The organism is Rhodococcus sp. NPDC059234 (genome assembly GCF_042754225.1).
Classification (GTDB): domain Bacteria; phylum Actinomycetota; class Actinomycetes; order Mycobacteriales; family Mycobacteriaceae; genus Rhodococcus_G.
In genome coordinates this window covers 1-95315 of record NZ_JBHZAH010000005.1, presented here as the reverse complement: position 1 = coordinate 95315, position 95315 = coordinate 1, and the positions used below count along the sequence as shown (strand labels likewise).

93 protein-coding genes are annotated in these 95315 nt (G+C 69.6%); 48 read left to right on the top strand and 45 right to left on the bottom strand.

What is annotated here, in order from left to right; translation table 11 throughout:
* Window positions 1-39: 39 nt before the first annotated feature.
* Genes ACFXGJ_RS02325 through ACFXGJ_RS02305 form a run of 5 tightly spaced genes read right to left on the bottom strand, consistent with a single transcriptional unit; the run spans window position 40 to window position 5713 of the window.
* Entirely contained in the window at window positions 40-2241 is a 2202-nt protein-coding gene (locus tag ACFXGJ_RS02325) for an acyl-CoA dehydrogenase (protein WP_378616059.1), read from the bottom strand.
* Between the two features lie 5 nt (window positions 2242-2246).
* Window positions 2247-3116: an SDR family oxidoreductase gene (locus ACFXGJ_RS02320; RefSeq protein ID WP_378616057.1), complete on the bottom strand. Its 870-nt coding sequence runs from the start codon at window positions 3114-3116 to the stop codon at window positions 2247-2249.
* A 35-nt stretch (window positions 3117-3151) separates the two neighbouring features.
* Window positions 3152-4033: a MaoC/PaaZ C-terminal domain-containing protein gene (locus tag ACFXGJ_RS02315; RefSeq protein WP_378616055.1), complete on the bottom strand. Its 882-nt coding sequence runs from the start codon at window positions 4031-4033 to the stop codon at window positions 3152-3154.
* Window positions 4034-4040: 7 nt separating this feature from the next.
* A complete protein-coding gene (locus ACFXGJ_RS02310) occupies window positions 4041-4472 on the bottom strand; it encodes an SRPBCC family protein (RefSeq protein WP_378616053.1) in 432 nt (143 codons plus the stop codon).
* A gap of 50 nt (window positions 4473-4522) precedes the next feature.
* Window positions 4523-5713, bottom strand: coding sequence for a lipid-transfer protein (locus ACFXGJ_RS02305; RefSeq protein WP_378616051.1), 1191 nt, complete (start codon window positions 5711-5713; stop codon window positions 4523-4525).
* Between the two features lie 109 nt (window positions 5714-5822).
* On the opposite strand from ACFXGJ_RS02305, the gene ACFXGJ_RS02300 reads away from it, so the two are divergent.
* The 4 genes from ACFXGJ_RS02300 (at window position 5823) to ACFXGJ_RS02285 (ending at window position 7925) form a co-directional block, all read left to right on the top strand.
* A complete protein-coding gene (locus ACFXGJ_RS02300) occupies window positions 5823-6524 on the top strand; it encodes a TetR/AcrR family transcriptional regulator (RefSeq protein WP_378616049.1) in 702 nt (233 codons plus the stop codon).
* 122 nt (window positions 6525-6646) lie between these two features.
* The gene (locus ACFXGJ_RS02295) at window positions 6647-7105 is read left to right on the top strand and encodes a MarR family winged helix-turn-helix transcriptional regulator (RefSeq protein ID WP_378616047.1); all 459 of its coding nucleotides are present in this window, start codon (window positions 6647-6649) and stop codon (window positions 7103-7105) included.
* Entirely contained in the window at window positions 7102-7473 is a 372-nt protein-coding gene (locus ACFXGJ_RS02290) for a DUF5313 family protein (protein WP_378425236.1), read from the top strand. The genes ACFXGJ_RS02295 and ACFXGJ_RS02290 overlap by 4 nt, the downstream gene beginning before the upstream one ends.
* A gap of 86 nt (window positions 7474-7559) precedes the next feature.
* Window positions 7560-7925, top strand: a complete 366-nt coding sequence (locus ACFXGJ_RS02285; RefSeq protein WP_378616045.1) for a hypothetical protein — start codon at window positions 7560-7562, stop codon at window positions 7923-7925.
* A gap of 39 nt (window positions 7926-7964) precedes the next feature.
* Here the strand turns inward: ACFXGJ_RS02285 and ACFXGJ_RS02280 are convergent, their stop codons facing one another.
* The gene (locus ACFXGJ_RS02280; protein ID WP_378616043.1) at window positions 7965-8273 is read right to left on the bottom strand and encodes a rhodanese-like domain-containing protein; all 309 of its coding nucleotides are present in this window, start codon (window positions 8271-8273) and stop codon (window positions 7965-7967) included.
* Between the two features lie 288 nt (window positions 8274-8561).
* On the opposite strand from ACFXGJ_RS02280, the gene ACFXGJ_RS02275 reads away from it, so the two are divergent.
* Window positions 8562-9059 (top strand): VOC family protein, encoded by a 498-nt coding sequence (locus ACFXGJ_RS02275; protein WP_378616041.1) that lies wholly within the window; start codon window positions 8562-8564, stop codon window positions 9057-9059.
* A gap of 25 nt (window positions 9060-9084) precedes the next feature.
* On the opposite strand, the gene ACFXGJ_RS02270 is transcribed toward ACFXGJ_RS02275, so the two are convergent.
* Window positions 9085-9840, bottom strand: a complete 756-nt coding sequence (locus ACFXGJ_RS02270; RefSeq protein ID WP_378616039.1) for a lysophospholipid acyltransferase family protein — start codon at window positions 9838-9840, stop codon at window positions 9085-9087.
* 147 nt (window positions 9841-9987) lie between these two features.
* Between ACFXGJ_RS02270 and ACFXGJ_RS02265 the strand changes: the two genes are divergently transcribed.
* Complete coding sequence (locus ACFXGJ_RS02265; protein ID WP_378616037.1) at window positions 9988-10425, top strand: 6,7-dimethyl-8-ribityllumazine synthase; 438 nt, start codon at window positions 9988-9990, stop codon at window positions 10423-10425.
* A gap of 57 nt (window positions 10426-10482) precedes the next feature.
* Here ACFXGJ_RS02265 and ACFXGJ_RS02260 read toward each other — a convergent pair whose 3' ends face one another.
* The 3 genes from ACFXGJ_RS02260 to ACFXGJ_RS02250 form a co-directional block, all read right to left on the bottom strand.
* Complete coding sequence (locus tag ACFXGJ_RS02260; RefSeq protein WP_378616035.1) at window positions 10483-11451, bottom strand: alpha/beta fold hydrolase; 969 nt, start codon at window positions 11449-11451, stop codon at window positions 10483-10485.
* Window position 11452: 1 nt separating this feature from the next.
* Window positions 11453-13552: a phosphocholine-specific phospholipase C gene (locus tag ACFXGJ_RS02255; protein ID WP_378616033.1), complete on the bottom strand. Its 2100-nt coding sequence runs from the start codon at window positions 13550-13552 to the stop codon at window positions 11453-11455.
* Window positions 13553-13725: 173 nt separating this feature from the next.
* Window positions 13726-14565 (bottom strand): alpha/beta hydrolase, encoded by an 840-nt coding sequence (locus tag ACFXGJ_RS02250; RefSeq protein WP_378616031.1) that lies wholly within the window; start codon window positions 14563-14565, stop codon window positions 13726-13728.
* A 148-nt stretch (window positions 14566-14713) separates the two neighbouring features.
* Between ACFXGJ_RS02250 and ACFXGJ_RS02245 the strand changes: the two genes are divergently transcribed.
* Window positions 14714-15655, top strand: a complete 942-nt coding sequence (locus ACFXGJ_RS02245; protein WP_378616029.1) for a DUF5996 family protein — start codon at window positions 14714-14716, stop codon at window positions 15653-15655.
* Window positions 15656-15664: 9 nt separating this feature from the next.
* Here ACFXGJ_RS02245 and ACFXGJ_RS02240 read toward each other — a convergent pair whose 3' ends face one another.
* The 3 genes from ACFXGJ_RS02240 to ACFXGJ_RS02230 form a co-directional block, all read right to left on the bottom strand.
* Entirely contained in the window at window positions 15665-16369 is a 705-nt protein-coding gene (locus ACFXGJ_RS02240) for an SIMPL domain-containing protein (RefSeq protein ID WP_378616027.1), read from the bottom strand.
* 25 nt (window positions 16370-16394) lie between these two features.
* Window positions 16395-17744: a hypothetical protein gene (locus ACFXGJ_RS02235; protein WP_378616025.1), complete on the bottom strand. Its 1350-nt coding sequence runs from the start codon at window positions 17742-17744 to the stop codon at window positions 16395-16397.
* Between the two features lie 86 nt (window positions 17745-17830).
* The gene (locus ACFXGJ_RS02230) at window positions 17831-18811 is read right to left on the bottom strand and encodes a cytochrome c oxidase assembly protein (RefSeq protein ID WP_378616023.1); all 981 of its coding nucleotides are present in this window, start codon (window positions 18809-18811) and stop codon (window positions 17831-17833) included.
* 324 nt (window positions 18812-19135) lie between these two features.
* On the opposite strand from ACFXGJ_RS02230, the gene ACFXGJ_RS02225 reads away from it, so the two are divergent.
* Complete coding sequence (locus tag ACFXGJ_RS02225) at window positions 19136-20611, top strand: LCP family protein (protein WP_378616021.1); 1476 nt, start codon at window positions 19136-19138, stop codon at window positions 20609-20611.
* A gap of 4 nt (window positions 20612-20615) precedes the next feature.
* Here the strand turns inward: ACFXGJ_RS02225 and ACFXGJ_RS02220 are convergent, their stop codons facing one another.
* Both ACFXGJ_RS02220 and ACFXGJ_RS02215 read right to left on the bottom strand, forming a co-directional pair.
* The gene (locus ACFXGJ_RS02220; RefSeq protein ID WP_378616019.1) at window positions 20616-21266 is read right to left on the bottom strand and encodes a DedA family protein; all 651 of its coding nucleotides are present in this window, start codon (window positions 21264-21266) and stop codon (window positions 20616-20618) included.
* 10 nt (window positions 21267-21276) lie between these two features.
* Complete coding sequence (locus ACFXGJ_RS02215) at window positions 21277-21900, bottom strand: TetR/AcrR family transcriptional regulator (RefSeq protein ID WP_378616017.1); 624 nt, start codon at window positions 21898-21900, stop codon at window positions 21277-21279.
* Between the two features lie 113 nt (window positions 21901-22013).
* Here ACFXGJ_RS02215 and ACFXGJ_RS02210 point away from each other — a divergent pair, with 113 nt between their 5' ends.
* Window positions 22014-22955, top strand: coding sequence for an NADP-dependent oxidoreductase (locus ACFXGJ_RS02210; RefSeq protein WP_378616015.1), 942 nt, complete (start codon window positions 22014-22016; stop codon window positions 22953-22955).
* A 121-nt stretch (window positions 22956-23076) separates the two neighbouring features.
* On the opposite strand, the gene ACFXGJ_RS02205 is transcribed toward ACFXGJ_RS02210, so the two are convergent.
* The 3 genes from ACFXGJ_RS02205 to ACFXGJ_RS02195 all read right to left on the bottom strand — a co-directional run bounded on the left by ACFXGJ_RS02205 (window position 23077) and on the right by ACFXGJ_RS02195 (window position 27347).
* Window positions 23077-25299 (bottom strand): MMPL family transporter, encoded by a 2223-nt coding sequence (locus tag ACFXGJ_RS02205; protein WP_378616013.1) that lies wholly within the window; start codon window positions 25297-25299, stop codon window positions 23077-23079.
* 157 nt (window positions 25300-25456) lie between these two features.
* The gene (locus ACFXGJ_RS02200; RefSeq protein ID WP_378616011.1) at window positions 25457-26104 is read right to left on the bottom strand and encodes a response regulator; all 648 of its coding nucleotides are present in this window, start codon (window positions 26102-26104) and stop codon (window positions 25457-25459) included.
* A gap of 22 nt (window positions 26105-26126) precedes the next feature.
* Complete coding sequence (locus ACFXGJ_RS02195) at window positions 26127-27347, bottom strand: sensor histidine kinase (protein ID WP_378616008.1); 1221 nt, start codon at window positions 27345-27347, stop codon at window positions 26127-26129.
* A gap of 186 nt (window positions 27348-27533) precedes the next feature.
* Here ACFXGJ_RS02195 and ACFXGJ_RS02190 point away from each other — a divergent pair, with 186 nt between their 5' ends.
* The 11 genes from ACFXGJ_RS02190 to ACFXGJ_RS02140 all read left to right on the top strand — a co-directional run bounded on the left by ACFXGJ_RS02190 (window position 27534) and on the right by ACFXGJ_RS02140 (window position 37823).
* Window positions 27534-27860 (top strand): hypothetical protein, encoded by a 327-nt coding sequence (locus tag ACFXGJ_RS02190; RefSeq protein ID WP_378616006.1) that lies wholly within the window; start codon window positions 27534-27536, stop codon window positions 27858-27860.
* A gap of 79 nt (window positions 27861-27939) precedes the next feature.
* On the top strand, window positions 27940-28905 hold the full coding sequence (locus ACFXGJ_RS02185; protein ID WP_378616004.1) for a pirin family protein: 966 nt from the start codon (window positions 27940-27942) through the stop codon (window positions 28903-28905).
* A gap of 2 nt (window positions 28906-28907) precedes the next feature.
* On the top strand, window positions 28908-29657 hold the full coding sequence (locus ACFXGJ_RS02180; RefSeq protein WP_378616002.1) for a pirin family protein: 750 nt from the start codon (window positions 28908-28910) through the stop codon (window positions 29655-29657).
* Window positions 29658-29794: 137 nt separating this feature from the next.
* Window positions 29795-30568, top strand: coding sequence for a pirin family protein (locus ACFXGJ_RS02175; protein ID WP_378616000.1), 774 nt, complete (start codon window positions 29795-29797; stop codon window positions 30566-30568).
* Window positions 30569-30655: 87 nt separating this feature from the next.
* Window positions 30656-31564 carry a PaaI family thioesterase gene (locus ACFXGJ_RS02170; protein WP_378615998.1) on the top strand — a complete coding sequence of 303 codons (909 nt, stop codon included), beginning with the start codon at window positions 30656-30658 and terminating at the stop codon, window positions 31562-31564.
* 13 nt (window positions 31565-31577) lie between these two features.
* Window positions 31578-32483 carry a hotdog fold thioesterase gene (locus ACFXGJ_RS02165; RefSeq protein ID WP_378615996.1) on the top strand — a complete coding sequence of 302 codons (906 nt, stop codon included), beginning with the start codon at window positions 31578-31580 and terminating at the stop codon, window positions 32481-32483.
* 113 nt (window positions 32484-32596) lie between these two features.
* Window positions 32597-33253: a hypothetical protein gene (locus ACFXGJ_RS02160; protein ID WP_378615994.1), complete on the top strand. Its 657-nt coding sequence runs from the start codon at window positions 32597-32599 to the stop codon at window positions 33251-33253.
* A gap of 115 nt (window positions 33254-33368) precedes the next feature.
* Window positions 33369-34088 (top strand): DUF4190 domain-containing protein, encoded by a 720-nt coding sequence (locus tag ACFXGJ_RS02155; RefSeq protein WP_378615992.1) that lies wholly within the window; start codon window positions 33369-33371, stop codon window positions 34086-34088.
* A 96-nt stretch (window positions 34089-34184) separates the two neighbouring features.
* Window positions 34185-35147: a protocatechuate dioxygenase gene (locus ACFXGJ_RS02150; RefSeq protein ID WP_378615990.1), complete on the top strand. Its 963-nt coding sequence runs from the start codon at window positions 34185-34187 to the stop codon at window positions 35145-35147.
* A 220-nt stretch (window positions 35148-35367) separates the two neighbouring features.
* Complete coding sequence (locus ACFXGJ_RS02145) at window positions 35368-35691, top strand: hypothetical protein (RefSeq protein ID WP_378615988.1); 324 nt, start codon at window positions 35368-35370, stop codon at window positions 35689-35691.
* Between the two features lie 173 nt (window positions 35692-35864).
* A complete protein-coding gene (locus tag ACFXGJ_RS02140; RefSeq protein ID WP_378616065.1) occupies window positions 35865-37823 on the top strand; it encodes a M13 family metallopeptidase in 1959 nt (652 codons plus the stop codon).
* 31 nt (window positions 37824-37854) lie between these two features.
* Here ACFXGJ_RS02140 and ACFXGJ_RS02135 read toward each other — a convergent pair whose 3' ends face one another.
* On the bottom strand, window positions 37855-39234 hold the full coding sequence (locus ACFXGJ_RS02135; RefSeq protein ID WP_378615986.1) for a DUF2252 domain-containing protein: 1380 nt from the start codon (window positions 39232-39234) through the stop codon (window positions 37855-37857).
* 46 nt (window positions 39235-39280) lie between these two features.
* A complete protein-coding gene (locus ACFXGJ_RS02130) occupies window positions 39281-41047 on the bottom strand; it encodes an ABC transporter ATP-binding protein (RefSeq protein WP_378615984.1) in 1767 nt (588 codons plus the stop codon).
* A 79-nt stretch (window positions 41048-41126) separates the two neighbouring features.
* On the opposite strand from ACFXGJ_RS02130, the gene ACFXGJ_RS02125 reads away from it, so the two are divergent.
* Entirely contained in the window at window positions 41127-41711 is a 585-nt protein-coding gene (locus ACFXGJ_RS02125) for a TetR/AcrR family transcriptional regulator (RefSeq protein WP_378615982.1), read from the top strand.
* Here ACFXGJ_RS02125 and ACFXGJ_RS02120 read toward each other — a convergent pair.
* From ACFXGJ_RS02120 to ACFXGJ_RS02070, 11 genes are all read right to left on the bottom strand, one after another.
* Window positions 41686-42780 carry an ABC transporter ATP-binding protein gene (locus tag ACFXGJ_RS02120; RefSeq protein WP_378615980.1) on the bottom strand — a complete coding sequence of 365 codons (1095 nt, stop codon included), beginning with the start codon at window positions 42778-42780 and terminating at the stop codon, window positions 41686-41688. The two genes, ACFXGJ_RS02125 and ACFXGJ_RS02120, sit on opposite strands and share 26 nt — an antisense overlap.
* Before the next feature lie 12 nt (window positions 42781-42792).
* On the bottom strand, window positions 42793-44109 hold the full coding sequence (locus tag ACFXGJ_RS02115) for an ABC transporter substrate-binding protein (protein ID WP_378615978.1): 1317 nt from the start codon (window positions 44107-44109) through the stop codon (window positions 42793-42795).
* A 59-nt stretch (window positions 44110-44168) separates the two neighbouring features.
* Window positions 44169-45068: a carbohydrate ABC transporter permease gene (locus ACFXGJ_RS02110; RefSeq protein WP_378615976.1), complete on the bottom strand. Its 900-nt coding sequence runs from the start codon at window positions 45066-45068 to the stop codon at window positions 44169-44171.
* Window positions 45065-45997, bottom strand: coding sequence for a carbohydrate ABC transporter permease (locus ACFXGJ_RS02105; protein WP_378615974.1), 933 nt, complete (start codon window positions 45995-45997; stop codon window positions 45065-45067). Before ACFXGJ_RS02105 ends, ACFXGJ_RS02110 begins: the two co-directional genes overlap by 4 nt.
* Before the next feature lie 78 nt (window positions 45998-46075).
* Window positions 46076-46990 (bottom strand): L,D-transpeptidase, encoded by a 915-nt coding sequence (locus tag ACFXGJ_RS02100; protein ID WP_378615972.1) that lies wholly within the window; start codon window positions 46988-46990, stop codon window positions 46076-46078.
* Between the two features lie 184 nt (window positions 46991-47174).
* On the bottom strand, window positions 47175-48386 hold the full coding sequence (locus ACFXGJ_RS02095; RefSeq protein WP_378615970.1) for a serine hydrolase domain-containing protein: 1212 nt from the start codon (window positions 48384-48386) through the stop codon (window positions 47175-47177).
* Window positions 48387-48390: 4 nt separating this feature from the next.
* Window positions 48391-48978, bottom strand: a complete 588-nt coding sequence (locus ACFXGJ_RS02090) for an HdeD family acid-resistance protein (RefSeq protein ID WP_378615968.1) — start codon at window positions 48976-48978, stop codon at window positions 48391-48393.
* Window positions 48979-49597: 619 nt separating this feature from the next.
* Window positions 49598-50659 (bottom strand): non-homologous end-joining DNA ligase, encoded by a 1062-nt coding sequence (gene ligD, locus ACFXGJ_RS02085; RefSeq protein ID WP_378615966.1) that lies wholly within the window; start codon window positions 50657-50659, stop codon window positions 49598-49600.
* Window positions 50659-51705 (bottom strand): ATP-dependent DNA ligase, encoded by a 1047-nt coding sequence (locus ACFXGJ_RS02080; protein ID WP_378615964.1) that lies wholly within the window; start codon window positions 51703-51705, stop codon window positions 50659-50661. Before ACFXGJ_RS02080 ends, ligD begins: the two co-directional genes overlap by 1 nt.
* Before the next feature lie 41 nt (window positions 51706-51746).
* Window positions 51747-51959: a dodecin gene (locus tag ACFXGJ_RS02075; RefSeq protein ID WP_142098513.1), complete on the bottom strand. Its 213-nt coding sequence runs from the start codon at window positions 51957-51959 to the stop codon at window positions 51747-51749.
* Window positions 51960-52077: 118 nt separating this feature from the next.
* Window positions 52078-53145, bottom strand: a complete 1068-nt coding sequence (locus tag ACFXGJ_RS02070) for a magnesium and cobalt transport protein CorA (protein WP_378616063.1) — start codon at window positions 53143-53145, stop codon at window positions 52078-52080.
* Window positions 53146-53699: 554 nt separating this feature from the next.
* Here ACFXGJ_RS02070 and ACFXGJ_RS02065 point away from each other — a divergent pair.
* Together ACFXGJ_RS02065 and ACFXGJ_RS02060 are read left to right on the top strand one after the other, a co-directional pair.
* The gene (locus ACFXGJ_RS02065) at window positions 53700-54872 is read left to right on the top strand and encodes an Ig-like domain-containing protein (protein WP_378615961.1); all 1173 of its coding nucleotides are present in this window, start codon (window positions 53700-53702) and stop codon (window positions 54870-54872) included.
* 77 nt (window positions 54873-54949) lie between these two features.
* Window positions 54950-55372: a VOC family protein gene (locus ACFXGJ_RS02060; RefSeq protein WP_378615959.1), complete on the top strand. Its 423-nt coding sequence runs from the start codon at window positions 54950-54952 to the stop codon at window positions 55370-55372.
* Window positions 55373-55460: 88 nt separating this feature from the next.
* Here the strand turns inward: ACFXGJ_RS02060 and ACFXGJ_RS02055 are convergent, their stop codons facing one another.
* From ACFXGJ_RS02055 to ACFXGJ_RS02030, 6 genes are all read right to left on the bottom strand, one after another.
* Window positions 55461-56189 carry a signal peptidase I gene (locus tag ACFXGJ_RS02055; RefSeq protein ID WP_378615957.1) on the bottom strand — a complete coding sequence of 243 codons (729 nt, stop codon included), beginning with the start codon at window positions 56187-56189 and terminating at the stop codon, window positions 55461-55463.
* Window positions 56186-56725: a hypothetical protein gene (locus ACFXGJ_RS02050; RefSeq protein ID WP_378615955.1), complete on the bottom strand. Its 540-nt coding sequence runs from the start codon at window positions 56723-56725 to the stop codon at window positions 56186-56188. Before ACFXGJ_RS02050 ends, ACFXGJ_RS02055 begins: the two co-directional genes overlap by 4 nt.
* 5 nt (window positions 56726-56730) lie before the next feature.
* Window positions 56731-57258, bottom strand: coding sequence for an alternate-type signal peptide domain-containing protein (locus ACFXGJ_RS02045; protein WP_378615953.1), 528 nt, complete (start codon window positions 57256-57258; stop codon window positions 56731-56733).
* A 65-nt stretch (window positions 57259-57323) separates the two neighbouring features.
* The gene (locus tag ACFXGJ_RS02040; RefSeq protein ID WP_378615951.1) at window positions 57324-59075 is read right to left on the bottom strand and encodes a hypothetical protein; all 1752 of its coding nucleotides are present in this window, start codon (window positions 59073-59075) and stop codon (window positions 57324-57326) included.
* 7 nt (window positions 59076-59082) lie between these two features.
* Window positions 59083-59694 (bottom strand): SipW-dependent-type signal peptide-containing protein, encoded by a 612-nt coding sequence (locus ACFXGJ_RS02035; RefSeq protein WP_378615949.1) that lies wholly within the window; start codon window positions 59692-59694, stop codon window positions 59083-59085.
* Between the two features lie 197 nt (window positions 59695-59891).
* Window positions 59892-60437: an alternate-type signal peptide domain-containing protein gene (locus tag ACFXGJ_RS02030; protein ID WP_378615947.1), complete on the bottom strand. Its 546-nt coding sequence runs from the start codon at window positions 60435-60437 to the stop codon at window positions 59892-59894.
* 550 nt (window positions 60438-60987) lie between these two features.
* Between ACFXGJ_RS02030 and ACFXGJ_RS02025 the strand changes: the two genes are divergently transcribed.
* The 8 genes from ACFXGJ_RS02025 to ACFXGJ_RS01990 all read left to right on the top strand — a co-directional run bounded on the left by ACFXGJ_RS02025 (window position 60988) and on the right by ACFXGJ_RS01990 (window position 68784).
* The gene (locus ACFXGJ_RS02025; protein ID WP_378615945.1) at window positions 60988-61683 is read left to right on the top strand and encodes a response regulator transcription factor; all 696 of its coding nucleotides are present in this window, start codon (window positions 60988-60990) and stop codon (window positions 61681-61683) included.
* A complete protein-coding gene (locus tag ACFXGJ_RS02020) occupies window positions 61680-62873 on the top strand; it encodes a sensor histidine kinase (RefSeq protein ID WP_378615943.1) in 1194 nt (397 codons plus the stop codon). The genes ACFXGJ_RS02025 and ACFXGJ_RS02020 overlap by 4 nt, the downstream gene beginning before the upstream one ends.
* The gene (locus ACFXGJ_RS02015) at window positions 62870-63922 is read left to right on the top strand and encodes a hypothetical protein (RefSeq protein ID WP_378615941.1); all 1053 of its coding nucleotides are present in this window, start codon (window positions 62870-62872) and stop codon (window positions 63920-63922) included. The genes ACFXGJ_RS02020 and ACFXGJ_RS02015 overlap by 4 nt, the downstream gene beginning before the upstream one ends.
* Window positions 63923-64074: 152 nt before the next feature.
* The gene (locus ACFXGJ_RS02010; RefSeq protein WP_378615939.1) at window positions 64075-64389 is read left to right on the top strand and encodes a response regulator transcription factor; all 315 of its coding nucleotides are present in this window, start codon (window positions 64075-64077) and stop codon (window positions 64387-64389) included.
* Between the two features lie 25 nt (window positions 64390-64414).
* Window positions 64415-65602, top strand: coding sequence for a sensor histidine kinase (locus tag ACFXGJ_RS02005; RefSeq protein ID WP_378615937.1), 1188 nt, complete (start codon window positions 64415-64417; stop codon window positions 65600-65602).
* Window positions 65599-66696, top strand: coding sequence for a hypothetical protein (locus tag ACFXGJ_RS02000; RefSeq protein WP_378615935.1), 1098 nt, complete (start codon window positions 65599-65601; stop codon window positions 66694-66696). Before ACFXGJ_RS02005 ends, ACFXGJ_RS02000 begins: the two co-directional genes overlap by 4 nt.
* Window positions 66697-66834: 138 nt before the next feature.
* On the top strand, window positions 66835-68055 hold the full coding sequence (locus ACFXGJ_RS01995) for an insoluble domain protein (protein WP_378615933.1): 1221 nt from the start codon (window positions 66835-66837) through the stop codon (window positions 68053-68055).
* Between the two features lie 39 nt (window positions 68056-68094).
* Entirely contained in the window at window positions 68095-68784 is a 690-nt protein-coding gene (locus ACFXGJ_RS01990; protein ID WP_378615931.1) for a hypothetical protein, read from the top strand.
* Window positions 68785-68872: 88 nt separating this feature from the next.
* On the opposite strand, the gene ACFXGJ_RS01985 is transcribed toward ACFXGJ_RS01990, so the two are convergent.
* Window positions 68873-69724 carry a response regulator transcription factor gene (locus ACFXGJ_RS01985; protein WP_378615929.1) on the bottom strand — a complete coding sequence of 284 codons (852 nt, stop codon included), beginning with the start codon at window positions 69722-69724 and terminating at the stop codon, window positions 68873-68875.
* 93 nt (window positions 69725-69817) lie between these two features.
* Here ACFXGJ_RS01985 and ACFXGJ_RS01980 point away from each other — a divergent pair, with 93 nt between their 5' ends.
* From ACFXGJ_RS01980 to ACFXGJ_RS01945, 8 genes are all read left to right on the top strand, one after another.
* Window positions 69818-71437, top strand: coding sequence for a long-chain-fatty-acid--CoA ligase (locus ACFXGJ_RS01980; RefSeq protein ID WP_378615927.1), 1620 nt, complete (start codon window positions 69818-69820; stop codon window positions 71435-71437).
* Window positions 71438-71488: 51 nt separating this feature from the next.
* A complete protein-coding gene (locus ACFXGJ_RS01975; protein WP_378616061.1) occupies window positions 71489-72337 on the top strand; it encodes a 3-hydroxybutyryl-CoA dehydrogenase in 849 nt (282 codons plus the stop codon).
* A 98-nt stretch (window positions 72338-72435) separates the two neighbouring features.
* Window positions 72436-73908 carry an MFS transporter gene (locus tag ACFXGJ_RS01970; RefSeq protein WP_378615925.1) on the top strand — a complete coding sequence of 491 codons (1473 nt, stop codon included), beginning with the start codon at window positions 72436-72438 and terminating at the stop codon, window positions 73906-73908.
* A 137-nt stretch (window positions 73909-74045) separates the two neighbouring features.
* The gene (locus ACFXGJ_RS01965) at window positions 74046-74831 is read left to right on the top strand and encodes a VOC family protein (protein WP_378615923.1); all 786 of its coding nucleotides are present in this window, start codon (window positions 74046-74048) and stop codon (window positions 74829-74831) included.
* 9 nt (window positions 74832-74840) lie between these two features.
* On the top strand, window positions 74841-75428 hold the full coding sequence (locus tag ACFXGJ_RS01960) for a TIGR03086 family metal-binding protein (RefSeq protein WP_378615921.1): 588 nt from the start codon (window positions 74841-74843) through the stop codon (window positions 75426-75428).
* A gap of 8 nt (window positions 75429-75436) precedes the next feature.
* Window positions 75437-77143: a dihydroxy-acid dehydratase gene (gene ilvD, locus ACFXGJ_RS01955; RefSeq protein ID WP_378615919.1), complete on the top strand. Its 1707-nt coding sequence runs from the start codon at window positions 75437-75439 to the stop codon at window positions 77141-77143.
* Window positions 77136-78173, top strand: coding sequence for an adenylate/guanylate cyclase domain-containing protein (locus ACFXGJ_RS01950; protein ID WP_378615917.1), 1038 nt, complete (start codon window positions 77136-77138; stop codon window positions 78171-78173). The genes ilvD and ACFXGJ_RS01950 overlap by 8 nt, the downstream gene beginning before the upstream one ends.
* 78 nt (window positions 78174-78251) lie before the next feature.
* A complete protein-coding gene (locus ACFXGJ_RS01945; RefSeq protein ID WP_378615915.1) occupies window positions 78252-78908 on the top strand; it encodes a GNAT family N-acetyltransferase in 657 nt (218 codons plus the stop codon).
* A 24-nt stretch (window positions 78909-78932) separates the two neighbouring features.
* Here ACFXGJ_RS01945 and ACFXGJ_RS01940 read toward each other — a convergent pair whose 3' ends face one another.
* From ACFXGJ_RS01940 to ACFXGJ_RS01920, 5 genes are all read right to left on the bottom strand, one after another.
* Complete coding sequence (locus ACFXGJ_RS01940; protein ID WP_378615913.1) at window positions 78933-79667, bottom strand: MBL fold metallo-hydrolase; 735 nt, start codon at window positions 79665-79667, stop codon at window positions 78933-78935.
* A 73-nt stretch (window positions 79668-79740) separates the two neighbouring features.
* The gene (locus ACFXGJ_RS01935; RefSeq protein ID WP_378615911.1) at window positions 79741-80913 is read right to left on the bottom strand and encodes an acyl-CoA dehydrogenase family protein; all 1173 of its coding nucleotides are present in this window, start codon (window positions 80911-80913) and stop codon (window positions 79741-79743) included.
* 19 nt (window positions 80914-80932) lie between these two features.
* Complete coding sequence (locus tag ACFXGJ_RS01930; protein ID WP_378615908.1) at window positions 80933-81736, bottom strand: translation initiation factor; 804 nt, start codon at window positions 81734-81736, stop codon at window positions 80933-80935.
* A 6-nt stretch (window positions 81737-81742) separates the two neighbouring features.
* Window positions 81743-82396 (bottom strand): serine protease, encoded by a 654-nt coding sequence (locus tag ACFXGJ_RS01925; protein ID WP_378615906.1) that lies wholly within the window; start codon window positions 82394-82396, stop codon window positions 81743-81745.
* Between the two features lie 185 nt (window positions 82397-82581).
* Entirely contained in the window at window positions 82582-83208 is a 627-nt protein-coding gene (locus ACFXGJ_RS01920) for a TetR/AcrR family transcriptional regulator (protein ID WP_378615904.1), read from the bottom strand.
* An 86-nt stretch (window positions 83209-83294) separates the two neighbouring features.
* Here ACFXGJ_RS01920 and ACFXGJ_RS01915 point away from each other — a divergent pair, with 86 nt between their 5' ends.
* A complete protein-coding gene (locus ACFXGJ_RS01915; RefSeq protein ID WP_378615902.1) occupies window positions 83295-84866 on the top strand; it encodes an MFS transporter in 1572 nt (523 codons plus the stop codon).
* 18 nt (window positions 84867-84884) lie between these two features.
* Here ACFXGJ_RS01915 and ACFXGJ_RS01910 read toward each other — a convergent pair whose 3' ends face one another.
* On the bottom strand, window positions 84885-86132 hold the full coding sequence (locus ACFXGJ_RS01910) for an Nramp family divalent metal transporter (RefSeq protein ID WP_378615900.1): 1248 nt from the start codon (window positions 86130-86132) through the stop codon (window positions 84885-84887).
* 207 nt (window positions 86133-86339) lie between these two features.
* On the opposite strand from ACFXGJ_RS01910, the gene ACFXGJ_RS01905 reads away from it, so the two are divergent.
* From ACFXGJ_RS01905 to ACFXGJ_RS01870, 8 genes are all read left to right on the top strand, one after another.
* Window positions 86340-87251 (top strand): diiron oxygenase, encoded by a 912-nt coding sequence (locus ACFXGJ_RS01905; protein ID WP_378615898.1) that lies wholly within the window; start codon window positions 86340-86342, stop codon window positions 87249-87251.
* 49 nt (window positions 87252-87300) lie between these two features.
* Window positions 87301-89022 carry an FAD-dependent oxidoreductase gene (locus ACFXGJ_RS01900; protein ID WP_378615896.1) on the top strand — a complete coding sequence of 574 codons (1722 nt, stop codon included), beginning with the start codon at window positions 87301-87303 and terminating at the stop codon, window positions 89020-89022.
* 252 nt (window positions 89023-89274) lie between these two features.
* The gene (locus tag ACFXGJ_RS01895; protein WP_378615895.1) at window positions 89275-89448 is read left to right on the top strand and encodes a hypothetical protein; all 174 of its coding nucleotides are present in this window, start codon (window positions 89275-89277) and stop codon (window positions 89446-89448) included.
* Between the two features lie 335 nt (window positions 89449-89783).
* Entirely contained in the window at window positions 89784-91382 is a 1599-nt protein-coding gene (locus tag ACFXGJ_RS01890; protein ID WP_378615894.1) for a hypothetical protein, read from the top strand.
* Window positions 91383-91524: 142 nt separating this feature from the next.
* Window positions 91525-92682, top strand: coding sequence for a DNA cytosine methyltransferase (locus ACFXGJ_RS01885; RefSeq protein ID WP_378615893.1), 1158 nt, complete (start codon window positions 91525-91527; stop codon window positions 92680-92682).
* Window positions 92679-93557 (top strand): hypothetical protein, encoded by an 879-nt coding sequence (locus ACFXGJ_RS01880; protein ID WP_378615891.1) that lies wholly within the window; start codon window positions 92679-92681, stop codon window positions 93555-93557. Before ACFXGJ_RS01885 ends, ACFXGJ_RS01880 begins: the two co-directional genes overlap by 4 nt.
* Before the next feature lie 22 nt (window positions 93558-93579).
* Entirely contained in the window at window positions 93580-93996 is a 417-nt protein-coding gene (gene vsr, locus ACFXGJ_RS01875) for a DNA mismatch endonuclease Vsr (protein WP_378615889.1), read from the top strand.
* A gap of 86 nt (window positions 93997-94082) precedes the next feature.
* Window positions 94083-94424 (top strand): YciI family protein, encoded by a 342-nt coding sequence (locus tag ACFXGJ_RS01870; protein ID WP_378615887.1) that lies wholly within the window; start codon window positions 94083-94085, stop codon window positions 94422-94424.
* A gap of 26 nt (window positions 94425-94450) precedes the next feature.
* Here ACFXGJ_RS01870 and ACFXGJ_RS01865 read toward each other — a convergent pair whose 3' ends face one another.
* Window positions 94451-95182: a phosphatase PAP2 family protein gene (locus tag ACFXGJ_RS01865; RefSeq protein WP_378615885.1), complete on the bottom strand. Its 732-nt coding sequence runs from the start codon at window positions 95180-95182 to the stop codon at window positions 94451-94453.
* Between the last annotated feature and the right edge of the window lie 133 nt (window positions 95183-95315).

Below are 95315 nucleotides of genomic sequence, written 5' to 3'. Positions count from 1 at the left end.
TCTCGGGACTCCGTAACCGCACCACTGCGGCGTAGCCGCTCAGTCCCTGGGCAGCCCCAGCATTCGCTCACCGATCACGTTCAGCTGTACCTCGGTGGTACCGCCGTAGATGGTGGTCGCGCGGCCCGCGATGAGCTGTTCCATCGCCTTGTCACTCGGCTGGCCCGGCACCGCCACCGCGCCGGCCGCCCCCAGCTCGGCGACCACGAACTCCGAGATCGACTGCCCCAGGCCCATACCCAGCAGCTTGCCGACGGACGACGTGGTGCTCACGTCCGCGCCCGACAGCTGCTTGAGCACGATCCGGGAACCGATCAGGTCGACGGCCTGACTCTCAGCGATCAGCTCGCCGAAGTGGTACTTCCCGACCGGACCGAGCTCGCGGCCGCTCGCGAACTGCAGCAGGTCCGCGTCGCTGGCGTAGGCCTCCATCTTCTGGCTCAGCGCCACCCGCTCGCCGGCGAGGGTGGTCCGCGCGACGTGCCAGCCGTCGTTCACCTCGCCGACCACGTTCTCGTCGGGAATGAAGACCCCGTCCAGGAACACCTCGTTGAACAGGGCCGAGCCCGTCATCTCCCGCAACGGCCGCACCGTCACCCCCGGGGTGGACATGTCCAGCACGAAGTATGTGATGCCCTCGTGCTTGGGCCGGGACGGATCGGTGCGCGCGATGAGCATCGCCCAGTCCGCGAACTGGGCGACCGTGGTCCAGATCTTCTGACCGGTGACCTTCCAACCGCCGTCGACCTTCTCCGCCTCGGTGCGGAGCGACGCCAGGTCCGAACCCGCGCCCGGCTCCGAGAACAGCTGGCACCACACGAGATCCCCGCGCAGCGTCGGGACCACCAGGTCGCGCTTCTGCTGTTCGCTTCCGTGTCCGACCACCGCGGAGACGGCCCAGCCGCCCATCAGCAGTTGCGGCATCGCGATGCCCGCGGCCTTGATCTCCTGCGCGATGACGATCTGCTCGAGCGGTCCGGCACCGCGTCCGTACGGCGCGGGCAGGTGCGGCTGCACCCACCCGCCGTCACCGAGCGCGACCAGTTGGTCGTCCTCGTCGTCGATCGCCGCGATCGGCGCCAGCTCGGCCCGCAGCCCGACCCGGATCTCCTCGGCCGCGTCCGGCAGTTCGAGGACCGACGCCCGGGTCACCCCGGCCAGGGCCTGCTCGGCGACCCGGTTCGTCCGGTCCTCCCGAGTGCCGAGCACGCCCCGCAGCGACAGCGCACGGCGGTAGTACAGATGCGCATCGTGCTCCCAGGTGAACCCGATGCCGCCGTGCACCTGGATGCAGTCCTGTGCCACCCGGACGGCCGCGTCCGGCACGATCACCGCCGCCACGTCCGCCGCGAAATCCGCTGTGTCGTCGCCACTGTCGAGTGCCGACGCCGCGTCCCACACCACCGCGCGGGCCTTCTCCAGGGCGATGCCCATGTGTGCGCACTTGTGCTTGACGCCCTGGAACTGTCCGATCGGCCGGCCGAACTGCACGCGGGTCTTGGCGTACTCCGACGCCGTGGACACGCACCAGGACATCACGCCGACCGCCTCCGCGCCGAGCACGACCGCCGCGATCGAGCGAACGCGGCGCTCGTCGAGTCCGTCGAGCACTCGACCGGCGTCGAACCGGACACCGCCCGCCTGCACGCGCGCCGAACCACGCAGGACGTCGATGCTGTCCTGCGCGGCGACGGCCACATCAGCCGAATCGACTACTACCCAACGTGTCTCGTCGCCGATCGCGGCCGGAAGCAGTAGCACGTCGGCATGCTCGCCGCCGAGCACCGCATCCGCGACGCCGGTGAGTCGGTAGCCACCCGGCTCGGGTTCCACGTGAAACGGCTCGCCGAGCGCGACCGCCGCGGTGCGCGACCCGTCGAGCAGGCCGGGCAACACCTCGATGCCTGCCTTGGAGTCGGCCGCCGAGAGCACGGCGCTCGCGAGCACCGTCGGCAGGAACGGACCCGGCGCCGCGGTGCGTCCGAGCGCCTCGAGCGCCACCGCGAGGGTGAGCAGACCGGCACCGAGCCCGCCCTGTTGCTCCGCGACCGCCAGACCCAGCAGGTCCTGCCCGACCAACGCGGGCCAGAACTCGGGGAACTTGGCCTCCGTTTCGGCCTCGACGGCCGTGCGAATCCGCTCGGCGGTGACGGTCCGCTCGGCGAACGAACGTACCGAGTCCGCCAACGCCGCGTGCTCCTCGCTCAGCCCGACGCCGAGCTCGTAACTGTTGCGCGCCATGCCCGTCAGCCCAGCCGGACGGCGAGGTCGTCGACGGTCCAGGGCCCCTCGGATTCGATGGTCTCGCCGCCCTGCCAGTTGATCAGTTCGGTGACGGCGCCACCCTGGACCGCGTACACCTTGCCGGTGAGCTTGCAGTCGGCCGACGCGAGCCGCGCCACCAGCGGGGAGATGTTCGCCGGCGCGAACGCGTCGAACTCCCCCTCGGGTACCTCGGCCGCGAACAGCGCGCCCATACCGGGGGTGGCCAGCGTCAGCCGGGTGCGCGCGATCGGGGCGATCGCGTTGACCCGCACCCCGTAGCGCTCGAGTTCGTCCGCCGCGACCAGGGTCAACGCCGCGATACCGGCCTTCGCCGCCCCGTAGTTGCCCTGACCGGCGTTGGGCATGAACGTGCCCGAGGCGGAGGCGGTGTTGACCACCGAGGCGTTGACGGACTCGCCGGCCTTGCTCCGCGCCTTCCAGTGGGCGGCCGCGTGGTGCAACGTGGCGGCGTGGCCCTTGAGGTGCACGGCGACGACCGCGTCCCACTGGCTCTCCTCCATGCCCGCGATGAACGCGTCCCGCAGGATGCCGGCGTTGTTCACGAGCACGTCGAGACCGCCGAACTCGCGCACGGCCTGGTCGACGAGCGCCGCGGCGCCGGCCCAGTCGGCCACGTTGTCGGTGTTCGCGACGGCCGTGCCGCCGGCCGCGACAATCTCGTCCACCACCTGCTGCGCCGGTCCGGCGTCCGCGCCGGTCCCGTCGTTGGCCCCGCCGAGGTCGTTGACCACGACGCTGGCGCCCTCACCCGCGAACAGCAGCGCGTGCTCGCGGCCGATGCCGCGCCCCGCGCCGGTGATGATCGCGACCCGTCCGTCCAAGCTTCCCATTGGTGAGGCCTCCTCAAAATGTGGTGACAGCGGATTCAGCTGTCGGAGATGACGGCGAGACCGTCCTTGACGACCAGGTCGTCGCCGACGGTGGTCTCGTACGCATAGGTGGTGCAGCCGAGATTCCCCGTGCCCACCTCGGAGTCGGACTTCCAGAACCGGGTCTCGATGTCCTGTTCGGGCAGAACCGGTTTGGCGAACCGAACCGCGAGGCGCCGCAGTCGTTCGGTCGTACCGCCGGCGAGTTCGGTGAGCGCGGCCCAGGACGTGAACGCCATCGTGCACAGGCCGTGGTTGATGATCCCGGGCAGTCCGGACATGCGCGCGATCTCGTCGTCGAGGTGGATCGGCATCGGATCACCCGAGGCAGGCGAGTACCGGAACGTCTGGTCCTTGTCGATGTGCTGGCGCAGCTCGACGCTCGGCGCCTGCCGGCGCAGCGCCTCGTCGAACTTGTGGCCGGGCGCCGCGTCGCCGAGGCCGGGGCCGGCGTCGACCTTCCGGAAGAACGCGGTCATCCACTGTTCGTTGACCAGTTCGCCCGTGTCCGTGCGGGTCTCGACGTACACGACCACGGTTGACCCGTTGTCCCTGCCCTCGAAGCCGATCGGCTTGGCGCGCACCACCAGGGTGTCGCCGGGATAGATCGGGCGGTGGAAGTGGAAGTCCTGCTCGCCGTGCACCAGCTTCATGAGCAACTCGACCGGCGCCACCGACAGGGCGGCGGGGGCCATCGAGAAGAAGGCGGGCACCACCGCGAACACCGGCGGGGCGATCTCGCCGCGCAGGTGCCGCTCGATCGGATCGTTGGTGGCCGCCGCGTACTCGGCGATCCGCTCGGCCGTGACCTCGAAACGCTCCTCGTCGGTCCAGACGCCGAGTCCCGACGCGTCGAACGAAACCGTAGGCGTCGTCATTTCGCGCCTAGCCGACCAGCTCGGCGAACCTCGCGAGCGATGCCTCGAGGTCCGCGGCGGCGTTCTTGGCGACGGCCTTGCCGATCGGGCCGACGATCATGGTGCCCTTGAAGCCGGCGTCGATGACGGCCTTCGATCCCGTGCCCTCGGGCACGACGCTGAGCGTGAATTCGACGGTGACGCCGGCCATGCCGGTGCCCGCGATCTTGACGAGGTTCGGCGCGTCCACCTCGGTGACGGTCCACTCGATCTTGTTGGCCATGCCCATCACGGAGACGACCTCGGTGAAGGTGGCGCCGAGCGCGACCTCGGTGGGCAGTTCGCTCTTCCAGCCCTGGTGGATGGTCAGCCACTCCTCCCAGCGGGACAGGTCGGAGAGCGCGGACCAGGTCTTGTCCGGGGCGGCGGGCAGGACGGCGGAGACGGATACGGAAGCCATGACGAAACTCCTTCGGTACGAGGGGTGTTGAACGTGACGAGGGGGAGCGGTCAGCGCTCGGCGGGCCGGTAGGCGGTCACGACCACCGCGCCGCCGAGACCGATGTTGTGCTGCAGCGCAACCCTCGCGCCGTCGACCTGGCGGGCGTCGGCGGTGCCCCGCAGCTGCCAGGTGAGCTCGCTGCACTGGGCGAGCCCGGTCGCGCCGAGCGGGTGACCCTTGGAGATCAGGCCGCCCGACGGGTTGACCACCCACTGGCCGCCGTAGGTGGTGGCGCCCGCGTCGACGAGCTTGCCGCCGTCGCCCTCCGGGCACAGTCCGAGCGCCTCGTAGGTCAGCAGCTCGTTCGTCGAGAAGCAGTCGTGCAGCTCGATGACGTCGACGTCGGTGGCGTCGATGCCGGCCTGCTCGTACACCTTCCGGGCGGCGACACGGGTCATGTCGGCGCCGACGAGGCTGATCGCGCTCCTGTCGGCGAATGTGGACTCCATGTCGGTGACCATCGCCTGACCGACGATCTCGACCGCCTTGCCCGCGAGACCGTGCTCGTCCACGAACGCCTCACTGGCCACGATCACGGCGCCGGAGCCGTCCGAGGTCGGCGAGCACTGCAGCTTGGTCAGCGGGCCGTAGATCCGCTTCGAGGCGAGGATCTCCTCGAGCGTGTACTCGTCCCGGAACTGGGCGTAGGGGTTGTTCGCCGAGTGCCGGTGGTTCTTGACGCCGATCTTGGCGAACTGCTCCTCGGTGGTGCCGTAGCGCTCCATGTGCTCCTTGCCCGCGGCGCCGAACATGTACGGCGCGGGCGGCATCGCGAACTCCTGCAGCTCGGCGAGGGCGAGCAGGTGCCGCATCATCGGCTGCTCGCGGTCGTCGTAGGTGGTGCCGAGCGAGCCGGCCTGCATCTTCTCGAAGCCGAGGGCGAGCGCGCAGTCCGCCTGGCCGCTCTTGACCGCCTGGGTGGCGAGGAACAGTGCGGTGGACCCGGTCGAGCAGTTGTTGTTGACGTTGACGATCGGGATGCCGGTCAGGCCCAGCTCGTAGACCGCCCGCTGGCCGGAGGTGGACTCGCCGTAGACGTAACCGACGTAGGCCTGCTCGACCTCTCGGTATTCGATGCCCGCGTCCTCGAGCGCCTTGGTGCCCGCCTCGCGAGCCATGTCGGGGTAGTCCCACTCGCGGGCCCCCGGCTTCTCGAACTTCGTCATGCCGACGCCGACGACGAAAACCCTGCTGCCCATTTCCACTCCTGATCGAAAGAGAGACGAAAACTGTCTGCGACGCGCTGTCTCACTAAAGTAAGTGAGACACGATGTCCCGTCAATCACCCGAGTCGGTATCGTGTGGTCGATGCCAGAGAGAGTCGACGCCACCGCGCGCCCCGGGCCGGACGGCCGCGCCACCCGGTGGGACGACCACAAGGCGGACCGCCGGGACCGGATCCTCGACGCGGCGATAGCCGCGATCGAGGAGGGCGGCGCCGACGTCGGCGTCAAGCAGATCGCCGAACGCGCCGGAGTGCCCCGATCGGTGGTCTACCGAATCTTCTCCGGCCGCGGCGACCTCGACGAACAACTGCGGGCGCGGATCCTCGAACGGTTGATGGAGCACGTGACGCCGGGCCTGACGCCGGCTGGCACGATCCGCGAGGCGATCGTCGACGCCGTCGACAACTACCTTCGCTGGATCGTCGAGGCGCCGCGGCTGCACCAGTTCCTCGGCACCGGTTCGCCGAGCCACCGCACCACCGGGTCGCGGGCCGTGACCGGCACGAAGACGGCCATCGCCGTGCAGCTGACGGGGCTGCTCGAGGAGGTACTCCGGTCCCTCGGCAAGGACTCCGGCCTGGCGGAGTCCCTCGCCTTCGGCCTGATCGGGCTGGTCGACGTCAGCGTCAACCGGTGGCTGAGCAACCCCCAGTCGGCCTTGACCATCGAGCAGCTGTCGGACTTCCTCACCGTGTCGATCTGGCAGGTGCTCGACGGCAACCTGCGCCGGCTGGGGGTCGACGTCGACCCCACCACCCCGGTCGCGCGCCTGATGCACCCCTGACGGTGCGTTGCACGGGGTTCACGGTCCGGCTTCGGCTCGAACCCCGACCGCGAACCCCCGACCCGATGGATCTGCGTCACCAATTTAGTTAGCGCACGATTTATTCGTGTACGCTTCTTTCCATGACCGCAGTCGAATCGGATCCGCTCGCACTGGACCGTCAGGTCTGCTTCGCGCTGGCCGTCGCCAACCGGGCGGTGCTCTCCGTCTACCGGCCGCTGCTCGAACCGATGGGCCTGACCCACCCGCAGTACCTGGTGATGCTCGCCCTCTGGGGCGAGGCGCCCATGTCGGTGAAGTCGATCGGTGCCGCACTGCAACTGGATTCGCCGACCCTCTCGCCGCTACTCAAGCGGCTCGAGGCCTCCGGCCTGATCACCCGCAGTCGCAGCCCCGAGGACGAGCGGTCGCTGGTCGTGGACCTGACCGAGGCCGGACGCGAACTGCGCGCGAAGGCCGAACAGATCCCCCCTGCGGTCGTCGCGGCGCTCGGCGTGGGGCTGCCGCAGCTCGAGGAGCTGCACCGCGTTCTGACCGACATCAACAAGGCCGCACTCGAGGCAGGAGCACTGGAGAAATGAGCGCCACCCGACCGAACCCGTTGCAGTGGATCGCGTACGCCTGCGGCGCGCGCCTCCCGGAATCGATGAACGACTGGGTCGTCAACGACATCACCGGCGACCACTACGTGATCCGGCACCTCGTCCGAGCCCAGGTGCCGTTCGTCCCGCTGTACGTGGCGTTCATGTTCTTCCCCGGCCCGCTGTGGCTGCGCGGGGCGATGGTCCTGCTCGGGCTCTCGCTCGCGGTCTTCTACTCGGTGGTCTACATCCACCAGAACCGGGCCCGGCGGCTGCAGAAGAACGGACTGCCGATGGAGCTCGACAACCCGAAGCGGCGCGCGGCGCGAGAGGCGGAGGAGAACGCCTACGACCGGGCCTGGCGCTGAGCCTGATTCGAACCCCCACACCGGGGGTTCGGTCGTAGAATCTGGATCGGTCGATTTCGAAAGCCCACGCAATCGAAGGGATCCAGATGCGCTTCCTCAAGGCCGCACCTGCCGCCGCGGCGATCGCTGCGGCGGCCGCCGTCGTCGCGGCGCCGTCCGCACAGGCGTTGACACCGCAGACCATCTTCGGCACCGTGACCTGCCAGAACTCCGCGACCCAGAAGTCCCGGCCGGTCGCCGCCTGGGTCGCCAGCGAGAAGGGCGGGTCGGGGCCGAGCAAGCTCAGCGACGGCGACGGTGCCAACTGGACCCAGAACTACACGTTCACCACCTACGACGCCGGCCGCTTCAAGGTCGCCGTCGGCTGCGGCGGAACCGCCCAGAACCCGGCGAAGGCCGTCGTCACCGGATGGATGAACCCCGGGCGACACAACCTCGTGCTGAACTACTGACGGCAGGGAACCCCCGCGGGCCGCGGGGGTTCCCTGCTGTCAGGCGCCGGTCTCGACCGGGCGGCCCGAGGCCACCCAGGCGTCCGTGCCGCCGACGACGTTGACCGCGTTGATGCCCGACGCGTTCAGGAAGTTCGCGGCCTGCGCACTCCTGCCACCCATCGCACAGATCACGAACACGGTTGGCGCCGACGGAATCTCGCCGACGCGTCCGGCGAACTCGCTGAGCGGGATCAGCGTCACGCCGGGCACGTGGGCCTGCGCGTACTCGTCGGCCTCGCGCACGTCGATCACCGGCGCGCCCGCCGCCAGCGCCTCGTCCAGGCCGGTCAGGTCCACTTCCTGCATGGGTTTCCTCTCTCGTCGTCTGACCCGAGCATACCCAAGGGGGTATAACGACGGGCGCGGAGTCAGCCGCCGCGGAGCGCAGTCGATGCGTCGCGCGCAGCACGGACGACGGCAGCGGCCCGGTCCCGACACCGGACGACCGTGGCGTCCGCCCGCTCCCGGACCAGCGCCGGGGTGCGCAGCGGGCGGATTCCCGATCGAGAAACGCTTCGACTCCTCGGTGCGGCAGCCTATGGTTGCCACAGCCTGCCACACGAACGAACAGCGTTGCTACGGAAGGAATGTGCGATGTCTTGGCTCGGTCCCGTCAGGCAGATCAGCTACACCACCGACGATCTCGACCAGCTGCTGAATTTTTGGGAGAAGCAGGTCGGGATCGGGCCGTGGAGCGTGTTCCGCGGACTGACCCTCGTCATGAACTACGACGGCCAGAAGATCTCGCTGCCGGTCGACGTCGCGCTCACCGTCCACGCCGGCATGCTGATCGAGCTGATGCAGGTCCGGGGCGGGGGCCCGTCGCCCTTCCACGACCAAGACAACGAGCCGATCATCGGTCTGCAGCGGGTGGCCACCCTCAGCGACAACATCGTCGAGGACACCGAGCACGCGCAGCGAAACGGGCTCGAGCTGTTCGCCGACGGCACGGACGTCACCGGCCAGCGCTACTGCTACTTCCGCTCGGCCGCGGCGCCCGGCATCATCCTCGAACTGCTCGAGGACACCCCCTTCTTCCGCGACTTCGTCGACCAGCTGACCATGCCATCGCCGGCGGAGCGTCAGACCTGACGCGATACCGGAGCACGCCCCCCGTTCAGTACCGGGCGACCGCCCCGTCGACGGCGTCCTGGAGCCCGGCCTGGACCAGTCGTGCGATCTCCGCAGGCTTGTCGGGCAGGTCCAGAACGGGCGTCGCGAAGAACACGCTGGCCCCGCGCACCGCCGCATCGTCGGCGTGCCGGTCGACGCCGGGCCCGTAGCTGATCCCCATGCACACCAGCGCCGGACGCACCCCGAGCTTGATCGCCCGGCTGGTGATGTGACCGATGCCGCTGCCGATCCGCTGGAGCCGGGCCGGGTCGTCCTCGTTGCAGGTGCCCTCCGGGAAGATAGCCAGGTCGTCGCCTCGGCGCAGTCGTTCGGCGCACACGTCCATCATCCGCTGACCCGCCGCGTTGACCGCCCGCATGCCGTGATTCTTGCCACGGAAGACCGGGATGCTGCCCATCAGGTCGATGCGGTCCCGCCGCTTGGGCTCGGCGAACAGCTCGTCCTTGGCCAGCACCCGGGTCCGCCCGATGACCGGCCGCAGCGGACTGCGCCAGGCCGCCCCCGCCACCGTGTAGGGATCCCGCTCGGTCAGGTGGTTGACGGCCAGGACAACTCGGGTGTTCGAACGCACCAGCTCACGCAGCCGCTCCCGGGTGCCCTCCGCGTACCGGATCCGGGGGCGGAACCGCGCCGCGAGCGTCGCGTAGGCCGCCTTGGCGAGCAGCCGGTTCTGCTGATGGCCCAGGTAGTAGTCGTAGACTGCGTCGGAGTTCTCGAGTGTCACGTCGGGCTTGTCCATGCTCCCACTGTACGGACGCCCCGGGAATCGGCACGCTGGGCGAATCCGACTGCACACCAACCACATTCAAACCTACCGGTACGAAACCCGGTCGACGAGGCCCGTCCCCCCTGGTGCCCCACCGTCGTCCGGCTCTAGCATCTGTGCATGAGCATTGCCTTCGTCCAGGCCACCTGGCACCGGTCCATCGTCGACCACGCGCGTGACGCCTTCACCGCGCGGTGGCGTGAACTCGGCCACGACCCGTCCGAGATCGAGTACTTCGAGACCCCGGGCGCCTTCGAGATCCCGTTGCACGCGCAGCGCCTCGCCCGCACCGGCCGCTTCTCTGCGATCGTCGCCGCGGGCCTGGTGGTCGACGGGGGCATCTACCGGCACGAGTTCGTCGCGTCGGCCGTCATCGACGGCCTGATGCGGGTGCAGCTCGAGACCGACGTCCCGGTGTTCTCCGCGGTGCTCACCCCGCACCACTTCCACGAGCACGCCGATCACGCCGACTTCTTCACCGCGCACTTCGACAAGAAGGGCGCCGAGGTGGCCGACGCCTGCTCCGGCACGCTCGCCTCGCTCGCGACCATCAAGTAGTCGCGGCCACGCCCCCGGCCGCCCCTCCCCCGGTCCTCCCGGGGAGGGGGGTGGCGGTCAGTCCGGCAACGCCGCGAGGAACTCGAGCATCGCTGCGTTCACCTCCGCGGGCTTCTCCATCTGCACGAAGTGCCCGGCGCCCTCGACCACGTGGGTCGACACCAGACCGGGCACCAGCACGCGCATCGCGGCGAACGGATCCCTGCCCATCATCTCCAGTACCGGGTCCTTCGCACCGGCGATGAAGGTCACCGGCAGCTCGATCGGACGGTCGTGCAGGCTCTCGTTCTGCGACCACACCGCGTCCTCGGCGCGGTACCAGTTCAGCCCGCCGGTGAACCCGGTCCGTCCGAACTCACCCACGTAGTACTCGAACTCGTCCTCGCTGAGCCAGTTCCACGGCAGCGCAGGCGGTTCCGGCAGCACATCGAGGTAGCCGTTGCCCTCGGACGGGAAGTCCCAGCAGTCGAGGTAGCGGTTCGCGCCGCTGAGCGCGTGGAAGATCTTCGCGAGGAACTCCCGCGGCCGCTCCCCCAACTCGCGATCCGCGACGCCCCGCTCCTGGAAGTAGTGCACGTGCGCGAAGTGCTGGGAGGCGAGGTACTCGAACCCCACGCTCGGCTGAACCGGCAGTCGCGGGGTGCGCGGCACGCTGAGCTGCATCAGCGCCGACACCCTGCCGGGCGCCCAGGCGGGCAGATCCCACACCAGGTGCGCACCGAAGTCGTGGCCGGCGAACACCGCCTGGTCGATGCCGAGGGCGTCGAGCAGCCCGACCATGTCCCCGACCGTGTGGGGACGGTCGTACTCGCTCGCGTCCACCGGCGCGCTGGTGCGGCCGTACCCGCGCATGTCGGGTGCGATGACCCGGTAGCCGGCCGAGGCGAGCGCCTCGATCTGGTGCCGCCAGGTGAACCAGAGCCCGGGGAAGCCGTGGCACAGCACGACCGGCCGTCCCGTCCCCTGCTCGGCGACGTGCATCTCGATCCCGTTGACCGCGACGATGCGGTGCGTCGGTTGTGCCATGTCAGTCCTCACCATCGGTCACGGATACGGCACCCGCACTGACGCTGACCCGACCGTTCTCGATGTGGCCGGTCAGGCGGCGCCGGAAGGTCCGGTCCTCGGACACCGTCAGCGTCGCGTCGTACCAGCCGTCGGTCGAACGTACCGTCCAGGACGACTCCGCTCCGGGCTCGACCCCGCGCTCCGCCCCGTCCAACCGCACGGTCAGCGCTTCGGCGCCGGGGTTGTGAACGGTCAAGCGCAAGGCCCGCGCCCCCTGGTCGACGGTGGTGCGGACCGTCAACGCGCCCGCGGCACCAGCTACGCTTCCCTGGATCTCACGCCGGAAACCATTGGGCCCCAGCAAGGTCAGCGCGTATCGCTCCCCCGTCACCGACACCGTGTCGGTCACAGTTCCGAGCACGTCGTAGTGGCGTGGCTCCGTGAACTCGCCCGCGTACGGATACAGGGAAAAGTGGGCGGAGGCCTTGCCGCTGTTGGTCAGGTCGAGGGCCAGCGTGCGCGACTTCGGGTCCATCACGGCATGCCCGTCGGGTTGGTACGGCAGCGGTCGCGCCGGTCGGGTTCCGCGTTCCTGGACCGGCATCTGCTGGTTCGCCGGCGGGGTCGGCGTCCAGCGTGGGTCGAGCGGCGGCGTGGCGGCCGGCCGAGCGAGCGACGGCCTGCTCCGCGGCACGGCGAAGTCGAACGCGGAGGTGAGATCGCCGCTGACAGTGCGTCGCCACCGGCTGATCTCCGGCTGGGTGAACCCGAACCGCTTCTCCAGGAACCGAGTGGTCGAGGTGTGGTCGAACACCTCGGAACACACGAACCCGCCCACGGTCCACGGCGACACGATCGTCATCGGCACCCGCGGCCCCAGCCCCAACGGCTCGGTGCCGACCCATTCGTCGGCCGCATCGCGCGGCGGCCGGGGCGGCGGCACGTGGTCGAAGTAGCCGTCGTTCTCGTCGAAGTTGATGATGACGACCGTCTTCGCCCAGAGGTCGGGGTCGGCAGCGATCGCGTCGAGCACCTGGTACACCAGGGTTGCGCTCGCGGCCGGCGACGACCCCGACGGGTGTTCGGAGTCGACCTCGGACGGCACCAGATAGGACACCTGCGGCAGCGACCCGGACTCGACGTCCCGGCGGAACTCGGCGGCCAGCGTGCCGGGGCGCGACCGGCGCAGCGCTCGGTCGTAGAGAACCCGGTCGGCGGGGGACAGTCCGTTCACCGCACCCTCGAGCGCCCGCAGCGCCACGTCCTGGACCTCGGGCGGCATCTTTGGCAGCGCGAGATAGAACCCGGACAGCGTCTGCAGCTCGTAGGGGACCAGTCCGGGGTTCCCGAGCAGGTGTGCGGCCACCTTCTTGAATACGGTGAAGTACTCGAGGTTGTTGTCGCTGAAGGTGTCCCACTCCTGGTAGGTCTTCCACGTCACGCCTGCCGCCTGCAGGCGTTCGGGAACCGTGCTCCACGGGTACCCGGCGTGCCACGGATCGTAGGCGGCATTGGTGACCGCGCGGGAGCCGTCCGGCTCGAAACCGGTGTAGCCGCTCACCCAGTAGTTGCGGTTCGGGCTCGTGGAGGTGGGGACCGAGCAGTGGTACGCGTCGCAGATCGTGAAGGCGTCCGCGAGTTCGTAGTGGAACGGAATGTCCTCGCGGCCGTAGTAGGCCATCGTGGTCGGGGTCTTCGCGGCAATCCAGCCGTCGTGCCATCCGCCCGCGAGAGCCTGGTGGCCGCCCTCCCAACTGTGGTCGAGGCCGGTCACGTTCTGCGTGTCCATCCGCTGAGCTTGGGCGGAGGCACGGATCGGAAAGGGCAACACCGGACCGCCCGGACCGGGCTGCTCGAACACGCTGTGCCCGTTGCGCAGTGTGAGCGCGTTCGGGTCACCGAAGCCTCGCACTCCGCGCAACGCGCCGAAATAGTGGTCGAAGGATCGGTTCTCCTGCATGAGGAGCACGACGTGCTCGATCGAATCGAGGCTGCCCGGCCCGACCGGCGCCGCGAGTGCCGACTGGAGCGACGGCGGCAGCAACGACCCGACGGCTGCGGCCCCGAGGGCACCCGCGCCGACGGACAGGAATCGACGCCGGGACAGATTTCTGGACAAGGAATCCCCTCGTGGCAGGAAGTCGACAGCAGCGCCCGCAGAGTACCCACAATCATGTGCCGAACATCGCCACATTGGACGTTTGTCCAATTAACAGCTGGGGCCCGATTCCCCAACGCCGGTCATACGATTGGTGCCCGGCGCGAACCCTTCGAGCGCGGCCACCGACGGCGTCAGGGGGCGAGCCGCGGCCGCAGCCAGGCCACGAGGTCGTCGAGCACCTGCTCACGCTCGGGCTCGTTGAACACCTCGTGGTACAGCCCCGGGTACTCCGTGTAGGTCAGGTCGTCCGAGGCGACGGTCGCCGCGATCATGCGGCTCCCGTTGACGTTCACCAGGCCGTCCTCGCTGCCGTGCAGCAGCAGCAGGGGTATCCGCAGCGTCGGCAGCCGGTCGGGCAGCGACTCGGCGTTGACGATCAACCCGCGCGCGATCCCGGCGGGAACCTTGCCGTGGTGCACCAGCGGATCCGCCTTGTATGCGGCGACAACCTCCGGGTCACGAGAGACCAGGTCGGCGTCGAGCGACTGCACCGGAAGCGACGGGAGAAAACGGCCGACCACCTTGCCGACCCCGACGACGACGCCGGGCACGCCGGTGGTCACGTCCACCGCGGGGCCGGACAGGATCAAACCGGCCAGCAGGTCCTGGTGGTCCAGGGCATACGACAGGGCGATCGCACCGCCCATGCTGTGTCCGAGCAGGTAGAGGTCCAGTCCGGGGCGCTCGGTGGTCGCGATCCCGACGAGCTGGTGCAGATCGTCGGTGAAGTCCGTCCACGCCTTGAGTTCGACGCGCTTGCCGCCGGACCGCCCGTGCCCGCGATGGTCGGGCGCGTACACCACGAGACCGAGCCCGACCAGGCGCTCCACCACGTGGTCGTAGCGGCGGGCATGCTCGCCGAACCCGTGGGCGAGCACGAGTACCGCGACGGGCGGCCCGTCCGGGGTCCAGACGGCGTACTCGATGCGAGTGCCGTGATTGCCGATGAACGAGGACTCGGTGTGTGCCACGGGTCGAGCTTAGGCCGCGATCGGTGCAGGCGGCCGGTATTGACTCGCGCCCTGCCGAACGGCACCGCCGGTCGATAGACTCGGCTCGTCGATCCACGCTCCAGCTGAATCCGAACTACCGGTGAGCAATCACCCGGACGGAGGCACGGTGAACGAGCACAACCCGACCGCCCCGGCCTGGCCCGCGCTTCGCGTGGCCGACTGGACCGAAACCCGGGACACGCTGCACATGTGGATGCAGATTGTCGGGAAGGTCCGACTGTCGCTCTCGCCCCTGGTCAATCACTGGTGGCAGGTGACGTCGTATGTCACCGCACGGGGCCTGGGTACCGGCGCGATCCCGTACGGCACCCGAGCACTGGACATCGAGTTCGACTTCTGCAGCAACCGCCTGCACCTGCGGACCAGTGACGGCGGCGCGGGCGAGGTTGCGCTGGAACCGAAGTCGGTTGCACAGTTCCACGCCGAGACCATGCAGGCGCTCGCCGACCTAGGGATCGACGTACGTATCCAGCCCACCCCGAACGAGGTCGAGCCCGCCATCCCGTTCGCCGAGGACACCGTGCACTGCGCCTACGACCCGGACGCGGCGAGCCTGTTCTGGCGTCAACTGGTGCAGGCCGACCGCGTCTTCAGGACATTCCGGTCCCATTTCGTCGGTAAGGTCAGCCCCGTGCACTTCTTCTGGGGTGCAATGGATCTGGCCTGCACCCGGTTCTCCGGCCGATCCGCGCCCATCCATCCGGGCGGGGCACCCAACTGCGGCGACTGGGTGATGGTCGAGGGCTATTCGCACGAGCTGAGCAGCTGCGGTTTCTGGCCGGGCGGCGGCGAGGAGGGCGCCTTCTACTCGTACTCCTACCCGGCGCCGGAAGGCTTCGCCGGCTTCCCGGTCGGCCCGCGGGACGCCTTCTACAGCAACGAATTCCAGCAGTTCCTGCTCCCCTACGAGGCGGTGCGGAAGGCGGCCGACCCGGACGCCACCGTGCTCGAGTTCCTGCAGGACACCTACCGCGCCGCCGCCGACCTGGGGAACTGGGACCGGTCCGCACTCGAGTGCGACCCGGACCGGTGGGACGCGCTGCGCTGAGCCGGCGACTCAGTCGACGTCGTACACCACCTGCACGCTCACGCTGAGTTCCTGACTGCCCGGCTCGATCGGCGTCGGCGCGCGGTCGGCGAGCGCCGCGGACCCCGGCATCGGAGCCGGCCCAGTCGCGGGCACCTCGGTGATCGACCGGACCGGGCCGAGCCCGACCCCGGCCGCGGCGGCGATCTGGCCGGCCTGGGCCTGCGCCTGCTGCACCGCGCGCTCGCGGGCCTGGGCGCGCAGTTCGCCGTCGTCGGCGATCGAGAAGCTGGTCTGCTGCACGCGCACCGCGTCGCCCGCCGCGGCGGCCGCGGCGTCGATCACCTCACCGGCCCGGGCGACCTCGTGCACCGTCGCGGTCACCTGGTTGCCGACCTGGTAGCCGGTGATCGTGCCGTCGGGACCGAAGGTCGGCTGCACGGACAGCCCACTGGTCTGGATGTCCTTGGCATCGACGCCCTTGGACTTCAGTGAGTCCACGAGGGCGGTCGCCTTCTCCGCGTTCGCCGCGAGCGTGCCGTTGGCGTCGGTGCCCTGCGTCTGCACGCCGAGCACGACCGTGAGGGTGTCGGGCGTGCCGGTGACCTTCCCGGTGGCCTGGGTGCTGATGCCGGGCGGCGGTCCGTCGGTACCGACCGTCGCGCCGGTGCCGCAGCCCGCCACCAGCGCACCCGTCGCCGCGATCGCGGCCAGGCCCAGAGTTCGTGTCGTCACGCTCGGTGTGGTCGGCATTGCCCCACTATGACGCATCGGCGGAGTCCGCCACGGGAGGTGCGGACACCGCGCGCCCGCGGCGCAGCGACCACCCGAGGGCACAGGCGAGCAGCAGCGTGGTCGCGGCGAAGGCGATCGCCGCATTGCGCGCGGTCAGCAGTCCGGGTTCCGCCGCTCCACCGGTCTGGACCACGGACACCGGAGAACTGAGCACCGACGAAATCTGTTGCTGCTGAGCCGCATTACGCACCGGGATGGCACCGACACCCTTGCCGAGCTGATCGTTGAGCTGCGCCGACACGGTCTTGAGCTGGGTGATGCCGGCCAGGATCTGACTCTTGGTCTCCCCCAGCATCGCGGGCGCCTGCTCCGCGATCGGCCCGATCCCGGACTGCAGCTGTTCGCCCGCGCTGCTCAACTGCGCGGACACGTCCCGCAGCTGGTCGAATCCGCTGCGCACCGCCGCACCGAGGTCGGTGTCCGGCCCGACGCCGGCGCCCAGCACGGCGGTGGCGGCCTTCAGCTGTGCGGACACCGCACCGAGGTCGGCGGCCGTACGCTCGAGCGTCCCGGCCACGTTGGCGGTGTCGAGCCCGGATGCGCGCAGGGCCCTGGTCGTCGCGCCGAGCCCCTCCTGCAGTCGCGCCGTGCCCGTGGTGAGGTCGCCGATGGTGACGCCGAGCGAGGTCAGCCGGTCGGACAACTCGCCCGCCGGGCCGCTGGCCTGCCCGACCATCCCCGACACCTTGCCCGCGACGTCCACCAACTGGTTCGCGCCGTCGTTCGCGGTCTTCAGGTACGGCAGCACGGAGTCGACGCTGCCGAGCAACTGCTGGGCCTGCGTGTCCGCGGCGCCGGTCGCGGTCGCGAGCAGCTGGGCGGGCAGCAAGGTCTGCTGCAGCTGGCTCCGCGCCGAGGACATGCCGCTGAGCAGGTTCTTGATGCCGTTCGCGCCGGTCTGCTCCGAGACGGTCGTCATCAGGGCCGACATCGCGTCGGCGTCGCCGGCCGAGCCGCCGTTGCGGTGCACGGACAGCTGGGCCTGGCGCGGCGCTGTCGTGCCGAGGGAGGCCACCGTCTCGGAGAAGTCCTCGGGGATGGTCACCGACGCGAGGTACTTCGAGTCCGTGGCGGCCTCCGCGTCGACGACCTCCCAGTCGAACGCGTCCGACTCCTGCAGCGAGGCGACCACCTGGTCGCCGGTGCGCACCGGCTTGCCCGCCGCGACCGTGCCCGCGTCCTCGTTCACGATCGCGACGACGCTGCCCGCGGAGCGATCCGACCCGATCCACAGGGCCGCGCCCGCCGCCACGACCAGCAGCGCCACGACCAGCGCGAGGCCCGGCCACCATCGGCGTAGGCGGGATGGATTCACATGTGCGGCAACCATACTCCCGAACCTACTGGCGATAATTTGGACGACGGTGGCAGGGGTATGAGAATTCTCTGTGGCCGGTCCGCCTACCGCCGGCGGAATCGCTCCTGCAGCTGCGGGTCCTGTTCCCACCACAGGCCCGGGGCATCCGCCGCGACGGGAGTGCTCGCCAGCTCCCCAGCGTCCAATTCGGCGTCGATCGCCTCGGCCTGCGCCCGGTCGTCGAGGCGCAGCGCCCGCATCAGCACCAGCAGGAACGGGATGCCGATCACGTCGCCGAGCAGCCACAGGATGCCTGCGCCGATCGCCTGGTCGGTGCGCCGGTCCGGCCCCCAGCTCCGCGCGAACTGCTGGTAGTACTCCGCCGCGATCTCCGGCCCGAGCCAGATGACGATGCCGAGCACCCCGTCACCGATCACCTCGACGACCGTGATCGCCAGCGAGATCATCTGGGAGTACCGGTGCGGCACCGGGTCGACCTGCAGCCGCGAGTAGAAGTAGCCGAACCCGACCGCCACCAGCACCAGCCGGGTCAGCTGGTCCACCCCCTGGTGTTCGAGCACGGCCGGGTACCACCCGGTGAGGTAGAGCAGCCACGGCGTCGCGAGCATCGCGAGGGAGGTCGTGGCGGGATAGGTCAGGGCCCGCGCGGCCCGGCTACCCACGACCGCGTCGACACGCGCCCGGCGGGTCTCGCCCAGGCAGGCACGCAGGACGGTGACGGGCTTGCCCAGCGCCAGCCCGAACGGGACCACGAACAGCAGCAGCACCACCTGCAGCGCCCGCACCCAGAACAGGGTGTCGGCGTACACCCCGACGAAGCTGAGCGCGGCCACCAGCCACACCCCGCAGCCGAGGAGCAGGAAGCAGAGCAGCCGGCCCCGGCCGACGCCCTCGCCGCGGCGCGCGGCCGTCGCGTGCGCGCGCCAGTAGCCGGCTGTGAGTGCCGTCACCACGGCGAGGGTCGGGACGTCCCACCGCCAGGACGTCGCGGCGGTGGACAACGTCAGCGGGACATCGACGAACGACACCGCACCAGTGTGCCCCGTCGAGCGCACCTGACCCATCCCCGGTTCCACGGAATAGCGTGTGTCACAGCCTAATTCAACGGACCACCAACGCATCGTCAACAGATGGACCTTCGTCGGGCGCCGACGGGCAGTGGATCATAAGGCCGGGTAAAGAAGTTCCCAGGCTCGGGTGGCCGCCGCCGTCCACCCGCACGAGGCCGTCGGAACGTCCCAACGCCGATGGGTACCGTGGCCTTCGTGTCGTACTCCTCCACCTCGGCGTCGCCGGGACGCCCCGGGCCGCGTCGGGCACACCGGCGCGCCAGGCACAGCCGGCAACCGAGGCGGAACCCGGAGCGCTCACCGGCCGGCCTGCGCGGGATGCGCATCGCGGCCGGGACGATGTCGGCCGTGGTACTCGCCGGCGTCGGGATCGGCTGGGCCGCGCAGGCCGGCCTGACCTCGGGGATGTACACCTCCGACGCCCTGAAGGCGCTCGCACCCGACGCCCCTCGGTCGGTGCACGGCGACACGAACATCCTGCTCATCGGCCTGGACAGTCGCAAGGCGATGGACGGCAGCGACCTGCCGGCACAGTTCGTCACCGACAAGCTGCACGCGGGCGACAGCGACGTCGGCGGCTACAACACCAACACGCTGCTGCTGCTGCACGTGCCGGGCGACGGCAGCCGGGCCAGTGCGGCGGCGATCCCGCGGGACGACTACGTCAACGTCCCCGGCTACGGCATGCGCAAGATCAAGGAGGCGTACGGGCTCGCGAAGGCGGACGAGGAGACCAGACTGAGGGACACCGGCGTCACCGACCCCGCCGATCTCGAGCAGCGCTCCCGTGAGGTCGGGCGCCGGTCCACGCTGACCACCGTGCAGAACCTGCTGCACGTGCCGATCGACCATTTCGCCGAGGTCAACCTGATCGGCTTCTACAACATCGCGCAGGCCCTCGGTCCGCTGCAGGTGTGCCTCAACGCGCCCGTGCACGACGAGTACTCGGGGGCGAACTTCCCCGCGGGCAAGCAGACCCTGGATCCCTCCCAGGCGCTCGCGTTCGTGCGGCAGCGGCACGGGCTCGACAACGGCGACCTCGACCGCACCCACCGTCAGCAGGCGTTCATCTCCGCCGTCATCACGAACCTGAAGTCGACGGGCGTGATCGGCAATATCGGCAAGATGCAGGGTCTGGTCGACGTGGCGAAGAAGGACATCGTCATCGACTCCGGCATGGACCCGGTGAAGTTCGCCTCGCAGGCGACCAATCTCACCGGCGGCGATCTGGACTTCTACACCCTGCCGATCGAGGGGTACGCGACCGTCAACGGCCAGGACGTCAACAAGGTCGACGTCACCCGGCTGCGCACCGAGGTGAGCCGGCTCTTCTCCACGGGCGACCCGACCGGCTGGCCCACCACGACCGCCAAGGCGCCCACGCCGTCCGGGCACGAGACCGTCGACGTGGTCAACGGCACCGACCACGCGGGCCTGGCCGCCTCGACCGCGTCGGAGATGGCGGCCCTCGGCTACCGGACGGGATCGCTGTCCACCGGCACGGCCGCCACCTCGACCAGCGTGCGGTACGGCAGCGGCGGCGACGGCTTGGCCGGGACGCTCGCCGACCGGTACGGCGTCACCGCGGTCGCGGACTCCTCGCTGCCCGCGAACCGGGTCGCGCTCGTCCTCGGCCCGGACAGCATCGGCGTCGACCTCACGCCGCCGACCACGCAGGCGTCGCCGCAGACCGGCGCTCCGGGCTCCGCGGCCACCCCCGCGCCCGCCGCCCCGACCGCCGGTCCGCAGGGCGCACCGATCGCCGCCGACCAGGGCACCCCCTGCGTGGACTGACGGGTCACGCTCCCCCGGTGTGCGCACCCTCGACTGCCGCGGGTTCCGGCGCGACGGCGAAGGCCGCGGCACGCCGCCGACGCAACCACCAGATCGCTGCGGCGACGGCCGCGACGGCGATCAGGACGCCGGTGCCGCCCACCGCCTTCTCGATCTTCTCGTAGGAGTTTCCCGCCGCGAAGCCGAGCAGCACGTTCCCGGCACCGAAGACCAGTGCCGCAACGGAATTGAAGGCCAGGAAGCGACGGTAGGGCATCCCGCTGATCCCCGCGAGCGGGGGCATCACGGTGCGGATGAACGCGACGAACCGGCCGACGAACACCGCGGGTCCGCCGTGCCTGCGCAGCAGCTCCTGCGCCCCGTCGAGCCGTCGGCGCCCGGCGAGGAACGGCAGCTGCAGGATGCGCGGGCCGACCCGGCGGCCGATCCCGAAGCCGACGGTGTCTCCCAGCACGGCCGCGGTGACCACGAGCACGATCATCAGCCACAGCTGCGCATGGGTCTGGCTCGCGACGATGCCGCCGACGATCGCCGCGGTCTCGCCCGGGACGAAGAAGCCGAGCAGGAGCGCGTCCTCGGTGAACACCAGCCCCGAGACCACCGCGTACACCACGAGGGAGTCGAGGGTCTGCAGTCGCTCGAGGAGGGCGTTCACCGGGGCCGCCTCAGATCCGTCCGGGGAGGCGCTCGGCGGGCGAACCGCCGAGGTCGAGGAATCCGTCACCGACGACCGCGAACCCGTCCCGGACCAGGTCGGTGAACTGGCCCGGGCCCCGCTGCGGATCCCAGGAACGGTACGCGGCGTGCACGATCGCGAAGGCGACGTTCACCACCAGACTGACCCGGTGAGCGTCGTCGTCCAGGGCCAGCCGCTGCGCCACCCAGCCGCGCACGAAGGTTCGGAACGGTTCGCTCGACGCCCATGCGGACTGGACCAGCGCCGGGCATTGCTCGATCATGCTCTTGCGCAGCAAGAGTTTCGAACCGTCGCAGCCGACGGTGCCGATGAGGATCTCCCGCAACGACTCCCACATCGGTTCGTCCGCGGGCCGGGCCTGCGCCAGCGTCCGCCAACGCGCGGAGTCCTCGGGATCGGGGTCGAGCAGCAGCGATTCCTTGGACTCGAAGTAGTTGAACAGGGTGCTCTTCGAGACGTTGGCCGCGGCGGCGATCTCCTCGACGCTCACCGCGTCGAACCCCCGGGCCGACACGAGCTCGACGGCGGCGGACCGCAGCGAACGCCACGTCTCCAGCTTCTTCGCCGCACGCAGGCCCGATGGGGTGGTCATGGTTCCAGCGTAGACCCAAACTTACACCGAGTCCAAAATTGTCTCGGGTGCAGGTAGTGGTTCGGGTACGGCGGGCCGGAATAGAAGACGGCGGCCCGGTCGTTGGCCAGGTCATGGCCAATTCGGTGGTAGCGACAGCGTTCGGAGGGCCCGACGTCCTCACCGTGATCGACGAACAGGTGCCGGCTCCCGGCCCCGGAGAGGTGCAGGTCGAACTGCGCGCCGTCGGCGTCAACCCCTTCGACTACAAGTCGTACAGCGGCGCCTTCGGCTCCGATCCCGCATCCCTGCCGGTGCGCCCCGGGCTCGAAGGGGCGGGCGTGGTCGTCGCCGTCGGCGAGGGTGCGGCCGGTCCCGCCGGGCCGCTCGCGGTGGGCGACGAGGTGATCGTCCACCCCGGCAAGGGTTCCTACACGCAGCTGCTGAACATCGACGCGGGCGACGCGCTGCCGAAGCCGCCGTCACTGCCGTGGGAGCAGGCCGCCGGGCTCCTGGCCACCGGCACCACCGCGGTGGACGCCCTGACCACCGCTCAGGTCACGTCCAGCGACACCCTGCTGATCCACGGCGCGGCCGGTGCGGTCGGCGCGCTGGCCGTGCAGCTGGCGGTCGCGCGCGGGGCCACGGTGATCGGCACGGCCCGCGAGTCCAAGCACGACTACCTGCGCAGCCTCGGCGCGGTTCCCGTCGCGTACGGCGACGGGCTGCTCGACCGGGTACGGGCCGCCGCCCCGAACGGGGTCGACGCCGCATTCGACACCGCCGGCACCGACGAGGCGGTCGACGCCTCCCTCGCCCTCGTAGCGGACCGCGGGCGCATCGTGACCATCGTCGCGTTCGGCCGGGCCGCGCAGGACGGCTTCCCCGCGATCGGCGGAGGCAGCCCCGAGAGCGCACGGATCCGCCAGGAGGCCAGGTCCGAGCTGATCGAACTCGCCGGACGGGGCCAGCTCGACGTCCTCGTCGCGAAGACCTTCCCGCTCGAGGCCGCGGCGCAGGCGCACACCGAACTGCAGAGCCCGCACCCGAGCGGAAAGTTCGTCCTGCTGCCCTGACCCTGCGGCACTCGACCGCACAGACGTGCTGTCGGGATCACACCTGCGTTTCGCGTCCGGCACTGGTGTGATCCCGACACCGGGCGTGTGTGCTCAGCCCCACTCCGCGGCCGTCACACATTTATTGCGCGCGGGCCGGGGTGTGCTCGTCGTCCGGCGAGGCCTCGGCGGAGCGGACGGGTGGGCGCGACGGCCACCAGTTCGCGGCGCCGAACAGTCGCATGAACGCGGGCACCAGCACCCCACGGACCACGGTGGCGTCCATCAGCACCGCCAGCGCCATGCCGGCGCCGAACAGGTCGATGAACGAGATCGACGACGTGGCCGCGGCGATGAACACGATCGCCATGATGACCGCGGCAGCAGTGATGATCCGCCCGGTCCGGGCAAGGCCCCGAGCGACCGCGCGCGTGTTGTCCCCACTCACGAGCCACTCCTCGCGAATACGGGAGAGCAGGAACACCTCGTAGTCCATCGACGCCCCGAAGGCCAAGCAGAACATCAGGATCGGGATGGCGGCCGAGAGGTAGCCGGTGGCGGTCACTCCGAACAGGCCGGCGAGATGGCCGTCCTGGAAGATCCAGACCATCGCCCCGAACGTCGCCGTCAACGACAGCAGGGTGAGCACGAGCGCCTTGACCGGTAGCACCACACTGCGGGTGAAGAAGTACAGCACGACCAGCATCGGCACCGCGATGAGCACCGCGGCCAGCGGCAACCGGGAGACGAGTGCGGTCGTGGTGTCGGCGTTCTCCGCCGCCAGGCCGGTGACCTGAACCGGCCACGGCGCGGGCACCGCCTGGACCTCCCGCACGAGCTGCTGACCGCGCGACGAGTACGGCTCGATGTCGTTCTCCAGATACAGGTACGAACTGTCGTCCCGCGTCATCGGCGTGGTGATCGCCGCGGATCCGGCCGAAACCGACTGTCCGGACACGGTGACCCCCTCGGACGAGACCACCGCCCTGACGCCGGGCACCCTCGACAACGCGGCGGCATAGGACCCGAGGCCGCCCGGGGACGCGGTGGTGTCGGGAACCACCACGGTCAGCTGGCTTTGGGGGCCGCCGGCGAATTCGGTACGGACGGTGTCGCCCACCGACCGACTCGACGCGGCCGCCGGCAGGGTGCGGTCGTCGGGCAGGCCCACCCGCATCGACAGGACCGGCGCACCGAGAACCAGCAGGAACAGCAGCGCCGCCGCCCCGAACACGACCGGACGCCGCATCACCGTCTCGGCCACCCGCCCCCAGAACGGGGACTCCGACTCGAACGGGCGCGGTGGCGGTCGGCGCAGCGCGCGACGGACCGCGACCCGCAGATCCCATGCGTTGACGCGATTTCCGAGCAGTGCCAACGCGGCCGGCAGCACCAGGATCGCGGTGGCGGCACTGACCACCACGACCGCGAGCCCGGCGTAGGCGAACGAACGCAGGAAGTACAGCGGGAAGATCACGAGCACCGCCAGCGACAGCGTCACCGCGGTCGCCGAGACCACCGCGGTGTGCCCGGCGGTCCCCATCGCTCGCACGATCGCGTCGGGCGTGTCCGAGCCCGCCGCGAGTTCCTCCCGGTACCGGCTGACGACGAAAAGGCTGTAGTCGATGGCCAGCGCCAGCCCGAGTGCCGTCGTCATGTTCAACGCGTACACCGACACCGGCGTGACCTCGGCGATCAGCCGCAACATCCCGAGTGTCGAGACGATCGACGCCAGCCCGAGCAGGACCGGCAGCGCCGCGGCGACGAGGCTGCCGAACACCCAGGTCAACGCCACGGCGGTGATCGGGATCGCGACCGCCTCGGCGACGAGCAGATCGTGCGAGATGCGCTCGCTGACCTCGTACGTGCCCAGCGCCAGGCCACCGGCCTGCACGTCGACCGAGCCGGTGCGCCCGGTCAGCGGAGCGGCGATCTCCGCTGCCCGCTCGGGAGCCTGTGCGTCGTCGCCCGCCACGTGTGCGGCGATCACCCCGATGCGACCGTCGGCGCTCCGCAGCTGCGCGGCGAAGGGGGCGGGCAACGTCCAGTACGACACCACCTGGCTTACGTCGTCCTCGTGATCGAGCGCGGCAATCGTCCGGTCCGCCGCTGACCTCGCCTCCGCACCGTCGACCCCCTCGGGCGAGGTGACCAGGAAAACGAGATTTCGATCTCCGGCCTGGAATTTCGACTCGAGCAGCGCATTCGCCTGGCTCGACGGTGCCGCCGGGTCGGCGAATCCGCCGCCACGCAGGTGCTGTGGGGCCGACGCGCCGAGCACGCCCAGCACGATCAGTGCCAGCAGCGCGGCGGAGAGCACCAGTTTCGGGTGGCGGACACAGGCGGTGGCCAGACGCGTGAGCACAACCAACTCCCTTCCACCGCAGCATGATCGCGATGGGTCTGTACGGGCAGGTGACGTTCGTGTCCCGTCGACGCTAGGTCGCGTCCACGTCCGGCGTCGTCCTGCCGCGGTCGCAAATCCTCTCTCCTACCCTGGTAGCAATCGAGTCAGGGTCGCTTCAGCTGGTGCCGGGCCGCACGATGTTGTGGTCGAAGGTGTACACAATCGCCGCGGCACGGTCCCGGAGGTCGAGTTTGGTGAAGATCCGACCGATGTGGCTCTTGACCGTGAGCTCGGAAATCACCAGCGCGTGGGCAATTTCGGCGTTGGTGCGTCCGTGTCCGATCAACCGCAGCACGTCCGTCTCCCGCGGGGTGAGCCGTTCGGGCGTGGACTCGGACGCCGGTCGCGCCGGTGGCGCCGCCCGGTACGTGGCGAGCACCCTGCCGGTGACCACCGAGTCGAGCCAGGACCGGCCCGCAGCGACCGCGCGGACGGCGCGGATCAGTTCTTCCGCCCCGGCGTCCTTGAGGACGAATCCGGCGGCACCCGCCCGCAACGCACCGGAGAGCAACTCGTCGTCGTCGAAGGTGGTGAGCACCAGCACCGGCGGATCGTCACCGCGCCGGCGCAACAGCCGAGTGGCCTCGATGCCGCCGACCCGCTTCATCCGCAGATCCATCACCACCACGTCGACCGGGTGTTCGGTCACCGCGTCGAGCACCTCGTCACCGTCGGTGCATTCGGCGACGATGGCGAATCCGTCCCGTTGGCGCAGGATCCGGCGCAGGCCCGAACGGACGAGTTCCTGATCGTCGACGAGCATGACCCGTATCGGATCACCGGAATCACTTGGTCCTGTTGACATCACCGGTCACCACCTTCCACGCGCAGTCTGCGATACGGGTGGCTCCGCTGACCGGCAACCGGGCGTCGACGACCCATCGCGGCGCGTTCGGATCCGGACCGGCCTGGACACTTCCACCGAGCTGGGCAGCTCGATCGGCCATGCCGGTCAGTCCCGAGCCCGCCCGCCGGTGCCCGCGTGGCCGCGTGGCCAGTCCGTTCTCGACTGTCACGCGGGCCTGCGCCGGGGTGAACTCCAACCGGACCGCCGCCGCTGAGGCGGGCGCGTGCTTGGCCACATTGGCCAGCGACTCCTGCGTGATCCGGTACAGCGCGAGTCCGGTACCCGGCGACACGTTGGGCGAACCGTCGGTCCGGTAGCTCACGGAAAGTCCCGCACCACGCACGGATTCGACGAGCGCCGCAATGTCCTCGACACCGGGAAGCGCTGCGGAGTCGGTCCCCTCGGTGGCGAGCAGACCGACCGTGCGACGGATGTCGGCCATCGCCTCCCGGCCGACGCGTTCCGCGTCCCGCAACGCGTCGATCGCTTCGTCGATGTCCCGGTCGCTCTCCAAGGCGTGCCGGGCGCCGGTCAGATGCAGCAGTGTGACACTCAGCGAGTGCCCCACCACGTCGTGGATGTCGCGCGCGATGCGCTGGCGTTCGGCGATGGTGGCGCGCTCCCACTCGGCGTGTTGGCCGCTGCGCTCGGCGACGAGCGCCCGGTTCTGCCACAGCAACGTGAACCCGACCTCGAAACCGAGCAGCACGCCGCCGACGTAGATCCCGACGTCCGCCAGCTCGCCGGTGACCGCCACCGTGATCAGGGTGGCGATGCTCGCGACACCGGCCGCGATTCCCCACCACGCCCCGGCGGTTGCCGTCACGGTGCCGACCATCACCATGAGCAGGACCGGCGCGAAGTCCTGCTGGACCGGATCGAGCAGCAGCCACACGACGCCGCCGATCGTCGCCGCCGTCATCACCGCCGGCGGCCACGGTCGGCCGGTGACCTGCTGGCCCACGCAGGTGACGACGGTCATCAGGCCGGCCACCGCCGCGGGCCCCGGCGGAATCAGCTCGCCCCGCTGCGCAACGGCGATCACCGCGACCACGACCATGATCCCGGCCATGCAGGTCGGCAGCCACCACGGGTAGTCGCGCACCCCCTCGGGTGCCCGACTCTCGAATCGCGACCGCCACCACACCAGCAATCCCACCCCCTCAGCGTAGGGAGCAAACCCGGCCGGCGGATCCCTCTGGAGGAGCAGTCCCACTCCTACCGTGGTCGCAGGCCGGTCCCTGCCGCGGTCGCAGGGCAGGTCCCTCCTCCGGCACGACGACGTCGCCGCAGGCCGTCCATAGCGTTGGGCGTACCGAAACGACGCACCCACGAGGAGCCGATCATGAACTCGACCCGCACGTTCACTCCGGCTCGCACCCGCGAGCGCATCCAGCTCCTGCTCGAGATCTGCGACGAGATCGAGCGGAAGCCGGACGGCCACCTGCCCTGGAATCCGCGGTACTCCCAGGTCTTCGACGACCGCGACGACCTGCTGCTCGCTCTGCAGCATCACTGGGACCGGATGGCGCAGGCCCAGGTAGACGACATGTTCGACGTCAGCGACCTGCCCAGCGACAGCTGGCACGAGCTAGCCGCCCGCCACCGCGGGCTGCGGATGATCCTGGACCGGAGCCGGCGGTCCGGGTGGCCCTCCCCGGCCAGGGCATAGAAGGGAATATCTCCGCCGGCACAGCGTTGAGGTACGGTGAACTAGTTGAACAATCAACTACTAACCCGGAGGAGCCCCCATGCCCGCCGTGACCGTCGACAACACCCTCGCGCTGCCCCGCATCGCCGAGCCCGCACCCGACGCGGCCGCGCGTCCGGTGCTCGCCCTGACCACCGCCCCCGTCGGCTACGAGGGAGAGGGGTTCCCGGTCCGCCGCGCCTTCGCGGGTATCGACATGAAGCACCTCGACCCCTTCATTCACATGGACCAGATGGGCGAGGTCGACTACGCCCCCGGCGAGCCCAAGGGCACGCCCTGGCATCCGCACCGCGGGTTCGAAACCGTGACCTACATGATCGACGGGATCATGGAGCACCAGGACTCCAACGGCGGCGGCGGCGTCATCGGCGGCGGCGACACCCAGTGGATGACCGCCGGCGGCGGCATCCTGCACATCGAGACCCCGCCGGAACACCTCGTGGTGAGCGGCGGCCTCTTCCACGGCGTGCAGCTGTGGGTGAACCTGCCACGCAACAACAAGATGGCCGCGCCCCGCTACCAGGACATCACCGGCAACAAGGTGGCACTGCTGTCCTCCCCCGACGGCGGCGCCCTGGTCCGCGTCATCGCCGGCGAGGTCGCCGGTCACCACGGCCCCGGTTCCACCTACACCCCGATCAGCCTGGTGCACGCGACGATCGCACCCGGAGCCAGCCTGACCCTGCCGTGGAACCCCGAGTTCAACGCCCTCGCCTACGTACTGGCAGGCGACGGCCTGGTCGGCGCCGAGCGCAGGCCGGTGCGGATGGGACAGACCACCGTCTTCGGGCGCGGCGACACGCTGACCATCGCCGCGGCGGACACCCAGGACTCGCGCACCGAGTCGCTCGAGGTGTTCGTCCTGGGCGGCAAGCCGATCCGTGAGCCCGTCGCGATGGCCGGCCCGTTCGTGATGAACACCAAGGCCGAGGTCATCCAGGCGTTCGAGGACTTCCAGGCCGGCCGGCTGGGCTCGATCCCCGCCGCCCACGAGACCCTGGCGTAGCGATGCCCTCGATCGCCGTCCAGCGCGGGGGCGAGCGCGCGCACCAGAACTACGGCTGGCTCGACTCCAGGCAGAGCTTTCCCTTCGCGGGCAACTTCGACCTGGCGGCGCATGCGCACGGTCAGCTCGTGGTCAACAACGAGGACATCGTCGATCCCCTGTCCGGGTTCGATATGCACCAGCATCGGGACGCCGAGATCGTCACCTGGGTGCTCAGCGGATCCCTGGTCCACCAGGACTCCGAGGGGCACTCGGGGGTCGTGTATCCCGGTCTCGCGCAGCGCATGAGCGCCGGCCGGGGCATCCTGCACTCCGAGCGCAACGACCGCTGGCGTGCGGACGGGTCTCGCGTCACCGAACCCGTGCACGTGGTGCAGATGTGGGTTCCGCCAGACGAGGCGGGCATCGAGCCGAGCTACCAGGAACTGCAGATCGGCGACGAGCTCGATGCCGGCGCGTTGGTGGTCGTCGCGTCCGGCCTGCCCCGGCACCGCGGCGACGCCGCGATCGGCCTGCACAACCGGCACGCCGGGCTGTACGCGGCAAGGTTGCGCGCGGGAGAGTCGGTCACGATCCCGGACGCCCCGTACGGCCACGTCTTCGTCGCGCGCGGGGCGGCCGACGTCGAGGGAGTCGGCCCGGTCTCGCAGGGGGACTCGCTGCGACTGTCCGGCACCGGTGGGCAACGGCTGACCGCGACCGAGCCGGCCGAGGTCTTGATCTGGGAGATGCATGCGGGCCTGACCGGCTGACCGGCCCCAGGTTCGGTTCCGTAATCGTCACGGTTGCGCCCCCGCTCGGCATCGTTCACGCATCGGGACGGTCAACAGCGACGTCCTCTCGACGGACGTCCGTACTGTTGAACACCGAAGTACGAAGAGGAGGACCCATGACGGCACTGACGACCCCGCATGTCGACATCCACCGCGCAGGCGATCGACTCGAGACGCGGGTGTCCTGGCTCGACTCCAGGCATTCGTTCTCCTTCGGCCAGCACTACGACCCCGACAACACCCACCACGGCGTGCTGATGGTCAACAACGACGACATCGTCGCGCCCGGTCAGGGCTTCGACACCCACCCGCATCGGGACATGGAAATCGTCACCTGGGTTCTGCGCGGGTCCCTCGTGCACCAGGACTCGATCGGGCATTCCGGCGTCATCTACCCGGGACTGGCCCAGCGGATGAGCGCCGGCACCGGGATCCTGCACTCGGAGAAGAACGATTCCTGGCGGCTGGCGGGTTCACCGAGCCCCGAACACGCCGAGCCGGTCCGCTTCATCCAGATGTGGGTCCTTCCGGACGAGTCGAGTGTGACGCCCGGCTACGAGCAGCTCGAGATCGACGACGAGCTGATGCGCGGCGGTCTGGTGCCGGTGGCCTCCGGGATGCGCAAGCACCGCGGACAGTCCGCGATCAGCATCGCGAACTCCGACACCGCCCTGTACGTCGCGCGGATGCGGGCCGGCGACACGGTGACCCTTCCGGAGTCGCCGTACCTGCACCTGTTCGTCGCGGAGGGAGAGGTCACCCTCGAGGGAGCCGGCCGACTGGCGGAGGGCGATGCGGCGCGATTCACCGCGACCGGCGGGCAGCGACTGTCCGCCGACGCCCCGGCCGAGGTGCTGGTGTGGGAGATGCACACCCGCCTCGGCGGCTGAGCCCGGCACCCCACTCCACCTCGTCGCGTCCCATGGTCCGGGACCCGGCCTTCTCGTGCCGAGCCGTCAGCTGCTAGTGAATTAGCCATGACGGCACCCCCGATCCGCCCGCGCGGCGTGGACCCCCTGAACACGATGATGGCCGTCCGCGTGCTCGCCATGTCACCCACGGGCACCGTCCTCGAGGGTGAGACGGGTCCGCGATTCCACGACCACCGCGGCCTGTCGGGGCTCGCCTCGGTCGGCGTCCTCGCGGACACCGCGGTCGCGGGCGCGTTCTTCGCCGCTCTTCCCCCGGGCAACCGGACCGTGGTCTCACAGCTCACCGCCGCAGTTGCCGCGCCGCTGCCCGGCGCAGGCGCTCTCACCGCCCGGGCCGGTACCGACCACCTCGACCTCGATGCGGGCACGGGACTGTCGACCGGGCGGGTGACCACCGAGGACGGCACGACCGCGGTGAGTCTGCTCGCCCGCAGTGTCATCGTCACCCGCGCCGCCCGCGACGACAGCCGTTCGAGCGGGGCCCCCGCCCCGGCGATACCGGACCCGGAGCCTGCGGACCCGGAGTCCCTCGTCGGACTCGACGGGCGCGCCGTCGTTCGGGGAATCGCCGCGGGGACCATCGCCCGCGGCCCGCTGGCGGGACTGATCGGGCTGGAGGTGGAATCGGTGTCCGGCACCGCCATTTCCGCCCGATTCGCCTCTGCGGCGTGGATGAGCAACCAGATCGGATCGGTGCAAGGTGGCGTGCTCTTCAGCGCGGCGGACCTGACCACCGGCCTCAGCGCACAGACCCTGACCAGCGCCGGGGAGTCGTACCGACTGCTGGACCTCAAGATCGACTTCGTCCGCTCCCCCGCCGCGGACGGCCGGCCCATACGTGTCGAGGCGGAAGTCGTGCGGGCCGGACGCCGGATCGCGCTGATCGAGACCCGCCTGCTCGGATCGGACGGAGAACTCCTGGCCCGCAGTGGATCCAGCGTTCAGCTCTGGTGATAGAGAGACATCCATGACAACTCCCGACACCCTGCGCCTCGACCGGCTCAACGCACTGATGGGCATCCGGCCGCTCGAACTCGAACCGGGACGGCTCCGGCTCGCGCAGGACGTCGGCCCGCGGTTCCACGACCACCGGGGCCGCACGATCCTCGGTTCCGTCGGCGTGCTCGTCGACGCCGTCCCAGGCGGCGCGGTGGGCACGGCCGTCCCGCCGGGAACCCAGGTGGTCCTCTCCCAGGTGAGCGCCGCGATGGCGACGCCACTACCCACCCACGGCCCCGTCGAGGCCAGTGGTCACGCAGTCGAGGTCGACCTCGACACCGGCATCGGCCTGGCCGCGGGCGAGTTGCGCGCGGCCGGTGGCGAGGTGTTCGCCGTGCTGACCTCACGCGGCGTCGTCGTCAGCCGCGGCTCGACACACGCCGAGGAGGTGCTCGGCGGACGGCCACTGCCGGTAGCCGAGCCGGAACCGGCCACGGACGCAGCAGAATTCACCGACCGGTCCGGACTGGACGTGGTCGGGTCGATCGCCGCGGGCACGATCGAGCGCGGCCCCTTGGCCGGGCTGTTGGGCGCCGAACTCGCGGCGGTCGAGCACGGCCGGGTGGCCGCGGAGTTCCCGCCCGTCGACTGGATGGCCAACCCGATGGGATCGGTGCAGGGCGGCGTGCTGATTTCGGCCGCGGACCTGCTGACCGGGCTGACCGGGCAGACCCTCACCGGGCCCCGACAGGGCTACCGGGCGCTCGACCTGCGGATCGACTTCGTGCGATCCCCCGCCGTCGGCGGCCCCGCGGTCCGTGTCGAATCAGAGGTGGTGCGGGCCGGCCGCCGGCTCGCCCTGGTCGAGACCCGGCTCGCCGACTCCACCGGACGGCTACTGGCCCGGGCCTCGGCGAGCGTCCACCTGTTCTGATCCCCGGTCACCGTACTTCCCTTGAACGACAGACAGGGGCGGCGATCTGCTCTACGGTGGGCGCGGCAGCGCGTCCGCCGGATGCCACCGACGAACGAGTTCGAGGGAGAAGAATGAAGGCGCAGAACACCACCCGGATGGCCCTGACTGGTATGGGAATCCTGGCCGGGGCAGCGCTTTTCACCCCGACCGTGGCCAGCGCCGAGCCGACCGCGGCCGCGTTCGCGGTATCGGAGAACTCCCCGATTCTCACCACCGACGTCACCGGACACGACGCGCTCGTGACCGTGGCACCGCCGGCGGACGCCCAGGTCGTGTGCATGACACCGGTCGTGGTGAAGGGCAAGCTGGATGCGCAGGCGATGCAGAAGTCGCTCGACTCGTCCGGGCAGAAACCGACACTGTTCCCGGGCGTCAAGACGGACGCCGGCTCTGCGATGGTGTACCCGAAGGTGATCCCGCCCGCGACCGCCGGCGGCGATCCGACGTTCGAACCCGCCATCCGCTTCCTCAGCAGCGGCATCGAGAAGTCCGCCGTCGCGACGCTGACCGGTCTCGAGGACGGTTCCTACGGCGCGCTGACCAATTGCATCACCCCCGGCACGACCACGGTCTCCACCTACATCCGCAACTTTCGGATCGGCGCCGAGGGCGGCCTCTCCTCCGGCAGCACCAGCAGCTCCGACCTCGGCAGCTCCGGCAACGGCAGCTCGTTCGGCAGCACGATCGGCACCGTCGGCAGCGCCGACAACCTGTTCGGCAGCTCGTAACTCGCCCACCTCGACGTGGGGTGGTGGCGGAATCCGGGCACGGCACAGGTCGGCGGGCTAGTCTGCGGGGACGATCGTTTGTCTGGTGCCCACGGTCCATGCCCGAGGAGAGACGATGACGACTCCGCCGCCCAACCCTCCCGACGAGCCCAACCCGCCCGAGGGTCAGCCACCGCACGGACAGCAGTATCCGCAGTTCGGACAGCCCGAGCACCCGGGCGGGCAGCAGCCCCCGTACCCGGGGGGTGAGCAGTATCCCGGCGGCCAACCCCAGTACCCGGGGGGTCAGCAACCCCAGTACCCGGGCGGGCAACCCCCGTATCCCGGCGGCCAACCCCAGTACCCGGGCGGGCAACCCCAATATCCCAGCGGACAGCAGTATCCCGGCGGACAGCAGTACGCGGCGCAGCCCTACCCCGGTGCGGCGCCGATCTCGCCCCGCAACGGCGCGGGCATCGCCGCCCTGATCCTGGGCATCCTCGGTGTCGTCACGGTGTGGACGATCATCGGCGGATTCGTCTTCGGTGTCCTCGCGGTGATCCTCGGCGTGATCGGCCGGTCGCAGTTCAAGAAGCAGACCGCGACCAACGGCGGAATGTCGCTGGCGGGCATCCTGCTCGGCATCGCCGCGGTGATCATCACGATCGTGCTGATCGTGGTGGGCATCGGGTTCTTCGCCCATATCGGCGGTCGCGACTACCTGGACTGCGTGCGTGACGCGGGAAACAACCGGGCGGAGCTGCAACGCTGCGAGGACGAGTTCCGGCAGAACATCGAGGACCGGTACTCCGTCACACTCGAGGTCCCGACCAGCATCCCCGTCCCGCCCCGCTGACCGCGGCGTTCACAGGCACCTCTCGGAGCGATCACAGCTCGCTCGCAGCACCGACGGCAAAGCTCGGCCCATCAACAGCATTGATGGGAGTCAAGCGTGAACAAGGACATCGAACGCAGCAGAGCCCGGGTGAGCAGGCGTCGAGCCCTCGCCCTGGGCGGCACCGTCGGCCTCAGCGGACTTATCGCCGCGTGCGCGGGCAACGGGTCGTCCGGCACCGCGACGAACTCCGCGGCGGCCGCCACCGGCGCCGCCGCTCCCAGTGCGGACGTCGCCGCGCTGCTCGCCACGGCCCCACGCTGCGTCACCAGCAAGGAGGAGACGCAGGGACCGTACTGGTTCGACGTCGACTCCATCCGCAGCGACCTGCGCGAGGATCGGCCGGGCACCCCGTTCGACCTGGCGCTTCGGGTACAGGATCTGACCAAGTGCACGGCCGATCCCGAGGCGGGGGGCATCGCGAACGCGGTGGTCGAGATCTGGCACTGCGACGCCGGTGGGGTGTACTCGGGCTTCGAATCCGGTTCCATGGGTGCGAACGGCGCACCGCCCTCCGGATCGGGCACACCCCCGGCGGGCGGTCCGGGTGGGCCGGGCGGGCCGGGCGGGCCGGGCGGGCGGCCCCCGCAGGGTGGCGACGGACCGGCGCCGTCCGGCGCTCCGGGCGGCGCCGCATCAGGCGAGACCTCGGACGGCTCGTACAGCGTCGGCGACACCGAGGCGACCACCACCGACGACGGCACCTACCTGCGCGGCGCACAGACCACCGACGCGAACGGAATCGCCCAGTTCACCACCATCCTCCCCGGGTGGTACCTGGGCCGGACCACGCACATCCACCTCAAGGTGCACGTCGACAAGAAGACGGTCCTGACCACTCAGTTGTTCTTCGACGAACCCTTGCTCGACGAGGTTTACGCGAACTTCCCGTACAGCGACCACACCGGGCGCCAGAACAACGTCACCAACGCCACCGACACCATCTTCGACCAGTCGGGCATGGTGACGGTCGCGAAGAACGGAGAGGGCTACCGCGGCGCGATCAACATCGGGGTGTAGCCACCCGCGCGCCGGCACGGTATCGGTAGTTGGGGCAACCACATTCGGCCGCATCGGCCATGTCGGCGCGGGCTTGATCGGCCGAAACATCGGCGCGACAATGGAGGTACTTCCGAGTACCTCGGGGTCGCACGTCAACCGCCGCGGGCCTCGGACTTCAGGCACAGTGTCCGAGTCCGCTGTGCGGGCCCGATCCTTCGCCTGTCCTCCAATCACTCCGATGGGGATCCCCATGAATGCCCTCAAGGTTGCGGCCTACACCATCACTCTCACCACGGCGACGCTCGCGGGCGCGGTGCTGAGTGCCACCGATGCGGCAGCGGACGCGCCGGCAGTCAACGACGCCGTGGTCGGCTCGTGCCTGCACACCGATTCCGTCCCGGGTCCGGGCGAGACCGTCAACACGAACTTCTCCCCGGCGACGTGCGGCACTGCGAATGCCTCCATAGTGGTCACCTCGATCGTGGGCGATTCGTCCCAGTGCTCCCACTACTACATCGAGAACCCGGATCGAGGCCGCGTGCTCTGCGCCGACGCCGCATGACGTATCCGTACTCGTGCCACGAGAGTTGCACCACACCATGATTCGATAGTCACCGCTGCCCGTCACGGTGACCGCGACCGACCCGGACCGCCGTCGAGCGCGCGATCGTGTCCGGGGACTCCCGGGCCCGAAGTCGGAAACCGACCGCTCGCGCCCGCGATTCCTGCGCCATGATGGAGTGCATGACTCGCTCCGGAATCGACCTCACCCACCTGGACGGCGGCGTCCGCGCCCAGGACGACCTCTTCGTACACGTCAACGGACAGTGGCTGGACGGGTACGAGATCCCCGCCGACCGCGCCGTGGACGGCGCCTTCCGCACCCTCTACGACCAGGCCGAAGTCGACGTGCGGGCGATCATCACCGAGGCCGGTGGCACCGACGGCACCGATGGCCAGCGCATCGGCGATCTGTATCTCTCCTTCATGGACGCCGACGCAGTCGAACGCGCGGGCCTGGAGCCGATCGCCGGCGAACTTGCCGCCGTCGACGCCGCCACCGACCTTTCCACGCTCGCCGGCCTGCTCGGTGAATTGCAGCGCACCGGCGTCTCCGGCGCTGTCGGCAACTACGTCGACACCGACGCCAAGAACTCGGCGCGCTACCTGGTGCACCTGTCCCAGTCCGGCATCGGACTGCCCGACGAGTCCTACTACCGCGAGGACTCGTACGCACAGATCCGCGAGGCGTACCTGGCGCACGTCGAGGCGATGCTCGCCCTCGCCGGCCGCCCCGATCCCGCGGGCGCCGCGCGGCGCATCCTCGACTTGGAGACGGCGATCGCGGCCGGCCACTGGGACGTGGTCAAGCGCCGCGACGCCGAGCTGAGCTACAACCTCGTCACGCTCGACGATCTCAACCGGGAGAACCCCGGATTCGACTGGTCCGCATGGATCTCGGGTCTCGGTGGCACTCCGGACGGATTCGCCGAAGTGGTGGTCCGCCAGCCCAGCTTCCTCACCGCCTTGACCGCCCTGTGGACCCAGCGCCCGCTCGACGACTGGAAGACGTGGGCCGCGTGGAAGGTGATCCATTCGCGCGCACCGTATCTGACCGATGCACTGGTCGCCGAGGACTTCTCCTTCTACGGCAAGACGCTCTCGGGCACCGAGGAGAACCGTGAGCGCTGGAAGCGCGGAGTGTCCCTGGTGCAGGACCTGCTCGGCGAGGCGGTCGGCAAGCTCTACGTCGAGCGGCACTTCCCGCCGGCGGCCAAGGCCCGCATGCAGGAACTGGTCGCGAACCTGCAGGAGGCGTACCGCCGCAACATTTCCGAGCTCGAGTGGATGGGCCCCGACACCCGGCAGGCCGCGCTGGCGAAGCTGGAGAAGTTCACCCCCAAGATCGGCTACCCCGACAAGTGGCGCGACTACAGCGGACTCGTGATCTCCCCCGACGACCTGGTCGGCAACTACCGGCGGGGCTACGCCGCAGACCACGACCGCGACCTCGCCAAGCTCGGCGGCCCGGTCGACCGCGACGAGTGGTTCATGACCCCGCAGACCGTCAACGCCTACTACAACCCGGGGATGAACGAGATCGTCTTCCCGGCCGCGATCCTGCAGCCGCCCTTCTTCGACGCGAACGCCGACGACGCCGCCAACTACGGCGGTATCGGCGCGGTGATCGGGCACGAGATCGGCCACGGATTCGACGACCAGGGCGCCAAGTACGACGGCGACGGCAACATGATCGACTGGTGGACCGACGCCGACCGCGCCGAATTCGGCAAGCGCACCAAGGCGCTCATCGAGCAGTACAACGACTTCGAGCCGAAGGCCTTGCCCGGACACAAGGTCAACGGCGAGTTCACCATCGGCGAGAACATCGGTGACCTCGGTGGACTGTCGATCGCGATCGAGGCGTACCGGATCGCATTGGACGGCAAGGACTCTCCCGAGCTGGACGGACTCACCGGTCTGCAGCGGGTGTTCTTCGGCTGGGCGCAGGTGTGGCGGACCAAGGCCCGCAACGAGGAGGCGATCCGGCGCCTGGCCGTCGACCCGCACTCCCCGCCGGAGTTCCGCTGCAACGGCGTGGTTCGCAACCTGGACACCTTCCACGAGGCGTTCGACGTCACGCCCGGGGATGCTCTCTACCTGGAACCCGAACAGCGCGTGAAGATCTGGTAGTGCGCACGCGCAGTGGTGCGGTTACGGAGTCTCAGGACCCCGAAACCGCACCACTGCGGCGAAGCCGCACCTCGTGATAGTCGCGGCGGTTCTGCTCGGTGTAGGCGGCCGCCCAGCGTTCGATCGCGGCGTCGAACACCGTTCCGCCGCCGAGGTACCCGGAGATCGCCACCGGGTCTCCGGTGCGCGCGTGCGCGCGGGCAAGCGCGGTCGCGCACAGGCGCGCGTACACCTGCATCCCCGGCGGCCGCATCGACGCGATGTCGAAGCCGCCCTTCTTGTCCCGGAGCTGACGGACGTAGAAGTCCCGGCCGATCGGACCGGAGCCGGTGAACCAGCCGAGGAACGGGTCGGAGGCACTCTGGATCAACCGTTGGCCGTCGACCACCCGCTCGCCCTGATCGGCGTAGTGGGCGCCCTCGACGTACGGCGCGAGCACCGACTGCTGGGCCTCCTTGATCTGGAGGAACAGCGGGTCGCGCGCGGTGTCCCCGACGAACAGCGCGATGAAGCACATGGTGCCGACCGATCCGACCCCGACCACCTTGCGCGCAATGTCCTGGAAGCGGTACCGAGTCACCAGCTGTCGGCGATCGGCGGCCAGGGTGGCGAGATAGTTCTCGTACGCGTCGGTCAGCAGCCGCATCACCTCGACGTGCCGTTCGTACGGCAGCCGGACCACCAGCGGCGGGTCCTCCTTGAGCCGGAATCCGCCGTCGGTGGGCCGCGCGAAGCGCTTGAGCGAACCGAGCTGGGTGCGCCGCTCGGCCTTCGCCATCGACGCCTCGGCGACACCGAGCTGGCGCCTGCCGAGGTCGTCGCGCAACTGGCCGAGCACGGCGTCGGCCTCGAGCCGGGTGTACCAGACGTCGAGCGCGGTCATGCCGGCCGCGCGCGCCATCACCTCCCGGTAGGTCTGCCCGACTGTCCGCGCCGCGGCGCGCGCATCGGCGGCACTGTGCCCGTTGCCCTCCGATGCCACCGCCACCGACACCGCGAGCCGCTTGACGTCCCACTCGAACGGGCCCCGGTGCACCTCGTCGAAGTCGTTGACATCGAAGACGAGTCGCCGGTCGGGTCCGGCGAACAGCCCGAAGTTCGCCAGGTGGGCGTCACCGCAGGCCGCGACCATCAGGTCGGTGCGCGGCCCCTGCGCGAGGTCCCACGCCATGATCGCCGCCGAGCCGCGCAGAAAGGTGAAGGGCGAAACCAGCATTCGCTCGTAACGGAGTGGTACGAGCTCGGCCACTCGCTGCGCGTTCTGCTGGTCGAGAACGTCGGCGGGATGGGCGCGACCAGGAGGGGTCTGCCACTCGCCGTGGGCGCTGCGCGGGACACGCGCGCGCAGCGCCTTGCCTCGTCTGCGCCGGTCGTCGGCGGGTTCCGGCTTTTCGAAGACGACGCCTGCCATCGCCCGAGAATACCGTCGGCCCGCCGACGCCGCAGCCTTACCGCGACTACACCGCGACGGGGACCGAGGGTCCGATCCGCAGCGCCGCGACCAGCTCACGGTAGAGCGAGTCGGAGGCCATCAGTTCGGCATGGGTGCCCCGCGCCCGGATCCGGCCGTCGTCCATGACCAGGATCTGATCCGCGTCGATCACCGTCGACAGGCGGTGGGCGATGGTCAGCACCGCGCCGGTCTCCGCGAGCTCGCGAATCACCTCGTGGATCGCGGCCTCGGTACGACCGTCGAGCTGGGCGGTGGCCTCGTCCAGCATGAGGATGTCCGGTCGGCGGACGATGGCTCGCGCCAACGCGATCCGCTGCCGCTGCCCACCCGAGATGTTGGTCGCCGACAGGTCGCTGTCGAGGCCGTTCTCGAGCCGACGGACGGTCTCGTCGAGGTGCACGGCGCGCAACGCGTCCCACACCTCCTCCTCGGTGGCCTCCGGGTGGGTGAAGAGCAGGTTCGATCGGACGGTGCCGGGGACCACCGGGGTGTCCTGCTCGACGTACGCGAGGTGCGAGCGCACCTGCTCGAACGAGAGGTCGGAGTACGGTGTGCCGCCAAGCAGGATCTGTCCGGTCTCGGGGTGCAGGAATCGCAGCAGCAGCGAGAAGATCGTCGTCTTGCCCGCGCCCGACGGCCCGACGATCGCGGTGTGACCCCGCGCCGGGATGCTGACGCTGACGCCGGACAGTGCCGGCCGCGCACCGGGCGCGTACTTCGCGGTGACGTCGACGAGCTCGAGCAGCGGCACGTCGGGCGCGGCACGCAGCGGGAGGATCTCGGCCGACTCGTCGTGATCCTCGAGGTCGAGGGCCTGGACCTCCCGGATCCGCGCGGCGGCGGCGATGCCGGACTGGATGGTCGCGACATTGCGCGACAGGCGCGACACCGGCTCGAGCAGCTGGAAGGCGTACAGCAGGAAGGCGATCAGGCTCGAGACCGCCACGGCTCCCGAACCGACCCGCCACGCACCGAAGGCCAGGATGCCGGCGAGCGCGATCTGCATTCCGCCGCTCGAGATCGCCCAGACCAGGGCGCTCGCCTTGACCGCACGCACGGAGTGCAGCTGCGACTCCTTGGCGTCGACGATGATCCGCTCGACCTCACGCGACTCGGCTCGACTGGACTTGACGGTGCGGATTGCGCGCAGTGCACCCTCGAGGCCACCACCGAGGCGGCCGACGGACTCCTGCGCTTCCCGCTCGGACTTCGCGATCAGCGGCATCACGGCTGCCGAGCACGCGGCGACCAGGGCGAGCGCGCCCAGCATCGTCCCCAGCAGGACGGGGTCGAGGAAGCCCATCAGGATCAGAGTCCCCACGATCGCGACCGCTCCGTTGACGAGTTCGACCAGGCTCGAGGACGCCGCCTCGCGCAGCAGCACCGTGTCCGAGGTGACCCGGGTGACGAGCTCGCCCGAGGAGCGCTTGGTCAGGCTGCCGACGGTGGCTCGAAAATACCTGCGCACCATCGACTCTCGCGCGTCGTACACCACCCGAGCGGCGAGCCTGCCGAGCAGGTTCAGCTCGATGTATCCGATGACGCCGGCGACCACGAGCATGATGACCAGCGCAACGATCAGCCCGGTCATGCTCTTGCCTTCGGCGATCGAGTCGAGCAGCAGCTTGACGACCATTGGCAGCATCAGCCCCGCGGCGGTGAACACCAGCCCGAGAACGATTCCGACGAACAGGGTGCGGCGGTGCGGCCGGATGAACGACCACAGAAGTTTCACGTTGACCCAGGATGTCTGCGCGGGCGAGTCAGTCATGCCCATCAGTGGAACATTGATGTCCCATTTCTGTCAATGACAGTATCAATTCGAACATTCACACTGCTAAAGTCGGTCCATGTCGTCGGAATCCACCCAGGAATCGGGAACCCGCGCCCGCACCCGCCGGGCGATTCTGGACGCCGCCGTCGAGGTGCTGAGCAAGAACGCGGCGGCTCCGCTGAGCGACATCGCCGCAGAAGCCGACGTGGGCCGGAGCACGCTGCACCGCTACTACCCCGAGCGCGACGACCTCGTCCGGGCGCTCGGCGAGGACGCGCTCGACAAACTCAGCGCGGCGCAGATCAGGGCCCGACCGCACGAGGGCCCGGCCGACGCCGCGCTCCGGCGGATGAGTCACGAGTGCTTCGACCTCGGCCCCCTGCTGGCGCTGATCTACGGCGATCCGCATGCCCTGTCCAACGAGTCGTTCTGGGTTCGCCTGAGCACCATCGACGAGCCGCTGTTCGACCTCCTCGAGCGCGGCCGCGCCGACGGCACCTTCAGCAGCAACCTCAAGGTGCGCTGGGTGCGTCACATGCTGTGGTGGTGTCTGCTCACCGGTTGGGAGAGCTTCGCGCACGAGGACTACAGCCGCACCGAGGCCATCGAGGCGATCGACGAGACCGTCGCGCGCATCACCGGAGCAGCCGCTCCTCGGTAACCGTCGAGAAGAAGTAGACCTCCTCGGCGGTCGGTTGCAGGTGCAGCCGGTCCCCCACCGCGACCGCATGCCGTCGATCCACCCGCACGACCACGCTTCCCGTCCTGCTGGACCATCCGCCCGCCGCCGACTCCCCGGCGCCGTACACGAACGACTCCGCACCCAACTCCTCGACAAGGTCGACAGTCACGAGCAGGGCGTCACGGTCCGAGGGCCCGACCACCGTCCACGACTCCGGTCGCACACCCACCAGAACCCGCTCCTGTCCGAATGCCGTCGCCGGCACCGGGATTCGCAGGTTGCCGAGCACCGCCTCACCGTCGCGTACCGGGGCGTCGATCAGGTTCATGCCAGGCGAACCGATGAAACCGGCGACGAAGGCGTTCACCGGATCCGCGTACAGTTCGCGCGGCGCCGCTACCTGCTGGAGCCTGCCGTCCCGGAGCACGACCACCCGGTCACCCATCGTCATGGCCTCGACCTGGTCGTGGGTGACGTAGACGGTGGTGGTCCCGAGCCGCCGTTGCAGCCCGGCGATCTGCGAGCGCGTGCTCACCCGCAGCTTGGCATCGAGGTTGCTCAGCGGCTCGTCCATGCAGAAGACCTTGGGCTGGCGCACGATCGCCCGGCCCATCGCGACCCGCTGCCGCTGGCCGCCGGACAGTCGGCCGGGCTTTCGGTCGAGCAGGTCCTCCAGCTCGAGCATCCGCGCGGCCTCGCGGACCCGGACCAACGTCTCGCTCTTGCTCATCCCGGCGTTGCGCAACGCAAAGCCCATGTTCCCGGCGACCGTCATGTTCGGGTACAGCGCATAGTTCTGGAACACCATGGCCACGTCGCGATCACGCGGCGGCAACGCCGTCACGTCGGTGCCGTCGATCGCGATCTCGCCGGCCTCCACCGCCTCGAGGCCGGCCAGCATTCGCAGGCTGGTCGACTTTCCGCAACCGGACGGACCGACGAGCACGACGAACTCGCCGTCCGCGATGTCCAGCTCGAGCCCGTCGACCGCGAGCCGGTCGGATCCCGGATACCGGTGACTGACGGACGAATAACGCACCGTGGCCATGGCGGATCCTTCCTACTTCAGCTTGGGGGTGATCTGGCGGTCGACGATCTGCTGCAGCTGCCCGGTGATGTTCGCGAACGTCGAGGTGACGTCGGCGTTCTGCAGGGCGATCTGCTCGAGTCCGGTGCCGATGATCTGGTCGCCGCCGGGTACGAAAACCCGCGCGTAGTCCTGCGACCGGGTGTGGGCGAGCTGAGCGACCGCCGTCGCCGACCGCGGGTTCGCCGCCATGAATGCCATCTGACTCGGGTCCTCCACCGCCGACTTGCGCACCGGCATGTACCCGACCTTCTGGGAGAAGTACGAGGTGTTCTCGGCGTTGGTGATGAAATTGACGAACTTCAACGCGTTGACCTTCCGTTCGTCGCTGATCTTCGACGGAATCGCTAGTCCGGCACCGCCGGTCGGGCAGCCGGGCCTGCCGTCGGCGGCGGGCAGGAACGCGGTGCCGAAATCGAAGGCCGCGTTCTTGGTGATGCCGGACAGATCGCCGGTGGACGCGATCGTGGAGGCGAGGATGCCGGCGCCGAAGTCGTTGGCGATGGAGTTCGACACCGCGGCGTACTTCTTGGTGTGAATCATGTCGCGGAGGAAATTGCCTGCGGCAATGGTGTTCTCATTGTCGAAGGTGAGGTTCCAGCCGTCCGAGTACGCGCCGCCGAACGTCCAGATCGGTCCCTCGAACGTCCATCCGAGGTAGTCCTTCGCGTTGCCCCAACCGTGCGCGAGCCTGCCGTTGCCGACGACCTTCTGCAGTTCGGGCCCCCACTGATCGAACTCCTGCCAGGTCGCCGGGCCGCGGTCCGGCAGTCCTGCCTGCGTCCAGACCTGCTTGTTGTAGTAGAAGAGCGGGGTCGACCGGGCATACGGGAGCGCGTAGTGCGCGCCCTTGAACTCGTAGTCCGCCAGCAGGGAATCGACGAAGTCGGCCTTGTCCACGCCGGCAGCGGCGAAGTGGCCGTCCAGCGGCTCGATGGCGCCGGTAAGTGCGTAGTTGAACCACCACACGTCCGAGAGCACCACGACGTCCGGCAGGTCGCCGCCGGACAGCGCGGCGTTGAACTTCTGCGAGACCTCCTCGTAGTTCTTGCCCGCGTCGACGAGGTTGACCTTCAGCTCGGGGAACTTTGCCTGGAACCGGGAGATCAGTTCCCTCTCCACGTCCTGAGACTTGCCCGGATGGTTCGACCAGAAGTTGATCGTGTTCGCAGCACCGCTCGGCGCGGTGGATCCGCCGCTACCCGAGCCCGATCCGGCGCAGGCCGTCAACGCGGCTCCGACGGCGACGCCACCGGACAGCCCTAGAAATCCGCGTCGGTTGATGATCACCTGTTAGCTCCTGACTGTGTGGAGGTAGTGCATTGGATGGGAGAAGGCCGTAGCGGCGCTCAGCCTTTGACAGCGCCGGAGGTGAGGCCCTTGATCATGTGTCGCTGCAGCAGGAGGAACACCACGAGGATCGGCAGCATCGCCAGCACGGTGCCCGCCATCACCGGACCCCAGTTGGTGATGCCGTCGTTGTTCTGCAGCTGTGTCAGACCCACCGGCAGCGGGGCCACCGACGCGTCGTCGGACATCAGGAAGGGCCAAAGATATTCGTTCCACTCGTTGACCACGACGATGATCGCGAACGCCACCATGGTCGGCCCGGAGATGGGCAGGACCACGCGCCACAGCAGCCGCCAGTTGCGGGCACCGTCCATCCGCGCGGCCTCGATGATCTCGGCTGGAATCGACAGGAAGTGGTTTCGCATCAGGAAGGTCCCGAACGCCACCCCGGCGAGAGGAACGATGATGCCCGCGAACGTGTTTCGCCAGCCGAGCTGTGCGACCAGCGCGTAGTTCGAGATGACCGTGATCTGGTTCGGCACCATCAGTGCGGCGATGATCAGCAGGAACACGACGGTCTTGCCGGGGAACCTCAGGAACACGAGGCCGTACGCGCTGAGCACACCGAGGACGAACTTCACCGCCGCGAGCACCGAGGTGATGATCAGCGAGTTGCGCAAGTAGGTCCAGAACGGCACCGACTCCGTTGCCTCGGTGTAGTTCTGCGGATGGAACGGACGCGGCCACCAGGTCGCGGGCTGGGTGTAGATGTCCGGTCGTTCCTTGAAGGAGGTGAGCAGAATCCACACCAGCGGCAGGCCGATCATCACCAGGACGGCCACCATCGCCAGGTATCCCAGCGCCTGAACCCCGCGCTCGCGGCGACGGACGGAAGCCGCGGCCTGGTCCGCGACCGCGACATCGTCGGCGGCGGCGGGCTTGTCCAGCAGTGCCGTCATCGCTGCTCGCCGCGATCCATGATGCGCACCTGAAAGATGGTGATACCCAGAAGGACCAGGAACATGACGGTCGCGACGGTGGCACCGTAGCCGGCACGGAAGTTGCGAAAGGACTCCTCGTACACCTGGAAGACCATGGTCGTGGTGCCGGTTCCGAGCGGTCCGCCCCGGGTCATCACGTTGATGATGTCGAAGACCTGTAGCGAGTTGAGCATCACCGTGATGGACAGGAAGTACGTGGTGGGTCGCAGCTGCGGCAGCAGGACGCGGCGGAAGGTGGTCCACCGACCGGCACCGTCGATCTCCGCCGCCTCGGTCAACTCCTTGCGGACCCCCTGCAGCGCAGCCAGATAGATGACGAAGGTGTAGCCGAGGTTCTTCCACAGGTAGGTGACCGTCACCATGAACATCGCCCAGTGCGGGTCCTGGTAGAAGTCGGGCACGCCGCCGAATCCGAGCCGATGGGCCAAGTCCTGAATCAGCCCGAAGTTCGGGTCGAAGACGAACTGGAATGCGACACCGATGGCCGCACCTGAGATCACGAACGGCGCGAAGACCGCCGACCGGACCAGGTTACGGCCCTTCAGCTTCCGGTCCAGCAACATGGCCAGAGCGAGGCCGAGCACCATGCTGCCCAGCACCGCGGCGACCGTGAAGACGATGGTGTTGGTGACGATCTGCCAGGTGTCCGACCTGCCCCACCACTCGCGATAGTTCGACAATCCGACGAAGGTGGCGGTCGGGTCGGAGATGTTCCAGTCGAAGAACGAGAGCCGAATGTTGTCCAGCAGCGGACGGTAGGTGAATGCCGCCAGCAGCGCGAGGTTCGGACCGACCAGGACCAGGAACAGCGCGTAGTCGCTCCAGGGCCTGTCGAGGAAGGAGCGTCCACCCGACTCGGGCAACGTTCGCTGGGGGCTTGATCTCACCGCGAGATCGTTACTGAACAGAACGACCGCCCGGTTACGCGCGGGGCGAATCCGCCTGAACGCGCGCCGAATACGGAGCTACCGGTTCCAGTCCCCGAGTCCGTCACGCCCGTCGAGGGTGCCGCCACCGGTGTTGGTGACGATCACCGGGTCGCCCTTGCGTGCGTTCTCGAAGAACCACTTGCCGTCCTCGGTGCTGACGTTCAGGCACCCGTGGCTGGCGTTGCTGTAACCCTGCTGGTTCACCGACCACGGGGCGGCGTGCACGAAGATGCCGCTGTACGAGATGCGCGTGGCGTACTCGACGTAGGTGCGGTATCCCTCCGGCGAATCCACCGGCACACCGTAGGTGGAGGAGTCCATGTACATGTCGCGGAACTTCTCGCCGACGATGTAGGTGCCGTTGGGGGTCTCGTGCCCGGCCTTGCCCATCGAGGTGGGCATCGTCTTGACCACTTCGCCGTTGCGGGTCACGGTGATCTGCTTGGTGGCGTCGTCGGCCGTGGTGACGAGCGCGTCGCCGATGCGGAAGGCGGAGCGTGAGCCGCCGGCCTCGACCACGACGTCGGTGTTCGCGGGCCAGAACTGCTCCGGCCGCCAGCGCACCTGACTGTTGCTGGTCCAGTAGAAGTGGCCGCCCTCCACCTTCGGGGTAGTGGTGATCTTGATGGCCCGTTCGGCCGTCGCGCGGTCGTCGATGTTCTCCTTGAACCGGATGATGATCGGCTGCGCGGCACCGACTACCTCGCCCTCCGCGGGGTTCAGGCTCGGCGCGGAGAAGTTCGCCGGGCCGACGGGGGGCTCGGCCGGGGCCAGCGGCACCGGGGCGGGCAGTCCGGGGATCGCCGGGAGCTGCAGTTCCGGCAGCGTCGGGAGCTCCGGGCCACCCGGGAACAGCGGTGCCGCCTGCGCGGGCGTGACCAGCGCCGTCGTGGCTGCCGCCGCGCCGACCAGCGCGATCGCGATCCGCACGGCCAATCGAGTGGTACTCATGTTCGCCTCCCCGTCCCTTCACCGAGCCGACCCGCGGGTCCCCACCCGCGGGCGCCGCGGATCCATCTCCGCGGCGCAATATCGACCGAATGCCGTCGATTCATGGTACCGACGGGCCGTCGGCGGGGCCGTCGGCCCAGGGACGACCTGCGGAGCGTGGCGGCCGTTGTGCGGGGACCGCGCGCTACAGCCGTGCCGTGATTTCCTGCGCCTTGGCTCCGAGGCGGGCCAGCCGGAGATCGCCGAGGGCGGTGAGGGCATTGCCCATCCGGTTGGTGACGAAAGCCAGCGACAGTCCGGTGGCAGGATCCGCATACGCACCGGAGCCGCCGACGCCGTAGTGCCCGAACGCGTCCCGCGGTTGGACCCGGTTGGCGACGAACACCGGGTGGTAGCCCAGCCGCCAGTTGACCGGTGCGCGGAGAACGTAGTCGCGTCCGCGGGTCTGCACGGCTCCCATCTGCGCGATGGTCTCCGGCTCCAGGAACCGGACGCCGTCGATGGTGCCGCCGTTGGCGATCGCGCCGTACATCTTGGCCAGGGCGCGCGCCGTGAAAACCCCGTTCCAGCCGGGCATCACCGCGTCGTGCACGGCCGGGTCGCGGACCAGTTCGTCGAAACCGTCGGGCATCGCCGCCTCCGCCAGCCCACGCAAGGGGCGCACCCGCGACAGCACCGACGACGTGAGTTCCCACGGCACCCCGCCGGGTGCGATGTGCGGGAACAGCTTCGCGATCCGGCCACGCTGGTCCACCGGCACGCGATACCAGAAATCGCTCACCCCCAAGGGTTTCCCGATCTCGTCGCGCACCACGTCCACGAAGTCCCGACCCGTGGCCCGGGTGATCGTCTCGGCCACCAGCCAGCCGAAGGTGACCGCGTGATAGCCGGGCGCGCGCAGCCGCCGCGGATCGGGCGCCGCGGCGGCCAGCGCATCGACGACGGTGTCGTAGTCGAGCAGTCCTCGCCGCCCGGGTACCAACCCCCGCACCCGGTGCAGGCCGGCACGATGGGTGAGCATGTCCCGCACGGTGATGCCCTGCTTGCCGGCGGCCGCGAACTCCGGCCAGTAGCTGGCGACCGGTTCGTCGTAGACGAGCACGCCACGCTCGGCGAGACGATGCGCGACAGTGCTGGCGACGCCCTTGCCGGTGGAGAAGGACAACGCCATGGTGTCCCTCGTCCAGCGCCGGTCCCGGTCGGCCCAGCCCGCCCAGATGTCCAGCACCGGTTCCCCGTTCAGATACACCGCGAGCGCACCACCCCCGTTGTCCGGAGTTCGGTAGAGCTCGAAGAAGGCATCTGCGAGACGCAGGAACCGCGGATCGACGTACATCTGGGTGGGCGGCCGGGTGGCCTCACCGAAGGAGTGGATGCGCGCCGAATGCTCGGTCATGAGGTCACACGACGCCCGCGCGTTTGCCGGCGGCACGAACCTGGAATGCCCCGACCAGGAAGAGGATTCCGAAGAGGATGGCGAACCCGCCGACGAGCCACATCAGCCCGGTGATGCCCGAGCCGGGCCAGATCACCAGGATCAGACCGAACAGCAGGGCAAGGATGCCCGCCACCATCGACCCGATCCACTGCCCCCCGTTGGCCATCACCTGGAATGACCCGATCACCTCGAGGATGCCTAGCAGGATCGCCCAGAATCCCATCAGGTAGGCGAACACCAGGGCGGTCACGTCGGGCCAGACGAACAGAACGATGCCCGCCGTCACCGACACGAGGGCGGCAGCCAGCCACCACACCCAGCTCTGCACGACCTTGCGGGCCTGCACCGCTCGGACCGCCGAGATGATTCCGTCGACGATCCAGAAGATGCCGACCACCACGATCAACGCCTTGACCGTCACATGCGGCCAGGCGATGGCGACTATGCCGAACGCGATCGCGACGATGCCGCGGACCAGCAGCATCCACCACACGTCCTTGGCGATCCGCAGGATCGCCTCGTTGCTGTCGACGATAGGGCTCTCGGTCATCTCATCCTCCGAACGTTCGCGTGTGAACTGCCGTGTGACGATGTACTGCCGATCGTGATGAGCCTACTGTCGAATTCCGGCGAACGGGGACCGAAAACGCGCTACTTCCGGGGATCGACGCCCAGCCGGAACATGCCGGCAATGCTCCGCGGTCACCAACAACTGAGCCGCCGGCCGTATGCGCACGGGATGATCGGCATCTTCAGGGGTGCCGACACCCTCATCGCCGCGCTGGCCTGGGTTCATGACGGTCGCGGCAGTCGCATCCGATGATCGACCACAGCGCGATCCGCCACGGCATGGGCAGTGGCAGTCGATACATCCACGTGCTCTGAAGGTGTGGGTTCGTCTCCGGAGTCATCGCGCACCCCTGGCTGTGAGTCCCGGCCGTTCGATCACCTCAGGCCCGGATCGACCGGTTCGGCGAGACCCGTATCGCGACCGAGCCCTGCCACCGCTGCCGGTACCGGCTCGGGCGTGCGCCCGGACCCACGCGACCTTCTCCCACTTGCCTGTCGCGAGGGCGCGACCTCGCATCGCCCATGAGCGAACTGGCCTTGCCACCATTGCATCTCGTGGCGGAGGGCATCGCCGGGATGCCGGACCATGCCGCGGCCGGTCAGTGTGTCGGGTCCTCGTTCTCCCTCGGCCGGTCCCGATCCCGACTCGGCTGCACCCGCTTCGGCTCGCCGGGCATCTTCGGGTACTGCGGCGGATAGGGCATGTCCCCGAGCCCGTTCGCGGCGTCCCGCTCGGCCATCTCGAGCAGTCCGTCGAGCGTGTGCGCGACCGCGTCGATGCCGGCGGCCGGGTCGCCGCGCTCGGCGAGCCGGCGCGGGACGGTGGCGATGGTGAAGTCGTCCGGTTCGACGTCCGCCAACTCCGCCCACGTCACCGGCGTCGACACCGTCGCTCGCGCGGTCTTGCGCACGGAGTACGCCGAGGCGACCGTCTTGTCCCGTGCGGTCTGGTTGAAGTCAACGAAGATCCGCTCCCCGCGTTCCTCCTTCCACCAGGCGGTGGTCACGCGGGCCGGATCGCGACGCTCGATCTCCCGGGCAAGCGCGATCACCGCGCGTCGCACCTCGATGAAGTCCCAGCGTGGTTCGATCCGCACGTACACGTGCACCCCGCGACCGCCGGAGGTCTTCGGGTAGCCGACCAGCCCCAACTCGTCGAGCAGCGGCGCCAGCAGGTCCAGGGCGACCGCCCGCGCCTCGGCGAACCCGGTGCCGGGCTGCGGGTCGAGGTCGATCCGCAGTTCGTCGGGCCGGTCGGTGTCCGCGCAGCGCACCGGCCACGGGTGGAAGGTCACGTTGCCCATCTGCGCCGCCCACACGATGTCGGCGGCGCTGCGCACCAGCAGCGCGTCGGCCGTCCGCCCGTTCGGGTTGGTGACCGTGCAGGTGTCGACGAAGTCGGGGTGCTTGGCGGGGATCCGTTTCTGGTACACCTCCTCGCCCTCGATGCCGTCCGGGAACCGCTGCAGGTGGGTGGGCCGCTGACGCAGCGCGGTCAGGATGCCGCCGCCGCCGAACGTGGCGACCGCCCGGTAGTACTCGGCAAGATGCCGTTTGGTGCCGCCCTCGGCGCCGAGCTGCGGAAACATGATCTTGTCGGGGCTCGACAGTCGCACCGGAATGCCCTCGACGTCCAGCTCGATCGCGGCCGCCTTCGCCATCACTTCTCCCCTGCCAGTACGTCGCTCAGGTCGTAGCGCACCGGAACCTCCAACTGCTCGTAGGTGCACGACCGCGGGTCGCGGTCAGGTCGCCACCGCAGGAAGCGGGCGGCATGCCGCAGCCGGTCGCCCTCCATCTGGTCGTAGGCCACCTCGATCACGAGCTCCGGGCGCAGCGGCACCCACTGGCGGTCCTTGCCCGCCGACCACCGGCTGGCCTCACCGTCGTGCACCACGTCCTCGCCGAGACGCAGCGGATCGAGGATCGCCTGCAGTTCGACGCGGCGGGCCGCGGTGAACGCCGAAGCGCCGCCGATGAAGTGCATGTCGTCGCCGTCGTAGAGGCCGAGCAGCATCGACCCGATCCCCGACTGACTCTTGTGCGGCCTGTACCCGATCACCACGCAGTCCGCGGTCCGCGAGTGCTTCACCTTGATCATCTCACGCTTGTTCGGAAGATAAGGCCCGGCAAGCTTTTTCGCGACGACACCGTCGAGGCCGGCGCCCTCGAACTCGCTGAACCAGCGCTGAGCCTGCGCGGCGTCGGTGGTCGCGGTGGTGACGTGGCAGGACGGTCCGCCGCCGACCACCTCGAGCAGGGCGGCACGGCGGGCCCCGAACGGCCGACCGGTGAGGTCCTCGTCGCCGAGCGCGAGCAGGTCGAAGCCGACCAGCTGCGACGGCGTCTGCTCGGCGAGAAGCGCGACGCGGCTGGCGGCGGGATGGATGCGCTCCGACAGCGATTCCCAGTCCAGACGGGTGCGGCCGTCCACCTCGCGCGGGACCACCAGTTCACCGTCGAGGACGCAGCGTTCGGGCAGTTCGGCCCGGATCGCGTCGAGCATCTCGGGGAAGTAGCGGCCCAGGTCCTTGCCGCTGCGGGAGCTGAGCACGACCTCGTCGCCGTCGCGGAAGACGATGGCGCGGAAGCCGTCCCACTTCGGCTCGTACGACCACTCGGGCTCGGCGCCGTCGGGCTGCGGCGGCACCGTCGCGGCGGCCTTCGCCAGCATCGGTTGCAGGGGCGGGGTCAGCGGCAGGTCCACTCACCCATAGTCGCCCACGCCGGACCGATTGGCGCGCCGAACTACTCGGTGTCGAGCCGGAACCCCAGTTTGAGGGTCACCTGCACGTGGCCGACCTTCCCGTTCTCGATGTGCCCGCGGGTGTGCACGACTTCGAACCATTCCAGGTTCCGGACGGTCTCGTTGGCCCTGGCCACCGCCCCCGCGATCGCGTCGTCGATCCCCTTCTTCGAGGACCCGACCACCTCGGTGACGCTGTACACGTGATTGCTCATCGGCTCATCCTCACTCTCGAGGGACGGAGTCCATCCAGCGTATGGCCGCATCGGCACCGCTGTACAGGCGTCCGCGTGCTCGGGAAGTCGTACGCGAGGGCACCAATCGGCCCTCGAGCTAGAGCCAACCCCGGCGCTTGAACACGGTGTACAGCCCGAAACAGGTGAGCACCATCATCATCAGCGCCATCGGGTAGCCGCCGATCCAGTGCAGCTCCGGCATGGAGTCGAAGTTCATGCCGTACACGGTGCCGATCAGGGTCGGTGCGAACAGGATTGCCGCCCACGCGGAGACCTTCTTGATCTCCTCGTTCTGCGCGTAGCTGGCCTGGGTCAACGCCGACATCTCCTCGTTCTGGGTCTGCGAGACCAGCGTGGCGTTGACGGTGAGGATGTTGCCGAGCAGCTGACGGAACCCGTCGGCCCGCTCGACGACCGTGGTGGCGTGGTCGGTGACGTCGCGCAGGTAGCGCTGCAGTTCCTCGTCGGTCTTGTACTTCTCGAAGCCGGCGGACAGGCCGCTGAGCATGTCGAGCAGCGGCCGGGTGGCGCGCTGGAACTCGATCACCTCGCGGGTGAGTTCGTAGATGCGCCGCGACACCCTCGGATCGCCGCTGAACACCTCGGTCTCGATCTCGTCGATGTCGTTCTGCAGGCCGGCGACCACCGGCGCGTACCCGTCCACCACCGCGTCCAGGATGGCGTAGAGCACCGCCTCGGGCCCGAGCCGGAGCAGGTCCGGGTCGTTCTCCATGCGGGTCCGGACGGCGGAGAGGTCGGGTGACTCGCTGTGCCGGACGGTCAGGACGAAGGTCGGGCCGCAGAAGATGTGCAGTTCACCGAAGTCGACGCGTTCGGTCTCGTCGACGTAGCGCGCGGCCCGCAGCACCACGAACAGGGTGTCGCCGTACCGCTCGAGCTTCGGCCGCTGGTGCGCGACGATGGCGTCCTCGACCGCGAGCTCGTGCAGGCCGAACTGTTCCGCCGCGGCGAGCAGCTGCTCCTCGTCGGGGCGGTACATCCCGATCCACGCCATCGACGATGCGTCGGGCAGGCTGCGCAGCGCGTCGGCCAGGTTCACGGGCGTCTCGATCCGGCGACCGTCGCGGTAGACGGCACTGTTGACGACGCTCGCCTCCACCGGTGCGACGACCACCCGGGCGGGCGGCGTGTGGTGAGGCGCCATCGAATGCTCGGGCGCGATCAGTTCGCGGGAGGGGTCGGCGGCACGGCTGGGCAGCAGCGGGCGGAAGGGTCGCTTGTCACGCATGGGAACGGCTTTCGCGTAAGTCGGATGCACGGGCAGCACGTCATGTGTCGACGTGCAGTGTGGTGATCACGAAATCGCCGCTGCGCGAGGGAGCTGTGCCCGAGGACTCAGCGACGACTTCGGCAGGTACTGGGAGGTTGGCCCTTCACGACAAGCCACACCTCCCTCTTCCATCGACTCTGCTGGACCTCGACACCCTACTCCCGGCACCGATGCCCCACCAATTGGACGAATCGCCGCGGTGACCCGCCAAAATATGGGAACCAGCTCAAGATCTTTTCGGGCCTGCTCAGGGGCGTGAACGCCGCACCCCCGCACCGACGGTCGGCGCGCCCCGCCAGACACGCCGATACGGCAGTCGAACGGCCGACACCGACTCGTTCGGGTAACTTACGGCCGTCAGCGCTGGACGACGATACAAGTTTCTACAAACTGGACGCTTGGACTAGTTCTTCAATTACGCTGCCGCAATGACCACCTCCATCAACACGCAGGGCGGCGTCACGCGGCTTGCCACTGCCATCGGCGGCGCAGTCGCAGCTCTGTTCCTGGCGGTGTTTGCCGCCGTGCTGATGCCGGCCGCCGCGCACGCCGATCCCAACGTCATCCAGTACTCCGCCGACCAGAACACCTGGGGCGGAATGGACCAGATCCCGGCCCTCCAGGGCCAGCTGATCCCCGGCGGCGAGGCCACCTCCAAGTTCTGGGCGAAGAACACCACCGCCACCGGCGGCACCCTGCAGGTGTACCTCGGTAACTGGACCAAGAACGCACCGGACGTCCAGGCCTACGTGCGGGCGGAGATCAACGACGCGACCGGGCAGGTCGTCGACCTCGTCCAGGGCGTCGCAGCGCCGGGCACCGAACTCAAGTCGATTCACCTCGCCCCCGGCGAGAGCGCCAAGGTCCTGCTCGTCGTCGGCATGCCGGCCACCGCGGGTAACGAGTCCCAGAACGCCTCGATCAACCCGGACTTCGCCCTCGACTTCGAGCTCGATCCGGCCGCCGCGACTACCACCACGGCCGTCACCGGCCCGGCCACCGCGACCACCGGTGTAGCGGTCGACCTCACCGCGACCGTCACCCCGGCCGAGGCCACCGGCACCGTCCAGTTCAAGGACGGCACCACCAACCTCGGCGGCCCGGTCACCGTCACCAACGGCACCGCGACGCTGTCGCACACCTTCACCACCCAGGGTGCGCGCAGCATCACCGCCGTCTACTCCGGCGCCGCGGGCTTCGCGACCTCCACCTCGCAGGCGTTCACCGTGACGGTCGGCGCGCCCGCGCCGGGCCAGAGCAGCGTCACGCTGACCGCGCCCGCCACCGCCGTCGCCGCGGCCGGCGTGCAGCTCAAGGCGGTCGTGGCCCCGGCCACCGCCACCGGCACCGTCCAGTTCAAGGAGGGGACCAAGAACATCGGCGTCCCGATGCCGATCGTGAACGGCGTCGTCGAGGTGACCAACATCTTCCCGAACCCGGGCCAGTTCGTCCTCACCGCGGTCTACTCGGGTGACAGCGCCAACGCCGCCGCCACCTCGGCCCCGCAGACGATCACGATCACCGCGATCCCGGATCCGGGCAACACCGGTTCCGCAAACGGCTCGATGGACATGGTCGGCGGCATCTTCGGTAGCAGCTAGCGCCGCGCCAGTAGCGCCCGCTCCACGACGAGCGCCTGTGGTGACCGACCCCGGTCACCACAGGCGCTCGTTTCGTTGTGCCGGGCAGCGGAATCGGTGCGGCTACGGGACGTGCAGGCATCGCCGTTGCGCGCGTGGGATCGATAACCCTGGACTGCGACGAGCCGGCCTCCCTCGCGAGCTTCTGGTGCGAAATACTCGGCCGAGAGGTCGCGCGAGCGAGCGACAAGTGCGTCACCGTGATCTTCCCGCGGGGCATGCTGACCGCGATCCGGGTGGCCGACTACCGAGCCCCGTCACGGCCGGACAGCACTGTGCCGAAACAGATTCACCGGACCTCGTCGTGGACGACCTGGACGCCGCCGCGGACGAGGCGGCGCGCCTGGGGGGCTCGAGTCGCGTTCGAGCGGAACGCGCCCGACGTGTACCGGGTGCTGCTGGATCCGGCGGGGCACTCATTCTGCCTGCGCCTTCCACGGGGAGTGCTCTGCGACGCCTGAACCGGCCCGTGAACACCCGAACGCCCAGACGGTTCGACTCTCCGTCTGGGCGTTCGGGGAGGTCGAGTCCTCGCCGACACTTTCGGGATCAGGGTGCTCGGTGCCGGCTCTCTATCCGAGGAATGATGATGGTGTCCGCGTCCGCGAATCGTTGGTCCTGCGTCGCGGGCACCCGCGGCGCAAAGCGGACGGTCTCGGGTGCGGGATTCGCGGTGGTCACAGGGTTCGCGGGGCCGTCCGCGCCGGACCCGTCGTCGTTGCCCTTGCGGGAGCGGTCCCGGAACGCACCGACGAACATCCACCCGGCGTAGAGAAACAGGCCGCCGACGACGACCGTCACCATCAGCGCCCGCTGCTGGCCGGTGATCACGCTGTTGACGTAGCCGAGGTACGGGACGCTGTACCAGACCTTGCCTCGCACCTGTTCCGGAACAACGGGATTCATGTCCCTGGACGGATTCGCGTCACCCTGGGTGACGAAGCTGCGTTCGCCCTTCGAGTTCTGTCGCGACTCGATGATCCGATGCGTCACCACCTCCGGGTTCCCGGATTCCTTCTGGAAGGTGATCGCGTCCCCCACCCCGAGCGTGAGTGGATCCTGCGGCTTCACCACGATCAGGGTGCCGGGCGGGTAGGTGGGGCGCATCGAGCCGGTGAGCACGGTGTAGGGCGTCGCCCCCGTCAGCCGGGGTACGACGATGGTCAGGGCCAGGATCGCCAGCAACAGCAGGAGCACGAGCCAGGAGACGATGCTCTTGACCCACCCCCACACACTGAGATCCTGTTCCCCGGCCTTGCCCCGCACCGCTTCACTCATCGGGACTGCGCGGAGAACGTGAACGTGGCCGTGGTGCTCTGGCTGGGCGCCGCGGACGCGCCGACCGTGCCGCGCAGGCACAGCACCTCGGTCGCGCCGGGCTGCACGGTCCGCTCCGCGAACGATGCACCGATCAGCGGCCCGCTGTAGACCTGCGTCGCGCCGGTCGGGTTGCCGGTGGCCGGACAGGCCGCCTCGTTCGCGACGACGGACGCGGTGAGGTCCAGTGGCACAGCCGAATTCGACTGGACGCCGTTGAGGAGCTTGTACTTCATCAGCACGTTGCCGGAGTTGTAGACCTTCACCGGGGCCTGGGCAAAGCCGCCGGGAAGGAGGTTCGCACCGGCGAGCGCGGTGAACGGGTACGAGCTGAGCCCGCTGCCGCCGACCGACAGGTCGAGGATGCCCGAGTGGATGGTGCCGGCGTCGAGGGTCTGGCTCTGGGTCCACAGCGCGCCGGTCTGCTGCGCCGACAGCAACGCCACACCGACGACAGCGGCACCGCCGATGGCCAACCAACGAGTCTTGTTCGACATGGCGCCTACACCTGCTTCAGGGTGATGTTGAAGTTGGACAGATCGAGCCTGGCGGCCTGCGCCACGTATCCGGACGTGGCCGGGTTGAACGTGAACACCACCTTCACATTGACGGTTTTGCCGTCCTGCGCCGGCGTGATCACGGCACCTCCAGCGTTCGACGGCAGCGACACCCCGTTCGTACTGGCAGTCACCGCGGTGGCCATCGCCGCCTTCAGCGCAGCGTCCCCGGTGATGGTGCCACTGTCGGCGCCCAGGTTTGCCACCAGGTTGGTGCCCTTGGCCGTTACCGAGAAGTTCGCGGCATAGGTCACCACGTCACCGGGGACCGCCCGGTAGCTGGTGACGTCGATGGCGCCATGCTGGTCGGTCCACGCCGGGGTGCCGACCTGCGTGAGGGCCAGACCGCCGGCCCCGACGGAACCGCCGACCCCGCCGCCACCGGCGTTGAACGCGGCCATGGTGCCCGCGCCGCCCGCGAGCAGGACCGTCGCGGCGCCCGCCGCGATCGCGCCCTTCGTCTTCATGTTCATCTGCTGGTCAGCTTTCGTAGGACCCATTGCGGGGCAGAGGAATACGGCAACATTGCTGGACCCTCCTACTTGGTGACCAGTGCGGCGACCTCAGCCGGCACCGTGTCAGACGAGGGATCCACGGACTTCTCCGAGCCCGACGCCGCATCCACGACGGAGAGCTTCGCGCCATCGACGATCCACAGCTGATCCGAGCCTGACGCCCACTGCACGATCGCCTTCTTGCCGACCGTGGTGCTGAACACCTGCGCACCCGACTTGTCGGTGATTGTCGCCGACGTGCCGCTCACCGTGGCCGTGTACTTGCCCGACGTCGAGGTGTTCGCCGTCGCAAGATCGCCCGACGGGGCGGCGACAGCCGCCGCGGCCTCCTGTGTCGTCGTGGTCGGCGTCGGCGTGGCGGTGGTTTCCGTTGCCGCCACAGACTTCTCGGCCGAGGTGGTCGGCGCGGCGGTCGTGGTCGTGGTCGGTGCCGCTGTGGTCGTGGTCGGCACTGTCGTGGTCGTGGTCGCCGCCGAGGTGGTGGTGGTCGCCGAGGCGGTGGTGGTCGCCGACGCGCTGGTCGGTGCCGCCGTGGTGGTGGAGGTAGGCGTTGTCGAGGTCGGTGCGGTCGTGGTCGTGGCGGGCGCGGCCATCCGGGCCGCCAGGGCTTCGGTGCCGCCGCCGCTCGGGGCGGCGAGCGAGCTCTGGTCGGATCCGCCCACATGTGCGCCGTTGCACCAGGCGGTCCAAATACTGCTCGAATAGATACTTTCGCCGATCCACGACGTGCCGGTCACGCCGTTGCGGACGGTCCGGACCTCGACGTACGAAGTCGCTGCGGTCTTGTAGATGTTGTTGTAGGTGCTGATGTTAAGGGTGACGGTATCGCCCTTGTTCGCCGGGATCGACGGTGCCACGGTACTGCTGTACGCATTGATCAACTGCACCTGGTAGGTGTATCCGGGACCGAGGTGCTCCCACCTCAGGGTCTGGCCGCTGTTGCCCGACGCTGTGGTGCAGCCGAGGTACTTGGGTGCCGGGACCAGGGTGCTGCGCGAGGCGAACGAGCTCGCGGCCCCAGCCGTGTCGGTGAACGCCGCACTGGTTCCGGCGGTCATCCCGATCAGCGCGGTGAGGCCGACCGCGCCGGCCGCCATCAGGGTCCGGGCGGGGATCCGACGGCGCAGCGAGAAATGCGACGCCCGGAACTGCTCGGTCGGCGCCTCGATTCCGCTGTGTGCGGGCACAACCGGAGGCTCGATCACCTCGTGGGCGACGTGCTCTCCGCCACTGCCGTTACCGGCCCCGGCGTCGTGATCGTCGTCCTTGCGCTTGGCCGCGGGCCCGAACGCGAGCACCATCACGCCCCCGACGAGGGCGCCGCCGAGAAAGATCGCGGCGGGTGAGGACAGCCAGGACACCGCGTAGCCGAGCCCGGGCACGCTGAAGAACACCCGGTCTGCCTCAGTGACCGTGTACGGGGAGATGTCGGCATCCTTGTTGGCGTCACCCTTGAGGATCAGGACCGAACTGACCCCGTCGGTCGACACGATTTCCTTGATCCGGTGCGTGATCCGGGTGCCCTGCTCGTTCGGAACGCTGACCACGTCGCCGACCGCGAGGTCCGCGGCCGGGGTGGCCTTCGACAGCGCGAGGGCGCCGGTCGGTATGTCCGGAGACATCGAGCCGGAGCGGAAGACGAGCGGCTTGATGCCGAAGAGGAAGGACGCCGCAGCGGCCAGCACGCAGATCAGGCCGGCGATGGCGCCGACGTTGAGCGCGATCTCACGGCCGCGGGAGCGGCCGGAGGCGGGAGGGTTCTCGTGAATCGTCATGGCGCGCTCAGGCCGTCGTCGCGTTGAAGTTGAAGGAGGTGTTCACCGTCTGGTTCTGGACGGACACCGGAGCGTTCGCGTCGAGGGTCACCTGGAAGCACAGCGTCTCGCTGGCGCCGTTGGCCAGCGGGCGGGCGGTCGGGATCAGGTTGGTCGCACCGCCGGACGTGAGCGCCAGGTTGTTCGCGATCACGGCGCCACCGCTGCAGGCGGTGCCGTTGGAGGTACCGGTCGAGACGAGAACCTTGAGCTGCGGCGCGAGCACTGAGGAGGTCGCGTTCGCGACCATCGTGTAGTTGAACGGCGTGGTGCCGGTGTTCTGCACTGGCAGGGTCGCCGCCACCGAGTCGCCCGGCATCATGCCGGTCTTGGTCAGCGACGCGAAGGCGTACGCGCCCGGGTTGCCCTGGTTTCCGTTGAGCTGCAAGTCGATCGAGCCGGTACTGAACACACCGGAGGTCGCGGTCGCCGAGTCACTCCACGCTGCGAGGGTGCCGATCGCGCCGAGGCCCAGCACGATGCCCAGCGACGCGATGGCGCGCGGCTTGCCGCCGGACACGAAGGACCGCGCCCGGGCGCCGAACCCTGACGGAGAATTGGGAACCTCATGACGCGACATTCGGTGGGCCTTTCGTGCGTGGTCGTGCGGCGGGGCGCGGCGCCGCGCCTGGGCAGGAACCCGTTGGGTTCGAGGTGCTTTCAGGAATCCGATGTGGAATGGGGGCGCCAGCCGAACAAGCCCGGATCGGGGGTTCGGGTCAGCCGGCCGGCGCGTCCACGAGGCTCGCTACGAGGCAGCGAGCGGTCTTCGAGGTCCTACTGCTGGGTCAGGGTGACGGCGAAGTTCGACAGGTTGACGGTGCCGTTCTGCGCCGTGGTGCCCGTCACCGAGGTCGGGAGCGTGAAGTTGACGTGCACGTTGACGTTCTGGCCGTCCTGCGCGCTGGTCACCGTGGCTCCACCCGCGCCGGTGGGCAGGTTGGTGCCGTTGATATCCGCGGTGACGTTGTTGGTGAGAGAGGTGTCGAGACCGTTGGTGCCGGTGATGCTCGCGGCGTCGGCAATGAGCTTCGCCGTGAGGTTCTTACCCTGCGCGCCGATCTTCACGACCGCGTTGTAGGCAACCTGATCACCGGGGACGAGCTTGTCGCCGGCCGGATCGAACGCCTGTCCCGTCAGCGGACCGTTGACCCACTTCCAACCGGTGCTTCCCGCGACGGTGGTCAGGCTCAAGTTACCGGACTGGACGGTGCCGCCGCCGACGGTCTGCGAGGAGTTCCACGCGGCCATGGTGCCCGCGCCACCGGCGAGGAGGAGTGCGGCCGCGCCGGCGGCGATGGCGCCCTTGGTCTGCTTGTTCATGTGCTCAGCTTTCGTCGGACCCCCGCTGGGGGGTCGGGACAGTACGGGACATCGGATCGGGTTACGTGCGCCCAGGTCGGGTGGGCTCGGTTTCGTACATCCGTGCTCTGTTCAGGTCGCGACGTCGTAACTGGCGTCCATCAAGCCTGTGCCCATGGCCGGATTCCGGTTCGCGATTGGATGTGTTTATCACAGCGGAGGGGCGCAATCGTGAGTTTTCTGGTCAAACGTTCAAATGATCTTGGTCGCCTGTCCAGTTGCCGCTTCATGCTTCGCGTCACTAAGGTCAAGACCATCGTTGACCAGTGTTTATTCGTTACACGAGGCGTGCAATCACTGTCCCTCGTTCGACAGATACCGTCTCACGCAATCATGCCGTAGCGTCGATTCGCCCACTCTTGATACCGATTTGGGCCATCCGCCATCCGGCGAGTCGACCCGTCCTAGAATCGTCTCGATTCATCCAATTTTCACCGTCCGGGTCGACTGTTGCGGTTTGCTGCAACCTTCCCGAATGGGACTGGAATGCACGGCGTGCGAGGACTCATAGATGACAGAAGACGCGGCGAACACAGACGACGACCGATCCGACACGGGCCCGCGCCGGATCGGCATCGTCGAGGACCACGAATCTGTGGTGATCGGACTCGAGACGATGCTCGCCGACCAGCCCGACCTCGAGATCGCCGCCTCGGCTGCGACCGTGCCGGAACTGCTGGCGGAGGCCGCCCCGCTGGACCTGGTCATCCTGGACCTGCGCCTGTCGGACGGGTCGTCTCCCAAGTCGAACGTCGAGCAGTTACGCGACGCCGGCCTCGAGACCCTCGTGTTCACCGGCGCGGAGAATCCCTACCTCGTTCGGCTCGCGGCCAAGGCCGGGGTGCTCGGAGTGCTGCGCAAGTCCGAGCCGAGCGCCACCGTCGTCGCGGCGATCGCCGCGGCCGCACGCGGCGAGCAGGTCGTCACCACCGAGTGGGCCGCCGCGATCGACGGCGACCCCGGACTGCTCGATGTCGGGCTGAGTCCGCGTCAGCGAGATGTACTGGCGCTCTATGCATCCGGTGAGAAGGCTGCTCGAGTCGCCAGCCTCACCGGCCTGGCTCCGCACACCGTCAACGACTACCTCGCGCGCATTCGGGCGAAGTACGCGGAAGCCGGCAGACCCGCACGCACCAAGACCGACCTGTACAAGCGAGCAGTGGAGGACGGCTGGCTGCCGGTCCCGCAGCACCCCGAGCAGGGATGACGGCAGCGGCCGTCGCGGTCGGCACTCGCCGCGAGGCCACCGACCGGATCCTGCGGGTGTTCGCACGCTTCACCAGTGTCGGGTACCTCTTCTACCTGCTCCTCCTGCTGCCCTCGATTCTCGGCCAGGCCGAGCTGCTCGACTGGTGGTGGACCCCGCTGGCAACGGCGGCCGTGTTCGGATCGGGACTCGCGTTCGGTGCGGCCACGGCTGCTGCCGACACCCGCGTGCTGCGCACGGCCGGTGGCGTCGCCGCGATCGCGTACCTGGCCGTGATCGTCGCCTGGCCGCTCGCGTGGAACGGCCCGCCGATGATGAACGGACAGGGCGTGTGGCTGTCCACCTTCCCGGGGGTGGCGAGCCTCGCCGCGGTCGCGGCCTGGCGACCCGCGGTCGCCTTCGGCTACATGGTGATCGCCTGCGCCGGAGCGCAACTCATGAACAGCGTGGCCCGTGACCCCGCGATGACCAGTCCGGTGATCCCCGACATCGCCTTTGCGATCATGTACTGCACGCTGTTCGTCGGCGCGGCGGTGATGGCACTGCACACCGGCCGACTACTCGACGAGACCACTGCCGCAACCCACCGTGCGGCCGCCTCGGCCGCCGCCCAGCGCGCACGTGCCGTCGAGCGGGAACGCTTCGACGCCCTCATTCACGACGGAGTGATGTCGACCCTCCTGTCGGCCTCCCGACTGGGCGCGACGCCGAGCGTCAGCCGGCAGGCGACGATCACCATGCGTCAACTGGACGCGCTCAGGACGGGCGCCGGTCTGCACGAGCGCTTCGACAGCGCCGAGATCCTCACGCACCTTCGGACCGCCGCGACGGAGGTCGACGAGAACGTCGTCCTGAAGGTCCATCGCAGGCAACACTCCGGCTCGTTGACCATGCCCGGCGAGGCCACCCGCGCCGTCGGGGCCGCGCTGGCGGAGGCGCTGCGCAACAGCATCAGGCACGCGGGCGACGACGCGGACCGTGCCGTCGAGGTCGCGATGACCCCGGACCTGTTGTCCGTCCGGGTCTCCGACAACGGAAAGGGATTCGATCCGCGAACGGTTCCTCCGCACCGGCTCGGCGTCGCAGTCAGCATCGTGGGACGTATGCGGCAGTTGCCCGGGGGCTCGGCGCGCATCGACTCTCGCCCCTCCGACGGCACCCGGGTACACCTGACGTGGAGCGCCCCGTGACGCGTCCCGTCGTCGACCAAGACGTCCCCGACATGCTCGGCATGCAGAGCACCGCCGCTCGGATCATCGTCGGGTTCTACTCGCTGACGTACCTGATGATCGCGATCGTCTCCCGCGAGGGCATCGAGAGTTTCGAACCGGTACTGCTCGCCGTGCTCGTCGTGAGCTTGGGCGCGATCACTCTGATCCGCATACCCGGCGACCCGCTTCCGCTCTGTCCGACGCTGGCGCTCACCGCGATCGGCCCGGTCGCGAGCGCCCTCGTGCTGGGTGAGCTGCCCATCCCGGTCGAGAACCCGATGCAGACCTGGCCGCTCAGCGCGGCGACGGCGATCTTCGCCTTCATGGGGGTGCGCGGACGGGCCGGCTTCGCCTGGCTGGGGATGGCCTCGATGATGACGACCTGCGCGGTGTGGTCGGCACTGACGGGGCAGGGCGTCGCTCACGGGCTCGCGATTTCGGTGATCAACGTCGCTCCGTTGCTGATGGCCACCTTCTTCGGCCTCACGATCCGCCCGTCGGCGGGGGCGATCTTCCGACTGCGCGAGCAGACCACTCGCCGGGTCGCCGCCGAGGCTGCGGACTCCGCCGTGCTGGAGGAGCGCGACCGTCAGTTGGGCAGACTCGACGAACTGGCGAGGCCGCTGCTCGAGCGGATCGGCAGCGGCGCCGAACTCGACGAGGACGAACGCCTCGCATGCCGGTTGCTCGAGGCGCACCTGCGCGACCTGCTGCGGGCCCCGGGGCTGTCCGATCCCGCGGTGGACGCGGCCGCCCGCGCCGCGCGCGGTCGTCGCGTCGAGGTGATCATGCTCGACGACGGGGCATTGGACGGCGCCGACGAAGCCGCGCGCGACCGGTTCCTCGCGGCGGTCGCCGAAGAGCTGGCAACGGTGTCCGACGGGGCGGTCACCGTTCGTGTCCTGCCTCCGGGCCGCACATCGATGGCAACGGTCCTGGTCAACAGCGAGGACGGGGTCCGGCGCATGGAGTTCGGCCACGACGGTCACCCCGCGGCCACGGAGATTTCGGTGCAATCCGAACGCTGACGGGTCACAACTCCGAGCCTGCCCCTATTTCTACGGGCACAAAAGTGCTGTCTCGGCAATCCTCGGGTAAACCCCTACCGTTTCATCACAGAGGGGACTCGTGACGAGGGGTCGGGCCCCCGATTTCGGCCGTAGCCCCAGGGAGTACATAAATGACTGCTGCACTGGACCAGTACCGTCATCGATCGGTCGCGCCCGCGATCCGACAGGCGGCGCACGCCGCGACACCGAACACCTTGCGTAAGCCGTCCCTGTCGCCGCGCGAGGTCGAGGTGCTGCTGCGGTGGCTCCGCTGCGACTCGAAGAACACCGTCGCCGCCGACCTCTTCCTGTCCATCGGCACGGTCAACACCCACCTCTCGCGCATTCGCGCGAAGTACAGCCAGGTCGGCAGGTCGGCCCCGACGAAGGCCGCACTCGTCGCCCGTGCGGTGCAGGACGGGCTGATCTCGCTCGACGAGCTGTGAGCCACTCGCCGCCGGGCCGGCACGAATGACCGGTCACGACTGCAAGGTAGGCGACGCAGAAGCGCGGGTCATCCGCACCTTCGCCCGCGTGCTCGGTGCCGGGGCCTTGTTCTTCTGCGCGGTGCTGATCCCCGTCCTCCTCGTCCAGTCCCGCGCACTCGCGCCGTGGTACACACCGGTTGCCGCCGTCATCGTCTTCGCTCCTGTCCTCGCACTCGGGCCGGCCAGCTTCTCCCCCGACCTGCGATGGGTGCGCCGGTTCGCGTCGCTCGCCGCCGCGACCTATCTCGTCGCCGTGGTCGGCTGGTTGCCCTTGCTGCACGGACACATCCCAGCTACCCGCGAGATATGGATCTCCGCGATCACCGCCATGCCGGCGATGGCGGCGGCGGCGTGCTGGCGCCCGGCCCCCGCTGTCCTCTATCTGGTGGCCAGCTCGGTCGCTGCGGAGGTGATCCGGCACATCACCCGGGACGGTCCGGACAGCACGCTGCTGCCGGAGATCTTCAACGTCGTGATGACCAACAGCATGTACGTCGTCGCGACCATCGCCGCGGTCCAGTCCGGACGCACCCTGGATCGAACCCGCGCCGCCGCGATGCGACAGTCCGCTGCTGCCGCCGCCGTCGCCGCGCGCGACGTCGAGCGCAAACGCTTCGACGCGCTCATCCACGACCGTGTCATGTCGACGCTGCTCGGAATCGCGCGGCGCGGCAACACCGATCAGCTCAGTGAGCAGTCCGGCCTCGCGCTGCGCGAACTCGACCGGCTGCGCGCCAGCGACGTCGCCACCGAGGCCCTCGACACCGACGCCGCGGTGGCATTGATCCGCGCCGCGCTGGTGGAGGTCGACGAGGACGGTGACGTCGACGTCGACGTCCGAATCGAATCGGCCGTCACCATTCCCCGCGAGGCATGTCGCGCGATCGCGTCCGCCGCCGCGGAGGCGCTCCGCAACAGCATCCAGCACGCGGACGGTGCGAACGAGACCGCGGACCGGCTCGTCGCCGTCGACGTCGACACCGACGGGCTGCAGGTGCTGGTCGCGGACAACGGTCGAGGGTTCGACCCCGACCGGGTTCCCCCGTACGGGCTGGGGATCAGCGTGAGCATTCGCGCGCGCATGGCGTCGGTGACCGGCGGCTCCGCCGAGATCCACTCCGCTCCCCACCGCGGCACCCGGGTCGTTCTGCGCTGGACGGCACCGTCGTGACCGGCACCGACTCCCGCGACGTGCGGGACTTCCGGGACGTACGCGTCCTGCTCGGCATGGACCGGCCTGCCGCGAAGGTGCTCGTCGCACTGTTCTGCCTCAGCTTCACCATCGCCGCACTCGCCAACCTCGAGGGGGTGCACCGCGTCTGGCCGACCGTCCTGGCCGCCGCACTGGTCACCGCGGGAGCTGCCGTGATCGTCGCCGTGCCGGGCGACCCGTTGCCGACGATTCACACCCTTGCCCTGACGGCATTGGGTCCGATCTCGTGCGCGTTGGTCCTGTGGCAGCTCCCGGTACCGGGATGGACCCTCGACTCCGCCTGGCAGATCCGAGCGGTGACGGTGGTGCTGGTCTACATGTCGGTCCGCGGCCGCGCGGTGTACGCGTTCGCCGGCGCTGCGCTGATGATCGTCACGAGCGGAGCCTGGGGTGGCGCGACCGGGCAGGGCTGGGGCACCGGGCTCCGCTTGGCCTCCATCAATCTCGTCCCCGTACTGATGTCGGTGTTCTTCGCCTTCAGCATCCGGCAGGTCGGGTTCGCGGTGTTCCGGCTGCGCGAGCGGGAATCCGAACGGGCCACCGACGAGGCCATGACACAGGCCGTACTGCACGAACGCGACACCCAGCTCTCCCGGCTGGACCGCCTCGCCCGCCCGATCCTCCAGGCTTCCGCCGACGGGCACGAGTTCACCGCGCGGGCACGAGAGGACTGCGCGGTGCTGGAGTCCCGGCTGCGCGACACCCTGCGGGCGCCGGTGTTCGCGTCCGACGAGACGGTGTGCACGGCAGCCGATTCGGCGCGGCGGCGCGGTGCACGAGTCATCCTGCTCGACGACGGCGGCCTCGCCGACGCGTCCACCGAAACGGTGGCCCGGATCCGGGCCGGGCTCGTCGACGAACTGGACTCGTGTGAGGACGGAACCCTCACCGCCCGCGCCCTCCCCGCCGGCCGGGACGTCCTGGCCACCATCGTCTCCGAACACGGAACCCGGGTCCGACGCGTCGAGTACGACCGATCGGGGCGGGTCAACGTGACCGTGCTCAGCGACGACGATTCGGCCGAACCCGCTACAATCGCCGGTCGGGGGTAGACGCCGGGGGGATTTCACCGGCTTTTCGGCCGCAATCGCATCGACCAGATCCACGGCGCCGACGGCGCACGTGGGTGGTCGGCGTCTCGAAACACCCCCACGACAGAACTGAACATGACATCACCATCGGGGGGAACCATGGGGAAACACACGATCACGAGTCGGCTGCGCCGCGTCGCCGAACGCGCGGCCGTTGCGGGCACGATTCCGCTTGCCATCGCCGTCGCGGGCGCCGGCACCGCGCTGGCCGCGCCGGTGCAGCCCGGTGTGATGGCGGACGAGGCGCAGCAGCCCGGCGTCGGCGAATCCACACCCGTGCCCGAGGTCGCGCCGACGCCCGAACCGGCCCCCGAACCGGCGACTGAGCCCACCGAACCCCGCCAGTACTGGATCGCGCCACCGGTCGAGTACGACAACGTCCCGACCCGCGCCCTACCCACCTACGACGAGGCGCCGGTCGCGCCCGCCGCCGCCGCGCAGCTGCACCTGCCCGAGCCCGTCGCGCCCGTCGCGCCGATCGAGGCCCCGCGGGACATGCTGCGACTCGGTGACTTCGTCGCCGCGAAGCCGAACTGGCTCAGCAGCGACGACATGGACAAGACCAACAACACCGCGGCCGTAGCCGAGGCGCAGATGTCCACGTTCTGGCGCTCGATCGGTGTCGAGGCCTCGCGCTCGGACAAGGTCGCCGCGGCAACGATCGCCGGCGCCGCCGCGGGCGGTCTCGGCGCCGCCACCGCCGCGGGAGTCCCGGCCGCGGTCGCGGGTGGTCTCGTCGGAGGTGCGATCGGCGCCCAGATCGGGGCGACGTCAGGCATCGCCGCCGGACAGATGGTCCCCGTCGTGGGGTGGGTCGCCGGACCCGCGGTGGGAGCCGTGGCCGGCGGCGCGATCGGTGCTGCCGCCGGAGCCGCTGCCGCCGGCATCCCGGTCGCGGTTGCGGCCGGCACCGTCGGGGCCCTCGCCGGCGGCGCCGCCGGCACCGCCTTCGGTGCCGGTGACACCCTCGACGAGCCGGTCGAGTTCGTGATCCCGGACGCCCCGGTGGTCGGCCCTGCCGCGATCACCGCCGCCACCGAGCAGGCCGTGGCCCAGGTCGAGACCGCGCCCGGCGGCCCCGAGGTCGTCGCGGCCGTGCGCGATGCCGCCGATGCTGCGCCGCAACAACTCTCGGCGTTGAATGCGGACGCGAACGCACAGGTCGCCGTCGCCCGGACAGCCGCGGTCGCGCACCCGGCCGGTGCGGATGCGGTGGCCCGGATCGAGACCGCGGGCGCCGACCTCGGGCGGGCCCTCCAGCCGGCCGCCGGGGCCGTCGCCGACGTCCTGGGCGCCGTGCACGCGGGCCTCGCCCCCTAGAAGGACGGACCCGAACGCGGGGTCCGGTGAGGAGACATCGTGGGTAGCCGACCGTCGTCGCCCTACAGCAACGACGCCTGGATGGCCGCAGGCGACCAGCCGTCGTCGGCCGATGTCCCGATCGCGGATCCCGCGGGTGTCGAGCGGTCGAGCGACCGGCACACGCCGTCGCATTCCGACGACGATGCCGTCGGCCCCTTCGGCGATCCGCTGCCGCCGGACCGCCCGCCCCGACGCCGACGCCGTGCACTGGTCGCGACGGTCGCCGTCGTCGTGGCCACGGCGGGCTGCGGCGCCGCCACCTTCCTCGCCCTGCGGCCGGGTGACGACCCGGAACCGGCTGCCGCGGTGGAGAGTCCGTGGTGCACCGGCCTCGCGGCCGGAGAGCCCGCGACACTCGACTCCCCCGATGCGGGCGCAGCCACCATCGCCGGCTTCGAGGACGCCTACTACCGGGCCCGCGACGGAGTCATGGCCCGGACCTTCGTCGCGACCGGCGCCCGCGTCGGTTCGGCCGAGCAGATAACCAAGGGAATCGCTCAAATCCCGGTCGGCACAACGCCTTGCGTGCTCACACGCAAGGCGGGGCCCGGCGCGTACGCGGTGGACCTGTTCGAGCGTCACCCGGACGGCTCCGCCGAGCACTACCGGCAGACGATCATGACCTCGCGCTCGGCATCCTCCCCCACCGGCGAGGCGATCGCCGCGATCAGCACCCGCGACGAATAGCCCACCCCCGACCTCCCCAACGTCACATCGGTTCGACTCACGCGAATCAACGTGACATTGGGGAGGTCCGAGTGGGGGGGGCGGGCCGCTAGGGCAACAGCCCACGCCGGCGCGCGGCGAACACCGCCTCCTGACGGCTGCTCACCTCGAGCTTTCCCATCAGGTTCCGCATGTAGGTCTTCACGGTTTCCACACTGAGCGACAGCCTCTCGGCGATCTCGGCGTTCCGGCAGCCGAGCGCGACGTGGGCGAGCACGTCCAATTCCCTGGGCGACAACACGATCGGCGGAGCACTTCCGACGGACGCGGTCAGCGAGCGCAGCGTCCGCTCGACCGCCCGCAACTGCTCCGCCACCGACTCGTCGGCGACCCGTTCAGCGATCGCCCTCAACGCCAGATAGCTCTCGGTGATGCGCTCCGACTCAGCTGTGCTGCGCCCGGGTCCGGTGGACTCGGCGGCGTTCGCAATCAGCCCGACCCGACGGTCCACCTCGTCTCGGACCTCGATCTCTCGGGCGAGCGTGTTCGCCGACCGCAGCACCGTGTCGGCCATCACGTCGCCGATCGGACGCCGCGACCGCAGCCCGCCGTAGATCGCGGCACGCGTCTGCCCGCGAACCACGACCGGCACGGACAGCAGCGACTCGATGCCCTCGCGCGCGACCTGCACGTCGTAGTCGTGGGTGATGTGGCTGGAATTGAAGTAGTCCGGAGCCGCCTCCGGCCGCTGTTCCGCGATCGCCCGACCGCCCAGCCCGCAGCGGGCGTCGATCGTCAGGCCGCGCAGAATCCGACTGCGGGTGCCCGCGAACCCCGACAACACCATCCGGCCGTTCGCCACCGATCCACCGAACAGGACCGGGAACGGCGTCGACGCGCGCATCGCACGCAACTCGCCGCGCAGCGCGTCCTCGTCGCTCGGTCTCAAGGTCTCGTTCATCTGCATACCCACTTCGTAGGGTAGCGGGCCGCGAGAGGAGGGCCATACCGTCGTCGGCGACCATCTGTAAGCCCCGTCACACGGAGTCGTCACATGCCCGCCGCACAGACCGCCAATCATTCCGAGCTCAGCCCGCTGCGCTTCCTCGAGCGCTCGGCTGCGGTGTTCCCCGACCGCACCGCGATCGTGCACGGCCACCGCCACTACACCTACCGCGAGTTCGGCGCGGAGGTCGAGCAGCTCGCCCACGCGCTGCGCGAGCGCATCGAGCCCGGCGACCGGGTGGCCTTCCTCTCCCCGAACACCCCCGAACTGCTGATGGCGCATTTCGCCGTGCCGCTGGCCGGTGGCGTGCTGATCGCGCTGAACTCACGGCTGGCCGGGCCGGAACTCGAATACATCCTCGACCACTCCGGCGCCCGCATCCTGTTCGTCGACGCCGAGTTCCTCGGGTCCGTCGCGACCGTGCGCGACCGGGTGCCCTCGGTCGGGGAGGTCGTCGAAATCCCCGATTCGACGATCACCCTCGACGCGCCGGTCGCCGGGGTCGCGACCGCGGTCTACGACGACTTCCTGCGCACCGCCGACGCGGCGAACGCCGAGCCGCTGGTGTGGGGCGTCGCCGACGAGCAGCAGCCCATCGCGATCAACTACACCTCCGGCACCACCGGGAAGCCCAAGGGCGTCATGTACTCCCATCGCGGGGCGTACCTGAACTCGCTCGGCGAGACCTTCCACAACGGGTTCACCGGCGCGACCAAGTACCTGTGGACGCTGCCGATGTTCCACTGCAACGGCTGGTGCACCCCCTGGGCGGTCACCGCCGCGGGCGGCACCCACGTGTGTCTGCGCGCCGTGCGGGCCGACGCGATCTGGGACGCCATCGACGACCTCGGCATCACCCATCTGTGCGGCGCCCCGACCGTCTGCTCGACCATCGCCGACGCCGACCGGGCGCATCCGCTGACCACTCCGCTGCGGATCACCACCGCCGGCGCGCCCCCGTCGCCCACGATCATCGGGAGACTCGAGTCGCTCGGCGTCACCGTCGTGCACGTGTACGGGCTGACCGAGGTGTACGGGCCGTACACGATCTGCGAGCCGCAGGAGTCGTGGGCCGCGCTGGATCCGGCCGAGCGTGCGGTCCTGATCTCGCGGCAGGGCGTCGGGATGCTGCAGGCGGAGACCGCCCGTGTGGTGGATCCGCAGATGCGTGACTTGCCCGCCGACGGCGTGTCGATGGGCGAGATCGTGCTGCGCGGCAACAACGTGATGCTCGGCTACTACCGGGACGAGGACGCGACCGCCGAGGCGTTCGCCGGCGGCTGGTTCCACACCGGCGACCTCGGGGTCATGCACCCGGACGGCTACATCCAGCTCAAGGACCGCGCCAAGGACATCGTCATCTCCGGCGGGGAGAACATCTCCACCGTCGAGGTGGAACAGGCGATCGTTTCCCATCCGGCGGTCGCGGACGTGGCGGTCATCGGCGTGCCCGACGACAGGTGGGGCGAGCGTCCGAAGGCATTCGTGCTGCTCCGGCCGGGTGCGACCGTCGGCGCGGAGGAACTCGTCGAGCACGCCCGCGGCCTGCTCGCCGGCTACAAGGTGCCCCGCGACATCGCCTTCGCGTCCGACCTCCCGCGCACCCCCACCGGGAAGATCCGGAAGAACGAGTTGCGGACCGCGACGAGCGTTGTTACCGGCACGTAGCAGAATGACCCCCCGAGACAAGACGACCGACACGGGTTTGGAGAGATGACAGTGGAGCTAGTCGGAGTGATCGGTGGCGGCACGATGGGTGCCGGCATCGCAGAGGTGTGTGCCAAGGCCGGAAGCTCGGTCCTCGTGCTCGAGACCAAGCAGGAGTTCGCCGACGCCGCCCAGGACCGCATCGCGAAGTCGATCTCGCGTGGCGTCGCCAAGGGCAAGATCACGCAGGAGGAGGCGGACGCCGCCATCGCCCGCGTGCGCGTCACCCTCGACATCGAGGAGTTCGCGGACCGCGACCTGGTCATCGAGGCCGCCCCTGAGATCGAGGCGCTCAAGTACGAGATCTTCGGCAAGCTCGACAAGATCGTCAAGCCGTCCGGCATCCTGGCGACCAACACCTCCTCGATCCCGGTCATCAAGGTCGCCGGCGCCACCTCGCGCCCCGCCCAGGTGGTCGGCGTGCACTTCTTCAACCCGGTGCCGGTGATGCCGCTCGTCGAGATCATCTCGACCCTGGTGACCGCGCCCGAGACCGCCGCCGCGGTCACCGAGTACGCCAAGAACACCCTGCGCAAGACCACCGTGCAGGCCGGCGACCGGTCCGGGTTCATCGTCAACGCGCTGCTCATCCCGTACCTCACGTCGGCTGTCCGGATGCTCGAGTCCGGCTACGCCACCGCCGAGGACATCGACGCGGCCATGAAGGGCGGCTGCGGCTACCCGATGGGCCCGCTGACCCTGCTCGACACCGTCGGCCTCGACGTCGCGCTGGCCGCGTCGGAGTCGCTGTACGGCGAGTTCGCCGAGCCGCACTACGCCCCGCCCGCCCTGCTGCGCCGGATGGTCGACGCCGGTCGCCTCGGCAAGAAGACCGGCCGCGGCTTCTACGACTACAGCTAGCCCCCGCCGCACCCCGATTTCGCCGCCCGCACCCGCAACTGCCGGTGCGGGCGTCGAACCGGGGTGCGGACGGTCACGGAACAAGTACCGTTCGACGCATGGACTCGCCCGCCGCGTCGGTCCGCCTGCGCTCGGCCACCGGTCGTGCGGTGGTACTCGCGACCGTGCTCGGGTCCGCCCTTGCGATGCTCGACGCCACCGTGGTCAACATCGCCCTCCCCCGGATCGGCGAGGATCTCGGCGCCTCCGTCGCTGGTCTGCAGTGGGTGCTCAGCGGCTACACCCTCACCTTGGCCTCGCTGATCCTGTTGGCGGGTGCACTCGGCGACCGACTCGGACGCCGCAAGGTGTTCGTCTGGGGCACCGTCTGGTTCGCGGTCGCCTCCGCCCTGTGCGGGCTCGCCCCGAGCATCGAGCTGCTGGTCGCCGCCCGCGTCCTGCAGGGCGTCGGGGCCGCGTTGCTCACGCCCGGCAGCCTGGCACTCCTCTCTGCGACGATCGACCCCGACGACCGGGGCGAGGCCATCGGATTGTGGTCGGGCCTCGGCGGGGTGGCCTCGGCCGCCGGACCACTGCTCGGCGGCTGGATCGTCGAGGTCGCCAGCTGGCGGGCCGTGTTCTGGCTCAACCTCCCGCTCGCCGCCGCGGTCGTGTGGGTGGCGGCGCGGCACGTGCCCGAGAGCCGCGACCCGCACCCGCAGGGGCGGCTCGACCTGCCCGGCGCCACGCTCGCCGCCCTGGCGCTGGCCTCACTCACCTACGGCCTGATCGCCGGGCTCTGGCTGGCGGTCGTCGCGGGCGCCGGTCTGCTCGTCGCGTTCGTGGTGGTGGAGGTCCGGTCCGACAATCCGCTGGTGCCCCCGTCGCTGTTCCGCTCCCGGGTCTTCACCGCCGCCAACCTGGTCACCCTCGCCGTGTACGCGGCGCTCGGCGGCGTGTTCTTCCTGCTGGTCCTGCAACTGCAGCTCGCGGTGGGGTTCTCGCCGCTGGCGGCCGGGCTTGCCACGCTGCCGATCACCGTGCTGATGCTGCTGCTCTCGGCACGAGCCGGACGGTTCGCCCAGCACCACGGCCCGCGACTGCCGATGACCGCGGGTCCGTTGATCGCCGCGCTCGGGCTGGTACTGATGCTGCGGATCGGGCCCGGGTCGTCGTACCTGCGCGACGTGCTGCCGGGGGTGATCGTGTTCGGCCTCGGGTTGTCGGCCCTCGTCGCTCCGCTGACCGGCGCAGTGCTCGCCTCGGTGTCGACGGACCGGGCCGGCATCGCCTCCGGCGTCAACAACGCGGTCGCCCGCAGCAGCCAGTTGCTCGCGGTTGCCGCGCTGCCGGGACTGGTCGGGATCGCGGGCACGAACTACACGGACCCGCAGGTCTTCTCGCACGGATTCCACGTCGCCATGCTGATCTGCGCGGCACTTCTCGTGATCGGCGCGGCCATCGCCGCCGTGATGATCCCGGCGGCGAGACCGGCTGCGGAGCCGCGGGACTCGATCGAATGCCAACCGCACTGCGACATCTCGGCGCCGGCGCTGGTGCCCGACGACGAGTCCTCGCTCGAGGATCGCTGACCCCTCACGCACGCGCGCGGTGGGCTGCCCCCTTTCCAAACGGGCCGCGGGCTGGAAACGTGACCGGTGGGCCTCGCACAGCGACGTCGGTGGGCAAGGCCCGGTGGACCGATTCCTCTCTGTGAAAGGACATCGTCATGCCCGAACGGTCGAGTTACGCGCAGGGCACCCCCTGTTGGGTGGATCTGTCGGCCAAGGATCCCGAGACCGCCAAGACCTACTACTCCGCCCTGTTCGGCTGGGATTTCGAGGACATGCCCAACCCCGGCGGGGGCGTGTACTCGATGGCACGGGTGCGCGGCAACTACGTCGCCGCGGTCGGCGGCCAACCGCCGGGCGTCCCCGACGGGACACCGTCGATGTGGAACACCTACCTCGCCACCGACGACGCCGACGCGACGACGGCCAAGGTCGCGGGCGCGGGCGGCCAGGTCCTGATGGGACCGGACGACGTCGGCGACGCGGGCCGGATGTCCTTCGTGGCGGACCCGACCGGCGCGGTGGTCGGGCTCTGGCAGGCGGGCAGGCACATCGGCGCCTCGCTGGTCGGTGACGCCGGCACCGTCGTCTGGAACGAACTGATCACCGCCGACCCCGACAAGGCGCTCGCGTTCTACGCCGCGGTTCTGGGCCTCGGCTCGTCCGTCGCGGAGATGCCGGGCGGCGAGAAGTACACGCTGCTGCAGGTAGGCGACGACCAGGTCGGCGGCTGCACCCCGCCGCGGATGCCGCAGGTACCCACCCACTGGCACGTCTACTTCGCCACCGACGACACCGACGCCACGGTCGAGGCGTCGAACGCGGCCGGCGGCAGCGTGATGGCCGAGCCGTTCGACGTTCCGACCGTCGGACGAATGGCCGTGCTCTCCGATCCGACGGGTGCCGTGTTCAGCGTGATGCGGCCGACGCCCCCACAGTCGTAGGGGCTGGACGTGGCACTCGAATGGCTCGCGCTCGCCCGCCGGGCGATGCAGGAGTTCGGTTCGCGGGTCGACGCCGTCACCGACTGGGAGGCACCGACCCCTGACACCGAGTGGGACGTGGCCGACCTGGTGCGGCACGTCGTCGTCGAGCAGCAGTGGATTCCGCCGCTGCTGAGCGGCCTGACCCTCGCGGAGGCCGGCGATCGGGTGCGTCCGCTCGGGGCCGACCTGGCCGCGGAGTGGCACCGCTTCGCCGGTCTGGCGGCCGCGGCCTGGGAGGTGGCACCGCCGGCGGCCCCGGTGCACCTGTCGTACGGGACCGTCACGGTGGAACACTATCTGCGCGAACAGGTTTCCGACATCACCATCCACAGCTGGGACCTCGCCCGCGCGGCGGGCCTGGACGAGACGCTGGACCCCACGCTGGTCGAGGCGGTGTGGGAGGTGCTCGATGCCCAGCGCGAGATGCTGAGCGCCAGTGGACTGTTCGCCGCACCCGTCGAGGTGTCCGTGGACGCTCCCCTGCAGACCCGACTGCTGGCGCTGACCGGCCGCGATGCCGATTCGACGCGCCGCACGGACCCGACCGGAGGATGATGAGCAGCGTGTCCCAGGATCCGAACGGCCCCGACATCAAACCCCGCAGCCGTGACGTCACCGACGGCCTCGAGAAGACCGCCTCGCGCGGCATGCTCCGCGCGGTGGGGATGGGCGACGACGACTGGGGCAAGTCCCAGATCGGCGTCGCGTCCTCGTGGAACGAGATCACGCCCTGCAACCTGTCCCTCGACCGCCTCGCCAAGGCCTCCAAGGACGGCGTCCACGCGGCGGGCGGCTATCCGCTCGAATTCGGCACCATCTCGGTCTCCGACGGCATCTCGATGGGCCACGAGGGCATGCACTTCTCGCTCGTCTCCCGGGAAGTCATCGCCGACAGCGTGGAGACCGTCATGCAGGCAGAGCGACTCGACGGCTCGGTGCTGCTCGCCGGCTGCGACAAGTCGCTGCCGGGGATGCTGATGGCGGCCGCCCGCCTGAACCTGGCCAGCGTGTTCCTCTACGCGGGCTCGATCCTGCCCGGGATCGCCAAGATGTCCGACGGCTCCGAGCGTGAGGTCACGATCATCGACGCGTTCGAGGCCGTCGGAGCCTGCTCCCGCGGGCTGATGAGCCGGGAGGACGTCGACTCGATCGAACGCGCCATCTGCCCGGGCGAGGGCGCCTGCGGCGGCATGTACACCGCGAACACCATGGCCAGTGCGGCCGAGGCGCTCGGCATGTCGCTGCCCGGCAGCGCCGCGCCGCCGGCCACCGACCGTCGGCGCGACGGGTACGCCCGGCGCAGCGGCGAGGCCGTCGTGGAGATGCTGCGCCGCGGAATCACCACCTCGGACATCCTCACCAAGGAGGCCTTCGAGAACGCGATCGCGGTGGTGATGGCGTTCGGCGGATCCACCAACGCGGTGCTGCACCTGCTCGCCATCGCACACGAGGCGCACGTCGACCTGACCCTCGACGACTTCCGCCGCGTGGGGGCGAAGGTCCCGCACCTCGCCGACGTCAAACCGTTCGGCAGCCACGTGATGGTCGACGTCGACCACATCGGCGGTGTCCCCGTCGTGATGAAGGCGCTCCTCGACGCCGGCATGCTGCACGGCGACTGCATGACCGTCACCGGCGCGACGATGGCCGAGAACCTCGCCCACATCGCCCCGCCCGACCCGGACGGGAAGGTGCTGCGGGCGATGAGCGATCCGATCCACCCGACCGGTGGCATCACCATCCTCTCAGGTTCTCTGGCACCGGGCGGCGCGGTGGTGAAGTCGGCAGGCTTCGAGTCCGACGTGTTCACCGGCACCGCAAGGGTTTTCGATCGCGAAAGGGCCGCTCTCGATGCGCTCGAGGACGGCACGATCACCGCCGGCGACGCCGTGGTGATCCGGTACGAGGGCCCCAAGGGCGGACCCGGCATGCGGGAGATGCTGGCCATCACGGCAGCGATCAAGGGCGCCGGACTCGGCAAGGACGTGCTGCTGCTGACCGACGGGCGGTTCTCCGGTGGCACCACGGGCCTGTGCGTCGGCCACGTCGCACCCGAGGCGGTGGACGGCGGGCCGATCGCATTCGTGCACTCCGGCGACCGGATCCGGCTCGACGTCAGCAGCGGCACCCTCGACCTGATGGTCGACGCCGACGAACTCGACCGGCGCCGGCAGGGCTGGGAACCGTTGCCGCCCCGCTACACCCGCGGCGTCCTCGCCAAGTACGCGAAGCTGGTCGGGTCGGCGTCGAACGGGGCGGTGTGTGGCTGAGCACGCGAGCGAACGGCGGCAGGCCCGCGAGTTCGCGATGATCCAGGCGGAGGTCGAGCGGAACCTGCTCGGCGGCGAGATGAAGTACACCCGGGAGCAGGTCGCCGAACTGTCGGGCATACCGCTCGAACGGGTGCAGCGACTGTGGGTGGCCATGGGGTTCGCCGCCGACGTGGGCGCCGACGCGACCATGTTCACCGACGCCGACGTCGAGGCGCTGAAGGGCATCACCTCGCTCGTGGACCGCGGCATCATCGACCCCGACCTCGAGGTGTCCGTGACCCGCGCCCTGGGGCAGGCATTTTCACGCCTCGCCGAGTGGCAACTCGGACTGCTCAACGGTCACATCCTGGACCGGCTCGAACACCGCGACTCCGACGAACCCGCCGACGTGCACGCGGTCGCGGCCCAGGCCACCCTCGTCGCCGAACAGATGCTGCCCACCCTGCAGAGCCTGCAGTCGTACGTGTGGCGCAGGCACCTGGCGTCGAATGCCGCCCGGTTCCTCGACAATCGCGGCGAGGAGGTGGACAGCCGCAACCTGGTGATCGGATTCGCCGACATGGTCGGCTACACCAGCCTCACCCGCCGTATCGACATCACCGAACTCACCGAACTGCTCGAGTACTTCGAGTCCACCGTCACCAACGTGATCAGCCAAGGCCACGGCTGGGTCATCAAGAACGTCGGTGACGAGGTCATGTTCGCCGTCGAGGACCCCGCCGACGCCGCCTCGATCGCGCTCGCCCTGCAGGACGCCGCGGCCAGCACCGAGGAACTACCGAACCTGCGGGTGGGCCTGGCTCGCGGCGAGGTCCTGGTCCGTTTCGGTGACGTCTACGGCTCGGTGGTGAACATCGCTGCGCGCCTGACCAGTTCGGCCAGACCCGGCACCGTGCTCGTCGATTCCGCACTGGCCGACGCACTCGGCAGCAACCCGCGGTTCCACCTCCGGTCGTTGCGCTCGCTGCGTGTCCGCGGGTTCAGCCGACTGAAGGCCTACGCGCTGCGACGGGCACACGGAGCCTGAGCCGGCCGACGCCGGGCGACGCCGGGCGTCAAATCTGTATTCACCGGCCCGCCACCTCGGACCTGCACACTGCGGCGCATGCCAGCAGTACGCCCCCCGGTTGCGCCGCTCCGCGGCCGGTACATTTGTCTCGAACCCCTCTCTCCCGCAGAGCTTCCCGAGCTCCGCACGGCGATCGCGCACCCCCGTGTGTTCGCGGGCGGCTTCGGCGGAGGCAGCGCGGGCTTCCGAGCCGACCGGGACGACTTTCTGGCCTGGGCGGGGCAGTACCTGCAGTTCGACCGCTGCAACGTCTACGGGGTACGGATCCGCGGTGGCGCGCACGACGGCACCCTCGTCGGCACCACCTCTCTCGGCAATTTCGACGAGGCCACCGAATCCGCCCACATCGGCTGGACCGCCTACGACCCCCGGGTCTGGGGCAGCGCGGTCAATCCCGAGGCGAAGCTGCTGCTGTTCGGGCTCGCCTTCGAGAGCGGCTTCGGCCGCGTCAAGATCCAGGCGGACGCGGCGAACGCCCGCTCGCGTTCGGCCATCGAGCGGCTCGGCGCCGTGCTCGAGGGCGTGCTCAGGCGGGACAAGCGGAGAGCGGACGGCGAGTGGCGCGACACCGCGATCTACTCGGTGCTCCGCGCGGAATGGCCCGTAGTGGGGGCCGGACTGCACGCACGGCTCGATGCGCTCGGAGGCGAACCCATCGGTTACCGCACCGTCGACGAAGCGCTGACCGCCTGACCGATCGCGCAGCGGACGCCGTGTTCACCCCTGCCCGCGCAGTCGCTCCTGTTCCGCCTCGAACCGTCCCTGGTACTCCGAGGCCAGGTCGCGCAGCGCTCCCGCGCAGTCCCCGGTGAACGCGGGTCCGTGCATCAGCCCGAGCGTGGACGGCTCGAGGTCCGCCAGCGACCGGATCGTCGGGCCGAGGGCCGGAGTCAATGCCGTTGCGTGGCCCAGATCCTCCCCTGCCAGGGCCGGGCCGACGATCTCGCCGTCGCTCACCTCGGGATGCCGGCCGAAGGCCGTGAACAGGTCGCCGCACAGCAGCGTCGCCGTCGACTCCTCGAACACCAGGCACGCGTCCCAGCCGTGCGGCACGTGCGGGGTGTCGATGTGCCGCACCCGCCGCTCACCGACCTCCAGCACCTCGCCGTCCTGCAGGGGTCGCGGCGGCCGGTCGGCCAGGTCTCCCACCTGGACGAAGCACGACAGTGCGCCGTGGGCGACCTGGGCGTGCGGGGCGGCGGCGAGCCATGAGTTCATCGATCCGCACTCGTCGGCCTCGACGTGCCCGAACGCGAGCCATCGGAGCCGGTCGAGCGGGACCACCCGCTGGACGGCCGCCGACGTGCTCGGGAACAGCGCACGCTGACCCATGTGGAAGAGCAGCGGTTCGTCACCGTCGATCAGGTACTGGTTCATCACCAGGTTGGCGTCGTCGACGTACGTCGAGAATCGAAAGATGCCCGGTGCGATCTCGGTCGTAGTGGTGTCCATGTCCGGCTCCGCTCAGATCACGACCCCCTCGACCTTCACACTGCCTCGCGGCGAGCCCTCCACGCAAGAGTCGCTAGCGGAACGCCGAGGATCCGGTCAGTGCCTGGCCGATCACGAGCTGGTGCATCTCCGAGGTTCCCTCGTAGGTGAGCACCGACTCCAGATTGTTGGCGTGCCGGATCACCGGGTACTCGAGAGTTATGCCGTTGGCGCCCAGAATGGTTCGGCACTCCCTGGCGATGGCGATGGCCTCCCGAACGCTGTTCAGCTTGCCGAGACTGACCTGCTCGGGTCGCAGCGCGTGGCGATCCTTGAGCCGGCCGAGGTGCAGCGCCAGCAACTGCCCCTTGCCCAGCTCGAGCGCCATGTCGGCGAGCTTGGCCTGGGTCAGCTGGAAGGCCGCCAGCGGCCGGTCGAACACCTCGCGCGAGCGCGCGTAGTCGATCGCGGTCTCGAGGCAGTCCCTGGCGGCGCCGAGTGCGCCGAACACGATGCCGAACCGGGCCTCGTTGAGACAACCGAGCGGACCGGACAAACCCCGCGCCTCGGGCAACATCGCCGACGCGGGCAACCGGACGTCGTCGAGGACGAGTTCCGCGGTGACCGAGGCCCGCAGCGAGAGTTTGTGTTCGATCTCGGGCGCGCTGAAGCCGGGAGTGTCGGTGGGCACCACGAAGCCGCGGATCCCGTCGTCGGTGCGCGCCCACACCACGGCGACGTCGGCCACCGATCCGTTGGTGATCCACATCTTGGTTCCGTGCAGGATCCAGTCGTCCCCGTCGCGGCGGGCGTGGGTACGCATCCCCGCGGGGTTGGACCCGAAGTCCGGCTCGGTGAGCCCGAAGCAACCGAGTGCCTCACCGGCCGCCATCGGCGGCAGCCAGCGCTGCTTGTGTTCCTCGGACCCGTACCGGTGGATCGCGAACATGGCCAGCGATCCCTGCACCGAGACCAGGCTGCGGATCCCGGAGTCGGCGGCCTCGAGTTCGAGGCACACCAGCCCGTACGCGGTGGCGGCCATGCCCGCGCACCCGTAGCCGTCGAGGTGCATGCCGAGGACCCCCAGTTCGCCGAGTTCACGGGCCAGCTCCCGAACCGGGAGCCGGCCGGCCTCGAACCAGTCGGCGATGTGCGGGCGGATCCGATCGGCCGCGTACCTCCGGACGGTGTCGCGGATCTGTCGTTCCTCGTCCGAGATCAGCGACTCGAGCGCGAACAGCTCTGCGACGGACTGGGTTTGCGCCATCCTCGGATCCTTTCGTCGATCAGGCGCCGTCCGCACCGAGCGATTCGAGGGCACTCTTCGCCTCGGCCAGTTGACGACTGAGCTCCTCAACACGCTGCGCCGCCGCCTCGCGGGCCGCGGAGAGCACCGCGGCGACCGCCTGCTGCGCGGTGGCGTCACCGAGTTCGGCGACGGCGCGCTCGACCGCATCCGCCGACACCGGCGCGGCCTTACCCGGACGGCGCTCGCCGTGCGTGACTGTGACCGTCCACTCGTTGCCTGCCTCCGCGTGCAGCGTGACGCTGACGCTCGAGGGGTCCTTCGCGCGACGCGCTCGCTTGACGGGGGCCGGCGTGCTCGCGCCGGCGGTGTCGGTGCTGGGTGTGGTCACGGGCGCCTTCGGTTGTGCGGTGAGGGTGGTTGCGGCGGGCGGCTCGGCCGCCGGTGCCACGGCCTTCGGTGCCACGCTCCTCGGCGCGGAGGCCTTCGGAGCCGCGGCCGCCCGCGACGCGGCGGCCCGAGCCTCCACCTCCTTGACGGTGCTCGAGCGCGGCTTCGCGGCCGACGGGGTCGCCGACTTCGCCGGGGCCGGCTTCGCCGACGTGCGGGTCAGACGCAATTCGTCTGCCTCGTAGGGCAGTTCGTCGTTGACACCCTTCGGCCGGATCAGCACGGTGCTGCCGTCGATCGACACCACCTTCGCCGAGCACCCGGCGGGAATCCCGAGGCTCGGCGTGGCGTCGATCAGGTAGACGGTGGCGCGCTTGCCCGCGGCCAGTGCTTCGGAGAGATTGTTCAGGTCCTGCTCGGTGAGATGGTCACCGCTGCGTTTACGAGGTGGCATCTGCGGCTAGATCGGCCTGAAGCCTGCACCGACACCGCCGTTGGCGTTGATGTCGTTCATGATGCTGTCGAGGTTGGTACCGAGTTCCGGGCCGAGGCACGCGAATCCCACATAGGCGTTCACCATGCCGACCAGAGTAGTACCGCGTACGACGGGACTTCCCGAGTCACCCTCGATAACGCACATCTGGGTCCAGGTCTCGTGCGACTGCAGCAGGTCACCCCAGGCGATGCCGCACGTGTTGCCCGTGCGCAGGCCCTCCTTGCAGACCACGTCCGGGAAGCTCGCGGGCGCACCGATATTGGTGATGGTGACCTTGCCGACGTGGTTGACCGGCGCGACCTTCGCCGGGTCGAACTGGATCACCGCGTAGTCGAGATCGGGGTTCTTGCCGACGATGTGGCCCACGACGCCTGCGTCCTCGCGGTACTCCGGCACGATCGCGCCCCCGGGCTCGCCGCAGTGACCGGCGGTGATACCGACGAGTCTGCCCGCGTTGTCGTGCCCGATGGTGGTCAGTGTGCACAGGGCTTCGTTGGCGATGATCATCCCGGAGCCGCCACCGAGCACCGCCGGCGATGCGGCGGCCGCAGGGCCGACACCGAGATACCCGAGAGCGGCCGCCGCCATCGCGATCAGCACTACGAGCTTCTTGGCCATGTTCGTCCCTCCCGGAGGGGTTCGCCCTCGCAGGCGACCGCCGTGCGCGGTGCGGATCGGACACCCACTACGAGCGGACCTGCGTTTGCGATCTGTGGCGTGCGCTGAGTTGATGCGCAGGATCCAGTATCCGCGCCCTCGGCCGTCCCGCGCACGCGAACGGGTCGATTGATCGACCGACGGCGTCAACGAGCGGCGGCGCGCGCGGCCAGGAAGTCGTCCACGATGCGCCCGCAGGCGTCCGACCCCAGCGGAGGCAGCGTCGCCAACTTGGTGAACACGAGCGGTCCGAGCAGCTGCGACAGCGCCAACTCGTAGTCGACTCCCGCGAGCAGGTCCCGACCCGCGGGGCTCGCGAACACCCGGTCGAACGGCGCCCGGTACTGCTCGGCGATCTGGCGACGGAGCGAGCGCAGCTCGGGGCGGTCGGCCGGGTCGCCGGCCTCGCCGAGCCCCGGCCCCATGCCCAGCCAGCACATCGCGGTCAGCTGCATCGGGGCCTCCTCGATCAGCCGGGCCTGACGGGTGAGCAGCGAGACCAGCTGGTCACGCAGGTCCAGACCGTCCGGGACGGACGAGGCGGGCGGGATGAGCCGGCAGAAGGCCGCGGCGAGCAACTCGGTGCCGCTGTCGAAATGCCGGTAGAGAGTTGCGCGCGCGACCTTGGCCGCCCGGGTGACCGCGTCGATGGTGACGGCCTCCACACCGCCCCGCGCGAGGAGCGCGGTCGCCGCGTCGAGCAGCCGTGCCCGCGAGCGGGCCTTGCGTGGGTCCTCGCGCGGATCGGCGTCCACGACATCTGCCCGGTCCATGTCACCTCCGAACGAATCTCGGGGTTGTGAAACCCCCGTTCTACAAACAATACTGACAGTCTCGTTTGCATCGGGGGAGGCCACGCATGACCGCACGCACCGAATCCGGCGGCATCCGCATGTCGGCCCGCGAGGTGTGGACTCTGACGGTGGTGTGTTCGGCGGTGGCGATGGTGATCGCCGCGGCGGCCGCCCTGAACTCGGCCCTGCCGGCGATGGCGCTCGAGACCGGGGCGACCCAGAGCCAGCTGACGTGGATCGTCGACAGCTACACCCTCACGCTCGCCGCTCTGCTGCTGCCCGCGGGCGCGCTCGGCGACCGGTTCGGACGGCGCGGCGTGCTCCTGGCGGGACTCGCGATTGTCGCGGTCGCGTCCGCCGGACCGGTGTGGCTCGACTCCCCGACGTGGCTGATCGCGTTCCGGGCCGTCGGCGGAATCGGCGCGGCGCTGGTGATGCCCGCGACGCTGTCCCTGCTCACCGCGACCTTCCCGCCCGAGCATCGGGCCCGCGGCGTCGCGATCTGGTCGGGTGTCGCCGCATCCGGAGGGATCGCCGGCCTGCTGGTCTCCGGACTCCTGCTCGAGCACTGGTCGTGGCAGTCGATCTTCGTGGGGTTCACCGGCGTGTCGGTGGCCCTGTTCGCGGTCTCGTGGACCATCACCCCGTCCCGGGAGGACCGTCCCCCACGCTTCGACCTGCCCGGCGCCCTGCTGGCGGTCGTCGCGGTCGGGTCGTTCGTGCTCGGCATGCTCGAGGGACCGATCCGCGGCTGGACCGATCCGCTCCCGATGACGGCGCTCGTCGTCGGCGTGCTGTGCGCGGCCGTGTTCACGGTCGTGGAGCTGCGGCGGGCCGAACCGCTGCTCGACGTGCGACTGTTCCGCAACCGGGAGTTCGGCGCCGGCGCCGCCTCGATCACACTGCAGTTCCTCGCCTCGTTCGCGCTGTTCTACCTGATCGTGCAGTACATGCAGCTCGTACTCGGGTACAGCCCGCTGCAGTCCGGACTCGCACTGGCACCGATGATCGTGCCGACGATGCTGCTCTCGGCCGCGATCCCGTGGCTGCTGCCCCGGGTGGGTTTGCGGTGGCTGAGCGTGGCCGGTCTCGTGTGCGCCGGCCTGGGCATGTTCGTGTTCGCCCGGGTCGACGCCGACAGCGGCTACGGCGCCACCGTCCTCGCCCTGCTGATCTACTCGGTCGGCGTCGGATTGTGCACGGCACCGGCGACCCACGCGATCGTCGACAACACCCCCGACGACAAGCAGGGCGTGGCCTCGGCCGTCAACGACACGACTCGTGAGATCGGGGCCGCTGTCGGCATCGCACTCGCGGGCAGTCTGCTCGCCGCGACCTACAGCCGGGGGATCGAGCCTGCCGTGCAGGCCGTGCCGGAGCCGGCGAAGGAACCGGTCGGTTCGTCACTCGCCGCGGCGCTGCAGGTCGCGAAGATGGCCGGGCCTCCAGGTGATCAGCTCGCCGCGTTCGCGCGATCGGTCTTCATGGACGGGATGTCCGACGCGGCGCGCGCGCTGGGCGCGATCTTGCTGGTGGCCGCCGTCGTGGTCGGGGTCTGTGCGCCCGGACGGAAGCACCCCGACGCCGAGATCCCGGACGACAGTTCGGATCTCGTCTCGCTCACCGACCGCGACTGAGGGCCGTCCGGCGGCCCGTCAGCCGGCGACGGTGAGGACCAACAGCGCGACGTTGAGGGCGACGATCACCGCGGTCGCCGACCAGGCCGCGATCGTGGTGCCGCGGCGGTTGACGTGCTCGCCCATCAGCCCGGTCTCGGACGTCATGCGGACCAGCGGAATCAGCGCGAAGGGAATGCAGAAGCTGAGCACCACCTGACTGATCACCAGTGACATCGTGGGGTCCGCGCCGATCGCGAGGATCACCAGCGCAGGAATCAGCACGAGGATCCGCCGGAGCAGCATCGGGATGCGGAAGTGCAGCAGCCCCTGCATGATCTCGGCGCCGGCCGCGCAGCCCACCGAGGTGGACGCGAGACCGGAGGCGAGCAGGCCGACCGCGAAGATCACCGCGACGGACGGGCCGAGCGCGGAGGAGATCGCGGCGTGCGCACCCTCTATGGTGTCGGTCCCGTCGACCCCGCGCAGCGCCGCGGCGGCGAGCAGCAGCATCGCGATGTTCACGGTGCCGGCGACGACCAGCGCCGCGCCGACGTCGAGCTTGGTCGCCTTGAGCAGTCGCGGCAGCAGCGCGGCCTTGATTCCGCGGCCGTGCCGGTCTCGCGCGAGCGCGGAGTGCACGTAGATCGCGTGCGGCATCACGGTCGCACCGAGCATGCTGGCCGCGAGCAGGACCGTCTCGGTTCCCTCGAACCGCGGTACGAGACCCGCGATCGCGTCCCGCCCGGAAACGTCGGTGAACGCCAGGCCGCTGACGAAGCCGAGGGTGATGATCGCGAGCAGGCCCATCACCACGAACTCGAAGGTCCGCTGGCCGCGGGCCTGGGTGGAGAGGATGGCCATCGACACCGCGCCGGTGATCAGGCCACCGAGCGGCAGCGGCACACCGAAGAGCAGGTTCAACGCGATCGCACCGCCGATCACCTCGGCGAGATCGGTCGCGACGGCGGCCAGTTCGGCCTGCAGCCAGAACGCCTTGCGCTGGGCGGGGCGCAGCCGCTCGCCGAGCAGTTCGGGCAACGAGCGTCCCGTCACCAGACCGAGCTTCGCCGACAGGTACTGCACGAGTACCGCCATCGCGTTGGCCATCACGAGCACCCAGATCAGCAGGTAGCCGTACTTGGCACCGGCGGTCAGGTTGGCGGCGACGTTGCCGGGGTCGACGTAGGCGATGGCCGCGACGAACGCCGGACCCACCAGCGCGATGAGGCGTCCGAGGCCCGGCCCCCTGCGCGCGGGCGGGGTCGTGAGATCGACCGTGCGCACACTTTCCACGTTCAACCTCCGCAGCTGGACCCCTATTTGCCTCACCATATCAAGAAGTTCGGTAACCCAAACTTTTCCACTCGACGCTGCGCGTGGTGACAGTTGTCACAGGAGGTCGACGCGGGTACAGTCGCATTACCTGTTACTCGTTGTTACATAAACGCCGGTTGGCATGACCGAGCCTGACGGCATGAACGAAGGGCCGACATGACCACCGCTCTCCCCGTGCAGCGCCCCGCAGTCTCCGATCGCGAGGAGACCGCCCGCCGACTGCTGGCGTCCTCCGCCCGCAAGTCGTACGACCCGATGATCGAGGTCGACTGGGAGGCGCCGCTGCCGGAGGACAAGTTCGGACTGACGCCCGAGTGGAGCACCCTCTACGGCACCGCACTGTGGGACGAGATGACCATGGCGCAGCAGGTCGAGCTGACCAAGCACGAGGCCGCCAGCGTCTCGAGCGTCGGCCTGTGGTTCGAGATCCTGCTCATGCAGATGCTGCTGCGCGATGTCTACGGCCGCGACAAGCACTCCCGCCACGTCCAGTTCGCCCTCACCGAGGTCGCCGACGAATGCCGCCACTCGGTGATGTTCGCCCGCGCCGGTGAGCGCTTCGGCATGCCGAGCTACGGACCGCACCCCGTCATCCACAAGCTCGGCCGGATCTGGGGCAGCTACTTCCGCGGCGCCAACGCCTACGCCAGCGTGATGGCCGCCGAGGAGATCCTCGACATGATGCAGCGCGATTTCATGAAGGACGAGCGCGTCCAGCCGGTCACCCGCACAGTCAGCAAGATTCACGTGCTCGAAGAGGCCCGGCACATCCGGTTCGCGCGCGAGGAGGTGGGCCGGCGCCTGCAGGGCGCGAGCCGGGCCCGGCTCGCCGTGGAGCGGGTCAACACCGCCGTCGTCGTCTACTTCGTCATGAAGTCGATGATCCGCAAGGACGTCTATGCGAACGCCGGCCTCGACCCGCAGCGGGCGATCGCCGAAGCCAGGAACAACAAGCACTACAAGGACACGGTCCGCAAGTCCGGCGCCAAGCTGATGCACTTCCTCACCGAGTCCGGCCTCGTCGGCGGCCCCAGCAAGATCCTGTACAAGCGGGTCAACCTGCTCTGACGGTGGTGCCGCCCCCACTTCCCAGCTCCTGCATCGAGGAACAACTCCCATGGCATACGTGATCACCCAGGCCTGCTGCAACGACGCGTCCTGCGTTGCGACCTGTCCGGTCAACTGCATTCACCCCACACCGGACGAGGCGCAGTTCGCGACCACCGAGATGCTGTACATCGAGCCCGACACCTGCATCGACTGCGGCGCCTGCGTGGACGCCTGCCCGGTCGCGGCGATCTTCCCGAACGACGAGCTCAGCGAGTCCGACGCCCGGTATGCGCAGATCAATGCGAACTACTACGACAAATACCCCCTGCGGGACGGTTGGAAACCGCTGCAGCCGACCGAGGCGAAGCGAACCGACCTCGGGACGCTGCGGGTGGCGATCGTGGGTGCGGGCCCCGCCGCCTGCTACGCAGCGGAGGAACTGCTCATCCACTCGGACGTCGAGGTGGAGATGTTCGAGAAGCTGCCGACCCCGTGGGGCCTGATCCGGGCCGGCGTCGCGCCGGATCACCCGGGCACCAAGGTGATTGCCGAGGCATTCGACTGGACCGCCGCCAAGGACGGCTTCCAGTTCCACCTCGGCGTGGAGATCGGAAAGCACCTCACCCACGAGGACCTGCTGGCCAACCACCACGCGGTGATCTACGCGGTCGGTGCGTCCGGCGACCGTCGGCTCGACATCCCGGGCGAGGATCTGCCGGGCAGCCACGCCGCGACCGAGTTCGTCGCCTGGTACAACGGACACCCCGACTACGCGAACGCCCGGTTCGACCTGTCCGGTGAGCGCGCCGTCATCGTCGGCAACGGCAACGTGGCGCTCGACGTGGCCCGCGTCCTCACCATGAACGTCGACGAGCTGGCGAAGACCGACATCGCCGACCATGCACTGGAGGCACTGCGCCACAGCAATATTCGCGAAGTGGTCCTGCTGGGCCGACGCGGACCCGCACAGGCGGCGTACAGCACCCCGGAGTTCCTCGCACTCGGCGACCTGGCCGGGGTCGACGTCGTCCTCGACCCCGCCGAACTCGAACTCGACGAGGCGACGGCCGGGCAGCTCGCGAGGGGTGAGCTGGAGCCGTCGACGGCGTTCAAGGTGCGGCTGGCACGCGAGTTCTCCGAACGGACAACCGATCCCGATCACAAGCGGATCGTGTTCCGGTACCTGGCGTCACCGACCGCGGTGCTCGGCGCCGACAGTGCCGACGCCGTCACCGTGGTGCGCAACGAACTCGTCGCCGGCGACCACGGCACGCTGAGCGCCCGGCCGACCGGGGCCACCGAGACCGTCCCGGCCTCGCTGGTGTTGCGGTCCATCGGCTACCGCGGGGTCCCGGTACCGGGCGTCCCGTTCGACGAGCGCCGCGGCACGATCCCCAACGACCGCGGCCGGGTACTGACGAGTCCGGACGGCTCGGTGCTCGACGGCGTGTACGCCACCGGCTGGATCAAGCGCGGGCCGTCCGGCGTCATCGGCACCAACAAGTCGTGCGCCAAGGACACCGTCGCCCGACTGCTCGAGGACTTCCAGGCGGGTCGCCTGGTCCGACCGGTCGGTAACCGCAAGGAGCTGACGAAGCTCGTCGGGCAGCGTCAGCCGGACCGCATCGACTACCGCGGCTGGCGGGCCATCGACGCGGCCGAACGGTCCCGCGGGGCGGCCACGGGGCGGCCGCGGGTCAAGTTCACCGACGCCGACCAGATGCTGGCCGCTGCCAGGTCTCGTCGCCGAGCGGTGAGCCTCGCCTCCATCACGTCGAATATTAGCTAGATACTTGCCTCAAAGTCGGAAGCGAAGCTAAGGTTTGCTCGTCCGTTTCCGCCTCCTGGGTTGAATCGGCGTCAGTCCCGCTGGCAGACCCCCGAATCCGCCCAGCGGGACTGAACCTTAGCTGTCATCGACCTCGCAAGGCTCCCGGTTCGATGCACGTTGGTAATCTTTCAGCTATATAAGCCTCTGACGTTGCGTCGCCACGGTGACGCCCCGACTGCGCTGACGGGCCACGACACCAGAGGAGCAACGATGAGGATTCCGCTGTGGATCGGCGGCCCGATCATCGTTGCCGCCTCGGCCGTCGACACCGCACTCGAACTCCAGGCCCGCACAGTCGGCTCCCTGACGCGAGCCATGATGCGTGGGATGGGAGCCGAGCTTCCTGAACCGTTGTCACAAGACGCGGTGGACGCACCCAGGTAGTGGCGGCATGCCCACCGCTCACCCCGACGACCCCGTGTTCGCACGGGACACGCTGGGGCCGTGGATCATCGACCCGGAAGCGTCCGACGAGCCGGACGACGCCGTGATGCGCAGACACCGAATTGCCGTGCCGCTGCATCGCGGAGTACGCGGGGATCGAAGCGGAACTGCTCACCTCATCGCTACTCCCCCAGGCTGATTCGCGTCCGACCCGGAGGACATTAGCTGATGTAACAATTTGGCTCTGCGACTGGATATCCAGCGCTGTGAGCCTACGTATCCGTCGCAGTGACCTTCGAGCAGTCCGTCTTCGCACGCCGGCCCTCTGCGGGGCGGTGACGGCGGCTCTGCTGGTATCCGCCCCTGCCGCAACGGCCGACCCCACCTCCGACGCTCCGCCGGCCTGCGTGCCGTTCGGCACCGCGCAGGTGCCGCCGGGGCTTCCGTCGCTGGGCGGTCGCGACGGGCTTTCCGGCTTGCCGGTGTTCACCGGTAGCGCCGCCCCTTCCAGCATCGAACTACGAACGCAGACCACGCAGTTCAACAAGTTCTGGGACTACTCGCTCGTCGACCACGCGCTGTTGACGCGCCCCCGGGTGTGGAACGGCCCCAACCCCGAGCCGTGGCGATACGCGCCACTGCCGGAATGCATGCGGGATCGTCTCGTCGGGATCTCGGTCGACGACGACGAGCTGGTCGCCGTCGACGAGTCCGGCTGGATCTACACCATGGACAACGCCTCGCAGGCCCCGGCTCTCTGGAATTGGACATCGGCGTTCGGTGCCCCCCTGTGGACTGGCAAGGGCAAGCGGCTACCCGGCGGGGATCCGGGCACCTGGGCGCTGAGTGTCGGCTCGCCGTGGGACAACCAGACCTACACGGACGTCGCGGGCCGGATTCACTACTTCGGGTTGGCGAAGATGACGATGGTTCCCGCGCTGACCGGAGACGGCAGCCGCATCACCTACGCGGACCCGTGGCTACCCGACGACCCCAGCTACGAGATCGGCGGTCCCGTCGGGGGGCGCTTCCGGTCGGTCGCGCTGTCGTCGTCTGCCTCGACGACGTTCGTGACGAACATGTACGGCGACATGTACACCCGCAACTACGACATCGACGGCACGGGTGGGGATTCGGTGTTCTTCCGCTACAGCTGGGATGACCAGACGGGCAAGCCCACCGCCCCCAACTCCGCCTTCGAAGCGTGGTTCAAGAACTACGCCGCGATCCAGTTGCCTGCGCAGGACTGGGTGCACCAGCCCAAGATCCCGGGCGAGATCACCTCGGCGATCAGCGTGCACTCCACCGGGGTCGGTCCGAATCGGCGGGAGCTGCGCGTGGCCGGCAAGAAGGACGGACGCACCGGGTTCTGGCACAAGGACCTGACCGCCCCGGTGTGGGAGTTCACCCCCACCGGCGCTCCGCTGCCCGGCACCGCACTGCGGAACTCGCGGGCCGACCGATCCTCGGACACGCTCGCACCCCCAGCGCCGTGGAACCTGTCTGCGTCCCTGCCGGCCCGGGACACCGTCGTCGACGCGCAGTTGCTCGTCGACTGGCAGGTTCCGTACTCGATTCTCGATCCGCGCCTGCTGGACGAGGCGGGCCTCGAGGCGGGGCCATCCGGGTACCGGATCTCGGTCGAGCACTTCGACCCCGTCGCCACCACCCGTCCGGCGACGGTGACGACACCGGACGGCAAGACGTTGCCAGTGCTGCTACACACCGCGGACGGACTTCGGGTCGCCCCGCGCGCTGCCGGTCTGGACGATCAGCCGCGCCAGCTGGTGGGCGCCATCGAGATCCCGCGTGAGGCCTTCGATTCGCGTGGCACCGATCCGGCCCTCGACGCGTTCGTCCGTGACTGGGCGCGGGGCAAACGAGTTGCGCCAATCACCCTCAGCGCCACCGCCCGCGACCTGGTGGTGCGGTGAGGTCGCACCAGACGATCTGAGCCGGTCCCTCCGTCGAAGGGGGAGGGACCGGCCGGGCTCCGGCGCCGTGACCTGGATCGATCAATCCTGTCGGCGGTTCCGGGTACGGTCCTTACATCTGAGGACGGCAGTAAGGAGTCATGTGAGCGGGCGCGCTGTGGGGCTGTTCGCCGGCATCGGCGGACTCGAACTGGGTTTGAGCGAGCACGGCTGGGACACCGAGCTCTACTGCGAGATCGACGGCGGCGCCCAGGCCGTGCTCGCCGCCCGGTTCCCGGAGGCAGACCTGCATTCCGACGTGACCGCCCTCCGTTCGCTGCCCGCGGGCATCGACCTGGTCACCGCGGGCTTCCCGTGCCAGGACCTGTCCCAGGCCGGCAAGACGGTCGGCATCACCGGCGCCCGTTCGGGCCTGGTCGACGAGGTGTTCCGGCTGGTCAAACGCAAGAAGGGCCCGCGCTGGCTGCTGCTCGAGAACGTCCCGTTCATGCTGCAGCTCGGTCGCGGCGCGGCGATGCGGCACGTCACCTCCGCGCTCGACGACCTCGGCTACATGTGGGCGTACCGGGTGGTCGACGCCCGCGCGTTCGGCCTGCCGCAGCGTCGTCAGCGCGTGCTCATGCTCGCCTCCCGCACCGAGGACCCGCGCGAGGTGCTCTTCGCCGACGACGCCGGACCGGCCGCCGAGGGCGAACCCGGCGACCACCCGTGCGGCTTCTACTGGACCGAGGGGGTCCGCGGGCTCGGCTGGGCCGTCAACGCGGTGCCGACCCTCAAGGGTGGGTCGACCATCGGCATCGCCAGCCCGCCCGCCGTCCGGCTGCTCACCGGCGAGATCGTCACCCCCGGCATCGTCGGCGCCGAACGCCTGCAGGGCTTCGACCCGGACTGGACGCTGCCCGCGCTCGAGGTTCCCGGCCTGCGTTCCGGACACCGGTGGAAGCTGGTCGGCAACGCGGTGAGCACCCGGATGTCGTCGTGGGTCGGCGAGCGGCTGGCGGACCCCGTGCCCTACGACGGCGCCGCCGACAAGCCGTTGAAGCCCGGCGACCCCTGGCCGACCGCCGCCTGGGGCCGGGGCGGGACCGCCCACCGTGCCGACCTGAGCACCTGGCCGGTCCAGCACCCGTACGAGGATCTCGGCGGGTTCCTCGACGACTCCAAGCTGCTCTCCGCCCGCGCGACGGCCGGGTTCCTGCGCCGCGCCAACGCCGGGAACCTGCGATTCGTCCCCGGTTTCCTCGACGATGTCGCCGAACACCTCGAGCGCATGGGCGGCGACCCGGCGAGGGCCGCGTGAGCGAGTACCTCACCGAGGACGCGCTGCTGAGCGAGGCGATGCTGCGCGAGCGCCTCGGCAGTACCCCGTTGCGCCGGGCCCTGGACGGCGCGGGCGACAAGCCGGACGCGCGGGCCGAGCGCGACGCCAAGAAGAACTACGCACAGCGACTGTCCAACGAGCTCGCGCAGACGGTGGCGGACGCGCTGCGCCCCGCCTACCCGGACATCACCCCGACCGCGACCGGCGCGGGCCAGGAAGCCCAGATCGACGTCGTGAAGGGCCGGAAACGGTTGGACGTCAAGACGATCGACCCCACCCTCGGGCTGGTGCTGTGCGTGTCCATCAAGACCTACAGCTTCCAGGACTACAGCCCCAAGTCCGGCCGGCTCGGCCGGTGGACGAAGAACGTGGTGCGCAACGACCACGAGCTGCGCGGCGAGGCGATGGTGCTGCACCAGCGTCAGCCCTACAGCGTCCTGATCGCGGTGATGTTCGAGCCGTACGAGACGTGCGACGACGGCGACCCCGCGAAGACCAGCGACACCGGGAAGTCGTCGTTCGCGCACCACGTGATGACGCTGTCCAAGCGGTCGGGCCGCGGGAAGCGGCCGGTGCACGGACTGTCGGAGCGGGCGTGGGTGGACCTGGGCGCGGAGGACACCCGCTACGACCTGTTCGAGCGGGTCTTCATCGGGCTGTACGAGACCGACGGACCGGACCGCGGCGCGGTGCGGTTCTTCGACGTCGAGGAGGCCCCGCCGCGCAACGGGCGCCCGTCGGTCAAGCAGACCCTCTCGTTCGACGAGTTCGTCGTCATCGTCCGGGGCGAGGTCGAACGCCGCAACCGGTTCGCACCGTCCTGGTCGGATCCGGACGACGACGCCGACGACTGACCCGCTGCGGGACAATCGGGGCATGCCCTCGCCGGTCCCCGACTCCGCGTCGACCCGTGAGCGGATGCGGACCCAGCGCCGCCGCGACACCGCCCCCGAGTTGGCACTGCGCCGCGAGCTGCATCGCCGCGGGCGACGCTACCGGGTCGACCGGGCACCACTGCCGGGGATGCGCCGGCGCGCCGACCTGGTGTTCCCGGGCGCCCGGGTCGCGGTCTTCGTGGACGGCTGCTTCTGGCACTGCTGCCCCGAACACGCGACGCGGCCGAAGAACAACGCGCAGTGGTGGGCCGACAAGCTCGCCGCGAACGTCGCGCGGGACCGGGACACCGATGTCCGCCTCACCGAGGCGGGCTGGGTGGTGGTCCGGATATGGGAGCACGAGGACCCGGCCGCAGCCGCCGACGCCGTCGAGCGAGCGCTGACACCCGGCCCCTAGGGCGTGTTGATCGGGCCTTGTGCGCAGCGCGCCCGCCTCGGCGAGGATGGGTCCGAACCCCGAAACGGGAAGAAGGAGACGACGCGATGACGAAGTACCTGATCTCGTTCCCGAGTGGCGCCATGGTCCTTCCCGCCGAGGATCTGCGGGCGGTGTCGGATGCGTCGCACGCGGTGGTCCAGGAGGCGAAGGACGCCGGCGTCTGGGTGTTCGGCGGTGGAATCGACGAGAGCGTCCCGCCTGTCCTGGTCGATGGGGACGGCACGGTGACGGAGGGCACGTACCCACAGACGAAGCAGCTCGAAGGCGGCTACGCGGTACTGGAGTTGCCCTCCCGCGAGGCGGCACTGGAATGGGCCGCGAAGATCGCGGATGCCTGTCGGTGCGCGCAGGAGGTGCGCGCGTTCCATTACGATCCCGCCAGCTGAGCGGGTTCGACCGCGACCGGCCCGCGCTAGGAGGAGACCGGCTCGCGCGGGGTGGAACGCGTCCGGCCGCGGACGGGCACGAACCGCTGCACCAGCATCGTGGTCACCGGCGTCAGGGCCACCGCGAAGGCCAGCGCGATGCAGGTACCGAAGACCAGCCCGGCGGCGACGTCGTGCGGGTAGTGCACGCCGCTGACCACCCGGGAAGCTCCGACGACCAGTGCGGTCAGGACCGCCAGCACCGAGAGCCATACCCGCCCGGCCGCGTAACTGGTGAGCACCACCGCCGTCGCGATCGCGGCGGCGATACCCGAGTGGTTGCTGGGGAACGACCAGTCGCCGAGCGGTGGGCATTCCGACAGGGCGTGCACACCGGGGATGGCGGTGCAGGGGCGCTCCTCGGTGATCACGGACTTGACCGCGAGGGTCGCGATCGCCGACCCGACGACGCCGGTTCCGGCCGCAAGGCCGACCGCGAGGGTGCGGGTGTCGCCTCGCCCCCACCACAGCGCGAGCGCCAGCATCCCGGCGAGGGCGAACAATCCGGCCTCGGCGACGAGGTCGCTCAGGGTGCCCGACCCGCTGGGCCAGGTGGCGGTGGTGGAGTCGACAGAACGGTACAGCGAGGTGGACGCCCGGATGATCGGGTTCTCGCTCATGTCCCACGGCCCGAACACGCCGAGGATGCCCACCGCGACGATGAGGGCGGCGAGGCCGAGCGGCCAGTTGCGGGGCGCGGTGACGAGTCGGGCGTGCATTGGGCGAAATCTACTCAGCCAAACTGGCAGAACGCTGAGAGGCCTGGAGGTGACCGCCGTCAGACGGTTCGGTGAATCTCACGCCACCCCCGGGTCGACCGTCTCCTCGCCCGTGCGCCGGCCCGGACCACAC

Coding starts and splice junctions, on each gene's coding strand:
- ACFXGJ_RS02325 (WP_378616059.1), bottom strand. CDS start 2,241: ATGGCGCGCAACAGTTACGAGCTCGGCGTCGGGCTGAGCGAGGAGCAC.
- ACFXGJ_RS02320 (WP_378616057.1), bottom strand. CDS start 3,116: ATGGGAAGCTTGGACGGACGGGTCGCGATCATCACCGGCGCGGGGCGC.
- ACFXGJ_RS02315 (WP_378616055.1), bottom strand. CDS start 4,033: ATGACGACGCCTACGGTTTCGTTCGACGCGTCGGGACTCGGCGTCTGG.
- ACFXGJ_RS02310 (WP_378616053.1), bottom strand. CDS start 4,472: ATGGCTTCCGTATCCGTCTCCGCCGTCCTGCCCGCCGCCCCGGACAAG.
- ACFXGJ_RS02305 (WP_378616051.1), bottom strand. CDS start 5,713: ATGGGCAGCAGGGTTTTCGTCGTCGGCGTCGGCATGACGAAGTTCGAG.
- ACFXGJ_RS02300 (WP_378616049.1), top strand. CDS start 5,823: ATGCCAGAGAGAGTCGACGCCACCGCGCGCCCCGGGCCGGACGGCCGC.
- ACFXGJ_RS02295 (WP_378616047.1), top strand. CDS start 6,647: ATGACCGCAGTCGAATCGGATCCGCTCGCACTGGACCGTCAGGTCTGC.
- ACFXGJ_RS02290 (WP_378425236.1), top strand. CDS start 7,102: ATGAGCGCCACCCGACCGAACCCGTTGCAGTGGATCGCGTACGCCTGC.
- ACFXGJ_RS02285 (WP_378616045.1), top strand. CDS start 7,560: ATGCGCTTCCTCAAGGCCGCACCTGCCGCCGCGGCGATCGCTGCGGCG.
- ACFXGJ_RS02280 (WP_378616043.1), bottom strand. CDS start 8,273: ATGCAGGAAGTGGACCTGACCGGCCTGGACGAGGCGCTGGCGGCGGGC.
- ACFXGJ_RS02275 (WP_378616041.1), top strand. CDS start 8,562: ATGTCTTGGCTCGGTCCCGTCAGGCAGATCAGCTACACCACCGACGAT.
- ACFXGJ_RS02270 (WP_378616039.1), bottom strand. CDS start 9,840: ATGGACAAGCCCGACGTGACACTCGAGAACTCCGACGCAGTCTACGAC.
- ACFXGJ_RS02265 (WP_378616037.1), top strand. CDS start 9,988: ATGAGCATTGCCTTCGTCCAGGCCACCTGGCACCGGTCCATCGTCGAC.
- ACFXGJ_RS02260 (WP_378616035.1), bottom strand. CDS start 11,451: ATGGCACAACCGACGCACCGCATCGTCGCGGTCAACGGGATCGAGATG.
- ACFXGJ_RS02230 (WP_378616023.1), bottom strand. CDS start 18,811: ATGGGTCAGGTGCGCTCGACGGGGCACACTGGTGCGGTGTCGTTCGTC.
- ACFXGJ_RS02225 (WP_378616021.1), top strand. CDS start 19,136: ATGCGCATCGCGGCCGGGACGATGTCGGCCGTGGTACTCGCCGGCGTC.
- ACFXGJ_RS02215 (WP_378616017.1), bottom strand. CDS start 21,900: ATGACCACCCCATCGGGCCTGCGTGCGGCGAAGAAGCTGGAGACGTGG.
- ACFXGJ_RS02210 (WP_378616015.1), top strand. CDS start 22,014: ATGGCCAATTCGGTGGTAGCGACAGCGTTCGGAGGGCCCGACGTCCTC.
- ACFXGJ_RS02200 (WP_378616011.1), bottom strand. CDS start 26,104: ATGCTCGTCGACGATCAGGAACTCGTCCGTTCGGGCCTGCGCCGGATC.
- ACFXGJ_RS02190 (WP_378616006.1), top strand. CDS start 27,534: ATGAACTCGACCCGCACGTTCACTCCGGCTCGCACCCGCGAGCGCATC.
- ACFXGJ_RS02185 (WP_378616004.1), top strand. CDS start 27,940: ATGCCCGCCGTGACCGTCGACAACACCCTCGCGCTGCCCCGCATCGCC.
- ACFXGJ_RS02180 (WP_378616002.1), top strand. CDS start 28,908: ATGCCCTCGATCGCCGTCCAGCGCGGGGGCGAGCGCGCGCACCAGAAC.
- ACFXGJ_RS02175 (WP_378616000.1), top strand. CDS start 29,795: ATGACGGCACTGACGACCCCGCATGTCGACATCCACCGCGCAGGCGAT.
- ACFXGJ_RS02170 (WP_378615998.1), top strand. CDS start 30,656: ATGACGGCACCCCCGATCCGCCCGCGCGGCGTGGACCCCCTGAACACG.
- ACFXGJ_RS02165 (WP_378615996.1), top strand. CDS start 31,578: ATGACAACTCCCGACACCCTGCGCCTCGACCGGCTCAACGCACTGATG.
- ACFXGJ_RS02160 (WP_378615994.1), top strand. CDS start 32,597: ATGAAGGCGCAGAACACCACCCGGATGGCCCTGACTGGTATGGGAATC.
- ACFXGJ_RS02155 (WP_378615992.1), top strand. CDS start 33,369: ATGACGACTCCGCCGCCCAACCCTCCCGACGAGCCCAACCCGCCCGAG.
- ACFXGJ_RS02145 (WP_378615988.1), top strand. CDS start 35,368: ATGGGGATCCCCATGAATGCCCTCAAGGTTGCGGCCTACACCATCACT.
- ACFXGJ_RS02140 (WP_378616065.1), top strand. CDS start 35,865: ATGGAGTGCATGACTCGCTCCGGAATCGACCTCACCCACCTGGACGGC.
- ACFXGJ_RS02135 (WP_378615986.1), bottom strand. CDS start 39,234: ATGGCAGGCGTCGTCTTCGAAAAGCCGGAACCCGCCGACGACCGGCGC.
- ACFXGJ_RS02130 (WP_378615984.1), bottom strand. CDS start 41,047: ATGACTGACTCGCCCGCGCAGACATCCTGGGTCAACGTGAAACTTCTG.
- ACFXGJ_RS02125 (WP_378615982.1), top strand. CDS start 41,127: ATGTCGTCGGAATCCACCCAGGAATCGGGAACCCGCGCCCGCACCCGC.
- ACFXGJ_RS02120 (WP_378615980.1), bottom strand. CDS start 42,780: ATGGCCACGGTGCGTTATTCGTCCGTCAGTCACCGGTATCCGGGATCC.
- ACFXGJ_RS02110 (WP_378615976.1), bottom strand. CDS start 45,068: ATGACGGCACTGCTGGACAAGCCCGCCGCCGCCGACGATGTCGCGGTC.
- ACFXGJ_RS02100 (WP_378615972.1), bottom strand. CDS start 46,990: ATGAGTACCACTCGATTGGCCGTGCGGATCGCGATCGCGCTGGTCGGC.
- ACFXGJ_RS02095 (WP_378615970.1), bottom strand. CDS start 48,386: ATGACCGAGCATTCGGCGCGCATCCACTCCTTCGGTGAGGCCACCCGG.
- ACFXGJ_RS02090 (WP_378615968.1), bottom strand. CDS start 48,978: ATGACCGAGAGCCCTATCGTCGACAGCAACGAGGCGATCCTGCGGATC.
- ligD (WP_378615966.1), bottom strand. CDS start 50,659: ATGGCGAAGGCGGCCGCGATCGAGCTGGACGTCGAGGGCATTCCGGTG.
- ACFXGJ_RS02075 (WP_142098513.1), bottom strand. CDS start 51,959: ATGAGCAATCACGTGTACAGCGTCACCGAGGTGGTCGGGTCCTCGAAG.
- ACFXGJ_RS02070 (WP_378616063.1), bottom strand. CDS start 53,145: ATGGCGCCTCACCACACGCCGCCCGCCCGGGTGGTCGTCGCACCGGTG.
- ACFXGJ_RS02065 (WP_378615961.1), top strand. CDS start 53,700: ATGACCACCTCCATCAACACGCAGGGCGGCGTCACGCGGCTTGCCACT.
- ACFXGJ_RS02055 (WP_378615957.1), bottom strand. CDS start 56,189: ATGAGTGAAGCGGTGCGGGGCAAGGCCGGGGAACAGGATCTCAGTGTG.
- ACFXGJ_RS02050 (WP_378615955.1), bottom strand. CDS start 56,725: ATGTCGAACAAGACTCGTTGGTTGGCCATCGGCGGTGCCGCTGTCGTC.
- ACFXGJ_RS02045 (WP_378615953.1), bottom strand. CDS start 57,258: ATGAACATGAAGACGAAGGGCGCGATCGCGGCGGGCGCCGCGACGGTC.
- ACFXGJ_RS02040 (WP_378615951.1), bottom strand. CDS start 59,075: ATGACGATTCACGAGAACCCTCCCGCCTCCGGCCGCTCCCGCGGCCGT.
- ACFXGJ_RS02035 (WP_378615949.1), bottom strand. CDS start 59,694: ATGTCGCGTCATGAGGTTCCCAATTCTCCGTCAGGGTTCGGCGCCCGG.
- ACFXGJ_RS02030 (WP_378615947.1), bottom strand. CDS start 60,437: ATGAACAAGCAGACCAAGGGCGCCATCGCCGCCGGCGCGGCCGCACTC.
- ACFXGJ_RS02025 (WP_378615945.1), top strand. CDS start 60,988: ATGACAGAAGACGCGGCGAACACAGACGACGACCGATCCGACACGGGC.
- ACFXGJ_RS02020 (WP_378615943.1), top strand. CDS start 61,680: ATGACGGCAGCGGCCGTCGCGGTCGGCACTCGCCGCGAGGCCACCGAC.
- ACFXGJ_RS02010 (WP_378615939.1), top strand. CDS start 64,075: ATGACTGCTGCACTGGACCAGTACCGTCATCGATCGGTCGCGCCCGCG.
- ACFXGJ_RS02005 (WP_378615937.1), top strand. CDS start 64,415: ATGACCGGTCACGACTGCAAGGTAGGCGACGCAGAAGCGCGGGTCATC.
- ACFXGJ_RS01995 (WP_378615933.1), top strand. CDS start 66,835: ATGGGGAAACACACGATCACGAGTCGGCTGCGCCGCGTCGCCGAACGC.
- ACFXGJ_RS01985 (WP_378615929.1), bottom strand. CDS start 69,724: ATGAACGAGACCTTGAGACCGAGCGACGAGGACGCGCTGCGCGGCGAG.
- ACFXGJ_RS01980 (WP_378615927.1), top strand. CDS start 69,818: ATGCCCGCCGCACAGACCGCCAATCATTCCGAGCTCAGCCCGCTGCGC.
- ACFXGJ_RS01970 (WP_378615925.1), top strand. CDS start 72,436: ATGGACTCGCCCGCCGCGTCGGTCCGCCTGCGCTCGGCCACCGGTCGT.
- ACFXGJ_RS01965 (WP_378615923.1), top strand. CDS start 74,046: ATGCCCGAACGGTCGAGTTACGCGCAGGGCACCCCCTGTTGGGTGGAT.
- ACFXGJ_RS01945 (WP_378615915.1), top strand. CDS start 78,252: ATGCCAGCAGTACGCCCCCCGGTTGCGCCGCTCCGCGGCCGGTACATT.
- ACFXGJ_RS01940 (WP_378615913.1), bottom strand. CDS start 79,667: ATGGACACCACTACGACCGAGATCGCACCGGGCATCTTTCGATTCTCG.
- ACFXGJ_RS01935 (WP_378615911.1), bottom strand. CDS start 80,913: ATGGCGCAAACCCAGTCCGTCGCAGAGCTGTTCGCGCTCGAGTCGCTG.
- ACFXGJ_RS01930 (WP_378615908.1), bottom strand. CDS start 81,736: ATGCCACCTCGTAAACGCAGCGGTGACCATCTCACCGAGCAGGACCTG.
- ACFXGJ_RS01925 (WP_378615906.1), bottom strand. CDS start 82,396: ATGGCCAAGAAGCTCGTAGTGCTGATCGCGATGGCGGCGGCCGCTCTC.
- ACFXGJ_RS01920 (WP_378615904.1), bottom strand. CDS start 83,208: ATGGACCGGGCAGATGTCGTGGACGCCGATCCGCGCGAGGACCCACGC.
- ACFXGJ_RS01915 (WP_378615902.1), top strand. CDS start 83,295: ATGACCGCACGCACCGAATCCGGCGGCATCCGCATGTCGGCCCGCGAG.
- ACFXGJ_RS01905 (WP_378615898.1), top strand. CDS start 86,340: ATGACCACCGCTCTCCCCGTGCAGCGCCCCGCAGTCTCCGATCGCGAG.
- ACFXGJ_RS01900 (WP_378615896.1), top strand. CDS start 87,301: ATGGCATACGTGATCACCCAGGCCTGCTGCAACGACGCGTCCTGCGTT.
- ACFXGJ_RS01895 (WP_378615895.1), top strand. CDS start 89,275: ATGAGGATTCCGCTGTGGATCGGCGGCCCGATCATCGTTGCCGCCTCG.
- vsr (WP_378615889.1), top strand. CDS start 93,580: ATGCCCTCGCCGGTCCCCGACTCCGCGTCGACCCGTGAGCGGATGCGG.
- ACFXGJ_RS01870 (WP_378615887.1), top strand. CDS start 94,083: ATGACGAAGTACCTGATCTCGTTCCCGAGTGGCGCCATGGTCCTTCCC.
- ACFXGJ_RS01865 (WP_378615885.1), bottom strand. CDS start 95,182: ATGCACGCCCGACTCGTCACCGCGCCCCGCAACTGGCCGCTCGGCCTC.